The following is a 115,343-nucleotide window of genomic DNA, read 5'->3' on the forward strand; positions in this document are numbered from 1 at the left end:
GCATCCTGCTGGTCGATATCAACGTCGGTCAGCACGTCGGCATGTTTCCTGAGCGCGTCGACCAGCTTCTCCCCGGCGACTTTCAGCGTATCGGGATCATCGGCCTTCAGCACATATTGGTACATGCTGTTGCTCTGCCGCCCGCCGATCTGCAGGTCCTGGACCGGGGTCAGGAACAGGCTGACGCCGCTCACCCGAGCGAGCTTGGGGCGCAGGCGGGCGATGACCTCGGCGGCGGGGGGCCGCTCGGACCGGTTCTTCAGCGTCGCGAACAGGAAGCCGCCACCGGCGCGCGACCCGCCCGCGAAGGACACCACCGTCGCGACCGCCGGGTCGCTCTTCACGATCCGCGTGATGCGGATCAGCTTGGCCTGCATGTCGGTGAAGGAAATGCTCTGGTCGGCGCGCAGGCCGCCCATCAGTCCGCCGGTATCCTGTTGCGGGAAGAAGCCCTTGGGCGCGATGTCGATCAGGAAGATGTTGAGCGCGACCGTGCCCGCCAGCAGGACCAGCACCGCGGTTCTGTTATCCAGCGCCCAGTCGAGCGCGCGCGCGTAGCGCGCCTGTGCCCAGTCGAACGCGGCGCCTGCCGCGCGCATCACCCCGCCTTCCCGTTCGTGCGTCCGCAGCACCCGCGCCGCGAGCATCGGCGTCAGGGTCAGCGACACGATCAGGCTGATCATCACCGCGATCGACATGGTCAGGGCGAACTCGCGGAACAGCCGGCCGACGATGCCGCCCATGAAGATCAGCGGCACGAACACCGCAACGAGGCTCAACGAGATGGACAGCACGGTGAACCCGACCTCGCGCGCACCGGCCAGCGCCGCCTGGAGCGGGCGCATCCCCGCCTCGAGATGCCGGCTGATATTCTCGACCACGACGATCGCGTCGTCGACCACGAAGCCGGTGGCCACCGTCAGCGCCATCAGCGACAGATTGTCGAGGCTGAACCCGACCAGATACATCGCCGCCAACGTGCCGAGCAGCGAGGCGATGACGGCCGCCGCCGGGATCAGCGTCGCGCGCCAGCTGCGCAGGAACAGGCTGACGACCAGTACGACCAGCAAGGTCGCGATCAACAGGGTCACCTCCACCTCGCGCAGCGACGCGCGGATGGTCAGTGTCCGGTCGGACGCCACGTCCAGATGGATGTCGGGTGGCATCGCCCGCCGCAGGGCAGGAAGCTGCGCCTTCAGTGCGTCGACGACTTGGACGATATTGGCGCCCGGCTGGCGGCTGATGAGGATCGGTACCGCGCGTTCGCCATTGAACAGGCCGATGGTGCGGATGTCCTCGGGGCCGTCATGGACATCGGCGATGTCGGACAGCCGTACGGCGGCGCCGTCGCGCCAGGCGATGATCGTGCCCCGGTAATCGCTGGCGTGCCGACCGGCCTGGTTGGAATAGATCTGCCAGCTCATCCCCCGCGCATCGGCTGCGCGAGGACGAGTTGATCGAGTTTGCTGTTCGCGGTCGCCTTGGATGAGAACTCGTTGACGATCACGGCATCCTCCTCGCCAGCGAACCGCGAGATTAGGGACGTCAGACTGCGCCCATAGGAGCTGTGGATCGTGGAAAGGTATACCTTACTGCTCTCTTCCGGCCTCGACAGGTTCAGCGAGGAGCCGCCGGTCCGACGTAGCCAGATGCTCGTGAAGCGCTGATCTTCCGAGAAGATCGTCCGCCCGTCCAACGCAAACGACCAGCTGTCGTCGTGCACGAAGGTATGCGTCTGGAAGTGTGGCATCAGAGATGGCATCAGTATCTCGACGCGACCACCGAGCAACTCGATTCCCGCCGCCACCGCGAAAGCCGTGTAATCCAGCGGAAGGGTGCAGATGAGGATGTTCGCTGCAGATGCCACCATCGGGGTCCCACCTTTACTAAACGGCTACAGGTCTTGTGCTGTTCGCCCCGAACAAAGGAGGCTCTGAGCGGCGATGTATCTTCAAGGTGGTGGGGGAAGGTATGCGCCCGCCCCCACGCTCCGCTTAGTCCGTATGCACACCCACATCATTGTCCGATTGCGAGCTTCCATCGCCTCCTACGGTTTGGTGCGGAGAGCTTCCCCTTATGGTGCCGCCGCTCACTGCCTCCAGCTGATCGGCGGAGAGCTCGTGCGCCAGAGTGGCGTGCACCGATTTTACGGTTTCCTGCTTCAAAGACTTGGGCATTATTACATCCCAACCTAGACAGATCGCCCATTGTGGGCGCTAAAATCTCGCCCATCAAAATAAAATTGTCAATTAGATTTCGTCGCTATCGCTATGACATTGTAAAATCTATGATTCGGCGAATGTAGATGACTGCAATGCGATCCTATTGTTAAATTAAGTTCATTTGGCAATCATCTCGAACATTGAGTTTGGCAATTCAATAACTTGTGATTTGTCGAGGGTTGTGCCCCCGCACATTGGTGTAGCTGAGGGGGTCATCGGCGATCTTCGGATAGGTTTGGGTTGCGACACTCAACCGACGAAGACCCCAATGACCGACGATATGATGAACCTGCAGGCGCTGGTGGGAAAGAGCGCGGATGCGGGTTCTCTGCGCGAGGTGATCGGCTTTGCCGCGCAGCGTTTGATGGACCTGGAGGTCGGCACGCTGACCAGAGCCGGCTCTGGCGAGAAGAGCAGCGAACGCGACTGGCAGACGCGCGCTGGCACAATTCAGCTGCGCGCGCCCCCGCTTGCGGACCGGCAGCTCTTTCCGGTCTTCCTCGAACCCGGGCTCATTACCGAGAAGGCGCTGACCACCGTTGTGCAGAAGGCGTATATCCGGGGCATCTCGACGCGATCGGTGGACGATCTGGTCAAGGCCATGGGGATGAGTGGCATCTCGAAGAGCCAGGTGAGCCGTCTATGCGATTATGGCGAACGTGACGCCATTCCCAAAATACCATCCTAATGCGTCACGGTCCCGGCGATGCTGGAAGCGGGTCAGCAGCATCGTCTTCGCGGGCATATGCCTCACTCTTATCCAAGAGCGAGGCCCTGTCAGGTCATTTAGGGGGCCATCTCACAATATTAATGACAGCAGTTGGGGTGGCGGAAGAAAGCATCGAACGTCTGCATTCGTCAGAAAACGACGTTTAGCGAGTCAGTCAGGAAGGACGGCTTTGTCCCACTTTCAGCCCTTTGTACCCGGCTTCGGACGTGGTCCTTGGGGTTTTTGCGGACAGGAAAGAATGGCTGTGGTAGGGAGGCAGTGCGATATTTTTGGCTATCCCAAGACACGTCTCGTAGCCTTCGATCATGTCCTTCTCTCTTGAAGAGGAGGATCCATGTCGAAGTCCAACGATGAACATATTCGAGTTGTCCACGATGGCGATTTGCCGGGCCGGGAAATGACCGGCCATGAGCCGCATCGGAACTGGCACATCTACAGCTTGGGAGCCGACCTGCTCGCCTATGGTTTCTGCGGTTATGACGCGGATGCGCTGATGGGTGTGAGGGGGCTTTCCGCCAGCCGCCTGATCCGGATGCTGCAAGACGACAGCGGTAGCGAGCAGCCCGAGCGAAGGGTTGGCGACCTGCTCAAATCCATCGTCGACAAGCATCGCGGGGAGCTGGAAGATATCGGTCGGCAACTGTCATGGGACAGGCGTTTGCGCCGCTACCATGCCGCGCTGGCAGATTGGAAGTCGCAGCCGGGTGCTGTCCAGCAGGGAAGATGGCGACAGCGTCCGATGACCGCGCGGCAGAGGGCGTTGGTGCAGGTCACGGCCGGCCTGCTCGACATCGCGGTCCCGTCTGGGCTCGACCGCGGTACTGCCGCCGATTGGCTGGAGCGCCACGGTGCCAATCTCGCATATCGTGGAGGGGCCTGACATGCCGAAGCTCCGTATCACGACCGCCGACGAGCGAGAGATGATCGTCGAGGACAGTGCGACGCTGGAAGCGGAAATCGGCCGTTTCGAGCGAGCGTTTGATGCGCTCATTCCAGACCTGGACGGAGAGGATGACGAGGCGGGAATGCAGGCTCTCGGCCGCTACCGCATCCTCGCCTACCACTGTAACGCCATTCTGGGCCAGATCGACTGGTGGAATGATCAGGTCGCGAAGGAACGCCGTGCCGCACGGCGGGACCTCGCTGCTGTACTGAAAGCCCGCCGCGGCAAAAAATAAGGGGACGCACCGACGCCTGTATATGGGCAGCAGTAGATAAATGGTCCCCTGAGCAGTCGCGGCGCCGAGGGGCGGGATCTCCTCCGCTCACGGTCAGACGTCGGCGGCCGTTGCGCGCATCCGCAACGGCCGCCGAAGCCAAAATTCACGGAGCGAGAAAACGACGTTCGATCCGGGCGATCGGCTCGTCGCTACCTTCCCGGTAAATCGAGATGCCGTCATCGATCGGAATGGGGTTGGTGATGAGGTCGATCTCGAAGGGACGCCCGTCCCCGAGGGTCAGCGTTGTAACGCCACATTCGGTCACGGCATGGAGGGCCACGGCCGTGCCGGCCCCCAACAAACTGCTGGCGACCTCGATAACCTCGCCGCCAGGCTCGGCAAAGGCGACATAGACACTCAGGCGATTGCGATGCTCGTCGCTCATTTGCCCTTCCTCTTGTTCGTCTTGGCCCGGCCGACGATCTCGGCGACGACAGTCGGCCATGAGATGACCTCGGCCGCCGAACGCAATTGCGTCCAGTCGACCGAGTCGAAGCGGAGGCGATCAAGGCTGCGTTTCAGCGCCTGAAGGTCGGCGCCTTCACCGTAGCGACCGCCAACCGTCGCGGGGACATGGCCGCACAACTGATCGAGCACGCGCTCCTGCACATCGGCGCCGCGCCCCTCGTCCTTGAAGCGGTGGCGCAGCGAGTGGAAGACCAATCGCTGATCAGTGCTGACGATGGCGTTTATGTAGCGGTTGAGCCGGCGGCTGGCTTCCTTGGTCAGCTTGCCGAAGGTGCTGGGGCGGAGGTCCGGAAACAGCAGTTCGCTCCCGGCGTCCTTCAGCGCGCTGACATACCGCTCGAAGCCGAGCTTCAGGACATGCTCGTGGATCGGGATGATCCGCCGCGAGCCCGTGGTCTTCACGCTTTTCTCGGGCAGGTTCGGATCGGCCTCGGCATCCATCAGGTCGTCGATGTCGATGTAGAGGATGCCGCCATCGGCCTTCACGTCCTGGACGCGCGCCTGTCCAACTTCCTCGAGCCGCGCTCCCGAGGTGAGCCCGAGCAGGAACAGCCAGTAGAGCGTCACGTCGCTGACGTCGGTGCGCCGGTCGAGCAGGCGATTTGGCCGCAGGAACAGATCGGAGGCGAACAGCTGCGCCAGTTCGCCCGGCATAAAGCTGCGGCGACCCCGCGCCACCCGGCTGAAGCCGGTGATCTTGACCCCGGTACCGACGTTTTGGGGAATCCAGCGCTGCTGATGCGCGAAGCTGAGCAGCGCCTGGATCGATCCGACCCGCTTCTTCAGCGTCGGCGGACTGACGCGCGGCGTGCCGCTATGCGCGTGGCGCGCCAGGCGCTCGTTGAAGGGCAGGGCGCGGTCCGCGCGCGGCATGGTCGCGGACAGATTCTTCGCCTCGTCGCGATAGTCCATCAGCATGTCGGAAGTGAAGGATTCGACCGGGATGTCGCCGAGATAGTCGATCAGATCCTCGGTGGCGCGCTCGACCTCGACATAGGACTGCGGCCTCGGCGCGTTCTCCTTGTTCCACAGCTGCAGCAGCTCGCGGAAGCGGAGGTCCGGTCGCAGCCGCGGCTTGACGGCGATGCGGCGGGGTGCAGCGATGTCGGCGCGCAGGCGCTCATTGTCTTCCAGGACGCGGGCGTTCCACGCCTGCATGATGAGGAGGTCGTTGGCCGGGATGCGCTTGATCGGCGGGTCCTAGTCCTCGAACACGTCGACCAGAACTATGCCGCTGGCCTGCAGCCATTCCGCCGGCGGGTACATACGGACGACGTCGAGCCAGCAGTCGCCGGGCACGGGCTGCCCACGCTTCGCCGCCAGCGCTTCCGGACTATCGTCCATCGGTAGCCCGGCGAGGGGAAAGTCGGTGTTGAAGACACGGCGGGCGGTGTCTTCCAGCCACCAGACGAGGCCCAGCGTGGGCCAGCGTGACCATCGACCCGACGAATGCCGGTTGCGGATGAAGTCGTCGACGATGATCTTGGCCCGCTCGGGCGAGATTTCGTCGGCGATCTTCTGCGCGGCGATCCGCGCTTCGGCGGCGGCCATTTCCTGTTCGAGCTCGGCATGGGCCAGGACGAAGAGCCGCTTGGCCTCCGCCGGATCGCGCGTCTTGAGCGAGCGGCGGACCTGACGCCGGCCCATCTCGCCCCGCAGATGCGGCGGCAGTTCCTTGTAGAGATAGTAGATGCCGGTCTGGGGATGTTTCCAGGGTGTGATCATCTGCACCATGCGCTTCTATACCCGTTCGCTATACCTGCGGACGGTGAAGCTGGCGTAAATCCTGGATTTCCGCGCCTCGATGCGAGGATGGTGACCCCTACGGGAATCGAACCCGTGTTTCAGCCGTGAAAGGGCCGCGTCCTAACCGCTAGACGAAGGGGCCGTGAAGGCGTGAGCGGGTCGTTAGAGGAGAGTTTTCGGTTCGTCAATCGGCATATGCGGCATCATCGAGATGAAGTTCGGCCGAGGGTTTTGCTCCCCAATCGTCCAGCCGGGCACGGCCGGCGAGCCATAGGCGGCGGTGCTTGGGGAGGGCGAGCAGGGTCTGACCCAGCGCCGTGTCGACTGCGCGGAAGGCCATGGCCTTCAGACTGCGGCCGTCCTCGCCCGCGGCGATGGCGCGGATATGGCCGCTGCCGACCACATCGACGCGGAGGAGGCGGAACGGCCCCGCCACGATGCGCGGCGAGGGCCAGCCCGCCCCGTAGGGCCCACCGGCATCGAGCGATTCGACGAGGCTGGGCGTCACGCCGCCGGGCGCGACCACCGCGTCGACCAGCAACGCGCGATCCTCGCGGGCCTGCGCGGTCGCGTCGGCGAGCCGTTCGTCCAGGAAAGTGGCCAGTTCGGGCAGGCGCGCGGCGTCGATCGTCAGGCCGGCGGCCATCGCATGGCCGCCCCCGGCGGCCAGCAGGCCCTGTTCGCGCGCCGCCATGATCGCCGCGCCCAGGTCGACGCCGGTGATCGAGCGTCCCGATCCCTTGCCGATGCCCTGTTCGTCCACCGCCACCACCACGACCGGGCGACCGAGGCGCTCCTTAAGGCGTCCGGCGACGATGCCGATCACACCCGGATGCCAGCCCCGGCCCCAGACGGTGACGACATGGGCGCGCTCGTCGACCAGGAGATCGGCCTCGGCCTGGACGGCGGCCTCGATCGCGCGACGGTCCTCGTTGAAGCGTTCGAGCTCGCCGGCGAGGCGTCGGGCTTCGTCGGGATCCTGAGTGGTGAGCAGGCGTACGCCCAGGTCCGACCTGCCGACCCGGCCACCGGCGTTGATGCGCGGGCCGAGTGCGAAGCCGAGATCGGTCGCTGTCGGCGCGCGGGTCAGACGCGAGGCCTCGATGAGCGCGGCCAGGCCGATATTACCGCGCCGGGCCAAGACCTTCAGCCCCTGTGCGACAAAAGCGCGGTTGAGGCCGCGGAGCTGGGCGACATCCGCAACGGTGCCGAGCGCGACCAGATCGAGCAGGTCGATCAGCCGGGGTTCCGCCTGGCTGACGAAATAGCCGCGACCGCGCAGTTCCCGGACCAGCGCCGCGCCGAGCAGGAAGCACATGCCGACCGCCGCGAGGTGCCCGTGCGCCGCCGCCTCCGCTGCTTCGTCGAGGCGGTTGGGGTTGACCAGGGCGTGCGCGACGGGCAGCGCCGCCGCGCATTTATGGTGATCCACGACGACGATCTCGATCCCGGCCGATCGGGCATCGTCCAGCGCCGCAAACGCCTGGGCGCCGCAATCGACGGTAACGATCAGCGACGCGCCTTCCGCCGCCAGCCGGCGCAGGGCCGGGGCGCTGGGGCCATAGCCCTCGGTCAGGCGGTCTGGGATATAGGCGCGGGCGTCATGGCCCAGGGCACGAAGCAGGCGGATGAGCAGGGCGGTCGAGGTGGCGCCGTCGACGTCATAGTCGCCGAAGATCGCGATCGGCTCGCGCGCGATCACCGCCTCCGCCAGCCGCGCAGCAGCGCGGTCCATGTCGCGGAAGATGGAGGGATCGGGCATGAAACCGCGGATTGACGGGGCGACATGTGCTTCGATCGCGTCGGGCGGGCAGCCGCGCGAAAGCAGGAGCTGACGGAGCAGCGCCTCACCCCCCAGTCCGCCGTCGCGGTCGTCGGCGGACAAGGCCCGCCAGCGCCAGGGCTGGCCGGTGACCGATTGCGTGATGCCAAGAACGGTGCCGGGCGACAACGTCACGCGAGCGAAGGACCGGTGGTAGACATGATGGGCATCCGTAGCGGCCCGGACGCGGGCGGCAAGGGGAGAGGCGGCGCGTCCGCGATCAGCGCAGCCAGGGATTCTCCCGAAACCATTTGGTGACGATGTACTTGGTGCCCGCGACGACCGGCATCCCCTCGTGGATCGTCGCGTCGTTGGGGGCGCCGTCGAGCTTCATGTTGTTCCAGGCGAGCAGCAGGCCGCGCCGGGGCGCGACACGGACGCCCGCGGTGGGGAACCAGGTCGCGCCGCCTTCCTCGACATCGTTGAGGTAGATCATCGCGGTCCAGGTGCGCTGACCACCCTCGGCCACCATCCGTGGCCAATAGCTTTCGGTGTCGTGGAAATAATCGTGATGCGCGCGGAAATGCTGTCCCGGCGCATAGCGCTGCCCCTGCATCGTCTCGCCATGTACGGGGTCGATGCCGAGCAGCGCCGCGATCGCCTCGTCGGTCGGTCGGACGTCGGGCGACCAGCGATCCATGTCGCAGCTTTCCGAGGTGCGGAAGCCCTGGTCGTTCCGGTCGGACAACAGGGTTGAGGGACGGCGATGATTGTCGATCATCGTGACCAGCGAGGCGCAGGTGGCCGCGTCGAGGAAACCGGGCACACGGTAGATCTGCGCATCGTCGACGGGCAGACGCTCGACCTGGGGATTGGCATCAAGCCGTGTTGCGACACTGTGCCCGACCAGCGCGCGGGCGGCAGAGGTGGCGGGCGCCCGGGTCGCCGGGCGGGGTTTGGAGAAAAGCGCCATGCCCGGCTTTTCGCGCCACCCGGCCACGATGGCAAGGGGGCGTACGATGCCCCGGCCCGCGCGGCGAAGCACGCGGGCCGGGCTGCGGTCACCAGAACAGGTCGTACACCGCGTCGACGATCCGGCCGGTGCGCAGGTCGACGAGCAGCGCGTCGCCATAATAGCGCACCCAGCGATAGGGGCCATACGCTTCCGGGAGGCGATAGGCCCAAGGATCGGCGATCCAATAGCCCTGGCTCCACAGCGGCGGCGCGAGGGTCAGGCCGAGGCCGAAGCGCCGATAGCCGTGCGTCCACCCCGAGGGTCCGTAATAGCGCGGCAGGTGGAAGGCCTGGCGATTGTCGCGCCGGAACGCGTCGAAGTCGAACCGCCGGTCGTCGCGCCAGCCCCGATCCCAGGCGCGCGGCCGATAGCCGTTGCGGCCGCTGGTCCAGCTACCCTGGCTGCCCCGGTCATCACTCCAGCCGCCACCCCGATCGCCGTTCCAGCCGGGCTCGAAGGCGCGGCGTCGGTCCCACTCGGCTCGCGCGCGGTCCCGATACTGCTCACGATCCCGATACTGCTCACGTCCCCAATCCGGATCGCGACGATCGCGCTCGACGGCGCGGCGTTGTTGGTCGCGCCGCCAGGCGTCGGCGGAGCGGTCGGCGGCGCGATCGGCCTGAGTTCGGCCCGTCCCGGGGAACCGATCGTTCCATCCGGGAACGGGCGCGGGGCTGGGTTCCGGGCGCTGGCCCACCTCGGCCGGCGGTCCGCGGTCGGCATCGCGATCCAGGCCACGATCCGGACCCCGGCGCCAGCCATCGGCACGCCGGTCGGCATCGCGGTCCACGCCGGCGCGATCGGGGCGGGGCCCCGACTGCACGGCGTCGGCCCGCGGCTGACTAGCCCGTTCCGGCCGCCGCCATCCCTCGGGCGGGCGGTCGGGGCGTGGGCCGAAACGCTCGGCGTCGGGCATCGGTCGGGGGGGCGGGCCACGTTCGCCGGCTGGGCCATCGTCGCGCCGCTCGACCTGCTGCGCCAGCGCCGAGGCGGGAAATAAGGCGACCGCCGCCAGCAGCGATCCGATCAGCGTCCTCATTCGTCCGTTCCTTGTCCGTCGGCGCACCAGCCGACCCCGATGATGGACAGGTTGTGCCTGAGGCGGGACGAACGGAAGCTGAATCGCGTCGTCAGCGATCCGACAGCTTCGCCGGCGCGACCAAGGCGGGAACCGATCCGGCCGCCTCCGCCGGATCGATGCCGGGACGCGCGCCGGCGGGGATCACATCCTCGCCGCGCTGAAGGCGGCCGGCGCGACGCACCGCCTCGACGATGCGGGGATAGATGCCGCAGCGGCACAGATTGGTGAGCGTGGCACGGATCATTTCCTCTCCGGCGTTGGGATCGCGCCGCAGCAACGCCGCCGCCGCCATGACGAAACCGGGGATGCAAAAGCCGCACTGCCCGACCTGTACGGCTAGAAAGGCGCGCTGCACGGGGTGCTCACGCTCGTGCGACAGCCCCTCGATGGTGGTGACGACCGCGCCCTCGACCTGGGCGATGCTGACCTGGCAGCTTCGCGCCGCGCGGCCATCGATGTCGACGGTGCAGGCCCCGCACCGGCCAGTGCCGCAGCCATATTTCGTCCCGGTCAGGTTGGACGCGTCGCGCAGCGCCCAAAGCAGCGGCGTCTGCGGATCGAGCCGGTATTCGACCGGCTGGTCGTTGACGGTGAAGCGGGTCATGCAGGCACGCGCCGGGCCTCAGCGTTCCAGCAGGCGCGGCATCAGTTCGACGAAATTGCACGGGCGATGGCGGCTGTCGAGCTGTTCGCGCAGGATGCCGTCCCAGCCGTCGCGCACCGCGCCGGTCGAGCCAGGCAGCGCGAAGACATAGGTGCCGCGCGCGACACAGGCGCAGGCGCGCGACTGGACCGTCGAGGTGCCGATCTTGGCATAGGAAAGATGGCGGAACAGCTCGCCAAAGCCGGGGATCATCTTGTCGGCGACGCGTGCAACCGCCTCGGGCGTCACGTCGCGGCCGGTCACGCCGGTGCCGCCGGTGGTCAGGATCACATCGACGGCGGGATCGTCGATCCACTGGGTCAGCCGGGCGACGATCGCGTCTTCATCATCCCGCTCGATCGCGCGGTGCGCCAGCCGGTGACCGGCGCCGGTCAGCCGCTCGACCAGCGCGTCGCCCGAGCGATCCTCGGCCAGGCCGCGCGTGTCGGAAACGGTCAGGACAGCGATGCGGACCGGCAGGAAGGGACGACTCAGGTCGATCGGCATCAGCGCACGCCGTCCGGATTGCCGGCGGAGAAGGAGATGCCGGCCTTGGGCCGCTGCATCGCCATCGCGGCGGCAGCGGCGCGCAGCGCGTCGGTGTCGCTGGGCACGGCTGAGGGAGCGGTGGTGCTGGCGGGCGCGGTGGCGGCCATCACGACCGGCGCCGGGCCGGCTGGAGCAGTCCGCACCGGGCGCCCGACGGCGGCATAGCCGATGTTGCGGGACGGCATCCGCACCGCCGTCGCTCCCGACAGGCCCGGGAAGCGCGGCCACATGCCCTGCGCCAGCGCGTTGCGGCTGGCGGACTTGGTCTTGCCGTTCTGCGCCTCGTACATCCAATAGTTGCGCAGGACGGTGGTGACGTATCCTCGCGTCTCCCAATAGGGGATGCTTTCGATGTAGAGGAGCGGATCGCCATTGTCGTGAACCAGGCTGTTCCACTCGCCGACCGGCTTCGGCCCGGCATTATAGGCCGCGATCACCTTGGGCAGCAGGCCGCCGGTGATCCCCATCATGTCGCGCAACCGCTCCAGATGGCGCTGGCCGATATCCATGTTGGTGGATGGACGCGACAGCGCGGTTTTGTCGATCGGCAGCCCACGTTCGCGCGCGAAGTCGACGGCGGCGGCCGGCATGATCTGCATGAGGCCATAGGCGCCGGCCGGGCTGGTCACCTTGGAGCGAAAGCGGCTTTCCTCCAGCGCATGGGCGTAGACTAGCGACTTGTCGACGCGCCAGCCGCTGTCGGGCGTCCAGTTGGGCGTCGGATAGCGGGCCTCGGGCAGGGTGGTGACGCCCTGGGGGCAGTTATGCGCCAGCCACAACGTGGTGGCGGGCAGATCGAGCGTCTCGGCCAGACGTACCAGGCTGGCGAATTCGGCCGGATTGCCGATTCGCGCCTGCTGTCGGATCACGTCGTCGGCAAGTTCGGTTTCGCCGACCTCGACAAGCGCCGCGGCGACCCGGATATTGGGACGGCGCTCCAGCGCGGACCATTCGGTCGCGACCAGACCGTGCCCCGGCTTGGCCTTGTCGCGCAGGCCGAGCGCCTGGCGGGCGAGCTGGCCGTAGAAGCTCTCGCGGAACTGCGCCGCGCTGGTCAGGCGCGCCTGCACCTTGTCGGGTCGGGCGCAGACGATGTCGGCGCGCGCCGCCCAATAGAGGCCGGCGGCGCGCAAGTCGACGTCGTTGGCGCGGGCGGCGACGGCCTCGAATCCCGTTTCGGCGGCGTGGCAGTCATTCTGCCGCCACGCGGCGAGCGCGCCCATCCAGCGGCCCTGCACAGCCCAGTCGCCATACCCATTGGCGGCCAGGGCTCCCAGCTCGCGCGCCTTCTCGTCATTGCCCTGCAGGAAGTACATCCAGGCGACCCGCGCCTGCCATTCGGTCTGCGCTTCGCTCGACAGGCCGGAGGTCGCGACCAGCAGCGCCTCGGCGCTGGCCCCGTCGTCGGTCTTGATGAAGGGCTGCATTCGCGCGAGCAAGTCGGCGGCGACCTGATCGCTCGCCGTCGGCTTGGTGCGGACGCGGCGGGGGGCGCCGTCCTGCCAGATCAGGCGCTGCTGGGGGGGCAGGGGGGGCAGGTCGGACGCGCCGCGCGCCTGCGCCAGCCTGCGGAGCTGCTCGGCCTGGGGCAATTCGGGTGCATCGTTGAGCAGTGCCACCAGCGGCGTCAGTTCGACGCGCGGCGACCCCTTGGCAGTGTACATTTCGGCGCGCGCGATGGCGTGAAGTGGCCCCGGCGCCATCGAATCGAGCGCGATCTGCGCGTCGGTCCAGCGTCCCTCCCGGATCGCGGCGAAGACCAGCCGGTAGGCGCTACGCTGCGCGGCATCGAGCTGGTCTGGGATATGATCGAGCCGGGTGCCCGTGGCCGGAGCGGGTGCGGGCGCGGCGACGGCCGGGCAGGCGAGCGAACAGCCGGCGAGCAGCGTCGCGATCGTCAGTTTGAGCCTCATTCCCCCGCGTCTCCCATCAACAATCTCAAGTCGCGCCAGCTCTCCGCCTTCATGGCGGGCCGCTCGATCAGCAGCCGGGGATGAAGGCTGGCGACGACCTGGGTCATACCGTCTTTATGCTGAAAGCGGTGTTGACGTCCGCGCGCCGCACCGCGCTCCATCCCCAGGATCGCACGGCTCGTCGCGTTGCCCAGTAGCAGCAGCCTTTTGGGTGCAACCAATTGGACATGATGGCGTGCGACCTCGCCCAGTAGTGCCTCCACCTCGCGCGGCATCCGGCCCGCGGTCGGTCGGCGCGCGCAGACGGCGGCGACATGCACCGCATCGCGGGTCAGACCGATCGCGGCGAGCATCCGCTCGAAAAGGCGGCCCTGGATGCCGGCGAGCAGTGCGCCCGCATCGCCATCGTCACGGTCGGGACAGTCGAGCAGCACCATCAGTGCCGCCTCGGCCGGGCCGCTGGCCGCGACCGCCGCGCCGTTCCAGCCCGCATCGGGCGCGTCCGGCCCCATCCGCCACTCGGCGAATGCCTCGAGCGTCGCGGGAAGGACGGGGACGGGCAATGCCGCGTCGGCGGCGGGGCGGAGCGATGACGCGGGTAGGGGCGGGGCGGCGAACCAGTCGCGCGCGATATCCTCGACCAGCAGGTCGACGCCCGCGTCGGACCACCAGTCCAGTGCGCTGGCGACCAGCGCCGCGTCGAAATTCTGATACGCCCCCATCGCGCATTCCCTTGCGCGACAGTTGACGTTTTCGTCAATCTATCGGATCGGCAGACAGGACAGGACGTTGCCACTGTACGTCTGTCGGCGATGCGGCCGGCGCGGACAGGCGGAACGTTACGGCAACCGTCGCTGGCGGACCGGATCGGGAGTGGATGGAATGAGCGAACGCGAGTCGATGCCCTATGACGTCGTGATCGTCGGTGCGGGGCCCGCCGGCCTGTCCGCCGCGATCCGGCTGAAGCAGCTCGCCGATGCGGCCGGCAGCGAGCTGTCGGTGTGCGTGCTGGAAAAAGGCTCGGAAGTGGGCGCGCACATCCTGTCCGGCGCGGTGATCGACCCGCGTGCGATGGACGAGCTGATCCCTGATTGGCGCGACACCGACTGCCCGCTGGCCGAGACGCCGGTGACGCAGAACCATCATTGGGTGCTGACGGCGAAGAAGAAGTTCAACCTGCCGCATCTGTGGACGCCGCCCTTTCTCCACAACGAGGGGACCTATACCTGCTCGCTCGGCAATCTATGCCGCTGGCTGGCCGGCCGCGCCGAGGCGTTGGGCGTCGAGATCTTCCCGGGCTTCGCCGCCGCCGAAATCCTGTTCGACGATCAGGGCCGGGTGAAGGGCGTGGCTACCGGGGACATGGGCGTGGCCCGCGACGGCACGCACAAGCCCGACTATCAGCCGGGGCTAGAGCTGCACGCCAAATATACCTTCTTCGCCGAAGGCGTTCGCGGTCACCTGACCAAGGAGATCATCCGCACCTTCGACCTGGCGCGCGACAGCCAGCCCCAGGTCTATGGCCTGGGAATCAAAGAATTGTGGGACATCGCGCCGGACAAGCACGAGCCGGGCAAGGTCGTCCATACGCAAGGATGGCCGCTGACCGAGGTGCCGGGCGGTGGCGCGAACGGCGGCGGCTGGATCTATCACCAGGCCAATGGGCAGGTCTCGATCGGCTTCGTCACCTGGCTGAGCTACACCAACCCGCACCAATCGCCCTTCCAGGAAATGCAGAAGTGGAAGACGCATCCGGCGGTCGCCGAACTGCTGAAGGGCGGCAAGCGCGTGTCCTATGGCGCGCGGGCGATCAACGACGGCGGGTTGCAGGCGATCCCGAAGCTCGTCTTCCCCGGCGGCGCCTTGATCGGCTGTTCGGCGGGCTTCCTCAACGTGCCTCGGATCAAGGGCACGCATGGCGCGCAGAAATCGGCGATGATGGCCGCCGAAGCCGCCTTCGCCGCGATCCAGGCCGGGCGCGAGGCGGACGAGCTGACCGCCTATCCGGAGGCGTTCGAGGCGAGCTGGCTGAAAAAGGAGCTGTCGGTCGTCCGCAACGTCGTGCCGCTGGTCAAGAAGTTTGGCGACTTCCTGGGCTCGGGCCTGTCGGGCGTGACCATGTGGGCCGAACATTTCGGCCTGAAGATGCCGTTCACGATGAAGCATCATCCCGATCATGAGAGCCTGTGGCGTCAGGACCAGGTCAAGCCGCCGATCTATCCCAAGCCGGACGGCGTTCTGACCTTCGACCGACTGTCGTCGGTGTTCCTGTCGAACACCAATCACGAGGAGGACCAGCCGGTCCATCTGACGCTGCGCGACCCCGATGTGCCGGTTACCTACGACCTGCCCCTGTATGACGAGCCGGCGCAGCGCTACTGCCCCGCGGGCGTCTACGAGATCGTCGGGCGGGACACGGGCGATCCGAAGTTCGTCATCAACGCGCAGAATTGCGTCCACTGCAAGACGTGCGATATCAAGGACCCGACCCAGAACATCAACTGGGTGGTTCCGGAAGGCGGCGGTGGTCCGAATTATCCCAATATGTAAATCGCTTGGTCTGGCGGCCTCGGCGCTGGCGCTCTGGTCCGGCCCGGCCATGGCGGCGGTCACCGACCGGCGACCGCTCGCCACCTACCTAGCGGCGCGGGCGGCGGACGCCGAAGGACAGGGCGACGCCGCGCTGGCCGGCTATGCGCGCCTGCTGGGCGAGGCGCCGGGCGATCGCGCCGTCGCCGCCCATGCCTATCGCGAGGCGGTGGCCGGCGGCAATGCGGCGCTGGTTCGACGCGCGATCGCGATCCTTGGCAAGGCCGCGCCGCCCGACGCGGCGTTGTTCCCGCTCGCCGATGCTGCTCGCGCGAACGATCCGGCCGCCTTCGCCAAGGCGCTTGCCGGGCTGGACAGCGGCATCCTCCGCGTGATCGCGCCGGCGCTCCAAGGCTGGCTGGCCGAGGCGCGTGGGCAGGACGGCATCGCGCTGCTCGACACGGTGCCGAAAAAGTCCCTGGCGGCGCGTTTCGCGGCGGAGAATCGCGCCTTGCTGCTGGTCGCGCGCGGCAGGGTCGATGCCGGGATCGCGGCGGCGGAGGCGGTGCAGGGGCCGACCGGCCGTTCGCCGGTGATCCGCGCCATCGCGGAGCTGCTGGTCGCCGACCATCCCGAGCGGGCGGCGGCGCTGCTCGATGATTCAGCCCTGCTGGCGCAAACCAGGGCCAGCGCGGCGCGGCCGACGCTGGCCTTCGCCACCTCGCGCCTGTTGGTGCGTCTGGCGCGCGAGCTGGACGGCGAGCGGGGCAGCGTCATCGGTCTTGCCATGGCGCGCGCCGCGCTGGACTGCGACCCGACCTATGTGCCCGCGCGCCTGGCCTTGGCGATGCAGGTCGCGCGCAGCGACGATCCGGACCGGGCGCTGGCCTTGCTCGACGCGGTCCCGCTCGACGGCCCCTATGGCGAGGCGGCGCTGGCGGAGCGGTTCCCGCTCCTCGCCCGCACCGACCGCGATGCCGAGGCGCTGGCGCTCGCCCGGCGGCGGGCGGAGGCGGAGGATGCCGACGGCGTCGACCGGGCCCGCTATGCCGGGCTGCTGGTCCAGGCGGACCAGGCCAAGGCGGCTTTGCCCTGGTACAAGCGGATGATGCGGGACCGGCGCTTCGCCGGCAACGCAACCGCATGGCTTAATTACGCCGCGGGGCTGGATGCGGCGGGCGACTGGAAGGGCGCACGAAAGGCGCTGACTCGCGCCCTGTCCCTGTCGCCCGACGACCCGCAGATCCTCAACTATCTGGGCTATGGCGAGATCGAGCATGGCGGCGATCCGGTCGAAGCGATCGCGCTGTTGGAGCGGGCGCACCGGCTGGCCGGGGACGACGCCTCGATCGCCGATTCGCTCGGCTGGGCCTATCACCGCTTGGGCGACACGGCGCGGGCGCTGCCGCTGATCGAGGGCGCGGCGGCGGCCGAGCCCGACAATGCCGAGATCGCCGAGCATCTGGGCGACCTCTACTGGGCCGCGGGCCGCCGGTACGAGGCGCGCTACGCCTGGGCGGCGGCGACCGTCACCGCCGAGCCGCGGGACATGGCGCGACTGGCGCGCAAGCGGGCGGAGGGATTGTGACGATCGTCGAGGAGGCGCCGGCCAAGATCAACCTGGCGCTGCATGTCCGCCATCGCCGCGCCGATGGCTATCACGCGCTGGAGACGCTGTTCGCGTTCGCACAGGATGGCGACCGGATCACGGTGGCCCCGGCCGGGCGCGATGGTTTCGCGATCGGGGGTCGCTTTTCCGCCGGCCTGGCGCGCGAGGGCGACAATCTGGTGACACGCGCGCGCGATCGCTTTCGCGCCGCGGTCGCGCCCGTGCCGCCGGTCGCCATCACCCTGACCAAGGCGCTGCCGATCGCATCGGGTATCGGCGGCGGCTCGGCGGACGCTGCGGCGACGCTGCGGGCGCTGGCGCGGTTGAGCGGCGTGCCGGTCAAGCGGGTCATGCCGGTCGCGGCCTCGCTCGGCGCGGACGTGCCAGCCTGTGTGCTGGGACGGACCAGCCGGGGCACGGGCAGGGGTGACGAACTGGAGGAACTGGACGGGCTGACCGACCTGCCGCTGCTGCTGGTCAATCCGCTGGTGGCGGTGTCGACCGCCGCGGTCTTTGCGGGCTGGGACGGGGTAGATCGGGGCGGCTTGGCGCTGGGCAATCCCATGGCGGTTGCGCTGGCCGGGCGCAACGACCTGGAACCGGCGGCGCGGGCAGTCGCGCCGGTGATCGATACGGTGCTGGCGACCCTGGCCGAACAGCCGGGCGTGCGTTTGACGCGGATGTCGGGGTCGGGCGCGACCTGCTTCGCCCTGTTCGACGACGTGGCTGGCCGGGATGCCGCCGACCGCGCGGTGGCGGCGGCGCGGCCGGACTGGTGGCGCATGGCATCGCGGCTGGCATGATCCGCGTCACCCGCCGGGCTGCGCTGGCGACGATCACGCTGGACCGGGGTGGCGCGCGTAACGCCATCCTGCTGAGCGGCTGGCGACAACTCGCCCAGATCGGCCCCCTGGTCGAGGACGCGTCGCTGGTGGTGGTGCGATCGGCGGACCGGGTCTTCTCGTCGGGCGCCGACCTGGACGAACTGGCCCGACTGTCGGCGGAGCCCGAGCGACGCGCGCCGTTTCGCGAAGCGATGCGTGCCGGCATCGACGCGGTCGCCGCGTTGCCGATGCCGGTGGTGGCGCTGGTGGAGGGGGGCTGTTTCGGCGCGGCGGTCGCGCTGATCCTCGCCTGCGACTGGCGGATCGCCGGGCCCGATGCCTGTTTCGCCGTGCCTCCGGCCAGACTCGGCATCGGCTACCCTGCGGAAGATGTCGCACGACTGGCGGCGCAGATCGGGCGCGGGCAGGCGGCGCGACTGTTGTTCACCGCGCAAACCATCGACTCGGGCGAGGCACGCCGTATCGGACTGGTCGAGACGGTGGCGGAAGCGCCGGACCTGGCGCTGGCGAATGATGCGGCGGCGCTGCGGGGACTGAAGCGCGCGCTCGTCGATCCCAGCGACGCCAACCATGCGGCATCGTTCGACAACAGCTTCACGACCGAGCGGTTCGCCCGCTTCGCCGCCGACCGAATCGCGCGCGCCGACTAGCGAAAAACCGCTGTTCCGCTCTTGTTCTGGTGGAACGTAATGCGTACATGGATCGTGACGCGTTGCCCTCCGGGTGCGCTTGCTCTAGCGATGGGAGCCCGTAATGGCCGCCAACCTGAAAGTGATCGACACCGGCATGGCAACCGCAAACACCGACCGACAAAAGGCGCTCGACGCCGCGCTGGCCCAGATCGACCGCGCCTTCGGTAAAGGCTCGGCGATGAAGCTCGGGCAGAAGGAGACGATGCAGGTCGAGGCCATCTCGACCGGTTCGCTCGGGCTCGACATCGCGCTGGGCGTGGGCGGATTGCCGCGCGGCCGCGTGATCGAGGTCTATGGCCCGGAATCGTCGGGCAAGACGACGCTGGCGCTGCACGTCATCGCCGAGGCGCAGAAGAATGGCGGCACGGCCGCCTTTGTCGACGCCGAGCACGCGCTCGACCCCGTCTATGCCAAGAAGCTGGGCGTCAATATCGACGAATTGATCGTCTCGCAGCCGGACACCGGCGAGCAGGCGCTGGAGATCACCGATACGCTGGTCCGCTCCAACGCGATCGACGTGCTGGTGGTCGACTCGGTGGCGGCGCTGGTGCCGCGCGCCGAGATCGAGGGCGAGATGGGTGACAGCCATGTCGGCCTGCAGGCGCGATTGATGTCGCAGTCGCTGCGCAAGCTGACCGGCTCGATCAGCCGATCGCGTTGCATGGTGATCTTCATCAACCAGCTCCGCATGAAGATTGGCGTGATGTACGGCAACCCGGAGACGACGACGGGTGGTAACGCGCTGAAATTCTACGCCTCGGTCCGCCTCGACATCCGTCGCACCGGCGCGATCAAGGACCGCGAGGAGGTCACCGGCAACACCACCCGCGTCAAGGTGGTGAAGAACAAGGTCGCGCCGCCGTTCAAGCAGGTCGAGTTCGACATCATGTATGGCGAGGGCATTTCGAAGATCGGCGAGATTCTCGACCTGGGCGTCAAGGCCGGGCTGGTCGAGAAGTCGGGCTCCTGGTTCTCCTACGACTCGATCCGCATCGGCCAGGGTCGGGAGAATGCGAAGAATTATCTACGCGACAATCCCGAGCTTTCGGACCGGCTGGAAAAGGCCATCCGCCAGCGCACCGAAAAGGTCGCCGAGGAAATGATGGTCGGACCGGACGCCGAGGACGACGCCTGAACCATCAACGGCCCGCCGGCGACGGCGGGCCGTTTGCTTATGCGGGACTGGTGCGAAGAGGCGGGATGACCAGCGCAGCGGATTGGACCGGTCGCGTCGGCAATGTCTGGGCGGCGGAATGGCAGCGGACCGATCGCAGCCTCGCCGATCTGGCGGTACATCTGGATGCCGCCATCGCGCACGTGGCACCGGACACCGGGCGGGCGCTCGATATCGGCTGTGGCGCCGGCGGGACCAGTCTTGCGCTCGCCGCCGCCCGACCCGGCCTGGCGATCACCGGCATCGATCTCTCCGAGGAACTGGTCGCCGTCGCTCGGGAACGGCTGGCGGAACGATACCGGCTCGATCCCGCCGCCACCCAAGTGCGGTTCTGCGCCGGAGATGCCGTCGCCCTCGCCCAAGCCGAAGAACCGGTCGACCTGATCGTCTCCCGCCACGGGCTGATGTTCTTCCCCGACCCGGTCGCCGCGCTGGCCGCAATCCGCGCCGCCACGACCGATGTTGCGACCTTGGTTTTCTCCTGCTTTGACGCACGCGCGCGTAATCGTTTCGCCACCATCGCCGACGACATGACCCATGTCGCCGTGCCACCGCCGGCTGGCTATTCGCCGGGTCCGTTCGCCTTTTCCGATCCGCGGCAGGTGGCGGCCTGGCTGACGACGGCGGGCTGGCATGATGCGGAGTTCAGGCAGGTCGCATTCGACTATGTCGCCGGGGAGGGGAGCGATCCGGTAGCCGACGCCATATCGTTCCTCTCCCGGATCGGCGCGGCGGCCCGGCCGTTGGCCGAGGCGACGATCACGGATCGGGAGACGATGCTCGCTCGGCTTTCCGCGGCTTTGGCGGGCCATCGCGTCGGCAACCGTCTCCTGCTGCCAGCCTCGGCCTGGATCTGGCGAGCGAACGCAAGCGGCCGTTGATCGAACGCCGGTCCGGGTCGCTTCGCCTGCCCGATGCGTTAGGCTCGCTCATGAGAGGGGATCAGGCATGACGATCATCGTTCATCATCTGGAAAATTCGCGCTCGCAGCGCATCCTGTGGATGCTGGAGGAACTCGGCCTGCCCTATGAGGTCAAGCGGTACGAGCGTAATCCCGAAACGATGCTCGCCCCGCCCGAACTGCGCCGGGTGCACCCGCTCGGCAAGTCGCCGGTGATCGAGGATGGTGAGGCGATCGTCGCGGAAACCGGTGCCATCGTCGAGTATCTGGTGGAACTTGCGGACGGTGTGCTCGGCCCTGGGGCGCACCGGGCGGAGGTGCTGCGTTACCGTTTCTGGCTGCATTATGCCGAGGGATCGCTGATGCCACCGCTGCTCCTGAAACTGGTGCTCGGCCGCATCCCGCTGCTCGGCAAGCGGGCGAGCGCGCGGGTCCAGCCGATGATTGATCGACATCTCGCCTATATCGAGCAGGAACTGGCGACGCGCCCCTGGTTCGCGGGCGAGCGGATGACCGCCGCCGACATCATGATGAGCTTTCCGCTGGAGGCGGCACGGCACCGGGCGGGGCTGGATACGCGTTATCCGGCGATCACCGCATGGCTGGCCAGGATCCATGCGCGCCCGGCCTACCAGGCCGCGCTGGCGCGGGGCGGTCCTTACGCCTATGCCTGACCGGCGGCGATCCGCGCTGCCACCTTTCCAAGCCCCGGACAGCCATGATAACAATGGTCTGACAAAAGATCGGTGGAGAGGTCCTGATGCAGAATGGAACTGGGCTGAGGCATAGCCGACGGACGTTCCTGGCGGGCGCGGGCGGCGGCATGCTCCTGGCCGGGACGCCGGTCATGGCCGCCGCCGACACCAAGGCCCGGACCATGCCAGCCGGCCAGCGCCGGACACCGGTCGTGCATCCCTTCGACCTGTCGGCCGTAACATTGGCCGACAGTCCGTTCCTGCATGCGCAGAAGAAGACCGAGGCCTATCTCCTGTCGCTCGATCCGGACCGGATGCTCCATAACTTCCGGGTCAATGCCGGATTGAAGCCGCGCGCGCCGGTCTACGGCGGTTGGGAGTCGGAGCCGATCTGGGCCGACATTCATTGCCAAGGCCATACGCTCGGCCACTATCTCTCCGCCTGCGCCCTCGCCTGGCGATCGACCGGAGATGCGCGTTACCGCGCCCGGGTCGCCCATATCGCCGCCGAACTGGCTGAATGCCAAACAGCATCGCGATCCGGCCTGGTCTGCGCCTTTCCCACGGGACCGGCGCTGGTCGCGGCGCATCTGCGGGGCGAACCGATCACGGGCGTGCCGTGGTACACGCTGCACAAAGTCTATGCCGGCCTGCGCGACGCGGCGCTGCTGGCGGACGATTCCACTGCGCGGACGGTGCTCTTGCGCTTCGCCGACTGGGCGGTGGCGGCGACTGCGCCGCTGAGCGACGCGCAGTTCGAGACGATGTTGGAGACCGAACATGGCGGCATGAGCGAAATCTTCGCTGATCTTCACGACATGACCGGCAAGGTAGCTTATCGTGACCTCGCCGGCCGCTTTGCGCAAAAGGCGGTGCTAGCACCCCTGGCCCGGCAGCGCGACCTGCTCGACGGGCAGCATGCCAACACCCAATTGCCCAAGATCATCGGCTTCCAGCGCCTCTGGGAGGAGACGGGACAAGAGGCGTATCGCACCGCCGCGCAGTTCTTCTGGACGACGGTGGCGACGACCCGGTCCTTCGCCACCGGCGGCCATGGCGACAATGAGCATTTCTTCGCCGCCGCGACCTTCGCCGACCATGTCTTCTCCGCCAAGGGGTCGGAGACCTGCTGCCAGCACAATATGCTGCGGCTCACCCGCGCCTTGTTCCTGCACGATCCCCGCGCGGAATACGCAGACTATTACGAACGGACGCTCTATAACGGCATCCTCGCCTCGCAGGATCCGGACAGTGGCATGGCGACCTATTTCCAAGGCGCGCGTCCCGGCTATATGAAGCTGTACCACACGCCGGAGGATTCCTTCTGGTGCTGCACCGGCACGGGCATGGAGAACCATGTCAAATATCGCGACTCCATCTACTTCCACGATGACCGGTCGCTGTATGTGAACCTGTTCGTGCCGTCGTCGGTCCGTTGGGCAACCAAGGACGCGACGCTGACCCAGACCACGCGCTTTCCCGATGACAGCCGGACACAGTTTCGCTGGACCCTGGCGCGACCGACGGATGCGACGCTGAACCTGCGTCATCCCGGCTGGAGCCGCAGCGCGGTGGTGCTGGTCAATGGGACCGAGGTCCTTCGATCGACCCGGCCCGGCCGCTATCTCGCGCTGGCGCGCACCTGGCGCGATGGCGATCGGGTCGAGTTGCGCCTGGCGATGGCCGTCGAGGTGCAGCGCGCGCCCGCGGCCCCAGGGATCGTCGCCTTCACCTATGGGCCGCTGGTCCTGGCCGGCGCGCTGGGGCGGGCGGGGCTGGCGCCCGGTTCGGACATCATCGTCAACGAGCGGAAATATGGCGAGTATAACGCCTCGCCCTTCACCCCGCCGACATTGGCGGGCGACCCGGACGCGGTCGCCCGGGCGATCCGCCCGACCCCGCGCGAGCTCGAATTCGAGACCGTCGCCGCCGATGGCAGCCCGGTCCGGATGATCCCCTACTTCCGCATCGCCCACGAACGCTATGCGACCTATTGGCCGCTCGATACGGCGTGAAGCCGTGACGGAGCATAGTTTCGGGCGATCGGCCGGTTCTTCGGCATGCGTTGGCGAGGCGCGGCGTAGGATCCTGCATCGTCGCCCTGGTGGCGCAGGATAGCATGGCGCGGGTGCTGCCGGTGATCGGCGCCAATACCATGCTGCTCATCGTGCGGGTGGGTGGCGCGCCCCCGCGCGGCTATTCGACACCAACCGCCCACTCTGGAGCATACGCGATTGAGCGCGGGCGTGGTCCATGATCAACCCCGCCAGTCGATCCAGGCTCCATAGGGATCGCAATCCGCCAGATGCCGGGTCCGCCCCTCTGGCCAGTGGGTCAGGGTCAGGTGGACCGCGTCGCGCGCGGGCGTCCATTCCAGTCCGATCACCGCCAGGGGGCGTCGAATATCGGCCCGCGCGCCAGCGGCCCCGATCGCGTCGGTGATCGTCTGGCGCTCCTTTGCGGCCAGATATTGCAAGACCATCGAATGCAACACGACCCGAGCGCAGCCGGCGGCCTGCTGCCGCTCCAGCCGCTGCGGCAGCCACAGGCCGGCATGGCCCTGGTCCAGCCGCGGCGGGTGACGGCGGGCGATGGCAAGCGCGCGCGCCAGCCGCTCCCCCCGTTCGGCTTGGTCGACGAAGAGATGGTCGAGCAGCCGGTCGCACGCGGCATCATCCGCGACCCGGATCGGGGACAGGTCGACCCCCCGGGCGGTGCGGACCTCCAGTCCCGCCGCCGGCGGCAGCCGGCCGTGCCACAGCGGCGTGATCGTCAACTCGGAGTCCGGATCGCCCACGATCCGTCCGCCCAGGTCATGGCGGTAGCGGCCCAGGTTCAGGTTGAGCCCCGCGCTCGCACCGATTTCGAGCAGTTCGACCGGCATCGCATATCGTTCGGCGAGCTGCAACAAGGCCGCGGCGAAGGCGGCGGAGCGGCCGACTTCGTTCGTCTGGGTCGGATGCTTGAGCCGTTCGGCAATGATCCGGTCGGCCGCCACCAGGGCGCTGGACAGGGCGTGGTCGACGTCGACCGCCTCGCCCCGGAACAGGGCGGCGAGGGGTGCGATGCGCCCCTGCCGCGCCAGTCCGTGAAGCGCGCTGTGGAATCGCATCGCAACCGCCGCGCTCGCCCGGTCGCCGGGCCAATCAGCCATCATGGCGGCGGTGTGCGGGGCAACGTCGAGATGTCGCGCTCCGGCCAGCAGCAAGGCGGCGACGAACGGAGAGCCGAACCCCTCGGCGACCCGCGCTTGATCCTCCAGAAAGGCCCGTGCTGCGGTCAGTCCGGTCAATTGGGTATTTGGAGTCGTCATCGCAGGGCGCGCAGCGGAAGGGATGCCGCCTTTTTGCCGCGTCAGAAGCTGAGCCAGGCGTCGGCGTCAGCCGGTACGGCGGACGGACGGGCAGAAGCGACCGGATCCGCCGCCGGACGGCGCATCGCTGCCGGCCTAGTCCGCGCCGCGACCGGGCGGCCCGTGTCGAAACGCGACGCCTTGAGGGACAGTTCGCCGATTTCCCCTTTGAGCTGGCGCGCGGTGGCCGAAGTCTGTTCGACCATTGCGGCGTTCTGTTGGATGGTCCGGTCCATCGCGGCGATGGCGGAGGCGATCTGGCCGATCGCCGCGGACTGGGCCTCGTTGTCGGCGGCGATATGTTCGGCAAGGGTGCTTGCCTGCTCGTTGGCGTCGCTGATCGCGCCAAGCGCGCGATCGACACTGCCAACGGCGTCCACCGCGGTGCCGATATCGGCCTGGGTGGTGGTTAGCTGGTCACGGGCGTTCTTCGCTTCGTCCTCCGCCCGCATCGCCAGAGCCGAAACGAGGTCCGCGACGACCGCGAACCCGCGTCCGGCATCGCCCGCGCGCCCCGCCTCGACAGCGGCGTTCATCGCCAGCACCCGGGTCTGGAAGGCGATCTTGTCGAGTCCCTCGATTACCTGGTCGATACCCTTGGCGCTGGCCGAGACGCGCTCCATCGCCTGCACCGCCTGGGTCGCGCAGCCGCGCCCATCGCGCACGGCCAGCAAGGCCGCACCCGACCCGGCGGCCGACCGGTGGGCCGCTTCGGTCGTCTGCTTCAGGCGCGCCTCGACCTGCCCGACCGCGCCCGACGTCTGTTCCAGACTGGCGGCAGCGCTTTCGGTGCGACGCGCCAAATCCTCGGATGCCTGGGCGATCTCGTTGGAGCTGCCCTCGATCGCCAGCGCCCCGTCCGAGACCGCGCCGATAAGCGCGCGGAGCTGCGACAGCGTCTCGTTGAAGTCGACCTTCAGCTTGGCATAGCGGGCCGGCATGTCGGCGGTGATCGCGCTGGTCAGATCGCCGCCGGACAATCGGGAGAGGTGCGCGCTGAGCAGGTCGACCACTTGCTTCTGCTCGGCGTCGTGGCGCGCCTGTTCGGTCTCGGCGGCGCGCTTGGCCACGGCGGCGTCGCGAAACACCAGGACGGCACGGGCCATGTCGCCCAGTTCGTCGGACCGGTCGGTGCCTCGGAGCGCGATATCGTGACGCCCGATCGCCAGATCGGCCATGGAGCCGGTCAGGCGCGTGATCGGGCGTGCGATCGTGCGGCTGAGCAGGACCGCCAGCAGGATGGCGACGGCGATCAGGGCGATACCGCCGATCACCAGCGTCATCATCGCCATATGGATGGTGGCGCGCTGATGCTCTGCTTCTTTATCCAGCAGTTTGGCCTCATAATCCCGTATCGCGCGCAGCGGCAGCACCGCCTTGCTGGTCAACACCGACTGGCCGGCATCGCGGACCATCTGCTGCGCCTGTTGCTGGCCACCGCCCTGCACCAGCGCGATCAGCCGGTCGCCCCAGTTGCGACGCCAGGCGAGCGTCTCACGCTGCGACGTGTCGAGGTTGCGGCGCATTTCCGGGTCGGAAACCAGCGGCCGCAACTCGGCATAGGTCTGATCGTAATCCGTGCGCCCCTCGCCATAGGATTTCAGGTAGGTTGGATCCGCCGTGACCAGAAACCCGCGGAACTGGCTGTTCTGGCGCAGGATCGAGGTCTCCAAGGTCTGCAGCTTGCTCAGCACGGTCTGGCTGGCGTCGCTGCTGTCGGTCGCTCGACGGATCGCGTCAAAGCTCCCGTAGAATACCGTCATGATCACCGCCGCCGATGCGCAGATCACGAGGAAGGCGACCGCCAGTTTGCGGGGGATGGTCATCGCACGGAACATGGGAACCTGCCTTTGCAAGGGATCGGATGGCAAATCAGAACGACAGCCGCGCCGTCGCCGATACGGTGCGCCCGCTGTAGGGGCGCACGAGGACGATCCCGCTGGCGGGGATGCTGCTGGTGTCGCTCGATCCGACCGCAATGGTGTTGAACAGGTTCGAGGCGTTCAGCATGAGGCTGAGATGGTCGAGCGGCCGCCATTCGACGAAACCATTCACCAACGTGAAGCCGGGCAGCCGCATCTGGTTGGAGTCCTGCGTCCAGATGCGGGTCTGGCCATACACCACCGCGCCGAAGGCGATGTGACCATTGTCATATTGCGGCATTGCCTGGAACAGCAGAGCCGGCTGATTGCGCGGCGTGTGGCCGACCAAGGTGGGGTCGTCGCGATCGCTCTCGATCTCCGAACTGGTATAGGTGGCGCCCCCGGTCAGGCTATAGGGACCGTGGTGGTAACCGCCTTCGAACTCCAGACCCAGCGCCTTGTACTTTCGGAAGATCGACAGGCCGCTGAGGCTGCTCGCATTGGTGTCGTCCGCCTTGGTCCAGAAGCCGGTCAGGTTGAGCGTCAGCGACGGCGTGCGGAACTTCACTCCCGCCTCCGCCTGTCGAACCGGGTCATAGGCCGAGCTGGGGTTCAGAAGCGCCCCGCTCTGGGGATTGATGAACGTCCGCGACAGGATTCGGTCGGCGTTGGCGCGTGCACCCCGGCTGTACCGCGCGAAGACCGCCAGCGGCTCGGCGACACGGAAATTGATGCCACTGGAATAGGACCAGTAGCCATAGTCGTAATTGACGGGCGACACCGCGTTGAGTTGCGTGAAGGCGACGCTGCGCTCGGGGTTCGAGATGACGCCGTCGCCGTTCATGTCGCGGGTCGTCAAGCCGACGCCGGCGACGTTCGGGTTGGAGAAAATCTCGTTGCCGCGAACGTTGCCGCGATCGTAGCGAAGACTGCCGCCGATCGATACTCGTCCGAAGTGGTAGTTCAACGCGCCGAACGGCGCGAGGATGGCGTATTGCGCATCGATGAGGCTGCGCCGGTTCGACGCGCTTCCGTACAGCGTGTAGCTGAGGACGCCGGTCTGCGTCACCGGCGTGCCGGTGGCGGTGGACAGGTCCAGCAGGGCCGCATTGCCCCCGCCACGCACCTCGGACAGCTTCGTGATGAAGCCGCCATTCCGTGCGATCGTCTGGCGCGCGGTGTAGAGACCGCCGGTGGCAGTCAGTTCGTTGTCGCCGAACGCCCAGACGCGATTGGCTCGAAGGTCGTTTGTGATGTTGCCATAGTCCTGCATCTGCAGGTCGATCGTGTTGAGCAACGCAACCAGGCCATTGCCGCCGATCGTGCTGGGGTCGGCGATAGTCTGCCCGGCATTGGGCCCGGTCGCATAACGTAGCGACGCGCCTGTGCCGCCGAGCGCCACAGCGGACTGGGCAGGGATGAAGCGGGTAGCAAGCGGCACACCCAACGAGCCGGACATGCTGGAATAGCGGAACCGCTCGGTCACGGTCCAACCCGCCACATCGAAGCGCGCTTCAAGGCCGATGGCCGCCTGATGGACGCGATGCTCTCGCGTCAGATCGCGCAGCGCGACATTGTTGTTGGAGTCCAGGATCGACATTTGCTCGTTGTACCGCGACGACATCGTGTCGCGGCGCGGATCGAAATTGGCGATCGGAACCAGCTTGGGGTCGGTATTGGTGCCGGTCGCGCGCATCGGCACCGCATCGTAGAACGCGGACGTGTCATCCAGATACTTGCCGTAGACGCGAATATAGCCGTTCGCGAAATCCTTCGTGATGTTGGCCTTGATCTGTCCGCCACGCAGCCCCTCAAAGCCGAGGCGGCGCGGTCCCTCGCCCTGGCGGTAGAAGCCACCGACATGGAAGCGTACGCTCTCACTCACATGGCCGCCGTAATCGGCGTCAAGTCGGTAGAGCCCGAAGTCGAGACCGCTGGTCAGCGCGACCGAGCCACCTTGAACCTCGCCCGTCTTCGACTGAAAGTTGATGATGCCGCCAGGCGAGTTGGACGCGAAGGTCGAGGCGGACCCGCCGCGGATCACCTCGATCTGGGACAGGTTCTGATCGATGCGGAGGGCGGCGTCGGTGGCCATGCCCTGGATATCGCCGAATTGGAGCAGCGGCAGTCCATCCTCCTGCAACTGCAGGAATTTGGAGCCATCCGACGACAGCGGCAAGCCGCGGATGTTCAATCCTGTCTGACCCTCGCCGTTGTAATATTCGGAGCGCAGTCCGGCAATGTCGCGCAGCACCTCGCCAACCGATCGGCCGCCGATGCGGGCGATTTCCTGCGCGCGCAAGATGCTGGTCGATACCGCACTGTCGAGCCGGTCGCGGCTCTTGGCGACGCCGGTCGAGATGGTGTCGGACCCGGCTGCCGTCTGCGCGACAGGCGCTTCGGCGGCGTCAGGTTCGTTGGACGTGCTTGGTTGGCTATCGTTCGCCGCAGCGGCCGGTCCGCCGGCGCCATGTGCGGCGGCTGGCGTGGCGAAAGCAAAAAGGCTCGTCGCCAGCAGCAGATGATGGTGGTGCAAGTTTCAGGTCCCCCGTCTCATGTGTCTAAGCCGTTATAGGAAGGCTGTTGCCCCGATTGGCCGGACCACAAGTTTTTCGTTTCGATTGAGAGACGGCGGCCACTGAACCGGCCTTCGACTGGAACGTTACCAGGGTCGATTATGCAGGAGATGGCGATGATCGCGGCATTCAGGATGGGACTGGTTGGCGGGCAACGGGCGATGACGCCACTTGCAGCCGTGGCGATCGGACTGGCGCGGGGCGAGTTGCCGGCGCGCGATGCGCTGACGCGCTTCCTGGCGCGGCCGTTGGTCGCGGGGGGCGCCCTGGCACTGGCGGTTGGGGAAATGGCCGGGGACAAGCAGAAGACGGCGCCCGACCGGATCGTGCCGATTGGACTGGCGGCCCGGTTCGTGACCTCGGCGATCGCGGGCGCGGTGTTGGTGCCGCAGCGGGAGCGCTGGTGGGGCGCGGCGCTGGCCGGCACGACGGCGGTGATCGCCGCCTACCCGGGCTGGCGTTTGCGGATGACGGCGCTCCGCCGGCACGGCCAGACGCCCACAGGCTTCGCGGAGGATATCGCGGTCCTCACCGCCGCCGCGCGAATCGTCAGGGGACGCGCGGCGGTGGCGTGATGCTAGCCGCGCAGGGCGGCGGCGGCCCGCGCCTTGGTCTCGACCTCAGCCATGGTGCCGCCGGTCACCCAGCTGCCGCCGACGCATTCGACCGGGCCGAAGGCCAGCCAGTCGGGCGCCGACGCCTCGGTAATCCCTCCTGTCGGGCAGAAGCGGCACTGGTAAAAGGGCGCGGCCAGCGCCTTCAGTGCCTTGATCCCGCCGCTCGTCTCAGCCGGAAAGAACTTGAAGGCAGTCAGTCCCAGGTCCAAGCCACGCATGATGTCACCGGCACTGGCGATGCCGGGTAGGTAGGGAACGCCGGCCTGGATGATTGCGCCGCCGAGCCGATCGGTCAGGCCTGGCGAGACGATGAACTCTGCGCCGACCTTCATGACCTGCTCGAACTGATCGGTGTTGACCACGGTGCCGGCGCCGACGATCGCTCCCTCCACCGTCTTCATCTCGGCGATCGCGTCCAGGGCGGCGGGGGTGCGCATCGTGACCTCCAGCACCTTCAGCCCCCCGGCGACCAAGGCCTCGGCCAGCGGCCTGGCGGTGGCGGCGTCGTCGATCACCAGCACCGGAATGACCGCACTGGTGCGCATGATGGAAAGGATGTCGGTCACTGGCTATGCTCCTGGGCGAAGGCGGCGGCGGCACCGAACAGGCCGGGCTGCGGATGGGTGATCAGCTTGACGGGCATCGCCGCCATCATCGACTGGAACCGTCCCTTGGCAACGAAGCGCTGGTCGAAGGCGGAGCGGATCAGCTTGTCCTTGATGCGCAGGCCCAACCCACCGGCGATCACCACCGCCTTGGCGCCATGCGCCAGCGCCAAATCGCCCGCGACCGCGCCCAGCGACAGGCAGAACCGGTCGAGCGCGGCGAGCGCGATCGAGTCCGTGCCCTCCAGCGCTTCCTGCCAGATGGTCTTGTCGTCACGGCTGACGACCGGGCGACCCTCCAGCTCGGCCAGCGTCTCGTAGATGGCGACGATGCCGGGGCCCGCGACGATCCGCTCGGCCGAAACGCGGGTGAATATCTTGCGCAGGCGGCGCAGCATCGCGTCCTCCAGTGCGTCGAGCGGTGCGAAGTCCATATGGCCGCCCTCGGTCGACAGGACCTGGTATCCGCCATTCTGCTTCAGCACCTGCGCCACGCCGAGGCCGGTGCCCGGGCCGCACACGGTGGTCACGCCTTCGCCGGGCAGCGCCGTGTTAGGACCGCACAGATGCTGGAAGTCCGCGTCGGGCAATTGCGCCACGGCATGGCCGACCGCGCCGAAATCGTTGATGATGGTGTAGATATCGGCGTTCAGCCGCTCACCGATCAGCGACGGGCGGATGATCCAGGGATTATTGGTCAGCCGGATGATGTCGCCGGTAATCGGCGACGCGACCGAAATGGCCGCGGCGCGGGGCAGGGGCTTGCCATAGGCCGCCTCGAATGCCTGCCACGCGGTCTGGAGCGAGGCATGTTCGGCCGTCTTCTGGGTCATCGGCTCGGACAGGGCGACGACCCGGCCGCCCTCCACCTCGGCGATGGCGAAGCGGGCGTGGGTTCCCCCGATATCGACTGCGACGACCTGCATTGTCCCTCCCTCTATCTTCTGCGTGCGGCGGCTGTCAGAGGCCGGCGGCGGCCAGGATCGCCGACGCGCCGCGCTCGGCCTCGTCGGCGTCATGGCGGAACAGGGCGAACAGCTCGCGGCCCATGCCGCTGACCGCCGTATCGCCCTGGGCGAGCGGGCGCGCCTCCCACTCGTCCGGGTCGACCAGGGCGTCGAGCGTGCCGTTCACCGCGTCCAGCCGGATCATGTCGCCGTCGCGGATCTTGCCGATCGGGCCATCGCCCAGCGCTTCCGGGCTGCAATGGATCGCGCAGGGCACCTTGCCACTCGCTCCCGACATGCGGCCATCGGTGACCAGCGCCACCTTGAAGCCGCGATTCTGCAGCACGCCGAGCGGCGGCGTCAGCTTGTGCAGCTCGGGCATGCCGTTGGCGCGAGGCCCCTGGAAGCGGACCACGACCACCACGTCGCGTTCCAGCTCGCCCGCCTTGAAGGCTTCCAGCACGTCGAGCTGATCGGCGAAGACGCGTGCGGGCGCCTCGATCACCCAGCGCTCGCGCTCGACCGCAGACACCTTGATGCAGGCGCGACCGATATTGCCCTGGAGGATGCGCATCCCGCCATCGGGCGAGAAGGGGTTGGCGACCGGACGCAGGATCGTCTCGTCGCCGCTCGGTCCCGGGTCGGTCCAGGTCAGTGCGTCGCCCGCGATCATCGGCTTCTCGCCGAACGCCGTCAGGTTGCCGCCCGCGACGGTCAGCAGGTCGCGATGGAGATAGCCGCCATCCAGCAGTTCGCGAACCACGAACGGCATCCCGCCCGCCGCCTCGAAGCCGTTCACATCGGCCGATCCGTTGGGATAGACCCGCGCGATCAGCGGCACCGCCGCCGATAGCCGGTCCATATCCTCCCAGTCGATGACGATGCCGGCCGCGCGCGCGATCGCCGGCAGGTGGAGCAGGTGATTGGTCGAGCCGCCGGTCGCCAGCAGGCCCACCGCCGCGTTGACGATCGCCTTCTCATCGACACAGTGGCCGAGCGGCCGGTAATCGTCGCCCCGGGCCCCGATCCGGGCCAGCCGGTGGACGGCGGCGCGGGTCAGTTCCTGGCGCAGCTTGGTGCCCGGATTGACGAAGGCGGCGCCCGGCATGTGCAGGCCCATCGCCTCCATCATCATCTGGTTGGTGTTTGCGGTGCCGTAGAAGGTGCAGGTGCCCTTGGTATGATAAGCCTGGATCTCGGCTTCGAGCAGTTCCTCGCGCCCGCACTCGCCCTCGGCATAGCGCTCGCGCACCGCCGCCTTGGCCTTGTTGGGCAGGCCCGACGGCATCGGGCCGCCGGGGATCAGGATGGTCGGCAGATGGCCGAAGCGCAGCGCGCCCATCAGCAGGCCGGGTACGATCTTGTCGCAGATGCCGAGCAGCGCCGCGCCCTCGAACGTGCCATGGCTGAGCGCCACCGCGGTCGACAGGGCGATGGTGTCGCGGCTGAACAGCGACAGCTCCATGCCGGGATAGCCCTGGGTCACGCCGTCGCACATCGCCGGCACGCCGCCTGCGACCTGCGCGGTGGCGCCGACCTCGCGCGCCCAGACCTTCATCAGCTCGGGATAGCGGTAGTAGACCGCGTGCGCCGACAGCATGTCGTTATAGGCGGTGACGATGCCGATGTTCATGCCGGAATCGGCCTTGAGCTGCTCGCGATCCTCTTCGGTGCCGGCATAGGCATGGGCGAGGTTGGCGCAGCCCAGGGCGGGGCGGCGGACGGCGCGTTCGCGCTCACGCTCGATCAGGTCGAGATAAGCCCCGCGCGACGCGCGCGAGCGTGCAATGATGCGGTCGGTGACCGCCTGGATGTCCGCCTTCATCGGTGAGGTCGCTCGCAATCGGGAGAAAGAAAGGAGGGCGTCAGGGCGCCCAGTGGATGTCGATCGGCAGCTCGACGTCCGCCAGCACGCGGCCGATCGGATAGGCCGAGGACGGACCCTGCTCGATCGCGCGTTCCAGCACGTCGCGTTTGGCCTGGCCGGTCACCGCGATCATCAGCGCCTTGGCGGAGACGATGCCAGCACGTGACAGCGTCACGCGCGCGACCGGCGCCTCGGGCGGCAGCGGGTCGGGCATCACGCCCAGCGCCCGGCGCTCCTTCGGTCCGTTCAGCGCCTCGTCGAAATCGGGGCCGGGGAAGATCGACGCGGTATGGCCGTCGCCGCCCACCCCCAGCAGGCAGAAGTCGAGCGGCCAGTGCAGGTCCTGCATCAGCGCGTCCGCCGACCGGCCCGCGGCCTTATAGTCCGCAGTCGCCTCCGGCACGATCGGCATGACCCGTGCGCCCTTGGGCAGGAAGATCTTGGCGAGCGCGGTGACGTTCGACAGCGCATCGCCGAGCGGCACGATGCGTTCGTCGGTCGGGACGATCGTCACCTTCTTCCAGTCGAGCTTTGCCTTGGCCAGCTTCTCATAGGCGGGGAAGGGGGTCTTGCCCCCCGCCAGCGCGATCACCGCCGAGCCGCGCGCGTCAAGCGCGCTTTCGATCACGAACTGGATGTCGCCCGCGATCGCATCCGCGAGCTCGGCCGCGTCGTCATATTCCCACCATTCGATCTCGGTCATCATCGTCTCCGTGGCGGACGCTACGGCATCCGCAGTTCCGCCGAAAGCCAGGGCGGCTTCAGCGCATACGTAAGTATACGGCATTTACCAGTGGCTTCGGCCGATCAATCGTCCCGCCCGATCAGTCGTCCTGCCAGGTGACGCCGTCGCGCTCGGTCAGCGCGATCGCGGCGGACGGACCCCAACTGCCCGACGGATAGCTTTTCGGCTTCACGTCGTTCGCGTCCCAGCCGGCGCGGATCGCGTCGATGAACCGCCACTGCGCCTCCACCTCGTCGCGACGGACGAACAGCGTTTGGTCGCCTTCGATAAGGTCGAGCAGCAAGCGCTCATAGGCGATGCGGCGACGGCTGCCGGCGAACTCGGCATCGAGCGACAGGTTGAGCGGCACTTCGCGCAGGCGGACGCCGTTGCGATCGAGGCCCGGCTCCTTGGCCATCACCAGGAGCTGGATATATTCCTCCGGCTGCAGGCGGATTATGAGCATGTTGGGCTGGAGCAGGCCGCCGCGCCCGGCGAACATGGAATGCGGCACCGCCTTGAACTGGATCGCGATCTCCGACCGGCGCGTCGCCATGCGCTTGCCGGTGCGCAGGTAGAAGGGCACGCCCTGCCAGCGCCAATTGTCGATATGCGCCTTGATCGCGACGAACGTCTCCGTAGTGGACGACTGCCCCAGTTCCTCGGCATAGCTCTTGACGAACTGGCCCTTGACGGCGCCTTCCCCATATTGGCCGGTGACCGTCATCTGCGGCACTTCTTCGGGTTTCATGATGCGCAGGGAGCGGAACACCTTGGACTTCTCGTCGCGCACGTCGGTGCCGTCGAAATGCGCCGGCGGCTCCATGGCGACCAAGGCCAGCAGCTGCAGGATATGGTTCTGCACCATGTCGCGCAATGCGCCCGCCGTCTCGTAATAGCCGGCGCGTTCCTCCAGCCCGACCGTCTCGGCGATGGTGATCTGGACGTTGTCGATGCCTTGCGCGTTCCACACCGGCTCGAAGAAGCTGTTGCCGAAGCGGAGCGCCAGGATGTTCTGGACCGTCTCTTTGCCCAGATAATGGTCGATCCGGTAGGTCCGCTCCTCGGGAAAGGCCTTGGCGACCGCGTCGTTGATCTCGCGGCTGCTCTCCAGATCGTAGCCCAGCGGCTTCTCCAGCCCGACGCGGACCGTGGTGCCGGCGAGACCGACGCTTTGCAGGCCGGTGATCGCGCTCTCGAACAGCGAAGGGGCGGTCGAGAGATAGATGGCGAGGCCGCCGGCGATGTCGCCGACCTTTTCGGCCAGCGGCGTGAAACTCTCCGGGTCGGAAAGGTCGGTCGGCTGGTAGAAGACGCGCTCCAGGAAGCTGGCGATCGCGGCTTCGTTCTTGCGGTCCTCAGGCAGGAACTGGTCGAGCGCCTTGCGCGCGAAGGCGCGGTAGCCCTCATCATCATGGTCGTGTCGCGCCGCGCCGAAGATCTTCAGCTCGGCTGGGAGCAGATTGTCGGCATGGAGGCCGTAGAGGGACGGCAGCAGCATCCGCTGCGCCAGGTCGCCGGTGGCGCCGAACAGAAGGAGCTTGGCGACGGGGTCACGCGGCATGGCGGTTCCTTTCAGCGATGGAGACCGGCGAGGGGATCGAGCCCCGCCATGATGTTGAGGTTCTGGACGGCGGCGCCGCCCGCGCCCTTGCCCAGATTGTCGAGCGTGGCGACCAGCCGCGCCTGACCGGTGGTGTCGTTGCCGAGCACGCGCAGGGTCAGCCGGTCGGTGCCGGCATTCTCCTCGATCGCGATGCCGGCGGGCTGGTCGTTGGCGACAGTGACGAGCGGCTGGCCGTCATAAGCGGCCGACAGCGCGTCGGAGAGGCTGGCGAGCGTCGGGCGGCCGGGCAGCGCGTGGAGCGGCAACGGCACCTCCACCACCATGCCCTGGCGGACATTGGCGACGGCGGGCGCGAAGATCGGCGCATGGGCCAGGCCCGCATGCACCGTCATCTCCGGCACATGCTTGTGGGCCAGCGACAGCGCATAGGGGCGGAACGCGGAGGCGCCGCCTGCCTCATAGTCCGCGATCATCGCCTTGCCGCCACCGGAATAGCCGGAGGTCGCGTTGACGCTGACCGGCCAGTCGGCCGGGATCAGCCCGGCGCGGACCAGCGGGCGGACCAGCGCCAGGAAGCCGGTCGGATAGCAGCCGGGATTGGAGACCCGGGTCGCGGCCGCTATGCGCGTCTCGCCGTCCGGCTCCAGCTCGGGAAAGCCGTAGGTCCAGCCATCCGCAACGCGATGCGCGCTCGACGCGTCGATCACGCGGGTTCGGTCATTGTCGATCAACGCCACCGCCTCGCGTGCCGCGTCGTCGGGCAGGCAGAGGATGACGAAGTCCGCGTCGTTCAGCGCCGCGCGCCGGGCAGCCGGATCTTTGCGGCTCGCATCGTCGAGCAGCAGGATCGCGACGTCGGTGCGGCCGGTCAAACGCTCTCGGATGTCGATGCCGGTGGTGCCGGCCGCGCCGTCGATGAACAGCCGCGCGGTCATGCCAGCGCCGCCAGCGGCACATAGCCGACAAGGTCGTGATTCGCCGCCCGTCCCCAGGCGGTATCGCCGATCAGGTCGAGCAGCTCGAACGGCTCGCCGGCGGACAGGGTCGCCAGGCTCTCCGACCCGGGGTCGCGACCGCTGCGCAACACGGTCCCGGAGCCGATCGATCGTTCGACGGCAGCCGCATAGTGCGGGGCGAAAACCTGAGCCGCCAAGCGGATGTCCGCGAGATCGGGGCGCACGGCGTGGCTGCGCGGATCGAGCTCGATCGATCGCCCGGTCAGCGCGAACGATGGCCGCGCCGGCGCGCCCGGAGCGTCAGGCGACGGCGCGCTGGGCGATGCTGGGGTCTTGGTCGCCGATGAACTGCCCGAACTCTTCAAGAAACTCTGCCCCTTCGGATGTGCGCGCGACGAAGATGTTGCGCTTGTCGCTGTCGTCGCGTTGGCGGCGCAGATAGCCGAGGGCACCCAATCTGTTCAAGGCGCGCGTGACGACCGGCTTCGACACGTTCAAGGCACGCGCCAGACCGCGTACCGTATGTGGCCCGGGCTTCAGGTAGACGAGGAGCAGCAACGCCATCTGCCGGTTGGTCAGGTCGGGTTCACCCGAGCGGACATAGTCGACCAGCGCGGCCATCCAGATGGACAGGGAATGAGGGTCACTCGTGGGCACAGGCGATGTTCCGCTTGATCCACGCCCCCCGCAGGCGGGAGAGCGTTTCGTTTCGTTGCCACAACGCCTCGTAACGCGGCAGGTTTCCGCCAATTTTACCGCATTGCAAACCACTCGCGCCGTCCGGTCCGACGTCGCCGGTTGATCGATCCGGACGGCTCGCCTATGTGCCGCACTTCATTCCCTATCGGACTGCACCCAGCCCTATGTTCGCCTTCCTCCTCGTCGTCCACGCCATCATCGCCGCGGCGCTCGTCACCGTGATCCTGATGCAGCGGTCGGAAGGGGGCGGTCTGGGCATGGGCGGCAGCCCGTCGGGCCTGATGTCGGCGCGTGGCGCGGCCGATTTCCTCAGCCGCGCGACCGCGGTGCTGGGCGGTGCCTTCGTGCTGTTCTCGATCGTGTTGGCGGTGCTGGCCGCGACTCATCGCGGTACGCAGACGATCGACACGTCGCTGGCCCGGCAGGCGCCGGCCGCGCCGGCCGCCGGCGTGCCGACCGCTCCGGCGGCGGGCCAGCCTGCGACCCAGCCGGGCGCGGCGCCGACGGCCGCCCCGGCCGACGCAACCGGCAACGCGTCGGTTCCGCTCGCGAACTAAAACCCTCCATCCGTCGCAATCGGCACCCGTGATCGTTCGCGGGTGCTTGTCGTGCGTCCCCATTCCAAGCTAGGCGATTCTTCCCATGGCGCGGTACATCTTCATCACCGGCGGCGTGGTTTCGTCGCTCGGCAAGGGCCTCATGGCGGCCTCTCTCGCAGCACTCTTGCAGGCACGCGGCTACAAGGTCCGCATCCGCAAGTTCGATCCCTATTTGAACGTCGACCCCGGGACGATGAGCCCCTATCAGCATGGCGAAGTCTATGTGACCGACGACGGGGCGGAGACTGACCTCGATTTGGGCCATTACGAACGCTTCACCGGCGTAGCGGCACATCAGTCCGACAATGTCACATCCGGCCGCATCTATCACACGGTGATCACGCGTGAGCGGCGCGGCGACTATCTGGGCGCGACCGTGCAGGTCATCCCGCACGTCACCGACGCCATCAAGGCGTTCGCCCGTGCCGACACCGTCGACGACAATGGCGACGAGCTGGATTTCGTGTTGTGCGAGATCGGCGGCACAGTGGGCGACATCGAGTCGCTGCCCTTCATCGAGTCGATCCGCCAGCTCAAGAACGAGCTGGGCCGCGGGCGCTCGATCAGCGTCCACGTCACGCTGGTCCCCTATATCGCGGCGGCGGGCGAGCTGAAGACCAAGCCGACCCAGCATTCGGTACGCGAGATCGCGGCGCTGGGCGTCGCGCCGGACGTGCTGGTCTGCCGCTGCGAACAGCCGCTGCCGCCGTCGGAGCGGTCGAAGATCGCGTTGTTCTGCAACGTGCCGGCTTCCGCCGTCATTCCCGCGCTCGATGCGAAGAGCATCTATGCGGTGCCGCTGCAATATCATGCCGAGGGGCTGGATGAGGAGGTGCTGCGCGCCTTTGGGATCGAGCCGCAGGGCGCGCCCGACCTGTCGCGCTGGTCCGAGATCGTCGACCGGCTGACCAACCCGCAGGGCGAAGTGACGATCGGCGTGGTCGGCAAATATGTCGGCCTGCAGGATGCCTACAAGTCGTTGAACGAAGCGCTGGTCCATGGCGGCATCGCCAATCGCGTGAAGGTCAATGTCCGCTGGATCGACGCCGAGCTGTTCGAGGGCGACGACGTGGAGACCGTCGCGCAGCTGGAGCCGTGCGACGCGATCCTGGTGCCGGGCGCGTTCGGCGAACGCGGCGCGGAAGGCAAGATCGCCGCGATCCGCTTCGCGCGCGAACGCCGTATCCCCTATTTCGGCATCTGCTTCGGCATGCAGATGGCATGTATCGAGGGCGCGCGGAACCTGGCCGGAATCAGCGATGCATCGTCGACCGAGTTCGGCCCGACCGAGCAGCCGGTGGTCGGCCTGATTACCGAATGGATGGGCCGCGACGGGCTGGAGAAGCGTGAGGAGCAGGGCGACCTGGGCGGCACGATGCGCCTCGGGGCCTATGAGGCCAAGCTGAGCGGCAACAGCGTCGTCGCCGGCATCTATGGCGGCGAGACGATCTTCGAGCGCCACCGTCATCGCTACGAGGTCAACACCCACTATAAGGACGCGCTGGAAAAGGGTGGCCTGGTGTTCAGCGGCATGTCGCCCGACGGCACGCTGCCCGAGATCGTCGAGCGGCCGGACCATCCCTGGTTCGTCGCGGTGCAGTTCCACCCCGAACTCAAGTCCAAGCCGTTCGACCCGCACCCGCTATTCGCCAGCTTCGTCGAGGCGGCCGTGAAGCAGAGCCGGCTGGTCTGAGGTCAGAATAACTGCACTTCTTCGCCTGGGAGGGGAGGTGGTAGGCCGCAGGTGCGGTGAGGGAGACACGGACGCAAGGCGCGCGAACTTCGTCGGCGTGTCCCCACTCCACCCTCGCGCGCATGAACCGCCTCTCCGGGCGGGGCACGCTATTTGAACGTCCGGCCGCCGGCGACGACACGATGACGAAAAAAAGCGCCCGGGCCTTGCGGCCCGGACGCCCCTGCGACGCCAGGAAAAGGGAGAAACTGGCGTCGAGCGGTTTAGGCGGCCTGAGCCTCGCTGCCCGAGTCCGTGCGGTTCTCGACAGCGGCGAGTGGCGCGCCGGTCTTGATCGCGATCTGCTTCGGTTTCATCGCTTCGGGCACTTCGCGGACCAGATCGATGACCAGCAGGCCATCGTTCAACCGCGCATCCTCGACGAACACGAAGTCCGCCAATTCGAAGCGACGCTCGAAGGAGCGGTTCGCAATGCCGACATGGACGAAGGTAGCACTGGGCTTCTCGTCCTTCTTGCCGGTGACGAGCAGCAGGTTCTGCTGCGCCGTGATCTCGATCTCGTCGCGCGAGAAGCCGGCCACCGCCAGGGTGATGCGGTAGCGGTCATCGGCGAGACGCTCGAGGTTGAAGGGGGGATAATTTTCGGCCGACGCCGCGCGGGCGTTGGTCTCGAGCAGATCGAACAACCGGTCGAAGCCGATGGTCGAGCGGCGATAGGGGGTCAGGTCGAGACGCATTTCAAATCCTCCAATGAGCGAGTTGACGATCTCCGGAGCCCGCCTGTGCGCGACCCCGGCATACGGCCCATGTGGCGCCGTACGCCACTTAGATGGTTCATCTAAAACCGCTTTCAAGGCTTTCTCAGGCCAGTCAAGTGGCTGAAATTTCATGACAAATAGAGAAACTATCCTTGGGCGAACATTTTGCTTGGTCCATATCCCAGCAAGATAGTGGACTTTGATCGCAAAGCCATAACGCATCCCAGGGAGCTTCCTCATGACCCCCACGCTGACGCTGCTGCTCGCGCTGCAGATCGCCACACCGCCTGCCGACGTGCAGGCACCGGGGTCGCAAGCCCCAGCGTCTCCGGCTCCGGCGTCAGCGGTCCCGGCGTCGCAGGCGACGGACCAGACCGGGGGGGAGGGCGCGACGACCGGCCGCACCGGCCCGGCGATCGCGTCTCCCGGCGGCGACATCGTGGTCACGGCGCGACGGCGGTCCGAATCGGTGCAGACCGTGCCGATCGCAGTGTCGGTGATCGGCGGCACCGCGCTGGCGGAAACGGGCACCTATAACGTCAGCCGGCTGACCCAGATTCAGCCGACGCTGCAATTCTACTCGACCAACCCGCGCAACTCCGCCGCCAATATCCGCGGCCTGGGCGCGCCGTTCGGTCTGACCAATGACGGGATCGAGCAGGGGGTCGGCATCTATGTCGATCAGGTCTACTATAGCCGCATTGCTTCGGCGACGTTCGACTTTACCGACACCGAGCGGATCGAGGTGCTGCGGGGGCCGCAGGGCACACTCTACGGGAAGAACACCACCGCCGGCGCCATCAACATAATCACGCGCAAGCCTAGCTTCACGCCTGAGGCGCGGGTCGAACTGAGCGGCGGCAATCTCGACTTCTTCCAGGGCAAGGCTTCGGCGTCCGGCCCGCTCGTGGACGACAAGGTCGCGATCCGCCTGTCGGCCTCGGTGACGACGCGCCGTGGCACCATCTACAATGTCCGTCAGGACGAATGGCAGAACAGCCAGGACAATAAGGGCGTGCGCGCCCAGATCCTGTGGCGGGCGTCGCCGAATCTCGACCTGACGCTCAGCGGCGACTATGCCCGCCAGAATCCCAATTGCTGCGTTCAATATTATGCGCGGGTCGGCACCACGCAGCGGCCGCTCAACCGGCAATATGCGGCCCTGGCGGCGGCGCAGGGCTATCAGGTGCCGTCGACCAATGCGTTCGACCGACTAACCGATGTCGACACGGATCTGCGCGCCAAGCAGGAACTCGGCGGGCTGTCGCTGCTGGCGGATTGGGACCTGGGTGGCGCGACGCTGACCTCGGTCAGCGCATGGCGCTTCTGGCACTGGGACCCATCAAACGACCGCGACTTCATCGGCCTGCCGATCACCACCGTCTCCGCCAATCCGTCGCAGCAGAGCCAAGTCAGCCAGGAACTGCGCATCGCGTCGAACGGCCAGCGCACGCTCGATTATGTGCTGGGCGCCTTCTATTTCTATCAGACGATCGACACGCAGGGATTGCAGGTGCAGGGGCCGGCGGCCAGCGCCTTCCTTCTCAACCCCACCAGCGCGGGCGGGCGCAACCCGGCGACCTTGGACGGGCTGACGGCGCGCAATACGATCGGGTTCAAGAACACCTCGGCTGCGCTGTTCGGCAAGCTGACCTGGCACGTCGACGACCGGCTCTCGATCGCGCCCGGCCTGCGGCTGAACTATGACGAGAAGAGCGGGTCCTATCTGTCGGTGGTGACGACGGGCAGCGGCTCGACCAACCTCACCAGCGATCAGCGCGGCGTCCTCGCGCCGCAGCGCTATGATCCGCGTTTCCACAACTGGAACCTGTCGGGCGACCTGACCATCTCCTATCAGTTCACGCCGGACGTCTTCTATTACGCGACCTATGCGCGCTCCTACAAATCCGGCGGCATCAATCTGTCAGGCCTGCCGCTCGACGCGGCGAACCAGCCGATCCTCGCCTCGGCCACAGTGAAGCCGGAGAAGGTCAATCATTTCGAGCTGGGCCTGAAGACCCGCCTCGCCGACCGGCGGATCACGCTCAACCTGGCTGGTTTCTGGACGGTGATCGACGATTATCAAGCGACCGTCACCAACGGCCAGCTCGGCGTGCTGCGTGGCTATCTGGCCAATGCCGGCCGGGTGCGGACGCGCGGGATCGAGCTCGACTCGGCGTTCCGCCCGACCGACCGGCTGAACGTCTATGCCAATGCGGCCTTCACCGATGCGAAATATGTGCGCTTCACCGATGCGCCGTGCCCGCCCGAACTGTCGGGCGGTTCCGCTGCCACCGTCGCCAATCCGCCCAGCCCGGCGGGCCGCCCGGGCACGAGCACGCAACCGTCGTACAGCCCAGCCAATTGCGACATTTCCGGCCAGTGGCTGCCGGGCGTGTCCAAATGGGCCTTCTCCTACGGCGCAGAGTACCAGCTTCCCGCCAGCGCGGTCGGCCTCGACGGCAATTTCTACGCCGGCTATGACGGCAGCTACCGGTCCAAATTCTCGTCCAATCCGTCGCGCTCGCTTTATACCGACATCAACGGCTATTCGCTGAGCAACGTCCGGCTTGGGTACCGCGAGGGCGGAAAATGGAACGCCTTCGCCTGGGTGCGCAACGTCTTCGACAAGGATTATTTCGAACTGCTCGCCACGCAATCGGGCAGCACCGGTCTGATCGTCGGCCAGCCCGGCGATCCGCGAACCTATGGCGTGACCGTCTCGCGCAGCTTTTGACCGAGGGACGGGGCAAACGGCACATGCGTCGTGCTTGCGAGCGCCGCGAAGCCACGCCGGGTCGACCGGACCGCTTCGCCGCGTCCGCAGGAGCGACGCGACCGAGCGATCGATTTCCTCATTTGCTCATTCCCGGTTAATCTCGATCGTGTAGGGAAGACAGGGTCGACGGGGAGTGGCAGTCCGGAAGCTCCCGACTTCCCGCCGGCCTTGGGCGTTCGACGGTCCGGGCCGCGCCGTAACGGCAAACGCCCGGACCGTTTCCGATCCGGGCGCCTGCGTGACGATCGCTCGTCAGCCCCCATTCCTTTGCTTCCGCTCCAGCCTCGTTGGGCGGGCGTCGAAGCTATTCCCCGAACCACGGCCATTGCCTGTGTCTCAGCACGAGTGTTGCTATGCCTTTCCGGTGGGTCTGTCATCAGTCACGACGCCGTTCCGTTACGATTGGGTAACCGTTGTGGATTTGATGCAACAGCGCCGATCCGGTTGCACCCGGACCCGCCGCCGCCTAGAGCCTCGGGCGACATGATCCTCTCGTCCTATGAACGCATGATCGCCCGCCGCTATCTGCTGCCGGGCAAGGGCGAGGCCTTCATCTTCCTCGTCGCCTCGATCAGTCTTGTCGCCGTGATGCTCGGCGTCGCGGCACTGGTCATCGTGATGAGCGTGATGAACGGCTTCCGCGCTGAACTCTTCGACAAGATCGTCGGGCTGAACGGCCATGCGGTGGTCCAGGGCTATAATGGCCGGCTGACCGACTGGCGCGCGATCGTCCGCGACGCACAGGCGACCCCGGGCGTCACCTCGGCGGTGCCCCTGATCGAACAGCCGTTGATGGCCAGCTATAACGGCCGGGTGGAGGGCATATTGGTGCGCGGCATGCGGGTGTCCGACATCCGCAACAATGCGACCCTTCATGCCAAGGTCATGCTCGGGTCGCTCGACCGGCTGACGCCGGGCAGCGGCAACATCGCCATTGGCAGTCGCCTGGCGGAGGCGTTAGGCGCGCAGATCGGCAGTGACATCACGCTGATCAGTCCGCAGGGGCAGACGACGCCGTTCGGCACGGTGCCGCGCATGGTCAGCTACAAGGTCGCGGCGATCTTCGAAATCGGCATCTACGACTATGACAAGGCCTATGTCATCATGCCGATCCAGGATGCGCAGACGCTGCTGCTGATGGGAGATTCCGTCGGGATGGTCGAGTTGACGACCACGAACGCCGATCGTGTGGGGGAGATCCTGCGCCCGCTGGCGGACAGGATCGGCAACAATGCCGTGATTGCCGACTGGCGCAGCATGAACGCGCAATTGTTCGAGGCGCTGGCGGTGGAGCGAGTGGCGATGTTCACCGTCCTGTCGATCATCATCCTGGTCGCGGTCTTCAACATATTGTCGTCGCTGATCATGCTGGTCCGCGCCAAGACGCGCGACATCGCGATCCTGCGGACCATGGGCGCAACCCGGGGCGGGCTGATGCGCATCTTCATGGTCGTCGGCACCACCATAGGCGCGCTCGGCACGGTGGCGGGCCTCGGGCTTGGAGCGCTGTTCCTGTTCTATCGCCAGGGCGTGGTGAACTTCGTCCAGCTGGTGACCGGTCAGAACCTGTGGGATCCGTCGATCCGCTATCTCACCGAATTGCCGTCCAAGACCGATCCGGTCGAGGTGATCGTCATCACCTCGATGGCGCTGGTCTTCTCCTTCCTCGCGACGCTCTATCCGGCGTGGAAGGCGGCGAGCACCGATCCTGTGCAGGTGTTGCGCTATGAATGAGCCCGTTCTTCAACTCGCCAGCCTCGCACGCAGCTTCGTACAAGGCGATGCGCGGATCGACGTGCTGCGCGGCATCGACCTGAGCATCGCGCCGGGCGAGATCGTCGCGCTGCTCGGACCCTCCGGCTCGGGCAAGTCGACCCTGCTCCAGGCGGTCGGCCTGCTGGAAGGCGGTTTCGAGGGGTCGATCCGCATCGCCGGCGAGGAGGTGGCGCGGCTCGACGCGCATGGCCGCACCATCGTGCGCCGGGACCGGCTGGGCTTTGTCTACCAGTTCCACCACCTGCTTCCCGACTTCAATGCGACCGAGAATGTCGTGCTGCCGCAACTGGTGCATGGCGCAGCGCGGCCGGCCGCCGATGCGCGCGCTACGACGCTGCTCACGGCGCTGGGTCTCGGCCACCGGTTGACGCATCGGCCCAGCCAGTTGTCGGGCGGCGAGCAGCAGCGCGTCGCGGTGGCGCGCGCGCTCGCCAACCGGCCCGCCCTGGTGCTGGCGGACGAGCCGACCGGCAATCTGGACGAGACCACTGCCGACATCGTGCTCGCCGAGTTCTTGCGGCTGGTGCGCGAAGAAGGCTCGGCGGCGCTGGTCGCCACCCACAACGAACGGCTGGCAGGCCGCATGGACCGGGTGGTGCGCCTGCACGAAGGCAAGCTGGCATGAACGTCTGGGCCGAGACGCCGACGCTGACCGGCCGTCACGTCCGGCTCCGGCCGTTTGCCCCCTCGGACGTCGACGCACTGGTCGATGTCGCGCGCGACGGCGACCTGTGGGACTTGTTCTACGCCAATGTGGCGATGCTGAAGACGCCCGATCGCTGGCTGGCGGCGGTGCTGCGCGAACGGGACTATGGCCGCGCCTTGCCCTTCACGGTCGAGACGCCGGGTGGACAGGTGGTCGGCACGACCCGGTTCATGCGCCTGGCACCCGGGCATCGCCGGCTGGAGATCGGCGGCACCTTCTACGCCCGGGCGGTGCAGCGCACCGGCGTCAATACCGAGGCGAAGCGGATGCTGCTCGCCCACGCCTTCGAGGCGATGGACTGCCAGTGCGTACAGATCCGCACCGATGTGCTCAACCTGCGCAGCCAACGCGCGATCGAACGACTAGGCGCGCGCCGTGATGGGGTGCTGCGCGGGCATCAGGTGATGGCGGACGGGCGGCTGCGGGACTCGGTGGTCTATTCGATCCTGGACCGCGAATGGCCGGGCGTTCGTCAGAATCTCGACTATCTGCTGGCACGGCACGACTGATGCGGGTCACTGACTTCACCGTGCGCGCATCGGATGGCAGCAGCCGTTCGCTCGACGCATTCGCCGGACGGGTGCTGTTGATCGTCAACACGGCGTCGCGCTGCGGCTTCACGCCGCAATATGCCGGGCTGGAGCAGCTTCAACGCCGCTATGGCGATCGCGGCTTCGGGGTGCTCGCCTTTCCCTGCAACCAGTTTGGCGGGCAGGAACCGGGCGACGCGGCCGAGATTGCCCGTTTCTGCGCCACGCAGTACAATGTCAGCTTTCCCGTATTCGCCAGGCTGGAGGTGAACGGTGCGGCCGCATCGCCGCTGTTCGAACATCTTAAGGCCGCCGCGCCGGGCCTGCTCGGCTCCAAGCGGATCAAGTGGAATTTCACGAAGTTCCTGGTGGATCGGGGCGGCGCGGTGGTCAGCCGGCATGCGCCGACCGCCAGGCCCGAAGACCTGGCGGCCGCAATCGAAGCATTGCTCTGAAGGGTCAGCGGAGGGCGAAAGCCGAGGCGCCACGGCGATGGTGCAGGCCGGAGACGATCGAAGTGACGCCGCTCATCACGAAGCTGAGCCCCAGGATGAAGCCCGGCAGGGTCAGCGCCGCCAGTGGCAGCGTCGCCAGCACGAAGATGGCGAGCAGGATGTTGACGACGCCCAGCACCAGCATCAGTGCCTTGCCGTGGCGCAGCCGCACGCCGAAGCCGATCTCCAGCGCGCCGCGCACCGCCAGCCAGACCGCGACCATCAGCGTCAGCGACAGCGCGCCGGTCAGCGGCTCCAGCAGCATCAGGCCACCGATGATGAGCGATAGTAGGCCGAAGCCGATCGCATAGCCCCGCGCGCCATGCCCCTTGCCGAACAGGCCGGCGCAAACGGACACGAGTCCGGCAGCGAGAAAGAAAGCGCCGATCACCAGGGTCGCGGCGAAGGTAGCGGCGAACGGCCAGAGAAAGGCCAGGATGCCGAGCAGGAGGGAGAGGATGCCCGATGCGAGGATCCAGGCCCAGCCGGCACCGGCGGGCGGGACGTCGAGGGAACGGGCGGCGGCGGGGGAGCGTGCGAAGTCGGTCATGCGGCCAAAACCGCGGCTCGCCGCGCCGCGTTCCCGGTCGAAGCGGCCTTACGCAAATTTAATCTAGTTTATACCTTCCACCTCCAGGACCCGGTCGATGCGCGCCACCGCCGCGTCATAGCGCGGGTCGGCGATGCCACCATAATGGCGGACGAATTGCTGGTTGGTCAGACCGTCCTGCTGCGTCATCAGCGAGGGCGGCAGGATCTGGTCCTCGGTGACCTTGGACAGCATCGTTGCGAGACGAACCGCGTCGTCCGGCCGAACCGCAGCGGTGGCGACGCGGAAGCCGGAGCGGTCCGCCGACAGGTCGAGGAAGGAAAAACCGGTCGGATCGCCGATCGCGAATTCGGACTGTTTGGACAGGCTGTCCGCCAGTTCCTTCCAGGTTCCCATCGCCTGAGCGATCTGGGTACCGGCGCCAGCGGTCATCGCGGCGGAGAGCGTCCAGTGCATGGTCAGGTCGGCGCGGCCATGCAGCGTGACGACCGGCACGGCGACGCGGCACGCGTCGGTCCGTTCCCGCGCATCGCCCGCCATCTCGCCGGCGCGGGGGTCGACCAGGAACATGGCGAGCGCGACGAAGGTGGCCCGGTTGCGCCCCGCCGTCGCGGTGGCCGGCGGTTGCAGCGTGAAGGCGCGGCGCACCTGTGCGGCCACGTCGGCGAGCGGCGCGTTCGCCTGCAGGCGGCCGAGCGTGCAGTAGATCCGGGCGACCTGCGCGGGATCGATCCGATGGCCATCGAGCCGCGCCAGCCCCTCCAGCATCGCTGGCGACAGGGTGACGTCGGCGGCCACCCCGTTTTGCAGCACCGAGAAGCCGCGCACCAGCGTGTCGAGCGGTGGTATCGGGACGTCGCGCTTGGCCAGCACCCACCGCGCCAAGCGGATGAGAAGGCGCGTCGGACGCTCGCCCAGCGGAACATGGCCGATCGTCATGCGGATCGGCGGAAAGCCCTTGGGCTGCGAGCGGATGGTCATCGCCACGTTCAGCCAGCGGCCGAGCGGCAGTGCGTGCGCGGCATCGATCCGCAACGCGCCATCCGCCAGACGGGCATCCAGCCGATCGGGCGCGAAGCCATGGCTGGCGAGCGTGCTGATCGCGCGAAGGTCGGCCTCGCTGAATCGAACCGAACCGCTCGCGCCCGGCGTGGCGCGCAAGATGCGGAGCTGCATCGCGGCGGCCCTGGCGGCGCCGACCTGCTCCGCGGTCGGTGCCGGAAAGGTACGGCCGATCGGTGTCCCGCCGGTCAGCAGCAGCACCGATCCGAGCAGCAGCGCCGATAGGACCAACAGCACGCGCCGCCAGCGATGACGGGCCGGGCGGGTCCGGTCGGGCGTGGTTTCGGCGGTCGACATCAGCACGGGCCCGTCCTTTGCCGCTCCGCAGCATAAAGGCAATGGAGCATCGCCCGACCGGGCATGGCCCGCGTTCACCGGCCGGGTGCGATTTTCCGGGTGTTCGAATCAGCCGCAGCGTCCATATGTAAGTGATGCATTCCGGGTTCGTGCCGCTTCGTATCTTCTCCTGCTTCACCATGCTCGACGGCGCGATCGAGCCCAAGGCGATCGCCGCCCAGGCCAAGGCGCGCAACTTTCCCGCCGCCGGGCTGACCGACCGCAATGGCCTCTATGCCGCCATGGCCTATTCCGACGCTGCCAAGAAAAGCGGCGTCCAGCCGGTGATCGGCACGATGTTGGGTTTGGCGCGGCCCGACATGCCGGAGGGCACGGCGCCGGTGATCGACTGGATCGCGCTCTACGCGCAGGACGCGGTCGGCTACGACAATCTATGCGCGCTGGTGTCGGCCGCGCATCTGGAACGGCCGCTGGAACTGGTGCCGCATGTCGGGATCGACTGGCTCGAACGGCATTCGGCTGGGCTGATCGCGCTGACCGCTGGCGGCGAGGGGACGCTCGCCCGACTGCTCGCAGAAGACCAGCCCGACCGGGCGGCGAGCTTCCTCGACCGGTTGCAGGCGATCTTCGGCGATCGGCTCTACATCGAACTGTGTCGCCGCAACGATCCGGTCGAAATGGCGGCGGAAGAGTCGCTGATCGATCTGGCCTATGCCCGCGGCCTGCCGCTGGTCGCGACCAATCCCTGCTGCTTCGCCGACAGCGCGTTCGGCGACGCGCATGACGCGATGCTGTGCATCGCCCATTCCACCTATGTCGAGACCGCCGAGCGGCCGAAAAGCTCGCCCGACGCCTGGCTGAAGCCGGCCGAGGAGATGAAGGCGCTGTTCAGCGACCTGCCCGAGGCGATCGCCAACACGTTGGTCGTCGCGCAGCGCTGCGCCGTGGCCGCGCCGTATCGCAAGCCGATCCTGCCGTCGTTGGCGGGCGACCGCGACGGCGAGGCGGCGATGCTGCGCGCCGACGCCGAAGCCGGGCTGGAAAAGCGGCTCGATCGGATCGCCGAACTGCGCGCGATGAAGGGAGAGCCGGAGGGCGAGCCGGGCTGGCGCGACCTGTATCGCGAACGGCTGACGTTCGAGGTCGACATCATCATCCAGATGGGATTCCCCGGCTATTTCCTGATCGTCGCGGACTTCATCAAATGGGCGAAGGACCACGACATCCCGGTCGGGCCGGGCCGCGGTTCGGGCGCGGGTTCGGTGGTCGCCTGGGCGCTGACCATCACCGACCTCGACCCGCTCCAGCTCGGCCTGCTGTTCGAACGCTTCCTCAACCCGGAACGCGTGTCGATGCCCGACTTCGACATCGACTTCTGCGAAACCCGGCGTGGCGAGGTGATCCGCTACGTGCAGGAGAAATATGGTCGCGACCAGGTGGCGCAGATCATCACCTTCGGAAAGCTGAAGGCGCGCGCGGTGCTGAAGGATACCGGGCGCGTGCTTCAGATGAGCTACGGCCAGGTCGACCGGCTCGCCAAGCTGGTGCCCAACCATCCGACCGATCCCTGGGATTTGAAGCGCGCGCTGAACGGCGTACCCGAACTGGCCAGGGAATATGCCAACGACAACCAGGTCCGCAAGCTCTGGGACCTGGCGTCGAAGCTGGAGGGCCTGCCGCGCCACTCCTCGACCCACGCCGCAGGCGTGGTGATCGGCGATCGGCCGCTGGCGCAGCTCGTCCCGCTCTACCGCGATCCGCGCTCCGATATGCCGGTGACGCAGTTCGACATGAAATATGTCGAGGGCGCGGGGCTGGTGAAGTTCGACTTCCTGGGCCTCAAGACGCTGTCGGTGTTGCAGAAGGCGGTGCAACTGCTCGCCAAGCGCGGCATCGCGGTGCAGCTCGACGCGCTGGAATGGGACGACGAGGCCACCTATGCGCTGCTCCAGCGCGGCGACACGGTCGGCGTGTTCCAGCTCGAATCCGAAGGCATGCGACGCACGCTGTCGGCGGTGCGGCCGACGAATTTCGGCGACATCATCGCGCTCGTCTCGCTCTACCGGCCTGGGCCGATGGACAATATCCCGACCTTCGGTCGCCGCAAGCAGGGGACGGAGGAGATCGTCTATCCCCATGCCCTGCTCGAACCGATCCTGAAGGAGACGTACGGCATCTTCGTCTATCAGGAACAGGTGATGCAGGCGGCGCAGGTGCTGGCCGGCTACAGCCTGGGCGGCGCCGACCTGCTACGCCGCGCGATGGGCAAGAAGATCAAGGCGGAGATGGACGCGCAGCGCGCCATCTTCGTCGAGGGATGCCAGACGGTGAACGGCATCCCGAAGCAGAAGGCCAACGAGCTGTTCGACTTGATCGACAAGTTCGCCGGCTATGGCTTCAACAAGAGCCACGCCGCGGCCTATGCGCTGCTCGCCTATCAGACCGCCTGGCTGAAGGCGCATTATCCGCATGAATTCTATGCCGCGTCGATGTGCTTCGACATGGCGCTGACGGACAAGCTGGGCCTGTTCGTTGAGGATGCCCGACGCGCCAAGGTCGAGGTGCTGGGGCCATGCGTCAACACAAGCCTGGCCGATTTCGACGTCCAACCGCGCGGTGGCGATGGCGAGGGGGTCGCGATCCGCTATGCGCTCGGCGCGCTGAAGTCGGTGGGCGAGGGCGCGATGGAGAAGCTCGTCGCCGAACGCGCCAGGGGTCCGTTCAAGAGCCTGGACGACATCGCCACCCGCGTCGACCCGCGCCTGATCAACAAGCGCCAGCTGGAGACGCTGGCGGCCGCGGGCGCGTTCGACGCGCTTGAGCCGAACCGCGCCGGCGTCCACGGCGCGGCGGAGACCGTGCTCGCGGTGGCGGCGCGCAACCACGAACAGAAGGTCAGCGGGCAGGGTGGCCTGTTCGGCGACGCCAGCCATGCCGGCGACACGATACGCCTGCCCCAGGGCGTGCGCTGGTCGCTGGCGCAGAAGATGGAGCAGGAAAAGGACGCATTCGGCTTCTACTTCTCCGCGCACCCGGTCGACCGCCATGCCCATCTCGCCAAGATGCACGGTGCGCGCACCTATGCCTCGCTCTCCGAACTCGCCATCCCCGACGATGGCAACCGGATCGGCGCGACGCTGGCGGTGCTGGTCGAGGATGCCCGCTGGCGCACCTCGGCGCGCGGCAAGCGATATATGATGGCGCAGCTGTCCGATGCCTCGGGCCAGTTCCTGGCGACCTGTTTCGACGACTCGGTGGCGGCGGATTTGGAGGAGGCGGCTAAGAATGGCGGCTGCGGCCTCGTCACCGCCGAACTCGACCGCCGGCCGGGCGAGGAAACCCCGCGCGTGTCGATCAAACGCATCCAGCCCTTTGAGGGGCTGGCCAATAACGCCCGCTTCGTGGTCGAGGTGACGATCACCGCGCCGGCCACTTTTACCCTTTTGGCAGAGCTACTTGCCGACCATCGCGGAGCGCGGGGCGAGATCCGGGCGAAGCTGTCGACCAGCGAGGGCGAGGCGACTGTGCTGCTGGGGCGCGATTTCCGGCTCGACGCCGAGCTTGCCGAACATATCGAGGCGTTGCACGGTGTCACCGCCGTCGCGCTTCGGACCTCTGAGACGAGGCTGGCGCTCGTCGGCTAGGCTAGCCGGGAGAGGGGCATGCTGGACACCATGCAAGAGGTCGAGTTGCGCGTGCCGCGCATCCTCGACCATGCGGCGCGCGAGCATGCACGTCGCGAGATCGTCACCCGCTGGGCGGACGGCCACGAGACGCGCACCAACTGGAGGGAGGTCGCGCATGACGCCAAGCGGCTGGCGCGGGCGCTGGAGAAGCTGGGCGTCCGGCCGGGCGACCGGATCGCCACGTTGGCGATGAACCATGCCAACCATCTGGTCGCCTGGTACGGTGCGATCGGGATGGGCGGCATCATCCACACCATCAACCCGCGCCTGTTCGACGACCAGCTCGTCTATATCGCCAACCACGCCGAGGACCGGGTGCTGCTCTATGATCGTTGCTTCCAGCCGATCGTCGACCGGCTGCGCCATCGTTGGCCGAGCATCGCGCATTATGTGGTGCTGGACGGCGAGGGGCCGGGCTCGCTCGCAGCGCTGATCGCCGGCGAAGATGGCGATTATGCCTGGGTCGAGGGGTCTGAGCGCGAGCCTTGCATGCTGGCCTATACCAGCGGCACGACCGGCGATCCGAAGGGCGTGCTCTACACGCATCGCTCGTCCGTGCTCCACGCGCTGACCGTCATCACGCCGGCGGTCTTCGACCTGTCGTCGCGCGGCGTGGTGCTGCCGGTAGTGCCGATGTTCCATGCCGCCGGATGGGGGCTGCCGCTGGCAGTGCCGATCGCGGGCGCCAAGTTCGTCTTCTCCGCGGTCAACGAGCCGGCAGTGCTGTGCGAGCTGATGAGCCGCGAGCGGGTCACCCATTCAGCCGGAGTGCCAACGGTATGGCTCGGCCTGTTCGCGCATATCGACGCCGGCAACCCGCCGCCCGCCGATCTGAAGCTGGTCACGATCGGCGGTTCGGCCGCGCCACGCGCGATGATCGAGCGGCTATGGGGCATGGGCTATGAGGTCGCGCATCTCTGGGGCATGACCGAGACGTCACCGGTCGGCACCGCCGGGCAGCGGCCGCCCGAATGGGATGCGATGGATCTCGCGGAGCGGCTCGACCTCGTATCCAAACAGGGGCAGATTCCGTTCGGCATCGAACTGCGCATCGTCGACGACGAGGGCCGCCCGCTGCCTCGGGACGGCACTAGTTCGGGCCGGTTGCAGGTGCGCGGCGCCTGGGTCATCCGCCGCTACTACCGGGCCGAAGCTGATGCGCTCGATCCGGAGGGCTGGTTCGACACTGGCGACGTCGCGATCCTGCACCCTGACGGCACGATGCAGATCACCGATCGGGCCAAGGACGTGATCAAATCGGGCGGCGAGTGGATCAGTTCGGTCGAACTCGAGAATGCGGCGGTAGGCTGTCCCGGCGTGGCCGAGGCGGCCGCGATCGGCGTAGTCCATCCGCGCTGGGACGAGCGGCCGCTGCTGCTGGTGGTCGCCAAGCCGGGCTCCGAGGTCACGGCCGAGGCGATCCAGGCGCACCTTGCGAGCAAGGTGGCGAAATGGTGGCTGCCGGACGAAATCCTGTTCGTCGACAGCCTGCCCCATACCGCCACCGGCAAGCTGCTCAAGACCGAGCTACGCGCCCGCTATCGCCACCACCGCCTGGCGGGCATCGACGTGCCGGCCTGATCGGCTCAGGCGGCGGCGGAATCGATCCGGTAATGGATCGGCTTGAAGCTGCCGCCGTTCGAGTCCGGGGCGGAACAGGCGGTCAGGCCGATCACCAGATCCATCGCCGCGCGGAACTGGATATGGTCGCCCGCCTTGCTGATCGGCGGCAGGACGCGCAGCTTGCCCGTCTCGCCGTCGATCGGAACGTTCATGAAGCAGTTGAACGCCACCGGGATCCGGTCGGGCGTGACGCCATAGGGCTCGAGCGCCGCCGCCAGATTGCCGAAACAGCCACGATGCACCGGCAGGTGCGGGTAGAAATGGCGGAAAGTGTCGACCGAGCAGGGCGTCAACAGGAAGTCATGCCGCCCGACCGTATCCGCCACGATCTCCAGCATCACGTTCGACCGGTTCGAATAGAGCTGGTGGCCGGCGGTCAGGTAGATCATTTCCGCATAGTCGAGCGTTCGGCCCGAGGAGATGACCTCGTCCAGATCACGTGCGTTGAAGGCGAGCAGATCGGCGACCTGCTCGCCGCGCGGATCGATGACGGTTAGCATGTCGCCGGCCTTGAGCACGAAGGCGGTGCCGCTGCGCTCCGGTATTTCATGGACGGGGGCGGTCATGCCTCGGTCCCGCCCTTGTAGTGGAAGGGGCATTTCCAGTCCGACCCGACCATCCGCCCGCTATACTGCCGTGCCTCGCTGGATTGGCCGTGGCGGGCGAGCATCGGATTGCGCGATCCGGCGACCGCCTCGTCGCGAACCATGATCTTCTCGCGCATCGTCTCGTACTTGCCCTGGGCGCGGAGCACCTCGAACTGATCGTGTAGATTGAAAACCATGACCGGTCGAGAGAAACGCCGCGCCGGCCGGTTGGAGGCGGGATGCAGGCCGACCACGAAGAAGGCCTCGCCACCGAAGCTCAGCGAGAAATGCGGGCTGTCCGGATCGGCGCTGACCGTCCGGTCATAGGGCAGGCCGCGCCACACATCCTTGTCCGACAGCGATTGGACGCGCGTCCAGAGCAGCCGCTCGAACTCCGCCTCCGTCAGGCCGTCCGGGCCATCGAAGATCACCGCCAGGCTGCGGAACAGGCGGGGATCTGCGCGATAGGCGGTGGCGAAGGCGAGCAGCCGTTCGTGGATACGCACATCGTCCCAAGCGCTGTCCAAACTGCGGCACCCGACCGTCTCCAGCGTTCCCTTCGCCATCGCCGCCTTGGCGCCAACGCAGGGGAAGCCGGCATCGGCGATCCGGTCGAACAGCTCGGCGCGCAGCGGCTCGGCGGCGGGTGCGTCCCAGTCGAACATCGGTCTGATGGGGGGCAGGGGCGGCACGGGTCGGTCAACGATCATGACCGGTCCAAAACCGGAGAACGGGCTTCGTTCCGACCCGCCTCTGATCCTAGAAGGGCGGGTTGATACGGATCAAGACGATTTGCCGAGCCGTCCCGTCTCTTTGACGGTCGCAAAAAGTTCCCTGTCGTTCCCGAGGCATGGCTCGTCATGCCACCGGCTGACCCGGTTCGGTGGCGGCTGGCGCTTGTCAGCGGCGCGTCGCGCCCGCAAAGCACCTCAACCCCCACGGAGGTCCCATGCAGGACGAAGACTACGTCTATGACGAGGCGAGCGGCGAGTGGCTGCCGGCGGCTGAGGCGGCTATCCGCGCCGAGGCCGCCGAGCGGGTCGAAGTCCGCGATGCCGTCGGCAATCTGCTGGCCGATGGCGATCAGGTGACGCTGATCAGAGACCTCGACGTGAAAGGCGCGGGCCAGACGCTGAAGCGCGGCACGCTGATCAAGTCGATCCGCCTGACCGGCGACGACCAGGAGATCGATTGCAAATTCGACGGGATCAAGGGGCTGGTGCTGCGCGCCGAATTCGTCCGCAAGCGCTGAACCCGCCCGTGATGCCGGGCACGATCACTGTGGGTCGTAATAACCCGCCCAGCCGGGCTTGGGTCGCCGATTGCGCGTCGTCCAGGCCCAGCCGGCCAGCCCCAGCCCGACCAGCGCAAACAGGCCGATCAGTCCCAGCGCCATCAACTGCATTTCGGCGAGATAGCCGAGCACGATCGCGCCACCCAGGCCGATGACATAAATCACCGCCGCGAGCGCCACGCGGATGCGCGTGGCGCGAGTCTTCGCCAAAAACGGGGCCGGTGCGGCGAGCACCAGCGCCGACAGGGTCAGTGCCGCCGACACGATCGCGGAGCCGCCTGGCAGCAGGAACAGCAGGAACGACAGGATGATCGTCGTCATCGCCCATAATGCGGCACAGAGCCTGATCTTCGACATGCATTTCCCTCTTTGATCGGGCGCTTACCCTTGGTCACCGCCGCTTGCCAAGACGTGGCTTGATCTGCTTTGGTCAGTGATCGCCATGACCGGGTTCATAGGCGTCCGGCCCTTCCGGCCCATGCGCCTGAAGGTAGCCCGTTTCCCCGTCCATGATCCGCGCGGCAGTCAGCACGCCGGTGCGATAGGCGCCGGTGTCGACGCCGATCCGGTTCGCGCCGAAGAAGGGCTCGTCCGAATCCCAGCTATGGCCATGCACGATCATCTTCTTGAAGCCGCGCCGGGCGTTCAGGAAATCGTCCCGGATCCACAACAGGTCGCGTTCCAGCTGGCGATGAAGCGAGACGCCCGGCCGCACCCCGGCATGGGCGAAGGCATAGTCGCCGATCAGCAGCAGCGTCTCGAGCGTCTGAAGCAGGCGCAGGTGCCGCGCGGACATGGCGTCGAGCAACTGGTCGCGAGCGCGGTAATGATCCTCGGGTGGCGCGTCCCAGGCAGGGGCGGTGACGCCGTAGGAGGCCAGCGTCTCCGCGCCGCCCACGCGGAGCCAGCCGGCTGCGGCGGGCGGCTGTTCGATATAGGTGAGCATCATCTGCTCGTGATTGCCCTTGAGGCACCGGGTTTCGAACGCATTGCCGGCGCGCATCCAGGCGATGGTGGACAGCACCCTGGCGGAATCCGGCCCACGATCGACATAGTCGCCGCAGAAGATCAGCAACGGTCGCCGCCCGACCAACTGGTGGCGCTTGGAATCCTGGGCGATCCGTTCCAGCAGCTTGATCAGCAGGTCGTAGCGGCCATGGATGTCGCCGATCGCATAGACGAGCTGGCCGTCGATCCGCCGCTTGGTGCGGTGGCGCACCTCCTCCTCGACCACGGCCGGCGGCGATGCGGGTTCAGCGGTCACGCAGCGCGACCTGGGTGGCGGCATGAAGTTCGTCGGCGAGCGCATCATAGCGGCGGATCGTGCCGTCGGGATCGTCGAGCGAGCGATCGAGCGCCCGGTTCCACGCCTTGGTCGCGCGCACGAGGGTGTCACGCGGCACCCCGGCGCGCACCGCCTGGCGATAGACCTGGACCAGCCGTCGATCCGCGTCGCGCACATCGCGGTAGATGCACGCATCCTCGTTGCTGCCTGGCCGGCAATTGGACGACAGGTCGCCGGTCGCCAGCCAGGAAGGGCGGGCGGAAGCGGGACGGGCGATGCGGGTTCGCGCCGGCGCGGGTGCGACGCTGGCGACGCGGCGATCCGCCGGAACCGGAACCGGGGCAGGGTCCGGGGCGGGGGCCGGAGCGATCTCGCGCGGCGGCGGCGTCGCCGCGACCGGGGCAGGGGGCGCGACCGCTGTGAAGGCGACCGGCGCCGGAGCGGCGGTGGTCGGCGCCGGTCGGCTGGCGGTCGTGGGCGGCGACGGCCGATGCGCGACCTGCGCTTCGGTCAGGAAGAAGGCGATCGAGCCGAGCGCGGCCACCGGCACCAGTCCGATCAGCCAGCGCGAGCGCGCCTCGGTTTGCGGCACCGGGACGATCGATCGGCCGGTGCCCACCTGCCCGCCACCATTGGTCGGCGTGCCGAAGATGCGCTCCAGGTCGGAAGAGATGTCTCGCGGGTCACCCGGCCGGGCCATGGCGTATCCTTTGCGAAAATCCGGCATTCTATCAACATCCTGTCCGTGAACGGATGCTGTATCGCTCCACCGCTGAATGGGTTCACGCACGGGCGAGGAACACCACGCCCGGCAACGCTGCGCTAGCGGTCGTCGCCCGCAGCCGGCCATCCGCCATCAGGTCGAATACGGCGACATTGCCCGACCGCTCATTGGCGACGAGCAGGTGGCGCTCCCGCTCCAGCAGCAGGAAGTGGCGCGGCCAGTTGCCCCCGGACTGGATATGCTGAAGCAGGGTCGGCGTCCCTCGCTCATCCAGCGCGAACACCGCGATCCTGTTGTCGCCGCGCACGGAAACGTAGAGCCGGCGGCCCGCTGTATCGACGGCGATATGCGCGCCATAGGCCGGTCCGCGCGCGTCGGCCGGCCGGATTGACTGTGCGCCAAGCGTGGTGAAGCGGCCATCGGGCTCCGCCGTCAGCGTGAACAGCTGGTTCGACAACTCGCTGACCAGATACGCGCGCGGCAGGCTGGGGTGGTGGGCCATGTGGCGGGGGCCCGTGCCGGGCGGCGCCGTCCAGGCGGTGACGGTCGGTCCCGCCTGGCCGGTCGCGGGATCGATCGGCGTGGCGAAGATCGCATCCGCGCCCAGGTCGACCGAATGGAGCCAGCGCCCGTCGGCGGTGAAGCCGACCCAATGCGCGTGCGGACCCGCCTGTCGCGCCCTGTCCGGCCCAATGCCATGATGCAGCAGCATCTGCGTCCCCTCCGGCCGACCCTGGGCGTCAAGCCGGAAGAGCGCGACCGTGCCGCTGCTGTAATTGGCCACCGCCAGTCGCCGTTCCGCCGGGTCGAGGGCGAGATGGCAGGGGGCCGCCCCGCCGCTGACCGTCAGGGCGATCCGCGACCAGTCCGGCGCATAGACGCCCACCCAATTGTCCGCCTCGTCGACGCAGTACCAGCGCCCGGCGCGGCTGCGCACGGCGAAGGAGGCATCGGCGATGCCGGCATTGGCGGTGCCGATGGTCCAACCCCGGTCGTCGGCATAGGTCAACGGATAGAGGCCGACCCCACCTTCACTGGCATAGGCCCCGGCGATCAGGTGCGCGTCCGATCGCCCGCTGCCGAGCGCAGGCGCGGCCAGGCCGGCGGCGATGCCGGCAAGGGCCGAGCGACGCGTCAGCGTCAGGCCCGACATGAAAGGTACCTATAGCACATGCGGCGACATTTTGCCGGACGGACGCGCAAGTGCAAGGGGCGGTTCACCGACGGTTCGGGAATTCCCTGTCAGGAAGTGGGACGAATGGACAGGCGATGCTTTCAGTCGGCCCTGCTCGGGCTGGCGGCGACGATGGGGATGAGCGCGGCGACGGGGGCGCCGGCGGCGGAGCCGCCGCGCGTCCAGTCGCCCCAGCAGGCGGTGGCGCAGGATGCCGGCGAATATGCCATTGCCTTCCATCTGACGCTCGACCAGGCGGTCCGGCGCCTGACCGCGCAGGACGAGACGCTGGCGACCACCGATGCAATCGGCCGCGCCTTCGCCGACCGGCTCGCCGGCATCGCCGTGGCGCCGGGGCCGGACTTCGCGATCGACGTGCTACTGACTGGCGACGCGCCGGTGCCCGATCGCTTCGTCACGGCGGCGGGATCGGTCGTCCTGATCCGCTTCCATACCGGGGCGGCGGCGACCCGCGCGCAAATGGCGGAGGCGATCCGGCTGCACCAGGCGGAGATTCGCGCCACGCTGCTGCGCCCCCCCGCGTTTGGCATCGACCAGCGCACCGGCACGATCGTCGCGGTGGTGGGCGACAGCGACATCGCGCGTGAGGGCGTCGAACCGCTCCGCGCCCGGCTGGCCGCGATCCTGTCCGCGCCGGTCCGGCTGCGGACGGTCGAGCGGCCCTCGGTGGACACGGCGGTGGAGGGTGGCGCGCGCGTCACCGGCGTCGATCCTGCGGACGGTCGGCGCTACGCCTGTACGACCGGCTTCGTGGTGACGGATGGTCAGCGAACCGGCATCGCAACCGCCGCCCATTGCCCCGACGCGCTGGACTATGTCGATGGCGAGGGACAGCGCCAGCCCCTCGCCTTCGTCGGACAATGGGGCTGGGGCTATCAGGACGTCCAAGTCAACGTCAGCGCCGAGCGGTTAGCCCCGCTCTTCTTCGCCGACACGCGCAAGACGGTGGCGCGCATCGTCACCGGCGGGCGCTCGCTGGCGGGCACGCGCGCCGGCGACTATGTCTGCCACCGGGGCGAGCGGACCGGCTATAGCTGCGCTCCCGTCGAGCTGACCGACTTCGCTCCCGCCGGCGACCTGTGCGGCGGCGCCTGCCTGCCGAGCTGGGTGACCGTCGCCGGGCCGAATTGCCGGGCGGGCGACAGCGGCGCACCGGTGTTCAGCGGCACCCGCGCCTATGGCATCGTCAAGGGCGGCAGCTATCGCCGCGACGGCAGCTGCGCCTTCTATTTCTACATGTCGACCGACTACCTGCCGACCGGCTGGGCGCTGCTGGCCGGGGTGTCACCGGTCACAAATCCCGTCACCACCATTGCCCCATCTGTCGAGACCGGGCAGAGACAGGCCGGTCAACCGTGACGATGGCCTGAGCCTTTCCTGCTGCCTTTCTCTTCCAACAAGGACCTCCATGACGCGCTCGCTGCTTCTTCGTTCCTGCGCCGCCGCCTGCCTGCTGGCGGCGTGCATCACCGCCGCCGCGGCCGATGCCCAGACGGCGCGCGTCAATCCGCTGACGGTCCAGAGCGACCTGCCATTTCAGGCCCCGCGCTTCGACCGGATCCAGGACAGCGACTACCAGCCCGCGATCGAGCGTGGCATCGCCGAACAGGCCGCCGAAATGACGCGGATCGCCAATGATCCCGCCGCACCGACCTTCGACAACACCATCGTCGCCATGGAGCGGTCCGGCCGCATCCTCGACCGCGCCGGCCAGGCTTTTTCGGCGGTGGTCGGGGCCAACACCAACCCGGTGCTCGACAAGGTGCAGGAAGCGGTCGCGCCCAAGCTGGCGGCGCATGCGGACTCCATCTTCCTCGATCCGCGCCTGTTCGCGCGCGTCAAGTCGCTTTACGACCGGCGCGCCACGCTGAAGTTGACGCCGGAACAGGCGCAGGTTCTCGACATCACGTATAACAACTTCATCCATGCCGGCGCGAAGCTGTCGGCCGGCGACCAGGCCAAGCTGCGCGTGCTGAACGGCAAGCTGTCTACGCTGGAGACGGCGTTCCAGCAGAAGCTGCTGGCGGCGGCCAAGGGCGGTGCGCTGGTCGTCGACGACAAGGCGCGGCTCGCCGGGCTGGACGATGCCCAGATCGCGGCGGCGGGTCAGGCCGCGCAGGAGCGGGGCCTGACCGGGAAGTATCTGCTGCCCCTTCAGAATACGACGCAGCAGCCGATGCTCCAGTCGCTGAGCGACCGGGCGACCCGACAGGCGCTGTTCGACGCAAGCTGGAACCGGGCGGAGCGCGGCGACGCGAACGACACGCGCTCGACCATCGTCCAGCTCGCCGCGCTGCGCGCGCAGAAGGCGCAGCTGCTCGGCTATCCCAACTATGCCGCCTATGTCCTGTATGACCAGATGGCCAAGACCCCGCAGGCGGCCAAGGCGTTCATGCAGCGGCTGATCCCGGCGACGGCGGCCGAGCAGAAGCGCGAAGCGGCCGAGATCCAGAAAGTGATCGCCGCCAATGGTGGCGACTTCCAGCTCAAGCCCTGGGACTGGGACCGCTATGCGGAGATGGTCCGCAAGGCGAAGTACGATCTCGACGAGAATGAGGTGAAGCCCTATTTCGAGATCAACCGGGTGCTGCAGGACGGCGTGTTCTACGCCGCCAACCAGCTCTATGGCCTGACCTTCAAGGAGCGGAAGGACCTGCCGGTCTATCAGCCCGACGTGCGCGTCTTCACCGTCTACGACAAGGACGGGTCCGAGCTGGGGCTGATGTATTTCGACTATTGGAAGCGCGACAACAAGAATGGCGGCGCGTGGATGTCCAACTTCGTCGGCCAGTCCAAACTGCTCGGCACCAAGCCGGTGATCTACAATGTCGCCAACTTCACCAAGCCGGCGCCGGGCCAGCCGGCGCTGATCAGCTTCGACGATGTAACGACGATGTTCCACGAATTCGGCCATGCGCTGCACGGCCTGTTCGCCAACCAGACCTATCCGACTGTGTCGGGCACCAACACGGCGCGCGACTGGGTGGAATTCCCGTCGCAGTTCAACGAGCATTGGGCGCTCGACCCCAAGGTGCTGGCGCATTACGCCAAGGACTATCGCACCGGCGCGCCGATGCCCGCGGCGCTGGTCGCCAAGGTGAAGAACGCGGCGAAGTTCAACCAGGGCTATGCGCTGGGCGAACTGATCGCTTCGGCGATGCTCGATCAGGACTGGCATTCGCTGCCCGCCTCTGCAGGTCCGCAGGATGTCGATGCGTTCGAGGCCAAGTCGCTCGGCCAGATGGGGCTGGACACCGCCGACGTGCCGCCGCGCTATCGCTCCAGCTATTTTCTCCACATCTGGGCGAACGGCTATGCGGCGGGCTATTACGCCTATCTTTGGACGCAGATGCTCGACGACGACGCTTATGCGTGGTTCGAGAAGCATGGCGGCATGACCCGCGCCAATGGCCAGCGTTTCCGCGACATGATCCTGTCCAAGGGACATAGCGAGGATTATGGCACCATGTTCCGCGCCTTCTATGGCAAGGATCCGGACATCGGCCCGATGCTGGAAGATCGCGGGCTGACCGGGACCGCCAACTGACGGCGCCCTCTTCGTCCCGATCGCGACGGCCGCCGCACTGCCCGTTTCGGGTCGGTGCGGCGGCCGTTCGTCTATAATGGACCATGGGGGTGGAACTCCGATCCCGACGCGACGTATGATTTGGAAACCCACCAGACGAAGGAGACGACCGGTTTGGAGATCGTGACGCTGTGCCTGTTCCTGCTGGTCGCCGTGGTGGTGAGCGGCATCGTCTCGCGAATTCTCCCCTCCGCCTTGCCCCGGCCCATCGTCCAGATCGCGCTCGGCGCGGCGATCGGCATGGTCGCCCATGTCCGGGTCGAGCTTGATCCCGAACTCTTCCTCCTGCTGCTCGTGCCCCCGCTCTTGTTCCTGGATGGCTGGCGCATCCCGAAAGAGGCGCTGTTCAAGGATCGCGGCGCGATCCTGGGCCTGGCGCTTGGCCTCGTCTTCCTGACCGTGCTGGGTATGGGCCTGTTCATCCACTGGCTGATCCCGGCGATGCCCCTGGCGGTCGCCTTCGCGCTTGCGGCGGTGGTGTCGCCGACCGATCCCATCGCGGTGTCGGCGGTCGCGCAGAAGGTGACGATCCCGCCCCGGATGATGCACATCCTGGAGGGGGAATCGCTGCTCAACGACGCATCCGGCCTGGTATGCCTGCGCTTCGCGATCGCGGCGGCGCTGACCGGCACCTTCTCGATCTGGACGGCGGCAACGACCTTCGCCTGGATGGCGGTGGCGGGCGTGGCGATCGGCGCAGGCCTGGCCTGGGGCATCGTGACCGCGAAGAGCGCCTTTTCGCGCCGGTTCGGCGACGATGCCGGCTCGAACATCCTGGTCAGCCTGCTGATCCCCTTCGCCGCCTATCTCGGCGCGGAGCATCTCCATGCCTCGGGCGTGCTGGCGGCGGCGGCGGCGGGCATCACCATGACCTTCACCAACGTGTCCACCGGCGTGGCGGCAGCGACCCGCATCCGACGGCGCGCGGTGTGGGACATGCTGCAGTTCACGCTAAACGGCGTCATCTTCGTCCTGCTGGGCGAGCAGTTGCCCGACGTGGTCGCACGCGCTCGCGACACCGTGGCCGCCACCGGCCACCAGAGCGTCTGGTGGCTGGGACTCTATGTTCTGGCGATCGTCGCCGGCCTGTGCGCGCTGCGGTTCGGCTGGGTCTGGGTGTCGCTGCAGTTCACCGTCTACCGCTCGCGCTGGCGGGATGAGGATGACGCGACGACCAGCCCGCCGCGCCGGGTGATCGCCGCCATGACCACCGCCGGCGCGCGTGGGGCGATCACGCTGGCGGGCGCGCTTACCCTGCCGCTGACCATGGCCGATGGCCGCGACTTTCCCGCGCGCGACCTTGCGATCTTCCTGGCGTCGGGCGTCATCCTGTCATCGCTGGTGATCGCGGCGGTCGGCCTGCCGCTGCTGCTCCGCAACCTCCGCCTGCCGCCCGATCAAGGCGCGGAGTCCGAGCGCAACCGCGCCCGTCGCGCCGCGGCCAAGGCAGCGATCGCCGAGCTGGAGCGGGTGCAGCATCGCATGGCCGACGGGCGCGATGATGCTGACCGCTTCGTTGATGTCGCCGGGCGGCTGATGGACCAGTATCGCGAACGGCTCGACGCGCTCGCCGATAGCGACGACGCCCAAGGTCGCCCCAGGGCAGATGACCAACTGGAGCGCGAAATGCGCCTCGCGGCGATCCGGGCGGAGCGGCGGGCGATCTTCAACCTGGCGCACCGGCGGGAGATCGCGTCCGACGTGGCGGAGCAAATGGGCCGGGAACTCGATCTGGTGGATGCCCGGCTGACCCGTTTCGGAACGGGTGGGTAATCGCGGAGGGTGGATGGTTGGCAACGGTTGACACAGGGGTGGAAGCTGCGCATCCCGGTCGACATGACTGGCCGCCAGACCCGCAACGTGTCGCTGAGCCCCGAGCTCGAGACCTTCATCGGCGAATGCATCGCTTCGGGCAATTATTGCAATGCCAGCGAGGTGGTTCGCGCCGCCCTGCGATCGCTGCGCGACTCGGCGGCGCCGGCACGGCGGTCCGGCGATTCGGTGACGAGCGACTGGCCGCGGGGCGGCGGTGCCTGTGGCGCGCTGATCCGGGCGCGCAATTGGTCGTCGACGGTGCTGGGTCCGGTGGAGCAATGGTCGACGACGCTGCGCACCACGGTCGCGAACATCGTCAACTCGCCGGTGGCGAAGGTGCTGATGTGGGGCCCCGACCACATCCTACTCTACAATGACGCCTATATGGACATCGCCGGCGGCAAGCATCCCGAGGCGTTCGGCGGCCGGACGGCGGAGGTATGGCCGGAAATCTGGGATTGGAACCGGGAGATGCTGGCGACGGCGATGCGCGGCGAGCTCCGCTCCTATCGCGACCAGCCCCTGACGCTCCATCGCGATGGCCGGTCGGATACCGTCATCCTCGACCTGTTCTATACCCCGGTCTACGACGTGGACGGGCAGGTCGGCGGGGTGATGTGCACGTGCGTCGACAATAGCGCGCGCATCGCCGCCGAGCGACGCAGCGCCGCAAGCGAGGCGGAACTGCGGACCGTCACCGATGCACTGCCGGTGCTGATCTCGTTCGTCGATCGCGACCTGATCTTCCGCTTCGCCAATCGCTATTACACCAACTGGTTCGACCTGACGCCCCAGCAGGTGGTTGGCCGCCACGCGCGCGACGTGATCGGCACGGCCAATTTCGCTGAGCGCGAGGCGCTGATGCGACGCGCGCTGGCAGGCGAGACGATCGAGACGGACTCGATCCTGCGCAACGGCAGGGGAGAGCCGCGCCGCGCCAACGTCCGCTACCTGCCGCGCGTCGAGGCGGATGGCAGCGTGTCGGGCTTTCATGTGCTGGTGATGGATATCGAGCAGCGGATGCGCCACGAGGAGGAGCTGGTCGCCAGCAACGGCCGCTTCCGCGCAGCGATGGATGCGGTCCACGGCGTCTTGTGGACCAACAGCGCTGACGGCCGGATGGTCGGCGAGCAGCCGGGCTGGTCGGCGCTGACCGGACAGAGCGTGGCGGACTATGCCGATCATGGCTGGCTCGCTGCGATCCATCCCGAGGACCGCGCCGCGACGCTGGTCGCCTGGCAGGAGGCGGTGGCCTACAAGGCGATGTTCGTCCACGAGCATCGCGTGCGGCGGCATTGCGGGACCTGGCGGACCTTCGCCGTCCGCGCGCTGCCGACGCAGGACGAGCGCGGCGAGATCAGCGAATGGGTCGGCGTCCATACCGACATCACCCACCAGCGCGCGGCCGAGGCGGCGCTGCGCGAACATGCCGGTGCGCTGGCCCGTCAGGTCCGCCACCGGGAACGCGCCGAGGACCAACTTCGTCAGTTGAACGAGACGCTGGAGGCGCGGGTCATCGCCGAGATCGACAGCCGGCGTGCCGCCGAGGCGAAGCTGGCCCAGTCGCAGAAGATGGAGACGGTCGGCAAGCTGACCGGCGGCGTCGCCCACGACTTCAACAACCTGCTCCAGGTCGTGTCGGGCAACCTGCAGCTGCTCGCCAAGGATGTCGCGGGCAATCATCGAGCGGAGCAGCGCGTCGCCAACGCGATGGGCGGCGTGTCGCGCGGCGCGCGACTGGCGTCGCAGCTCCTCGCCTTTGGCCGGCGTCAGGCCCTGGAGCCCAAAGTCGTCAATCCCAGCCGCTTCGTCCAGGGCATGGACGACATGCTCCGCCGCGCGATCGGCGAGGGGATCGAGGTGGAGACGATCGTCGCCGGCGGCCTGTGGAACAGCTTCATCGACCCGGCGCAGATCGAGAATGCGCTGCTCAACCTGGCGATCAACGCGCGCGACGCGATGGACGGGCAGGGCAAGCTGACGATCGAACTCGCCAACGCCCATCTCGACGACGACTATGCGCGCACGCATGACGAGGTGACGCCGGGCCAGTATGTGATGCTGGCGGTCAGCGACACCGGCAGCGGCATGTCGCCCGAAATCATCGAGAAGGTGTTCGAACCTTTCTTCTCCACCAAGGCGGAGGGCAAGGGATCGGGGCTCGGCCTTTCGATGGTCTATGGCTTCGTCAAACAATCCGGCGGTCACGTGAAGATCTATTCGGAGCTGGGCGAGGGAACGACGATCAAGCTCTACCTGCCGCGCGCCTATGAGCGCGAGGACGTCGAGGTCGTGACCGATACCGGCCCGGTCACCGGCGGCACCGAGACGGTGCTGGTGGTGGAGGACGATGCCGAAGTGCGGGCGACCGTGGTCGAACTCATGTCCGAGCTGGGCTACCGCGTGCTGAAGGCAGTGGATGCGGCTAGCGCGCTTGCGATCGTCGAGAGCGGGATGCCGATCGACCTGCTCTTTACCGACGTGGTGATGCCCGGGACGCTCAAGAGCCCCGAGCTGGCCCGCAAGGCGCGTGAGCGGCTGCCCGAGATCGCGGTGCTTTTTACCTCCGGCTATACGGAGAACTCGATCGTCCATGGCGGCAAGCTGGACGCGGGTGTCGAGCTACTGTCCAAGCCCTATACGCGCGAGGCGCTGGCGCGGAAGGTGCGCCATGTCCTGGCCAATCAAGGGCAACGACGGATGGCGGGGACCCGGGCCGAGCCGGTTTCCGCTCCCGCGGTCGTGGTGCCGCAGATCGAAGTGGAGATCGCGATGCCGCCGGCCCCGGTCACGGCACGCGCGACGCTGCTGCTGGTCGAGGACGACGCACTGATCCGCGCCAACACCGCCGAAATCCTGGAGGATGCCGGCTATGTCGTGGTCGAGGCGGGCAGCGCCGAGGAGGCGATGGCGGCGATCCAGACCGTATCCGTCGACATCCTGGTCACCGACGTCAACCTGCCCGGGGCCTCGGGACCGATGCTCGCCGAGCGTACCCGCGCGCTCCATCCGCAGGCACGGGTGGTGTTCGCCACCGGCGATCCATCCGCGGTCGGCGCGATTTCGCAGTCCGCGGTGCTGGCCAAACCCTACAGCGCCAATCGCCTGCTGGCGCTAATTGCCGATCGCATGGTGGCCGACCGTCAGCTGGAAGGCGAGAGCTGAGGAAACGGCGGCGGGGCTGCCGGTCGCCCCGCCGCTGCGGCTCAGTTCAGACCCCCGCCCAGCGTGCGATACAGCGTGACCAGGTTGCTGGCGCGTGTCAGCCGTGTCGTCACCAGGCTCTGCTCGGCGGCATAGGCGGTGCGCTGCGCGTCGAGGGTGGTCAGGAACGAGTCCACCCCGGCCCGGAACCGCGCATCAGACAGGCGCGCCGCGCCTCGCGCGGCCTCGGCGCGAGCGGTCTGGGCGGCGACCTGCTCGCCGATCGTGCCGCGCTGCGCCAGCGCGTCGGCAACCTCGCGAAACGCGGTCTGCACCGTTTGCTCATAGGTCGCGGCCGCCGCCTGTTCCGACGCACGGGCATAGTCGAGATTGCCCTTGCGCCGGCCCGCATCGAACAGCGGCAGCGAGACGGCGGGCGTGCCGGTATAGGTGAAGCTGCCGCCGGCGAAGAGCCCGGACAGCGCCGTGCTGATCGTTCCCAGGGTCGCGGTCAGCGAGATGCTGGGGAAAAAGGCCGCCCGCGCCGCGCCGATGTTGGCGTTCTGCGCGATCAACTGATGCTCGGCCTGGAGCACGTCCGGCCGGCGGAGCAGCGCCGCCGAGGACAGGTTGGACGGCAGCGCGTCGAGCGTGTAGCGCCCAGCGCCCAGGTCACCCGGCAACAGGTCGGTGGCGACGGTGGTGCCGACCAGCAGGTTGAGCGCATTCTGGTCCTGCGCGATCCGGGTCCGGAGCGCGGCGATGTCATTGCGGGCCGACTGGTAGTTGGTCTCCGCCTGCCGCACTTCCAGTTCCGAGCCGACGCCGATCCGGAATTGCGCGGTCGTCAGGTCCAGCGTCTGCTTGAAGGTGCCCAGCGTGCTTTGCGACAGGCGCAGCTGTTCCTGGTCGGACGCCATGGTCAGCCAGGCGCTGGCGATCTCCGCGATCAGGCTGATCCGGGTCGACCGCTGCGCCTCCTCGGACGCCAGCACCTGTTCCTGCGCGGCGCGGGTCAGGTTGCGGATGCGGCCGAACAGGTCGAGCTCGAAGTTCGAGAAGCCGGCGGTCACCGAATAGGCCTCGATATTGGTTGAACCGCCGCCGGTCGTGACGCCGCCGCCGGTGCCGCCACTGCCGTTACCGCCGCCCGTTCCGGTGCCGGTGCCCGTGCCCGCGCCGCCGGTGCCGCCGCCGCCGGCCGCCCCCGCCGCGCCGAAGATATTGTTGGTGTAGATGCCGGTGCCGCTGACGGTGGTGGACGGCACCAGGTCGGCGCGCTGCACCCGGTACTGCGCCCGCGCCTGGAGCACATTGGCCGCTGCCACGCGCAGATTGCGGTTATTCGCCAGCCCGAGTTCAATCACCGCGCGCAGGCGTGGGTCGGTGAAGAAGTCGCGCCAGCCGATCGCGCTGACATCGGGCGCGTCGGTAGCGGCGGCGGGATAGGGTCCCCCCTGCGGCAGGGCGGCGGGCACTGCACCGCTCGGGCGGACATAGGTGGGCGCGAGGTTGCACCCGGCCAGCGTCGTCGTCGCCGCCAGCAGCGCGACCAGCATCTTCATCTTCACGATCAGGCTCCCTGCGGCTGCGCGCCGCGGTCGGACAGGTTGGTATGGTCGGCGTGATCCTGACGACGATCGGTCTGGCCGTGCTTGAACAGCCGGCTGACCACGACGAAGAACATCGGCACGAAGAAGATCGCGAGGATGGTCGCCGAGATCATGCCGCCGACCACCGAGCGGCCGATCGCATTCTGCCCGCCGGCGCCCGCGCCCGTCGTCACCGCCAGCGGCAGCACGCCGAACACGAAGGCGAGGCTGGTCATCAGGATCGGGCGGAGGCGCAGCTTGGCCGCCTCCACCGCCGCGTCGAAGGCGGGCCAGCCGTCGCGCACCCGCTCCTCGGCGAATTCGACGATCAGGATTGCATTCTTCGCCGACACGCCGATCGTGGTGATCAGGCCGACCTGCAGATAGATGTCGTTGTTCAGCCCAGTCAACAGCGCCGCCAGCAGCGCGCCGACCACCCCCAGCGGCACGACCAGCATGACCGCGATCGGTACCGACCAGCTCTCGTAGAGCGCGGCGAGGCAGAGGAAGACGATCAGTAGCGACAGCGCATAAAGGGCCGGCGCCTGTCCGCCCGACAGCCGCTCCTCATAGGACAGGCCGGTCCATTCCAGCGCGGTGCCCGGCGGCAGCTTGGCATGGATCGCCTCCATCGCCGCCATCGCGTCGCCGGTGCTGATGCCGGGCGCCGGTGCACCCTGCAACTCCATTGCCGGCTCGCCATTATAGCGGGTCAGCTGCACCGGCGCCTGCGCCCAGCTGAGCGTCGAGAAGGCCGAATAGGGAGCCATCGCGCCGGTGTCGCCGCGAACATAGAAGTCGCCGATATCCTCGGGCGCCAGACGATAGGGCTCGTCCGCCTGGATATAGACCCGCTTGACCCGGCCGCGATCGATGAAGTCGTTGACATAAGCGCCGCCCCAGGCGGTGGCGATGGTCGAATTGACCGTCGACAGGTCGAGCCCTAGCGCGCGCGCCTTGTCCTCGTCGATATTGACCTTGAGCTGCGGCGCGTCATCCAGGCTGAGCGGGCGGACCTGGGTCACGCTCTTTTCCTGCATCGCCATGCCCAGCATCATGTTGCGGGCCATCAGCAGCTTCTCGTGCCCGATCCCGCCGGTATCGACGAGCTGCAGGTCGAAACCGGTGGCGTTGCCCAGTTCCTGCACCGCGGGCGGCACCAGCGCGAAGATCATCGCGTCGTGGAACTGGGAGAAGGGACCCATCGCGCGCCCGGCGATCGCCTGGGCCTTGTTGGCGGCGCCGGAGCGATCCTCCCAAGGCTTCAGATTGATGAAGGCGAGGCCGGCATTCTGGCCCTGACCGGCGAAGGAGAAGCCGCTGATCGTGAACACGCCCGCGACATTCGCCTTCTCGGCAGTCAGGAAATGGTCGCGGACCAGCGCCAGCGCCTTGTCGGTCCGTGCGGTGGTCGCGCCCGACGGACCCTGAACCAGCGCGATCACCGTGCCCTGATCCTCGTCGGGCAGGAAGCCCGAGGGCAGCCGCCAGAACATGACGCCCATGACCAGCGCGATCAGCAGATAGAGCAGTGCCGACCGCTTCCAGTTGCGTGCGGTGCGGACCACGCCGCCTTCGTATTTACGGGTGCCGCGATCGAAGGTCGCGTTGAACCAGCGGAAGAAGCGGGCGAGGGGACCATGCCCCTCATGCTTGGCCGGGTCGTGCGGCTTCAGGATGGTGGCGCACAGCGCCGGCGTCAGGATCAATGCGACCGCGATCGACAGCACCATGGCCGAGACGATGGTGATCGAGAACTGGCGATAGATGACGCCCGTCGACCCGCCGAAGAAGGCCATGGGCAGGAACACCGCCGACAGCACCAGGCCGATGCCGACCAGCGCGCTGGTGATCTCGTCCATCGACTTGCGCGCCGCTTCCCTGGGGCTCAGCCCCTCGGTCTGGATCAGCCGCTCGACATTCTCGACCACGACGATCGCGTCGTCGACCAGCAGGCCGATGGCCAGCACCATGCCGAACAGGGTCAGCGTGTTGATCGAGTAACCGGCCATCGCCATCACCGCGAAGGTGCCAAGCAGCACGACCGGCACCGCGATCGTCGGGATCACCGTCGCGCGCCAGTTCTGGAGGAACAGGAACATGACGAGGAAGACGAGGATCACCGCCTCGACCAGCGTATGCACCACCTGCTCGACCGACAGCCGGACGAACGGCGTGGTGTCATAGGGGTAGACGACCTTGACGTCGCCCGGGAAGGTCTTGGAGATTTCCGCGACCCGGTCCTTGACCAGCTCCACCGTGGTCAGCGCATTGGCGCCGGGCGCCAGCTTGACGCCGAAACCGGCGGCGGGCCGGCCGTTATATTGCAGGTCGAAGCCATAATTCTCCGCGCCCAGCTCGACGCGGGCGACGTCGCGCAGGCGGACGATCGCGCCGCCCGTGCTGCTTTTCAGGCGGATGTTGCCGAACTGCTCGGGCGTCTGGAGGCGCGACTGGACCGACACGGTGGCATTAAGCATCTGCTCCTTGGGCGCGGGCTGCGCCCCGAGCTGACCGGCGGAGACCTGCGCGTTCTGCGCCTGCACCGCCGCCGTCACATCGGCGATGGTGAGCTGGAAGCTGTTGAGCTTGATCGGATCGACCCAGATGCGCATCGCATATTGCGCGCCGAACACCTGAAGCTCGCCGACGCCGTTGACGCGGCTGATCGGGTCCTGCAGGCGCGAGACGACATAATCCGAAAGGTCGCTGCCCGAATGGCTGCCGTCGGTCGAATAGAGGCCGATGATCAGGAGGAAGTTCGCCGACGACTTCGCGACCTGCACGCCCTGGCGCTGCACCTCCTGCGGCAGCAGCGAGGTCGCCGCCTGGAGCTTGTTCTGCACCTGGACCTGCGCGATATCGGGGTCGGTGCCCTGTTCGAAGGTCAGGGTGATCGTCACCGTTCCCGCCGAGGAGGACGAGGACGAAAAATAGCGCAGATGGTCGATACCCTTGAGCTGCTGCTCGATGATCTGCGTGGTGGTCCGCTCCAGCGTTTCCGCGTCCGCACCCGGATAGGTGGCGGTGACCGAGACGGCGGGCGGGGCGATGGTGGGGAACTGCGCGATCGGCAGGCTGCGGATCGCCAGCACACCGGCCAGCATCAGGATGAGCGCGATGACCCATGCGAAGATGGGCCGGTCGATAAAATAGCGGGACATGGGTGGTTACTTCCCCTGCGCCTGGGCCGGCTGGCCCTGGGCGGGTTTGGCCTGGTCGGTGAAGGGCACCGCCTTGACCGGCGTGCCGGGCTGGAGGTTCTGCGCGCCCTCGACGACGACCTTGTCGCCCGGCTTCAGCCCGGCGGTGACCAGCCAATCCTGGCCGACCGTGCGCGGCGCGGTCAACACGCGTGGCTGGAGCTTGCCGTCGCTACCGACGACCATGACCAGGGGCTGGCCCTTCTCGTCGCGCGTCACGGCGCGCTGCGGCACGAGGATCGCGTTCGAGCGAGTCCCCTCGACCAGCTCGGCCCGGACGAACATGCCGGGCAGGAGCAGCCCGCGCGGGTTCGGGAAGATCGCGCGGATCGTCTGGCTGCCGGTCGCCGGATCGACCGTGACGTCGGTGAACTTCAGCGTGCCTTCCGGGCCATAGGGGGTGCCGTCCTCCAGCATCAGACGAACGCGGGCATCCGCGCCGCCCCGCGACACCTGACCGGCCAGGATCTGCTGGCGCAGCTTGAGCAGATCGGCGCTCGACTGCTGGATGTCGACATAGATCGGGTCGAGCCGCTGGATGACGGTCAGCGGACTGGTCTGCGCGGCGGTGACGAGCGCGCCGGTGGTGAAGGTGGAGCGACCGATGCGGCCGCTGATTGGTGCCTTGACCGTGGTGCGGCCGAGATCGATCTGTGCGGTGCGCAACGCCGCGGCCTGCGCTGCGACGTCCGCTTGCGCCTGTTGCGCCTGAGTGGTCGCGTTCTCGAAGTCCTGCCGCGAGATGGCGTTGATCTTCACCAGCTCGCCATAACGACGCGCCAGCGCGTTGGACGAGGCAATGGCCGCCCGGGCCCGGGTCAGCGCGGCGCGCGCGCTGGCGACCTGCGCCTCATAAGGGGCCGGATCGATCCGGTAGAGCGGCTGGCCCTGTCGGACCATGTCGCCCTCCTGAAACAGGCGTGCGAGCACCAGGCCATTGACCTGCGGGCGAACCTCCGACGTTTCATAGGCATTGGTGCGACCCGGCAACTGGGTGCTGAGCGTCACCGGCTTCTCGGCCACCGTGACGAAGGCCACTTGCGGCGGGCCGGCCGATGGCTGCTGCGGGGCTTGCCCGCACGCGGCGAGAAGGAGGGCGAAACCCAGCACAGGAGCGATATTTTTCATGGCGTCGACCGCGATCCCCGGTTATGTGTGAGTGATCGATCACTCACATTTGCGTTCGCCTCTAATCCCCGGCTGGGGCTGTTGGCAAGCCGTCATGAAGGCCAGACGATTGAATTTGTTGCAATGCAGTAATTCGAAGCGTGCAAGCCGAGCGGATGATCGGCGACGTCACCTGCTGGATGTCAGTCGCGCCCTGTTCGTCGAACACGGATTCCACCAGACTGGCGTTGCGCAGATCGCCGCCGCGTCGGGCATCAAGGTGGGCCAGATCTATCGCGACTTCGCCAGCAAGGAAGATATCATCGCCGCGATGGCGGAGGTCGACATCCGCGACTTCCTGGACGAGGCGTCGCTGCGCACGGCGGTGGAGGCCCAGGACAAGGTAGCGATCCGCGCCTGGGTCGATCGCTTCGTGTCAATCGACGATACGGTTGAAGAATGTCGGATGTTTACGGAAATCCTCGCCGAAGTCGGGCGCAATCCGCGCATCGCCGATATCCACCGCCGGATCGACCAGCGGATGCGCCAATGTCTGGCCGCGACGCTGGAGGCGCTGGCTCCCGCCAGCGCGGGCGGTGAGCGGGAGGCACTCAGCGACCTGATCATGATGCTCGGCATGGGGATGATGATCCGCCGCGTGATCGACCCCGATCGGGACTGGGCGGTGATCGCTCGGCGGGTGGGCGGGATCGTTGACTCTCAACTGGACGCGTTACGCCGCGACGGCGCGCTTTGACACGGGCCCGCAACATGGTGGTGCTAGGCCAACCGACGGTGCATGTCGCCCGGCGGTGAGATGACTCGAAAGTGAAGCGAGAAAGTCCCTCGTCTTCACAAAAGCGAAACATGGCCGCCACAGCCCCCGCCTATCCGCCGCCTTCGAGGCACGAGCCGAAAGAGTGGGGAATTGACGATGATGATGGTGATGGTCAGCCGGGCGCGGCTATTGGGCGGCGTGGCGCTCGGCCTGCTGGCGACGACGCCGGCCTGGGCCGGTACGGCGCCCGCCGGTGCGCCGGCCGCCAGCGCCGATCCGGTCGCGCCGGCTGCGACGGGCGAGGCGCCGCCGGAGGGCGAGGGGCTGGGCGAAATCGTCGTCACCGCCACCAAGCGCGAGACCAGCCTGCAGAAGACGCCGATCGCCATCTCCGTGCTCGGCGCCGAGGCGCTGAAGGACCGCCACGTCCAGAGCCTGCTCGACCTGGCGGACGGCACCGTGCCGAGCTTGCGCGTCGCGACCTTCGAGGCGCGCCAGTCGGCGCTGACCATCGGCATCCGCGGCATCGTGCCGTTCGACCAGAACCAGACCGCGCGTGACACCGGGGTCGGCGTCTATATCGACGGCGTCTATATCGGTCGCTCGCAGGGCCTGAATTCCGCGCTGTTCGACATCCAGCGGGTCGAGGTGCTCCGCGGGCCGCAGGGCACGCTGTTCGGCCGCAATACCGAGGGCGGCGCGCTGTCGCTCGTCACCGCCCAGCCGACCGGCAAGTTCGGCGCGACGCTGACCGGCGGAATCGGCAACTACGGCGCCTATAACAGCGCGGTGCACCTCAACCTGCCGGAATATCACAACATCTCGATCAAACTGGACGGCGTGCTCCAGCACCAGAACGCCTTCGTCACCAACCCGCTGCCGGGCTCGGCCGGCTGGGGCTATTTCAACCGTATCGGCGGCCATGCGGCGGCGCTGTGGAAGCCGGTCGACGGCGTCTCGGTCGAGCTCTCCTATGACCAGGCGAAGGACCAGAACACGCCCTTCTACAGCCAGTTGGTCAATTACAACCCGGCTGGCCTGCCGGTCGCGACGCTGGCGCAGATCGCCGGCAATGGCGGCAAGCTTCCCTCGGGCACCATCGCGCCGCTGTCGCCGTTGGTGGTGGTGTCGGGCGACGACCGCATGAAGCGCGCTGATATCGGCGTTCCCCAGCAGCTCAGCGTCGACCAGACGCATGGCTTCTCGACCAAGCTCAACTACCAGATCACGCCCGACCTGGAACTGCGCTCGATCACCGCCTGGCGCGGCGTCACCACCGACCAGTGGGACAATTCCGGCGGCGCGCACCGCACCGTGTTCCTGCCGAACAGCAAGTTCAGCCGCTACAGCCTGTCGTTCATGCAGCAGCATCAGTTCAGCCAGGAGTTCCAAGCGGTCGGCAACCTGCCGCAATTCGATTATGTCGCGGGCCTCTATTACTTCACCGAGAACGCACGCGAGACGGCGGCGACGCCCTCCACCAACCAGTGGAATGCCGACGGTACCGGCTATACCATCCTGTCGCAGGTCGCGCTGGGCACGATCACGTCGAACAATCAGGGCTGGGCGCCCGGTTCCTTCTTCTTCCAGCGCGGCAGCGTCGCCCGCGCCTATAGCTACGCGGCGTTCGCGCAGGGTACCTACACGCCGGCGGGCTTCGACGCCTTCCATCTGACGTTCGGCGGCCGCTACACGCGCGACAAGCGCAACGGCACGCTTTACCTGGTGCAGGGCAAGGCGGCCAACTTCCCCTTCACCTTCGACACCAACCGCTTCGACCCGATGGTGACGGCGGCGTTCGACGCCACCGATGCGATCCACCTTTATGCGAAATATTCGACTGGTTACCGCGCCGGCGGCGCCAACGACCGGTCGCAGACCTTCGCCGCGTTCGGACCGGAGACGGTCAAGTCCTATGAAATCGGGTCCAAGATGGACCTGTTCGACAAGCGCGTCCGCCTGAACCTGGCCGGCTATATCATGGACCGTACTGGCACGCAGATCGACTTCGACAATGTCGACACCAATCCATCCAGCCCGACCTACAACCTCCATACCGAGGAAACCCGAAATGCGCCGGGCACATCGAAGATCCGCGGGATCGAGGCGGATCTGACCGCCAACCCGGTTGACGGCCTGACGGTCGGCGCCTCCTACGCCTATACCTATACCAACATCCCGCTGACGCCCAATCCGTTCCTGAACAACACGCCGACCCAGGTCTTCGTGGTGTTCACGCCGCGCAACGCCGCCTCGGCCTATGCGGATTATGAAAGGCCGCTGGCGGGTTCGGATGCCAAGCTCCGCTTCCATCTGGACGGCAACTACGCCGATCCGGTCTACAGCTTCCAGAACGAGGCGACGCGGACCGATCGGAGCTTCGTGATGAATGGCCGCATCGCGCTGGCGGACATTCCCTTGACCGGCGCGGGCACGACGATGACCGTCTCGCTGTGGAGCCGCAACCTGCTCGATACCAGCTTCATCTACCGCCGTTCAGCCGCCAACGCCCGGACCCTGGGCGATTATGCGAACTTCAACCCGCCCCGCACCGTCGGTGTGGAAGCGAGCGTCCGCTTCTGATCACGGCCCGGCCGGTGGGGCACCGCCGGCCGGGCCGAACATGCAGGAAGGGGCCAGCGCCGATGGCGGTGCCGTCCCCTTCTTGGCGTTCGCGATGGCCGGGATCAGCCGCGGACGAGCAATCCGTGATGCTTCTTGCCGGCGGACACGCGCAGCGGTTCCTCGCCGACGGTCAGCACCGCCGCTTCGTCCACCGCCTTTTCGCCGCCGATCCGCGCGCCGCCGCCGGCGATCAGCCGTCGCGCCTCGCCCTTCGACTTGGCGAAGCCCAAGCCCATCAAAGCGTCGACCAGCGTCACCGGGCCACCGACCGCGAAGCGGGGCAGGGCGTCGCCGCTCTGGCCCTCCTCGAAGGTCCGGCGCGCCGTCTCGGCCGCTTCGGCGGCGGCGGCGGGGCCACGGCACATCGCGGTCGCCTCGTTGGCCAAAATTTTCTTGGCTTCGTTGATCTCCGCGCCGGGCAGCGCCTCCAGCCGCCGGATCTCGTCCAGCGGCAGGTCGGTGAACAAGCGGAGGAAACGGCCGACATCACGATCGTCGGTGTTGCGCCAGAACTGCCAGTAATCGAAATGCGGCAGCTGGTCCTCGTGCAGCCACACCGCGCCCGACATGGTCTTACCCATCTTGCCGCCATCGGCGGTGGTGATCAGCGGCGTGGTGACGCCGAACACCTCGGTGCCGTCCATACGGCGGGCCAGCTCGATGCCGTTGACGATATTGCCCCATTGGTCGGACCCGCCCATTTGCAGACGACAGCCGGCGCGGCGCGACAATTCCAGAAAGTCATAGGCCTGGAGGATCATGTAGTTGAACTCGAGGAAGCTGAGCGACTGCTCGCGATCCAGCCGCAGCTTGACCGAATCGAACGACAGCATCCGGTTGACCGAGAAATGCTGGCCGACATCGCGTAGGAAGGGGATGTATTCCAGCGTATCGAGCCAGTCGGCATTGTCGACCATCACCGCATCGCTCGGCCCGTCGCCGAAGGTCAGGAAGCGTTCGAAGATGCGACGGATCGAAGCGACGTTGGCGCGGATGCCTTCCTCGCCCAGCAGCTTGCGCGCCTCGTCCTTGAAGCTCGGGTCGCCGATCTTGCCGGTGCCGCCCCCCATCAGCACGATCGGCTTGTGCCCGGTCTGCTGCATCCTGCGGAGCAACATGATCTGCACCAGGCTGCCGACATGAAGCGACGGCGCGGTCGGGTCGAAGCCGATATAGCCCGGCACAACTCCCTGGGCGGCCAGCGTGTCGAGCGCGGTCGCATCGGTCATCTGGTGGATATAGCCGCGCTGCGACAGTACGGTCAGAAGGTCGGACTGGTAGGACATGAGCGCGGGTTAGCAAGTGCCGGAGCGCCCGTCACCTGTCGCAATAGCCGGAGCGGACGACGGTCCGGTCAGGCCGTCATCCGCGCGAAGCCCAGGAACACCGCCTTCAGCGCGATGTCGTCGACCATGGCCACGTCGACCGCCACGCGCCGGCTGAAGGCATCGGGGGACATCGCGCTCTGGTCGCGATAGGTCATCGACCAGTCGCCAAACTGCCGCGCGGCGATCAAGCCTTCGAAGATGATCGCCACATGCGAATGGCGGCGATCGGTGCGGATCAGGGTCAGTCGTCGGGCTACCGCCTCGGCCGGGCCTTCCAATGCCTGCAGATAGCTGGTTGGGTCGGCGAGCAGCAAGCCGGACAAATCTTCGACGGGGTTGTTGCGATCGCATTGCGCCAATAGGCTGGCGATGTCGGCCTGTCGCGATCCCGTCCTCGCCCGGCTGATATAGACTACCCGCGCGAGCTGCCCCTGCGCCACCAATTTCACCCCTGTCCTGCGCGCCCGAAGCCCGACTCGACCAGAGTTAGCGCACGTTTACAAGGATTAAATGGACCGTTTCCGGTGCTTCTCCAAATCAGCGAAACAGCGCGACCAGCGCCGAGATCAGGGTCGCCCCGCCGATCGGGGCCAGGAGGAGGAGGAGCAGGTTGAAGCCAATGATGCCGCCAAGCACCTCCTCCTGCCGTTGGCTGAGCCTAGGCGTCCGCCGGGGTGGCTGCCACGGGGGCGGTGGCGGGTCATTCTTGAAGTCGACGAACATGCGGCCTGTCCCGCCGGGCGGTGAGGATGACGACGCAGGCGCCCGAAACCCCGCCACCATGCTCAACGCGCGACCAGGCTCGTCGCTCCCTCGGCGTAGATCGAAATCAGGCCGACAACATCCGCGCCGCCGCCGGCGGCCGGTTGGCGAGCAAGGTGACGCGGCGACCGACGCGATCGATCAATCCCTCGGCCTGCAGAGCCATGAGCGTCCGGTTAACATGGACCGAGGTGAGGCCGGTCGCGTCACCAATCTCCTCCTGGGTCAGGGGCAGGATCAGCGAATCGCGGATCGTCAGGCCGGCATCCCGACACCGGGCGGTGAGTTCCTGAAGCAAGGCGAGCACCCGGCCACGCGCATCGCGGCGGCCCAGGCTGACGATCCAGTCGCAGGCCATGTTCGCATCGAGGATCGACTCGTTCCACAAGGCGCGGGCGATGGCGGCCCGGCTCTCCGCCAGCGCCGCGATCGCGGTGTGCGGGATCTTGACGAGTTCGACATCCGACAGGGTCGACACGGTCTGGGCTGCGATCGGCAAGTCGCCGCTGCGCACGCCCAGCACATCGCCCGCGACGAACACGCCGGTGATCTGCCGCTGCCCGTCGGACAATAGGCCATAGCGGCAGGCATAGCCACTCAGCAGCTGCATGACCGCATGGTCCTGCTGGCCCTCGTCGATCAACCGCCGACCACGGCCGATCCGCTCGACCTGCGCCGGCAGGGCGAGGATCGCCTGGCGGTCGGCGGCGGGCAGCGGGGCATACCGCTCCAGTCGGCGGACGAGACGGGCCAAGGGCGCATTGCTATCCATCATCAAATCACCGATCATGACAATATCGTTTACGTGTCTGTTAGGCGCCGGTTGCCGACCCCCACGCAACTACCTGTGTTAACTCGATGCGATGAGGCGATTTTCTTCAACGTCAGAGGCCAAGGGGCCGGCGTTCGCGGATTAGGTCGATCAACAGACGCAAGCCGGTGGGCACCTGGCGGCGACTGGAATAATAGATGTGATAGCCGGGCCCGGTGGTCGCCCAGTCGCTCAGCACCGGCACCAGCGTTCCCGCCGCGACATGGGGCGCGACATTGTGCTCCATCGCATACATCAGGCCCACTCCGGCCAGCGCCAGGGCGAGCATGGCGCGGCCGTCGTCGACGATGATGCGGCTGGGTACGGCGACGGCGAACTCGCCCTGCGATCCTTCGAATTCCCAGCGATAGATGCGGTCGTCGCCGAGGCGCACGCCCAGGCAATGATGATCGCGCAATGCTTCGGGATGGGCGGGCACGCCGTGCCGCTCGATATAGGCGGGGGCCGCGACCACCATCCAGCGCAAATCGGCGGACAGGCGCTGCGCGACCATGTCCTCGGGCACCGTGTCGCCGTGGCGAATGCCCGCATCGAAGCCGCCGTCGATCACATCGACCATCCGATCACGCGCGGCGATGTCGACTTGGATGCCGGGATAACGGTCGGCGAAGACCGGCAGCACCGGCGCGAGTAGCAACGAAGCGGCATCGGCCAGCACGTTGAGGCGGATTCGGCCAGTCGGCGTGTCACGGTGGCGGTTGAGGTCGTCGATCGCCTGGTCAATTCGCGCGAACGGGTCGGTCACCGCGTCACGCAACGCCGCGCCCGCTTCGGTCAGCGTGACGCTGCGGTTGGTACGGTGGAGCAGCCGCACGCCGAGCCGCGCCTCCAGGCCCTTCAGCGCATGGCTCAGCGCAGAGGCGCTGACGCCCATCTCGATGCCGGCAAGGCGAAAGTTGCGATGCCGGGCGATCGCAAGGAAATAGGTGAGATCGGCGAGGTCCGAACGGCGGGTCGACATGCGCCACCTTGCGCGCCATCGACCCGCCCAGGCAAGGCCGGCGTCAGGCGACCGCCGGCAGCTTCTCCAGATGCTTGTCCAGCGTGATCGGATAGTCGCGGATGCGCACGCCAGTGGCGTTGTAGATCGCGTTCGCCACCGCCGCGCCAACCCCGCACAGGCCCAGTTCGCCCACGCCCTTGGCCTTCATGGGATTGGCCTTGTCATCGGCTTCGTCGAGGAACACGACATCCTGGTGCGGGATGTCGGCATGGACCGGCACCTCATAGGTGGCCAGGTCGTGGTTGACGAACAGGCCGAAGCGCGGGTCGACCGCCAGTTCCTCCATCAGCGCGGAGCCGACGCCCATCGTCATGGCCCCGATCACCTGACTGCGCGCCGACTTGGGATTGATGATCCGGCCCGCCGCGCATACCGCCAGCATTCGCCGCAGTCGCGTCGCGCCGGTATAGGCATCGACCCCGACTTCGACGAAATGCGCGCCGAAGGTGGAAAGCTGCCACTGCTTCTCCAGGTCGCCGAACTCGATCTTGTCCTGCGCGACCAGCTCCCCGGCTGCGGCCGCCTGGGCGAGATCGGCGGAGCGGTTGCCGCTCGTGACCTTGCCGCCCGCGAACGCGACGTCGGCGGAGTTATACCCCAGCCGCTGCGCCACCTGGTCGCGCAGCTTGACGCAGGCGGCATAGACGCCGGCCGTGGCATTGGCCGCCCCGAACTGGCCCCCCGAACCCGCCGAAACCGGATAGGCAGAATTGCCGAGACGGACGACCACCGCATCCACGGGCACGCCCATCATCTCGGCGGCGGTTTGGGCGATGATCGTGTAACTGCCGGTACCGATATCGGTCATGTCGGTCTCGACCGTCACCACCCCCCGGCCGTCAAGCCGCACACGCGCGCCCGACGCCATGTTGATATGGTTGCGGAACGCCGAGGCGACGCCCATGCCGACCAGCCAGCGTCCGTCGCGGACGGCGGCCGGCTTCGGATTGCGACGCGTCCAGCCGAACCGGTCTGCCCCCTCGGTCAGGCAGCGGACGAGCTGGCGCTGCGAAAAGCGGCGCGTCGGTTTCTCCGGATCGACCTGGGTATCGTTCTTCACCCGGAAAGCGACCGGGTCCATGCCCAGCTTCTCAGCCATTTCGTCCATGGCGACTTCCAGCGCCATCATCCCCGGCGCCTCGCCCGGCGCGCGCATCGCATTACCCTCTGGCAGGTCGAGCACGGCGAGACGCATCGCGGTCAACCGGTTCGCACCCGCGTAGAGGAGCTTGGTCTGATTGACCGCGGTCTCCGGCGAGCCGTTCGGCTGGTCACCCGAACCGCTCTCATGCGCGATAGCGGTGATCGTACCGTCCTTCGTTGCGCCGATCCGGATGCGTTGACGCGTGGCGGGACGGTGGGTGGTGTTGTTGGCGATCAGCGGCCGGGGCAACGCCACCTTGACCGGCCGGCCGGCCGCCTTGGCGCCCAGCGCCGCCATCACCGCATCGGTGCGCAGGAACAGCTTGCCGCCGAAGCCTCCGCCGACATAGGCGGACTGGAAGCTGATCTTGTCCTTGGGCATGCCAAGGGTCTTCGCCAGGTCGCCATGCCCCCAGGCGATCATCTGGTTCGATGTCCACAGCGTCAACGCGTCCCCTGTCCAGGACGCGATCGAGGCGAAGGGCTCCATCATCGCGTGGCTGTGATCCGGCGTGGTGTAACGTGCGTCCAGCGTCACCGGCGCGGCCGCGAAGGCCGCCTCGAAGTCGCCGACCCGGTCCATGCCGGGCGCGGCGCTGCCCTCATCGCTCGAGCCGCCGGTCAGCGGCGCGGTCTTCAGCGCCTCGTCCAGATCGAACCGGCCTTGGCTGCGGGTATAGTCGATCCGCACAAGGTTCGCGGCGGCGCGCGCCTGTTCGAACGTCTCGGCGACGACGATTGCCAGCGCCTGGTGATAATGGTCCACCGCCGGGCCACCGAGCAGCTTGACGGTGTTGAACTTGCCCTTGCCGAACTGGCCGAACCCCAGCTTGCCCAGGTCGGCGGCGGTGACGATCGCCAACACGCCCGGGGCGGCGCGCGCCGCGTCCAGATCCATCGAGCGGACCATGCCCTTGGCGACGGCCGCACCGACGACCTGACCATAAGCCGCGTTCGGCGCTTCGCGATGATGCTCATAGGCATAGGGCGCCCGGCCCGTGGTCTTGAGCGGACCGTCGATCCGGTCATGCGCGCGGCCGACCACCGCCATGCGATCGATCGGGTTGGCGCCGGCGGGAGTGTCGAATTTCATGGCGATCAGCCCTTGCTCTCGGCGATCACGGCAGCCAGCGCGCGGGTGGCGAGCGGCAGCTTGAACGCATTGTCCTTGGTCGGCGTCGCACCCTGGAAGGCGCGCTCGGTGACGGCGGCAGCCCCTTGCGGCAACAACGCCTCCGCCGCTTCGACGCGCCACGGCCGGGGCGCGACGCCGCCAAAGGCCACCCGGCCCGTGCCGTCGGGCTGGATCACCGCCGCGACCGACACCAGCGCGTAAGCATAGGAGGCGCGGTCGCGAACCTTCTCGTAGAAATGCTGCCCGCCGAGCGGCTTGGGTAGGGTGACGGCGGTGATCAGCTCGCCCGGCCGCAACACCGTGTCCTGCTCGGGATGGTCGCCCCACAGCCGATGGAAATCGGCGATCGGGATCGATCGGCGCTGGCCACCGGCATCGACCGTCTCGATCACCGCGTCCAGCACGCGCATCGCCACCGCCATGTCACCGGGGAAGGTCGCGATGCAGGAATTGCTGACGCCGATCACGCCCAATTGCCGCGAATAGCCGCCGATCGCCGCGCAACCCGATCCGGGCTTGCGCTTGTTGCAGGCCATATTGGTGTCGTAGAAATAGGGACAGCGTGTCCGTTGCAACAGGTTGCCGGCAGTCGACGCCTTGTTGCGGAGCTGCCCGCTCGCGCCCGCGACGATGGCGCGGGTCAATACCGCATAGTCGCGTCGCACCCGCTCGTCCGCCGCCAGATCGGTGTTGGTGACCAGCGCGCCGATGCGCAGGCCACCATCCTTGGTGCGCTCGATCGTGTCGAAACCCAGATCCTGCACGTCGACGAGATGCGTCGGCGTCTCCACCTCGATCTTCATCAGGTCGAGCAGGTTGGTGCCACCGGCGATGAACTTGGCGCCCGGATGGCCGGCGACGGCGCGGGCGGCGGCGACCGGATCGGTCGCGCGTTCATAGGTGAAGGCCTTCATGCCCGGTCCTCCTTGGCCGCACCGCCCGCCACCTCGGCCATGGCCTCGGCGATGTTGGAATAAGCGCCGCAGCGACAGATATTGCCGCTCATCCGCTCACGCATTTCCATGTTGCTGGCCTGCGGCCGGCCGGCGACATCGGCCTGGACATGGCTGGGCACGCCACGCTTGATCTCGTCGAGCACCGCAACCGCCGAGCAGATCTGGCCCGGCGTGCAGTAGCCGCACTGATAGCCGTCATGCTTTACGAAGGCCGCCTGCATCGGGTGCAGCTTGTCGGGTGTGCCCAGACCCTCGATCGTGGTGATCGCGTCGCCCTCATGCATCACCGCCAGCGACAGGCAGGAATTGATCCGAACGCCGTGCACCAGCACGGTGCACGCGCCGCACTGCCCATGATCGCAGCCCTTTTTGGTGCCGGTCAGGTGCAGATGCTCGCGCAGCGCATCAAGCAGGGTCGTGCGGGGGTCGAGGGTCAGCGAACGGCTTTCGCCGTTCACCGTGAAGCGAACCGGCATCATCGGCGTGGCCTTTGCAGGACGGGGAGGGAGGGGCGCGGCCGCCGCCGGGGTCGCGGCGACGACCGCCGTGGCCGCGCCACCGGTCAGCACGCCGCGACGCGAAAGGGTGGGGTCAAGCCTGTCGGCCATGGATCGGACTTCCTTTGAGACCGGCTCTGACCCGGAAAATTGTGGAACGGCTGATGCTTGTTAGCCTGTTCAACGCACGCGCGCGAGCCGGGAACCCCGCATATTCCTCAATGCTGCGGTGAATAGCCCTCACCATCATCCCCGGCGTTAAATATGACCGTTCTGGTGACGAAATTGTCGGCGCTGCGTCTCCCGTTCGTCACCGCGCGCACGCTATGATGCATGCGACCGGAGATGGGGGAAGGCGGATGAAGCGCTGTGCGATACGGACCGGGGCGGCAGTGTTGGCCATGGCGCTGGCCGGACCCGCCATGGCGGCCTGCAAGGTCGGCAAGATCGCGGAGCTGCCGGTGACGCTGATCGGTCAGCGCGCGATGGTGCAGGCCAAGTTCGGTGATCGTCCGACCCAGTTCATCCTCGACAGCGGCGCCTTCTACAGCACCATCTCGCGCGCGACGGCGGCCGAGTTCAAGCTCGAGGATAAGGCCCTGCCGCCCTGGTTCCGGGTCACCGGCGTGAACGGCGACGCGACCGCCAGCGCGGCGGTCGCGCGCAACTTCTCGCTTGCCGGCATCGCCCTGCCCAAGGTCGATTTCATCGTCGCCGGCACCGATACGGGCACGGCGGGACTCATCGGGCAGAACATCCTGGGGCTGGCGGACGTCGAGTACGACCTGCCGCACGGCACGGTCCGGCTCTTGAAGGTGCAGGGCTGCGCCGACACGGCGCTCGCCTATTGGGCGCAGGGCAAGCCCTTCTCGACGCTGAAGCTTGAAGCCGGCAATGGCGGCCCGTGGAAGCCGCCCACGGTCGCGACCGTGCTGGTCAACGGCGTGAAGCTGCGGGCGGAGTTCGATACGGGCGCGCAGACGACGGTGATGACGCTCTCGGCCGCGAAGCGGGCCGGGATCACGCCGAACAGCCCGGGCGTGGTGCAGGTCGGGCGCGGCAGCGGCTTGGGGTCCAGGGAGGTCCGCACCTGGCTCGCCCCCTTCGAACAGATCGATATCGGCGGCGAGATCGTCCCACGACCAAAATTGCGCATTTCCGACATCCACATGAACGCGGACATGCTGATCGGCTTCGATTTTTTTCTGACCCATCGGGTGTTCGTCTCGAACGTTCAGCACATGCTCTACATGACCTATGAAGGCGGGTCGGTGTTCGGCATCAATCCAAGCGGCGCTCGCACCACGTCTGGCGAGAAGCTGGACCTGACCGACAGCGCAGCCGCGCCGACCGATGCCGAGGGCTATGCCCGGCGCGGCGCGGTCGAGATGTCCCGTCAGCATATGGCCGAGGGACTGGCCGATTTCGACAAGGCGGTGGCGATGGCCCCGACCGAGGGCCGATATCTGGTGCTGCGCGCGCAGGCGCGGCTGGCGAACCGTCAGTTACTGCTGGCGGCGGCCGATCTCGACAAGGCGGCGACGCTCATGCCGAACGACCCCGACGTACGGCTGAGCCGTGCTTCGCTTCGGCTGGCCAACCACGATCCAGACGGCGCGGCGGAAGAAGTGGCGGCGGCCGACACGCTGCTCGCGCCGGGATCGGACCGGCGGTTGCGGCTCGCCGGCTTGTACGACAGCCTAGACAAGCCGGAGGCGGCGATCGCGAATTACGACGCGTGGCTGAAGCTGCACGGCCAGGATGCCGACCGGGCGGTCGCCTATAACGGCCGTTGTTGGGCACGGGCCACGCAGGGACGCGACCTGGACAAGGCGCTGTCCGACTGCAACACCGCGCTCCGGCTCCGGCCCGGCACCGCCGCCTATCTGGACAGTCGCGCGCTGGTGAACCTGCGATTGAACAAGCTGGACGCGGCGCTGGACGATTATGACGCGGCGTTGAAGGGTCGGCCGCATGACGCCTGGATCCTCTATGCCCGGTCGATCGCGGCGTCGCGCGCCGGCCGCGCGGACCAGGCCGCCGCGGATCGCAAGGCGGCGCTGGCGATCAACCCGAACATCGCCAAACGCGCGACACGCTATGGATTGGAGCGGTAGGAGCGGGCTGCACGATCCGGTGCGGGAAAGGTGGAAACGTCAGCGTCATGGCCCTAAGTGGCGGCCATGCCGTCTAATTCTGCCAAGTCTCCGATGCACCGCCATGAATTCGTCGCCTTCGTCGCGGCGCTGATGGCGGTCAATGCGCTGGGCGTCGACCTGATGCTCCCGGCGCTCGCCGATATCGGGCAGCAGCTCGGCATCGCTACCGCCAACCATCGCCAGTGGATCATCACCGTCTACATGCTGGGCTTCGGCGCTGGGCAGCTGGTCTACGGACCGCTGGCCGACCGCTACGGCCGGCGGCCGGTGCTGCTCGCCACGCTGGCCGGCTTCGTCGGCGCGAGCATCTTTGCGGCTAGTTCGCAGACCTTCGCGGCGTTGCTCGGCGCGCGGCTGCTGCAAGGGCTGATGTCCGCCTCGACGCGGGTGCTGGCGGTCGCGGTGGTGCGCGACCAGTTCGCCGGGCGGCAAATGGCGCGGACGCTATCGGTCGCGCAGATGATCTTCTTCCTGGTGCCGATCCTCGCCCCCACGCTGGGGCAGGGGCTGCTCGCATTCGGGCCGTGGCGCTTCATCTTCTATGCGCTGGCGGGGTTCGCCGCCTTCGTTCTCGCCTGGTCCGCCGTGCGGCTGCGCGAGTCGCTGCCGGCCGAGCGTCGCTCGCCGCTGTCGCTGGCCAATATCGGTGCCGCTTATCGACTGACGCTGACCAACCGGTTTTCGCTGGGCTATGCGGTGGCCGCCTCGATGACCTTCGGCGGGATCATCGCCTTCGTCTCCTCCGCGCAGCAGATCTTCGTCGAGGAGTTCGGCATGGGCGAGCGGTTCACCTTGCTGTTCGCGGCCTGTGCCTTCTCGATGGGGTGCGCCTCCTTCGCCAACAGTCGACTGGTCGAGCGGCTGGGCACGCGCCTGATCTCGCAAGCGGCGGTGCTGGGGCTGATCGCGCTGTCGCTCCTGCACCTGCTGGTGATCGCCAGCGGCCTGGAAAGTCTCTGGACCTATATGGTCTTTCAGGCGCTCAGCATGACCTGCATCGGCTTGTGCGGCTCCAATTTCGGGGCGATGGCGATGGAGCCGGTCGGCCATATCGCCGGCACCGCCTCGTCGATCCAGGGCTTCATCACCAGCGTCGGCGCGGTGATCGTCGGCTCGCTGATCGGCCAGTCCTATGACGGCACCACCACGCCGCTGGCGCTCGGCTATCTCGGCATCGGCGTCGCAGTGCTGGCGGTGGTGCTATGGGTCGAGGGCGGCCGGCTGTTCCAGGCGCGGCATCAGCGGGTCGAGCCGGCCAGGTAACGGGCGAGCGGATCGATCATCTCCTCGGGGATGCGCCGCGCAATGACCGGCATGGTCGCATGGCTCTTGCGCGCGTCCACCACCGTCTCGTCGCCCCGCCACTGGCGCAGGCGCTGGGCGATATAGGCGGCGCGCTGCCCGGCGATGACCGGATAGGGCTTGCCGGGCGCGTGGCAGCTGGCGCAGGCCGGGAGCTGCCGCGCGGGCAGTCCCTGCGTGACGATCCGCGCGGCCGAAGTGGCGGCACCGCCGGCAGTGGGAGCCGAGCCCAACCCGGGCATGGCGGCGAAGCGGCGGGCGTCAGCGACCATCTCCGCTGGTTGCATCCGCATCGCCACCTGCTGCATGACCGCGCTCGACCGGCGGCCGCTGGCATAGCCTTGCAGCGCGGCGAGCAAATAAGCGGGGTGCTGGCCGCCCAGCACCGGGATGTCCGGCGAACCGCGTCCCTGGCCGTCCTGGCCATGGCAGCCGGTGCAAGCGCCCAGGTCGGTGCCGGGGGTCGGCTCGCCCACCAGCGCCCGATATTGCGCGGGCGTCATGCCCGGCAGGCGGCGGACGAACGCGACCATGCGCCGCACCTCGTCTTTCCGGTCCTGCACCGCCCAGGCCGGCATGCCGGTGTATTTGACGCCGTGTTGCAGGATCCAGAACAGCTGCTTGTCGGTCCATTCGCGTGCATTGACCGCCAGGTTGGGCGCGGGCGGGGTGGCGGCCTGCATCACCGGAGCGGGCTTCACGCCGGGCGCGCCGTGGCACATGGCGCAGGCATTGGCGAAGTGACCGGCGGCGCTGATCAGGCCGCTGGCGTCCGCCGGATCGCTCGGCCCGGAGAAGGCCGCATGGGTGCGCACCGAATTGCGCATCGTCCAATGCAGGAACCAGTCGGTGATCGGCCAGTGCCCGCTGGATGCGGCGATATTCATCACCCCCGACCAGGCAAAAAGCAGGCCGGCGACCAGCAGTCCGAGCAGGGCGGCAACCGCGCGCGCCCAGGTGATGCGGATCGTCATGCGGGCACCTCGCTTCGCGTCTGGAGCAGCCGGCCGAGCATCGCCAGCCCGCCTAGCAGATAGGCGACGCCGCCGACCAGCAGCATGACCACGCCCGATACTTGCTGGTCGATCAGCGCTTCGGCACCGTGATGGGCGTAGAGGGGCCGGGGCGCGAGGCCGATCAGCGCGCCGAGCAGCGTCATGTGCATGGAGGTCACCAGCAGCGCGGCGACCCCCGCCGCCCGATGTCTCGGTGCCAGGACGGCCGACCAGAGAAGCAGCCCGGCGGCGAGGAAGCTCGCCTGTTCGGCCACCAGCCAGGCGGGGTGGTGATCCGCCAGCCGGCGAAGGGCGGGCACATGCCAGCCCCATACGATCACCGCCTCGACCAGCGCCGCCGGCAGCGGCGCGGCGAGGCGCGGCGAACGCATGGCGGGATCGAAGCGGCCGCCCTGCAGGCCGATCGCCACCAAGGGCGCGGCGACGGCCACCGCGATCATATGCGCCGTCATATGGCCGGTCATGCCCCAGCGGCTGACCCCCCAGCCGAGCGGCAGCAGGGCCAGGCCAGCGACGAGCATGGGCCGGTTCATCGACAGTCGCCCAGCATCAGCACCGGCAGTGCGGTGAACAACACCGCGACGAAGCTCAGCCCCGACAGCAACAGGGTCGAAAAGGCGAGAAAGCGCAGCCGGTCGATGTCGGTGCCCTCGTTATGCGGCGGCGGGTCGCCGGGCGTGCGCGACTGCTGCCAGGCGATCAGCCCGGCGAGTAGGATCACCACCAGCGCGATCACCGTGCCGATCGCAAACACGGTCGGGAAGCGCGCCCAGCGGCCGATCTTGGCGCAGGACACCGCCGCCCAGAGATAGGAGAAGAGGAAATGCACCGCCCAGACTGAAGGCGGAACGATCAGCGTCCAGAGCGTGACGCGCAGGCCATGAGCGCGCTTCAGCCAGCCCCTCACAGCCCCGTCTCCGGGAACAGACCAATCGTCAGATAGGTCACCGATGCGGTCAGCGCGTAGAAATGCTGGTAGACGGTGATGTTGCGCAGATCGGCGTCGTGGCTCGGAGTCATCCGTCCGGCGAGGCTGCGGGCGAGGGTATAGAGCTGCATGATCGCGCCGATCGCGGCATGGACGACCGTCCAGATCGTTAGCACCCAGACGATCGCCGGATAGACGTTCGCCTTCGGATCCAGTCCGTCGAGGCAGCGAAGCCCCGCGAAAAGGCTGGCGATGGCGGCTATGGTGCCCGCCACCAGTAGGATGCGCGCGATCATGACCTGTCCGCGCGCATGGACCTCGCGTGCGACCACCGTCCCCACCCAACTGGCGAGCGACAGGCCAAGCGCCATGATTGGCGCGGCACTGCCCGGCCCGTCGAACCCCGCCCCAAAGTCGGAATGGATAGTCCAGTAGAAATAATAGCCGAACACCAGCCCCGAAAAGGCGGTGGCATCCGCCATCATCGTGATGAACATCGCCCACCAGCCGGGCGCGGCGGGGCCGGCGCTGTAGAGCGGCATATGCATGCCGTGACCGATCGGCTTCTCCGGCTTTTCCGGGATTTCGGCCGTGTCCCACAGCCACCACAGCACGCAGGCCAGCGTCACCACGCCGCTGATCGCCGACAGCAGGTAGAGGTGATAGGTGGTCAGGATGAACACCGCACCCAGCGCCACGGCGGTGATCATCGGCTTGACGCTGGGGGTGCCCAGCCGGATCACCGACACGGGCCGCGCGTCCAGGACAGAGGTGATGATCGTCTCGCGACGCCCCTCTTCGGCGTCGGGCAGGAAGAAGCGCCCCTCATCGACCTTGGCCACGAAATCCTTCTGGTCCCAGATCGGATAGCGGCTCTCAATCAGCGGCACTGAGCGGATTCCCCAATCCTCATCGTCAGGATGCGCCAGCCATTCGAGCGTGCCGGCATTCCAGGGATTGCGCGCCGCCTTGGGTCGGGTTGGCGACAAGGCCAGGTCGATCACCAGCACCAGTACGCCCGCCGCGAACAGATAGGAACCGGCAGTCGAGGCGAGGTTGAGCCAGCCGATGCCCAGCTCGGCCGGATAGGTGAAGACGCGGCGCGGCATCCCTTCCAGCCCCGACAGGTGCATGGGGAAGAAGGTCAGGTTGACGCCGACGAACATGATCCAGAACGCGGCACGGCCCATCCGATCGGACAGTTTCTTGCCGGTGATCAGCGGCCAGTAATAATAAAGCCCGCCGAACAGGGGCAACAGCGTGCCGCCGATCAGCACGTAGTGGAGGTGCGCGACGATGAAATAGGTGTCGTGTGCCTGCCAGTCGAAGGGAGCGACCGCGACCATCACGCCGGTGAGCCCGCCGATCACGAAGATCGCAAGGCTGCCACTCGCATAAAGCAGGGGCGTCGACCATTTGACCTTGCCCGCCCACAGGGTAGCGATAAAGGCGAAGATCTGCACGCCGGTTGGGATCGCCACCGCCTCGGACGCGGCGGAGAAGAAGGCGAGGCTGATCTTGGGCAGGCCGGTCGCGAACATGTGGTGGACCCACAGACCGAACGACAGGAAGGCAGTGCCGACCGCCGCCAGCACGATCCAGGGGTAGCCGAGCAGGTGGCGCTGCGCGAAGGTCGGGATCAGCATCGCGAACAGCGCGATTGACGGCAGGAAGACGATATAGACTTCCGGATGACCGAAGATCCAGAACAGGTGCTGCCATAACAGCGGATCGCCGCCGCGCGCCGCATCGAAGAACGGCCATTCGAGCAGCCGCTCCATCTCGAACAGCAGGTCGCCCGCGATCAACGGCGGGAAGGCGAACAGGATCATCACGGCCACGACCAGGATATACCAGGCATAGAGCGGCATCAGGTTCAGCCGCATCCCTGGCGGCCGACATTTGAGCACGCCGACGATCAGCTCCACCGCGGCCGCGACCGACGACACTTCGATGAACGACAGGCCCAGCATCCAGATGTCCGCGCCCAGCCCGGACAGGTCGGTCCGCGTGGTCAGCGGCGGATACATGAACCAGCCACCGTCGGGCGCGGCGTTGAAGAATATCGAACCGGAGACGAAGACCCCGCCGAGCAGGAAGCTCCAGTAGCCAAAGGCCGACAGACGCGGAAACGGCAGGTCGCGCGCGCCGAGCAGCTGCGGCAGCAGGATGATCGACACCGCCTCGAACATCGGCACGGCGAACAGGAACATCATCATCGAGCCGTGCAGCGTGAACAGCTGGTTGAACGTGTTCGCCGACACCAGGTCGTTGTTCGGCACCGCCAGTTGCGTGCGCATGATCAGCGCCAGCACGCCGGCGAACAGCATGAAGCCAAAGGCGGTCAGCGTGTACCATACGCCGATGCGGTTGTTGTTGACGTCGGTCCAGCGGAAGAACCAGCCCGAAGGCGGCTTCCACACCGCGCGCAACCGGTCCTCCTGCGCGGCGCGGAGGGTCGGATCGTCTTGGGCATGGAGGCTCATTTCAGGCCTTCGAGATAGCGGGCGATGGCCATGGCCTCAGCGTCCGACAATTGAGGAAAGGCGGGCATCCGCACACCGGGCTTGGTCGCTTGCGGGTGGCGGATGAAGCCGGCGACATTGGCGGTCGTCATCGGCAGGATGCCGGCCGCCAGGGTCGCACGCTGTCCGAAGCGGGAGAGATCGGGACCGATCCGGCTGGCGGCGGCGGTGCCACGGACGGCATGGCAGCCGCCACACCCCTGTGCGGCGAACAGGCGGGCCCCGGCCACGTCCGCCACTGCGCCACGGGCGGGTCCGCGCTGACCTTCCAGCCACGCGTCGAAGGCGGCCGGTTCCATCGCCACCACGTCGAGCGCCATAAGGGCATGGGACAGGCCACAAAACTCCGCGCATTGTCCGCGATACCGGCCGGAGCGGTCGGCGCGGACCACCAAGGTGTTGGTCCGGCCGGGGATCATGTCCATTTTGCCGGCCAGACCGGGGATCCAGAAACTGTGCACCACGTCGCCCGCGGTCAGCCGAAAGGCGACGGTGCGGCCGACGGGGATGCGGATCTCGTTGGCGCTCAGGACCGGCGCGCCATCGGCGGCACGGTAGGCGACGCGCCACCAGAATTGCTCGCCATCCACCGCGATCCGCAGATCGGCGGGCGCGACGGGGCGCGGTCGCATATAAGGCAGCGAATAGGCGAGCAGCCCGAGCAGAACGACCGTCGGCACGATCCCGCCAAGCCACAGGACCAGCCGCATGCCCTTGCGATGCGTCATCTCGCCAACCGGGGCGCGGACGGCCCGGCGCATCAGCCAGGCGACGAAGCCCGCGATCCCGACCGCGCCGACCAGCATGACGATGAACAGGTGACGAATGGCCTCGGCATCCGCGCCGAACGGGGCGAGGGTGGACTGATGGCGGTTGCAGCCGGCCAGCAGCCAGCACAAGCCCATGATGGCGATGAACTTTTCCCCCCGCATCAACGCCGAACGGTTCGGGGCCGAAACGGTTCAATCTTTGGATGAAGGTTTTTTCATCTTCTTATCTGGATCAGCCCGCGAGGGTGCGTTGCAGGAAGCTGCGGATCATGCCGGTCCGCTCCCGCGAAGGCGGCCCCAATATGCCGCGCGCATGGAGCGGCAGGTGCGCGCCCGCCGCCGCGGGGTCGTCGGCGAAGACATAATGGTCGAACCAGGATTTGACGGCCGCCCGTTCCGCCGGCGGCAGGTCGCGCACGGTCAGCAGCGCATGGATCAAGGCCGGGAACGCCGATCCGCCTTCACGCTCGCCCCACCAGTAGTTGGCCAGTATGTTGAGTGGCCCGCTGGCGCGGACATCGTGCCACCAGAGCGGCGGCAGGAACAGCGCGTCGCCGGGCTCTAGCTCGGCGACCTGCATCATCGCAAGCGCCGCGGCGAAGCGCGGGTGACGATCGAGGTCGGGCCGCTCCAAATCGACCATGCTGGTCGGTTGCCCGGCCATCGTCGTTTCCAGCGGCCCGACATAGAGGTTGCCGGTCTGCTCGGGCGGGAAGATCGCGAAGCGCCGCCGCCCCGCCACCACCACCGCGATGTTGGCGGACATGTCGTAATGGGTCGATACGCGCGTCGCATTGCCCAGCCAAAGGCGGGGCGTAGCGGCTGGGATCGCCAGGGGCAGGGGATTCTCCTGCGCCCAGCCGGGGAAATGGTCCGGCGCGGCGCTGGCCCCGGCATAGAGCGCGGGCGGCGTCGGATTGTCCACCTCGGCAAGGAGCGCGTCGAGCAGCGGTCCGAGCAGCACCTGGCCACGATCGAAATTGAAGCCGCGCATGTCAGCGCGATAGAAGAAGCGCCCCGCGATTGTCGGCGGACCGGCGAAGATGCCCAGCGGTCGGCCGCTGTCGAACCGGCGGAGATAGGCGGCGGTGGCGACCGGCCCCTGCCGCCCGGTTACGACCGCAGGCCAGGCGGCCGCAAGGCCACGCAGCACCAAGGGGCGGTCGCCGTTCAGGATGTCGCCGCCGATGCGGCTGGCATCGGACGCGTCGATCTCCGCGACCCGCTGCGCCGTTGCGACTGGATCCGTCACCGCTGCTCTCCGCCTGCGTCGCGTCCGGACTCGGACAATGCAAGCGCCCTTGTGTAAATATCTTGGAAAGTCAAAGGGTTAGATTATCGAGCCGCCGCCTCTGACGCCAGTTGACGATCAAGACGGGATCGGCCCGCCGCCGCATAGCGCAGGCAGGCCGTCCCGTCCGTAAGCGGTTTCTCGCCAGCCACGCGCGCATAGAGATCGCTGGCTTCGGGATGCGGTGTGATCAGCAGGTCGCAGGGCAAGCGGGCGATCCGGGTAAGGGTCCGGCGCAAGGTGGCGACAGAGGCCGGATGATCGGTGAAGCGATAACCGTTGCTCGCCACGGCGCTGACGCTGTCGGCATAGACCACCATGCGGCAGGTCGCGCCGTTACAGGATCGCCATGTCCATGAGGTCCCGCCGGGCGAATGGCCGGGGGTGGCATGGGCGGTGAGGCGGAGCGATCCCAGGGTTACCACCTGTCCGTCGCTGACAAGCCCATCGACGGGCACGCCGGAAAAGCGCGGCCGGTCCCCTTCGCGCTGCGGATCGTCGACCGCGAAGACGCCGCTCGCCAGCACGGGGCGGGCGGCGACGCGGGCGAGCATCTTCGCGCCCGTCGCCTGGCGCAGGGCGCGCAGGCCCCCGGCATGGTCCTGATGCTCGTGCGAGGACAGCAGCAATTTGACGTCACGCGGGCGGACGCCCAGCCGCCGGATGTTGGCAAGGATCGAGGGCCCGGCCTCCTGCGTCGCGCCGTCGATGACGATCGATCCCCGGTCGCCGACGATCAGTAGCACGGTGATGCCACAGGTGCCGACGTCATAGACGTTGGCGAACAGGCGTATCGGCGGCGCGGGATCGCTCCATCCGTCCCTGCCGCCGCAGCGCGCCCGATGTTCGGCAACGGTGGCGGGCGCGAGGCCCGGCCCGGTCACGGCCGCCAGCAGCGTCGGCGTCGGCGCGGCCAGCATCGCGATCGATGCCGCTGCCCATTTCACCCACTTCATCATCGCTTTGGCTCCGCCCGTGCACGCACCTGCATCTAGACCCGCATGGACGCGCCCGCCAGCGGCCCGACTACCGTCGCCGATGGCCGATCGGGGCCATGCGGGGGGCTTTGCCGACATCGTCTTGCGGCGCATGGCGACGATCGGTTCGCCGGGCGAGCGCCCCGCGCCACCCCCACCATGGTCGTAGTGGTGCGGCGATGATCGACGGCCGATAGGAAAGCGCCGGGTTCAGGAGGACGGATCGGATGCGGGGACTATCGGGCATGGTGGCGCTGGCGCTCGCGGCGGTTCCGGCCGTGGCGGTGGCCGAGGATCAGTTCCGTGTGCTGGTGATCGCTACGCCCAGCACCTATCACTATGAATATATTCCGATCGCCCGCGACGCGCTGGAACGGGTGGCGCGGCTGCACAGCTTCGCACTCGACTGGACCAGCGATCCGGCGCGGTTCGATGACGACCTGGCGGGCTTCGCCGCCATCCTGTTCCTCAACACGCCACCCGAGCGCCTGGATGCCGGGCAGCGCGCGCGGTTCGAGGCCTATATGCGCGCCGGCGGCAATGCGATGGTCGTCCACCGCGCCGCGATCGTGCCAAAGGACGAATGGCCGTGGTTCGAGAAGCTGGTCGGCCGCCGCTTCGTCAACCATCCCAAGGTGCAGACCGGGGTCGTGACCGTCGCCGATCCCGGCTTCCCCGCCAGTTTCGGCCTACCGCCCCGCTGGATCTGGAGTGACGAGTTCTACGTCACCGCCGACCCCTGGCGGATCGCCATCGACCCCGTGCTTCGGGTCGACGAGCGCAGCTACGACCCGACGCTGATCTGGCCGGGGCAGGTGGGGCATCGCATGGGGGCGGACCATCCGTTGGCCTGGCACCATCGCTACGAGCGAGGCCGGGTCTTCGTCACCTTGCTCGGTCACCAGGCCGACATGTACCGGGACGAGCGCTATCTCCAGCATCTGCTCGGTGGCCTGTTCTGGACCGCAACCGGACGGGGGCAGCTACGCTGACGCGATTGCCGGGGAACTCCCCGCCGCGCGCCGCGCTGTGCCGGGATGCAGCAGGATGACGATGTTCCAAACGCGCGCCACCGCGCCATCCCCAGCGGCCGGGCGGCCCGGCTGAGCGTTTTCGGCCGGTTGGCGGGCGGTGTCGCGGGCGGGATGATCGCCGAGGGCGCCCGGCGGCTGGCCGCGGGCGAGCGACCCCGCATGAGCGACCTGGTGCTGACCCCGGCCAACGCCGCGCGGGTCGCCGACCGATTGTCCCATCTGCGCGGCGCGGCGATGAAGCTGGGTCAGATGATCTCGATGGACGCGGGCGACATGCTGCCGGCCGAGCTGTCCACCATTCTCGCCCGGTTGCGCAACCAAGGCTATCGGATGCCCCCGGCCCAGCTCGACCAGGTGCTGACCCGCGAATGGGGGCCGGGCTGGCGCCGGCGCTTCCGCCATTTCGAGGCGGCCCCCGTGGCGGCGGCGTCGATCGGACAGGTGCATCGAGCGACCCTGCCCGACGGGCGAGTGCTGGCGATCAAGGTGCAGTATCCCGGCGTCGCCGACAGCATCGATGCCGATGTCGACAATGTCGCGACGCTGCTCCGCGTCTCGAACCTGCTGCCGTCCACGCTCGACCTGAAGCCTCTGCTGTCGGAGGCCAAGCGCCAGCTGGCGGAGGAAGCCAATTACGTCCGCGAAGGCGAGCAGATGCGCCTGTATGGCGAGCGGCTGGCCGGGGATGTCCGCTATGTCGTGCCGACGCTGGAAGGGGACCTCACCACCGGCCGCGTGCTGGCGATGCAGTTCGTCGAGGGACGGCCGATCGAGACGCTGGCCGACGCACCTCAGCAGGCGCGCGACAATGCGATGACGGCCTTGCTGTCGCTGGTGCTGCGCGAGCTGTTCGACTTCGCGACGATGCAGACCGATCCCAATTTCGCCAATTACCGCTGGCAACCCGAAACCAACGCCCTGGTGCTGCTCGACTTCGGCGCGACAAGGGCGGTGCCGGCGGAGACGGCCGATGGTTATCGCCGGCTGATCGTCGCCGGGCTGGCGCGAGACCGCGACGCCATCCGCGACGTGGCGGTGGAGACGGGCTTTCTGGGTGCGGTGGCGGCGAACACGCATCGCCCCGCGATCGACCGGATCATCGCCGCGATCGACGATGCGCTGAACCGGCCCGGCCCCTTCGACTTCGGCGACCGCGCCTTCGTCCCCGTCGTCCGCGAGGAGGCGAAGGCGCTGATCGCCGATCGCACGACCTGGCATGTCCCGCATGTCGAGACGCTGTTCGTACAGCGCAAGGTCAGCGGCACCGCGCTGCTGGCGGCGCGGCTGAAGGCGCGAGTCGATGTTCGCGGCCTGGCCGCCGCCGCGATCGGCGTACGCCAGGATCTGACGCGCTGAGGTGGGACGGGGCGGCTGCGATCCGGCCCCGCTGCGTGGACCTCTACGCCGCGAGACGGGCGTCGCCCGCTCGCGCCTCGGCATAAAGCTGCTCGCAACGGTCGAGCCAGAGATCATGCGTGAAGTGCGCCAGCACCCGGTCGCGTGGGACGTGGCGCGGGATGGCGAGCGCCGCGCCCATCGCGATCGCCAGTCCCGCGACGTCCCCGCATTCGGCATAGGCTCCGGCCTCGCCGACGATCTCGCGCGCCGCGCCCATGGCGAAGGCGGCCACCGGCAGACCGCAGCTCATCGCCTCCACCGCGACCAGGCCGAACGGCTCGTCCCAGCACGGCGTGAACAGGAAGATCGAGGCTTGGCCGATCGCCCGCGCCAGCGCCGCACCCTCCAGATGACCGGCATAGCGGATCGCGCCGCCGAGCAGCGGCTCGACCTCAGCGGTGAAGTAGTCCGGGTCCTCCATCGGCCCGTAGAGGGTCAGGCAGATCCCGGCACATCGCGCCGCCTGGGCCGCCAGATGCGGCCCCTTGTTGGGGGTGATCCGCCCACACCAGGCGGCGTTGCCGTCACCCTCGGCGCGATAGGGCCAGAGCGCGGGATCGATGCCGTTGTGGAGGATCGAGGCCTCGACCGGCGCGCCCTCCGGCCACCAGGCGTCCCGCTGCCGGGCCGACGTCACCGTCAGGCGGTGGTGCGGCGCGATGCTGCTGCGCACGAACCAGTGGAGCGCGTCATAGGGCGGCACGTGCAGCGAGGTGACGGTGGGCGTAGCCATGGTCCGCGCCGGCTCCAGCGCGAACCGGTGCAGGCTGTTGTTGTGCACCACGTCGAACCCGCCCGCCGCGATCCGGTCGCAGGCCGCGGCATAGGCGGCGTCGAGATGCGCGATCAGCGGGGCGGAGCCGCGATGCTCCGCCCATGGAAAGGTCCGTTCATAATGCTGCGCGACCACAGGATCGATCGCGAACCGCGGGTCGCTGTCGCCCGAAGCGAACAGCACCACATCGTGTCCACGCGCTTGCAGCCCGGCGGCGAGATGCCAGCAATGCGATTCCATTCCACCGGCGAAAGGCTGCGCGATCCGCTGGCGGACATGGCCCAGAACCGCGATCCTCATGCCGCGGCCACGACCTCCCGTCGCGCGTCGGGTTCGGGCGAACGCGCCGCCGCCGCTTCCTCGAGCTGGCGCAGCACGCGGGCGGTATTGGCATAGGGCTGGTGGCTCTGCTGGCCGGTCAGCGCCAGGTCGGCGGCCTCCGGCCGGCGCAGGATGCGGATCGGCCGACCCGGTGCGTCGTCGATCAGCCCCATCAGCCGGAAGGCGTTGAGCCAGTGGCCCATGGTGCGATAGCCCCACTTCGCCTCGAACAGCTCCGCGTTGCGGACGACGCTGTCGAGATGATGGACCGGCGGCATATGATGCGGATGGTACTGGTGGTAGGCGAGCCCGCCCTTGATCCAGGCGATCGGGATGCCGGCCTGGTCGAGGGTCTTGCCGAAATCGGTATCCTCGCCGCCGTAGCCGACAAAGCGTTCGTCGAAGCCGCCGGTGGACAGGAAGGTTTCGCGCCGCATCGCGAAGTTGAGCGACCAGAAGCAGCGATAATCCGTGCACAACTCCAGCCCGTGCGCCGGGGGCCCGCGCCGATCCGAATGCTTCTCCGCCACCGCCGCGAAATCCTCGTAGCACCAGTCGCCCTGCGTCGCGCCGCCGGGCAGGTACATGACCTCGCCCATCAGCAATCCGTCGAAGGCGTCAGCGAACTTGGCATAGTCCGCGACGAGGCAGGGCGTCGGGATGCAGTCCATGTCCAGGAACACCAGCACCTCGCCCGACGCGGCCATCGCCGCCGCATTGCGTGCCGCCGCCAGCGGCAGGGTGTCCGTGTTCACGCGCATCTGGCGAACGGGAAAAGGCGCGTCGGGCAGATCATAGGGCTGGTGCTGCATCACCGCCACGATCAGCTCGACCGGGCGCTGCGTCTGGCGGGCGAGGCCGCGCACGACATTGACCAGATGATCGGGGCGGCCCTTCGCCAGGGTGATGACGGAAACACGGGTCATAGGATGGGCGGCTCCATGGTCGAAAGGGGGGCGGAAAGAGTGCACGGTGTCCACAAACGCGCGGCAAGCGTTTCGAGCCACAGGGCGACCCGATCGGCCGGCTGATCGTCGATCATCGCGCGCTGAGCGGCGGGACGGTGGCCGGCCAGCGTTTCGGCGAGCGCGGCCGCCCAACCATGGGCGGACGAAGGCAGATGCGGCCGGACGGTGGCGACGCCGGCCGCGGCCAGCGCCTCAGCCTTGCGATGCTGTTCGTCGAAATAGCGCCATTCGGGCACCGCCAGCCAAGGTCGACCGGCGGCCAGGATCTGCTGGCAGGTCGTGTTGCCGGTGGAGGCGATAACGATGTCGGCGGCCGCGATATGATCGGCCGCGTTGTCGACCCAGCCGCGATGCTCGATATTGGCCGGCTCGGTGGCATGCCAGTCCCGCTGCACGGTGCCGATCGTAATCCAGCGCGCCGCGGGCCGCGAACGCGCGCCGACGCCGAGCGGCGCCTGGGCGAAGCCTTGGCCGCCCCCGCCCGAGACGACGAGGATCAGTTCCTCGTCGGCGCCGACGCCGATCCGCTGGCGCGCGACCTCACGCTCGACGACCCGCGTATCGACGCCGAGGCCTCCGGCGAAACAGGTCTTGGCCCGCATCGCCTCGTTCCATTCCGGCTGGGCGAGATCGGCATGGAAGGGGGCGAGCAGTCCCGCCGCCCCGTCATAGGCGGCGCTGTGGCCCTGATCCCCCCGGTCGCCATGCTGCAGCACCTTGACATGGGGAACCGAGCAGATGCGGGCGAGCTGCGCGATCTCGGCCGAGACGTCGCAGATCATCAGCGCGGGATCGGCTGTCGCGAACCATGCGCTGATCGTCGCCATCGCCCGGCGGATGCCCGGCCAGCCAAGCGGCGCGCAGTGCAGGGTTTGTGGGGTCGGTACCCAGTCCATCCCGTCGCTTTCCCCGCCCGACGGCTCGAACAGAGAGGGAATGCGGATGATCTGGACCTGGTCGGGTAGGGCACCGAAGATGTCGTCGCGTGCGCAGAACAGGGTCATCGGGCGCGATGGCGGCAGGGCGCGGGCGATCGCCGCACAGCGCTCGGCATGACCGCGCCCCTGGTGATGCACGAAGTAGCCAAACGGTCGCATCAGGCCGCCACCGGCTCGATCTGAGCCTCGGTCTGCACGGTTGCCAGGCCGAGCCGCGCCAAACCCTCCAGCACGCCACCGGCATGGTGGGTGGCGCTGCGGTGCAAGCCTGGCCGGGATGGTAGATGCGCCAGCTCTTCGCTGGCATTGCCCACCATGATGGCATGACCGCACGCCGCCAGCATGTCGCTGTCGTTGCCGCTGTCCCCGGCGGCGACACAATGCGCCAGCGACCAGCCATAGCGACCGGCATAAGCGGCGACCGCCTCCGCCTTGCCGCCATGGGGCGCGATCACGTCGATCAGCCGGCCGTGCGAGAAGATCACCCGCGCGGGCAGCTCCGCCCGCACCAGCGCGGCGTCGATCCGCGCCGCATCCTCGGCCGTTCCGAAGAAGCTGATCTTGTGCGGGCCTGCCGTCGTCGCGGGTTGCGGGGTGAGCGCCAGGCTCGACAGGACCCGTTCGACGGATTCCGCATCCCAGTCCTGGTCGAGCGTGCGCGCGAAGACGCGGCACTCCCGCCAGTTGCCGCTGGTATCGGCCAGCATCATCCGGGTCCCGACATCGGTAATATAGGCGTCGGGCTGGGGCAGCCCCCAATCGCTCAGGATCGCCCGCGCGGTAGCGAAGTCGCGGCCGGTCGCGACGACGAAGGGCAGGGGCGAACCGGAGCGCCAGTCAGCGAACGCGCGCGCACCGACCGGGCAACCGGTCAGCGTATTGTCGATATCGCAGACCAGCAGGCGCGGCTGGGCGATCGATCGATAGAGCGCGACCGAATCCTGTGCATAGCGATCCCAGTTGTAGGCGGCTACGCCGTGCTTCCCCGCCTTCGACAGGACGGCATGGCGGACGGGGTCGCCGATGATCCCCTTGATCGCACTCGCGATCGCGGCGGGGTCGCGGGGGTCGATCAATACGCCATGGCCGATCGTCGACACGATCTCAGCCGGGCCGCCATTGCACGTCGCGACGACCGGCACGCCCGCCGCGGCGGCTTCGATCAGGGTAAGGCCGAACGGCTCGTGCAGCGCCGGGTTGACGAACACGCCACGATCCGCCGCCCGCTCGTAAAGGGCAGCGACGTCCGTGCCGTCGTGCGCGGAGGGCAAGGCTATGCGGCCGTGCAACCGCGTGTCCATGGCCAGGTGGCGGAGTTCGGCGAGGATGCCCTGTTCCTCCGGCCCGGCCAGATCGTGCTGGCCGGCGAGGATCAGCAGGTTGGCGTTCCGGTGCAACTCCGCATCCGCGGAGAAGGCGCGCACCAGGGCGGCGAGGTTCTTCTTCACGACCGGCCGCGCCACCGCGAAGACCAGCGGCCTGTCGGGCTCGTTGAACCAGTCGCCCAGCCGGTCGGCGAGCGTGACGACGCCAGGATTACGGGGCTGCGTCGTGACGCCGGGGGGCAGGCAGTGGACGCGGTCGCCGACGGGCACGCGATAGCCGCCGACCTGACGCGTGGCTTCTTCCCGCGTCGAGACGATGATCGCCGCCGCCGCCTTGATCGCGCGCCGCTCTGCGTCGATCCGGGCGTCCAGGCCGTCACATTGGATATGGTGGGCGCGTTTGTCGATGCCGAGCGCGTGCGGCGTATAGACGAACGGTATGCCGAAACGCCGCTGGGCCGCGATCGCCACCGCCGCCGCATCGGCGAAATGCGCATGGATCACGTCCGGGCGCGGGTCCAGCGCCGCCAGATAGTCGCAAAACGCCTGGGTGAAGGCCGGCAGATCGGACGCCAGCGCTTCTTTCTCGAGATACAAGGGCTGACCGGTAGCGATGCGGGTGATGGCCAGTCCGGGAGCGACATGCTCGCGCTGCTGCGCATGGACAGGATCGAAGCGCGGGTCGTCGAAACGGCGGGTGACGATCTCGACATGAGACACATCCGAGCGGCGGGCCTGGTGCAGGGCCGCGTCCAGCACATAGGCGATGTGCCCGCCCGTATCCGCCGTCACGCCGAACGGGACGGGCGGCGCCTTCAGACAGCCGCCAAGCGCGAGATGCAGGATATACAAAGCGGCCCCTTTTTGTTGCCACTTCGAAACGTCCTGATCAGCTACAAAGGTCCAAGAGGTTGTTTACCCGCGTTACTTTTTTATGTGATCAGGCCTCCACCGAACCAAAGTCCGATTGCCGCCGACGCGCTCCGCCCTCGCCGCCGCGCGCGAGCGCCTGGCGGACCCGGTCCAGCAATTCGGTCCGGCGATATGGCTTGCTGAGCACGTCCGTCGACCGCGCACGCGCACCGTCCGCGACCAGTTCCTCGTTGTAGCCGGTGGTCATCAGCACCGACACGCTGGCATCCTGCTTCGAAACCGCGTCGGCCAGTGACAGGCCGTTGATACCGCCCGGCATGACCAGATCGGTGAACAGCAGATCGACACGCCGCTCCGAATGGGTCTCTCTGAAGAAGCGGAGCGCCTCGTCACCGTTCAGCGCGGTCGACACGACATATCCGGCACCCTCCAATATCTCCTGCGCGACTGCCAGCACTTCCTCATTGTCCTCGACGACCAGGACATGGGGTGGGGTGCCGTCGATCGCGGGCAGGGCGACGGCGGCCACATGGCGCGGCGCGTCGGGCGGGCGATGGTGCGCCGGCATGACCGGGAACAACATTCGTATCGTCGTCCCTTCGCCAACCGTGCTCTCGATCTCCAGCCGGCCGCCCGACTGGCGCACGAAGCCGCTCGCCATCGCCAGGCCCAGGCCGGTGCCCTTGCCGACGCCCTTGGTGGTGAAGAAAGGCTCGGTCGAGCGCTCCAGCGTCGCCGCCGTCATGCCGTGGCCCTGGTCGACGATGGTCAACGCGACATAGTCGCCGGCGGGCAGGTCGCCCGCTCGGTCCCCCTCCAGCGTCCGGCGCTCGGTGGCGATCGTCACCGGGCCGCCATCGGGCATCGCGTCGCGCGCATTGTTGACGATGTTGAGGAGCGCCATTTCCAACTGGTCGGGGTCGACCACCACCCTGGGCAGGTCGGGATTCAGGCGGAGCTGGATATCGACCTTGCCGTTGACCGAGGTTTCGATCAGGTCCGAGAACTCGCCCACCAGCGTGGCCAGGTCGAGCGGTTGCGGCTCCAGCCGCGTCTTGCGCGCGAAGGCGAGCAATTGACGCGTGAGCTTTGCACCGCGCTCGGCCGCCGACTGCGCGGCGGCAGCGTAGCGACGCACCCGCTCCGGGTCGGCGGAGGTGGCGGCGACCAGTTCGAGGTTGCCGTTCACCACTTGCAGCAAATTGTTGAAATCGTGCGCCAGCCCGGCGGTGAGCTGGCCGATCGACTCCATCTTCTGTGCCTGGCGGTAACTCTGCTCGGAGTTCCGACGACGCGTGACATCGAGCTGGCTGGCGAAGAAATAGCGCAGGTCGCCGGCCTTGTCATAGACCGGGCCGATGAAGACCGCGTTCCAGAACGGCGATCCGTCGCGCCGGTAGTTGAGCAGTTCCAAGGCGATCGCCGACCGCCCATCTACCGCCTCGCGCAATTCGGCCACCGCGCTACGATCGGTCTGCGCACCCTGCAGGAAGCGGCAGTTGCGCCCGAGAACCTCGCCTTCCTCGTAGCCGGTGAGGTCGAGGAAAGCCTTGTTGGCGAATACGATGGGATTATCGTCCTGATTGGGATCGGTCAGGATCATCGGCATTCGCGTCATCTCGATCGCGGCGAAGAACACGCCACCGCGATCGTTCAGATCGGCATGGGTGATCGTGCTTTCGCGCCAATGATGCAGGCCAGGCCGTTCAATGGGCTCACTGGCGCCGACGTCCATGGCGCCCGCGGCCGGTCGGCCCGCGGCGAGGCCGGTTGGATCGCGATCGACATGCGTGTCCGGACCCTGAGCAGCACCATCATTCGCCATGGATGCTGGGTTGGCGTCACTGTCCGGCTTGTGCAAGGGGTTACCTTCACCTTGTTAATCTAGGATTATTGCGTTGGGAGAACGACGCTCGGGCAGGCGCTCAGGTTCCAACCGGGATGACGCATCCGTCATTGCGCCCGGCGACTTACAACCGCGCTCAACCTTCCCTACATCAGGATCATGAGTCAGGTCGAGCGGGTTCGCCGCATCATCTATTCCAGCCGCGCCACCGGTGTGAACCTGCGCGACGATCATCAAGACATCCTGGCGGTGTCGCGCCGCAACAACGGCATGGACGGAATCTCTGGCATATTGTGGATACGCGGCGACCGCTATCTTCAGTTGCTGGAAGGCCCGCCGGAGAGCGTCGCGGGCACGTTCAGTCGGATCGCCGACGATGCGCGCCACCGGGACGTCGTTGTGTTGGACGACCAATTGGCGGTGGAGCGGCAGTTCGGAGACTGGGCGATGGCCGGCGATCCTGGCGAGCGGCCGGAGGACGCGTCGCTACGGCTGCGCGGCCTGCTCCGCAACGCGGACGGCGAGGTCGCGCGCTTCTTCGACCCCGCCTGATCGCCTCGTCAGTAACCGGCGGCGACCGCCACCCGGTCGGCATGATATCCGGCATCGCCCCACAGCTCCGCCAGGACGCGCGCGCGCTTCATGTAGAAGCCGATGTCATAGGCATCGGTCATGCCGATGCCGCCATGCATCTGCACGCCTTCGTTGACCGCCAGCGTCGTCGCCATCGCGGTCATCGCCTTGGCGACCGACACCGCCATGTCTGCCGCCTCCATGTCCGCATCGAGCAGGTGCTGCGCCTTCAGGACGGCGGCGCGCGCCACCTCCATCTCGGCATAGAGATGCGCGGCGCGGTGCTGGAGCGCCTGGAAGCTGCCGATCGGAACGCCGAACTGCTTGCGGTCCTTCAGATAGCCGATCGTCATCGCCATCGCGCCCGCCCCGACGCCCAGCGACTCCGCTGCGACCCCCGTCCGACCGGCGCGGAGCAGCCGGTCGAGCACGGCGCGCCCCCCATCCACGTCACCCAGCACGGCGTCTGCGTCCAGCATGGCGCTTTCGAAGGTCGCCGTCGCGGCGAGGCTGGAGTCCGCCAGCCGCTCGGGCGCGGTCGTCAGGCCGGGAACGTCGCGCGGCACCGCGAACAGAGTGACGCCGTCCCGGTCCTCGGGCGCGCCGGCGGTGCGCGCCGCCACGATCAGCACATCGGCGACATGGCCATGCGCCACGAAGCGTTTGACGCCGCTCAGGCGAAAGCCGTTGCCGGCGCGCTCCGCCGTAAGGGCGACACGGTCGCGATGCTTGGGCGTCTCGTCGATCGCCACCGCCGCGACGGTGTCGCCGGCCAGGATGCCGGGATACCAGCGTTCGGCCTGCGCCGTGCCGCGCAGCGCTTCGACCGCCGCCACCGAGGTGGACAAGAAGGGGGAGGGGGTCAGGTTGCGGCCGATCTCCTCCAGCACGATCCCGGCCTCGACATGGCCGAGGCCCAGGCCGCCCTGCGCCTCACCGATCAGGATGCCGGTGAAGCCCATCTCGGCGAACTGCTTCCACAGGTCGCGGGAGAAGCCGGTCGGATCATCGGCATCGCGCAGGCCGCGCAGATGCGCGACCGGCGCGGTATCGGCGATGAAGTCGCGCGCCGTGTCGCGCAGCATGGTCTGTTCGTCGTCGAGAAAAAGCGGCATGGCGGTTACTCGCGGGAAGGGGATGTCAGGCGCCGGGCAGGTCGAGAATGCGCTTGGCGATGATGTTGAGCTGAATCTCGGACGTGCCGCCCTCGATCGAATTGGCCTTGGTGCGCAGCCAGGCCCGGGCCGGCGCACCGCCGCGCGACGCCTCGCTCTCCCACTCCAGCGCGGCCGATCCACCGGCCGCCATGTGCAATTCGTGCCGGTCCTTGTTCAGCTCGGTGCCGTAATATTTCATCATCGAGGGTTGGGCCGGATGGGCGCGCCCAGTCTTCAACTCGTCGAGGAAGCGCTCCGACATGGCGGCGAAGGCGCGGGCACGGATTTGGAACCGCGCGATGTCGGCGCGCAGCAGCGGGTCGGCCAGCCGGCCGGTGGGATCGCGGCCGATCGTCGCCAGGGCATCCGCCACCAGCGTGTCGCGGCCGCCTTCGCCCAACCCCATGCCCGAGATCATTTCGCGCTCATGGCCGAGCAGATATTTGGCGACGTCCCAGCCCTTGTTCTCGTCATGCACCCGATTGGCTTTGGGAACGCGGACCTGGTCGAAGAAGGTTTCGCAGAACGGGCTGTAGCCGGAGATGAGGAGGATCGGCCGGGTCGAGACGCCCTCGGATTCCATGTCGAACAGCAGGAAGCTGATCCCGCCCTGCTTCGACTCCTTCGATGTCCGGACCAGGCAGAAGATCCAGTCGGCCTGGTCGGCATAGCTCGTCCAGACCTTTTGGCCGCTGACGACATAATGATCGCCCGCATCCTCGGCCCAGGTGGCGAGGCTGGCCAGGTCGGAGCCGGCATTGGGCTCCGAATAGCCCTGGCACCAGCGGATCTCGCCCCGTGCGATGCGCGGGAGGTGCTCCAGCTTCTGCGCCTCGCTGCCATATTTGAGCAGCGCCGGCCCCAGCATCGAGATGCCGAAGCTGTTGAGCGGCGAGCGTGCGCCGATCGCCTTCATTTCCTCACGCAGGATCTTGGTTTCGGCCGGCGACAGGCCGCCGCCGCCATATTCGGTCGGCCAGTCGGGCACGGTCCAGCCGCGCTCGGCCATCCGGTCGAGCCAGATCTTCTGCTCGGGGCAGGCGGGGACGTAGCGCCGCCCACCCCAGCAGACATCCTTTTCCGACTGGATGGGCCGACGCATCGCCGCCGGGCAATTCTCCTCCAGCCACGCGCGCGTTTCCTGGCGGAAGTCCGCCGCCGCTTGATCGGCCATCCTCTCTCTCCTGTTATCGGGTGCGCGCGTCGATCACTTGAAGCGGCCGCCGGTTTCGGCCGCGTGCTTCAGCGAAGGGGCGACGGTGAAGCCGTGGCGTTCCAACCCGTCCACCACCTTGTCCAGCCCCTCGGTCTGCGCCCAGAACATCGGGCCGCCGCGATAGACCGGCCAGCCATAGCCATAGATCCAGACCACATCGATGTCGGATGCGCGCTGCGCCTTGCCCTCCGCCAGGATCAACGCACCTTCGTTGACCATGGTGTAGAGCGTGCGCGCGACGATCTCCTCGTCGCTGATCGTGCGGGGCGTGACGCCCGACTGACGGCGGAAATCGTCGATGATCGCCGCCACGCGCGGACTGTTCGACGGGCGGCGCTGATCGTCATAATCGTAGAAACCCGCTTTGGTCTTCTGACCCCAGCGATTCTCCGCCGCCAGCGCATCGCGGATGCTCTCGATGCGGGTGGGGTCGCGGTGCCAGCCGATGTCGACGCCGGCCAGATCGGCCATCTGGAATGGTCCCATCGGCATGCCAAAGGCGACATGAACGCGGTCGATCTGCTCGGGCGTCGCGCCTTCCAGCAGCAGCTTGGTCGCTTCGACCTGGCGCGGGATCAACATGCGGTTGCCGATGAAGCCATAGGTGACGCCCGCCACCACGGCGACCTTGCGGATCGTCTTGGCCAGCGCCATTACCGTCGCCAGCACGTCGGGCGCGGTCTTAGCGCCGCGCACCACCTCCAGCAGCTTCATGACATTGGCGGGCGAGAAGAAGTGCATGCCCACCACGTCACCCGGCCGCCCGGTCACGGCGGCGATCTCGTCGATATCGAGATAGGAGGTGTTGGAGGCCAGGATCGCGCCCGGCTTCGCGAGGCGGTCGAGACGGGTGAAGATGTCCTTCTTCACATCCATATTCTCGTACACCGCCTCGATGATCAGGTCGCAATCGGCCAGATCGTCGAAGGCCAGGGTCGGGGTCAGCAACCCCATGGCGCGCTCGACCTGGTCGGCGGTCATTCGGCCCTTGGCGGCGCTTGCCTCGTAGTTGCGGCGCATCACGCCAGTGCCGCGGTCGAGCGCTTCCTGCTGCATCTCGACGATGCGGACGGGAATGCCCGCCGAGAGGAAGTTCATGGCGATGCCGCCACCCATCGTGCCGGCCCCGATCACGCCCACCTGGCGGATCGGGCGGAGCGTGACATCGGCGGGCAGGTCGTCGATCTTGGCGGCCTGGCGCTCGGCGAAGAAGATGTGCCGCTGCGCCGCTGACTGCGTACCGGTCATGAGCCGCATGAATTCCTGCCGTTCGAAAGCTATGCCGTCGGCGAAGCTGGCCCCCGAAGCCGCCTTTTCGACACAGGCGATATTGGCGGCGGGTGCGTCGAAGCCACGGAAGCGCCGGCCATTCTCCTTCTTGAACGCCTCCACGGCGTCGGCATCCGGCTGGACCTCCCGCTGGGAGGCGCGCGGCACCGGGCGCTTGCCCGCCACCTCCCGGGCGAAGGCGACGGCATCGTCGGCGAGCGAGTCCTCGCCGACGATCCGGTCGATCAGTCCGGCCTCCTGCGCCTGCTTCGCCGAGATCGGGTCACCCTTGGCGGTCATTTCCAGCGCCACGCGCACGCCGGCGATGCGGGGTAGCCGCTGCGTGCCGCCGGCACCGGGCAGCAGGCCGAGCTTCACCTCGGGCGTGCCAAGCTTGGCGGAGGGCGTCGCCACCCGGTAATGGCAGCCAAGCGCGACCTCACACCCGCCGCCCAGCGCGGTGCCGTGGATCGCGGCAACCACCGGCTTGCTCGACGCCTCGATCATGTCGACCAGCACCGGCAGCATCGGCTCGACCGGCGGCTTGCCGAACTCGGTGATGTCCGCGCCCGCGAAAAAGGTGCGACCGTCGCAGCGGATCACCATCGCGGCGATCGAGTCATCGACCACGCCCTGCTTGACCGCCGCCTCGAGGCCTTGGCGGACGGCGGCGCCCAGCGCGTTCACCGGCGGGTTGTCGGCAATGATGACGAGAATGTCGCCGTTGCGCTCGGTACGGATCGGAGAGGTCATGGGCGGGCTCCTGTTCGGATCGGATTGGGGAAAGGGCGGCGGGCGCGACGGTGCGACCAGTTCGCGATTGTCATGGCCGTGTCATGATCAGCGCCATACCCTTGCTTCGAATACGGCTACCGTTATGACGAGCACCGTGACGTTGATCAAGCGCTAAGCGTCCGCTATGGCACATCACCGACAAACCCGACTTTCAATCGAAAGGGATGCTGCAATGGTTGGCCTCGCCCTCGACCAATTGGCCCCATGCTGGCCTGCGCTGTCGCTCGCGGAGGTGGAGGCGCGGCTGACGGCCCCCGGCATGCCGTTCGAGATGACGATCGAGACGATCCGCGGCACACCCATGCGCGTCTGGAAGACGATGCCGCCGACATTGGCGCATCTGCTCACGGCGGCGAGGGTCCACGGCGACCGGCCCTTCACCATCCATGAGGAGGAACGGGTCAGCTACGAGGCCAATCACCGCGCCGTCGGGGCGCTCGCCACCTATCTCCGGTCGCAGGGGATCGGACCGGGCGACCGGGTCGCGCTGGCGATGCGCAATCTGCCCGAATGGCCGATGGCGTTCTTCGCGATCACCGTGCTGGGGGCGATCTGCGTACCTCTGAATGCGTGGTGGACGGGCGGCGAACTGGCCTATGGGCTGGCGGATTCCGGTGCGCGGCTGCTGATCGCGGATGGCGAGCGTCACGAGCGGATCGCCCCCTACCGCCCGAGCCTGCCCGACCTGAAGGCGGTTCTGGTCGCCCGCGCGACGACGGCGATGCCGGACGAGGAACGGCTGGAATCGGTGATCGGGACGCCGGCCGATTGGAGCGGGCTCCCGGGCGGCGATTTGCCCACTGCATCGATCATGCCCGACGACGATGCCACCATCTTCTACACCAGCGGCACGACGGGTGCGCCGAAGGGCGCGGTCGGCACGCATCGCAGCTTGCTGACCAATATCCTGTCCTCCGCCTATTCGGCCGCACGGACTGCGCTGCGCCGGGGCGAGATGCCGCCGGTGTCCAAGCCGCGCGTGGCGCTGACGGTGATCCCGATGTTCCACGTCACCGCCTGTTCGGCGCACCTGATGGCGGCGGTGGCGGGCGGCTCGACCACCATCTTCATGCGGCGCTGGGACACGGTGCGGGCGATGGAGATCATCGAGCGCGAGCGGGTGACGGTCACCGGCGGCGTGCCGACCATCGCGTGCCAGCTGCTCGACCATCCGGACCGCGCCAGGTACGACCTGTCCTCGCTGGAGGCGATCGCCTATGGCGGCGCGCCGGCGGCGCCGGACCTGGCCGAGCGCATTCACCAGACCTTCGGCGCGTTGCCTGCCTGTGGCTGGGGTATGACCGAGACCTCGGCCACCGTCACCCATCATGGCGGCGAGGATTATCTGAACCGGCCGACCAGCGCCGGGCCGCCGGTCGCGGTCGCCGACCTGAAGATCATGGACACTAACGGCACGAGCGAATGCCCGCGCGGGATGGTGGGTGAACTCTGGTCGCGCGGACCGATGAACGCACGGGGCTATTGGAACAAGCCCGAGGCGACGGCCGAGACCTTTGTCGATGGCTGGGTCCGCACCGGCGACCTAGCGCGGCTCGACGAGGAGGGCTTCCTCTATATCGTCGACCGGGCCAAGGACATGGTGATCCGCGGCGGCGAGAATATCTATTCGATCGAGGTCGAGAACGCACTGTACGATCATCCCGCCATCGTCGAGGCGGCGCTGCTCGGCCGGCCCCACCGGGTGCTGGGCGAGGAGCCGGTGGCGGTCGTGCACCTGGCCCCCGGTGCGTCCGCGGGCGAGGTGGACCTCCAGGCCTGGCTGCGCGAACGGCTGGCGGCGTTCAAGGTGCCGGTCGCGATCCGCTTTCTGGCGGAGCCGCTGCCGCGCAACGCCAATGGCAAGATCGTGAAGCGTGATCTGCGGGCTTTGTTCGAACCATCGGTGTGACCGTTCCCGCCCCGTGCGGGCGGGAACGACCCTGCCTCAGCGGCAGCGCACCTGGCTGTTCTGGTCGATCGACCGCCCGGCCAGCGCCCCCGCCGCGCCGCCCAGCAGCGTGCCGAGGATGCGGCTGCGCCCGCCATCGATGACATTGCCGAGGATGCCGCCGGCCGCGCCGCCAATGATCAGCCCGGTCGTGCCGTCGGACCGCTTGCAGTAATAACGGCCGTCATAGCCGGCATAGACCCGCTCGTCGGGCGAGACGACGCGCTCGCGATATTGCGCGCCGTCGCGATAGTCGCGCGCGGGGTCATCGGTGGCGTCGGCGGCGGCCTGCTCGCCAATCTGGTCGGCGGCGGCACGCTCGGCACGCTGGCAGGAGCGGGCGGCGGCGCGTTGCTCGGACGCTCGATCGATCGCGGCAAGGTCAAGTGCCGCTGATCCCGACGGAGAGCTAGGTATGGGGACGGCGATCGCGATCGCCGTCCCCTTTTGTTTTCAGGGTCAGGCGATGGTGACGAAACTGTCCATCACCCGCTTGCGCCCGGCCTGTTCGAAGTCGATCTCCAGCTTGTTGCCCTCAATCTCCGCGATCGCGCCATAGCCGAACTTCTGGTGGAAGACACGCTGACCGACCTTCAGGTCGCTCCGCCCCTTGTTGCCCAGGCTGACCGCGCTGGCCCGGCTCTCGACCACGCGCTTGGGCGTGGTGGTGAAGTTGGACTGCCCCATCTGACCCGCCGCGCGTTGCCAGCCAGGGCCGCGCCCCGTACCCCGCGCGACATTGGCGAAGGGGTCGGCATGTTCAGACCAGTTGGCGCGCCACAGGCTTTCGCCACCGCTCATCGTAGTCTCGCTGTCGATATGATCGGCCGGCAGCTCGCCGACGAAGCGGCTGGGAATGCTCGATGTCCATTGGCCGTAGATGCGCCGGTTGGCCGCATGAAGGATCACCGCCAGCCGCCGGGCGCGGGTGATCGCGACATAGGCGAGCCGCCGTTCCTCCTCCAGACTCTTGGTGCCGCCCTCGTCGACCGCGCGCTGCGAGGGGAACAACCCTTCCTCCCAGCCCGCTAGGAACACGGTATCGAATTCCAGCCCCTTGGCGGCGTGGATGGTCATGATCGTGACCTGCGGGTCCTGTCGGCCGCCGTCATTGTCCATGACCAGCGAGACGTGCTCCAGGAACGCGCCGAGCGACTCATATTCCTCCATCGCGCGGACGAGTTCGGACAGGTTCTCCAGCCGCCCCGCCGCCTCGGCTGATTTCTCCGCCTGGTACATGGCGGTGTAGCCGCTTTCGTCCAGCAGCTGGCGGGCCAGTTCGGCATGGGGCAGGTCACGCGCCATGTCGCGCCAGCGATGAATGTCGCCGACGAGATTGCCCAGGCTGCGCCGCGCCTGGGCCGTCAGTTCGTCGGTATCGAGGATGCGCGCGGCGGCCGTGGTCAGCGGCATGCCTTCACCCCGCGCGAGCTGGTGGATCTTGGCCAGCGCCTTGTCGCCAAGACCACGCTTGGGCACGTTGACGATCCGCTCGAAGGCGAGATCATCGGCCGGTTGGTTGACGACACGCAGATATGCGAGCGCATCGCGAATTTCGGCGCGCTCATAGAAGCGGAAGCCGCCGACGATCCGATAGGGCAGGCCGATGGCGATAAAGCGGTCCTCGAACTCGCGCGTCTGGTGCGAGGCGCGAACCAGGATGGCGATGTCGTCCAGGCTCTTGCCGGCGCGGCGACAACTTTCGATCTCGTCGCCGACGCGTCGCGCCTCTTCCGGCCCGTCCCAGACGCCGAGCACGCGTACCTTCTCGCCTGCGTCGAGTTCGGTCCAGAGCTGCTTGCCGAGCCGGCCGCTATTATGGGCGATGACGCCGCCGGCCGCGCCCAGAATATGCGGGGTCGAGCGGTAGTTCTGCTCCAACCGGATCACCGTCGCGCCCGGGAAGTCCTTCTCGAAACGAAGGATGTTCTCGACCTGCGCGCCGCGCCACGAATAGATGGACTGGTCGTCGTCGCCGACGCAAGCGATGTTCTTGCGCGCCTGGGCCAGCAGCCGCAGCCACAGGTACTGGACGCTGTTGGTGTCCTGATATTCGTCCACCATGATGTAGCGGAAGCGCTCCTGATAGCCCTCCAGCACGTCCCGATGCGTCTTCAGGATGACCAGCATGTGGAGCAGCAGGTCGCCGAAGTCGCAGGCGTTCACCGCCTTCAGACGGTCCTGATATTGCTGGTAGAGCTCGCCGCCGCGGCCGTTGGCGAAACGTTCGGATTCGCCGGCGTCGATGTCGGCGGGGACCAGCCCCTTGTTCTTCCACTCATCGATCAGCCCGGCCAGGCTGCGGGCGGGAAAGCGCTTCTCGTCGATATCGGCCGCGACGATCAGCTGCTTGAGCAGGCGGAGCTGGTCGTCCGTGTCCAGGATGGTGAAGTTGGATTGCAGCCCGACCAGCTCGGCATGGCGACGCAGCATCTTCGCGCCGATCGCGTGGAAGGTGCCGAGCCACGGCATCCCCTCCACCGCCTCGCCGACCAGCCGGCCGACCCGCTCGCGCATCTCGCGCGCCGCGCGATTGGTGAAGGTCACCGCCAGAATCTCACTCGGCCAGGCCTTGCGCGTGTAGAGCAGGTGCGCCAACCGAGCGGTCAACGCCGCCGTCTTGCCGGTGCCCGCGCCGGCGAGCATCAGCACGGGTCCGTCGGTGGTCAGGACCGCCTCGCGCTGAGGCGGATTGAGGCCGCGCAGATAGGGCGGGTCGGCGAGCTGGATATCGGTCACCTTCGAACAGGTAGGGAACGGCGGGGCGGGGGGCAAGCGCCACACGACCGGAGATCCGTGTCGCGGCACCCTGAGCGGACCGCCGACCTGCGAACAGGGGCCGGGCTGCCGTCGCGGACCCGGTTTGTTCTTTTTACTTGCGTGGCGACCTCGACGCTGGAAAACTCAATCGGCAAGAGGGGAGACACGGGATGGAGCAGGCGGTCGAACAGGGAATCTTCGAGGGCGGATGCCGCTGCGGAGCGATCCGTTACCAGGCGATCGGCATGCCAGAGCATCACGCCTTGTGCCATTGCGTGGATTGCCGGCGTTCGTCGGGCGCGCCGCTCGTTGGCTGGGCGCTGTTTCCCGAGGCGGCGGTGACGATCAGCGGCGCACCGGTGCGTTTCGAGTCGTCTCCCGGCGTCGAGCGGCACTTCTGCGGTCGCTGTGGAACAGGCCTATTCTATCGCAACCCGGCGATCTTCCCGGATCATGTCGACATACAGTC

General features: G+C 67.6%; 94 protein-coding genes, 1 tRNA gene and 1 pseudogene (2 of these 96 only partly in view). 35 read left to right on the plus strand and 61 right to left on the minus strand.

The genetic code is table 11. From position 1 onward, the window contains the following. Positions 1 to 1,424: the 5' portion of an efflux RND transporter permease subunit gene (locus GGQ96_RS07150; RefSeq protein ID WP_184113001.1), read on the minus strand. Its footprint begins 1,114 nt before the window's first position; 1,424 of the gene's 2,538 nt are visible here — the first part of the coding sequence; its start codon is at positions 1,422 to 1,424; its stop codon lies off the left edge, out of view. Beyond that, on the minus strand, positions 1,421 to 1,870 hold the full coding sequence (locus GGQ96_RS07155; RefSeq protein WP_184113002.1) for a hypothetical protein: 450 nt from the start codon (positions 1,868 to 1,870) through the stop codon (positions 1,421 to 1,423). The genes GGQ96_RS07150 and GGQ96_RS07155 overlap by 4 nt, the downstream gene beginning before the upstream one ends. Before the next feature lie 620 nt (positions 1,871 to 2,490). Here GGQ96_RS07155 and GGQ96_RS07160 point away from each other — a divergent pair. The 3 genes and pseudogenes from GGQ96_RS07160 to GGQ96_RS07170 all read left to right on the plus strand — a co-directional run. Then, a pseudogene (locus GGQ96_RS07160) lies at positions 2,491 to 2,868 on the plus strand (transposase); the annotation flags it as partial. Positions 2,869 to 3,286: 418 nt separating this feature from the next. Beyond that, a complete protein-coding gene (locus GGQ96_RS07165; protein WP_184113004.1) occupies positions 3,287 to 3,832 on the plus strand; it encodes a hypothetical protein in 546 nt (181 codons plus the stop codon). A gap of 1 nt (position 3,833) precedes the next feature. After that, positions 3,834 to 4,130 carry a hypothetical protein gene (locus tag GGQ96_RS07170; protein WP_184113006.1) on the plus strand — a complete coding sequence of 99 codons (297 nt, stop codon included), beginning with the start codon at positions 3,834 to 3,836 and terminating at the stop codon, positions 4,128 to 4,130. A 145-nt stretch (positions 4,131 to 4,275) separates the two neighbouring features. Here the strand turns inward: GGQ96_RS07170 and GGQ96_RS07175 are convergent, their stop codons facing one another. The 11 genes from GGQ96_RS07175 to GGQ96_RS07225 all read right to left on the minus strand — a co-directional run bounded on the left by GGQ96_RS07175 (position 4,276) and on the right by GGQ96_RS07225 (position 14,071). Further along, a complete protein-coding gene (locus GGQ96_RS07175) occupies positions 4,276 to 4,557 on the minus strand; it encodes a hypothetical protein (RefSeq protein WP_184113008.1) in 282 nt (93 codons plus the stop codon). Continuing rightward, complete coding sequence (locus GGQ96_RS07180) at positions 4,554 to 5,798, minus strand: site-specific integrase (RefSeq protein ID WP_184113010.1); 1,245 nt, start codon at positions 5,796 to 5,798, stop codon at positions 4,554 to 4,556. The genes GGQ96_RS07175 and GGQ96_RS07180 overlap by 4 nt, the downstream gene beginning before the upstream one ends. A gap of 42 nt (positions 5,799 to 5,840) precedes the next feature. Further along, on the minus strand, positions 5,841 to 6,374 hold the full coding sequence (locus GGQ96_RS07185) for a DUF6538 domain-containing protein (protein WP_184113012.1): 534 nt from the start codon (positions 6,372 to 6,374) through the stop codon (positions 5,841 to 5,843). Between the two features lie 79 nt (positions 6,375 to 6,453). Continuing rightward, positions 6,454 to 6,528 (minus strand) — tRNA-Glu (locus tag GGQ96_RS07190). Positions 6,529 to 6,570: 42 nt separating this feature from the next. Then, positions 6,571 to 8,337: a single-stranded-DNA-specific exonuclease RecJ gene (recJ, locus tag GGQ96_RS07195; RefSeq protein WP_184113241.1), complete on the minus strand. Its 1,767-nt coding sequence runs from the start codon at positions 8,335 to 8,337 to the stop codon at positions 6,571 to 6,573. Positions 8,338 to 8,428: 91 nt separating this feature from the next. Then, positions 8,429 to 9,121: a prolyl hydroxylase family protein gene (locus tag GGQ96_RS07200; RefSeq protein WP_184113014.1), complete on the minus strand. Its 693-nt coding sequence runs from the start codon at positions 9,119 to 9,121 to the stop codon at positions 8,429 to 8,431. 88 nt (positions 9,122 to 9,209) lie between these two features. Then, positions 9,210 to 10,202 carry an RcnB family protein gene (locus tag GGQ96_RS07205; RefSeq protein ID WP_184113016.1) on the minus strand — a complete coding sequence of 331 codons (993 nt, stop codon included), beginning with the start codon at positions 10,200 to 10,202 and terminating at the stop codon, positions 9,210 to 9,212. Positions 10,203 to 10,293: 91 nt separating this feature from the next. Continuing rightward, on the minus strand, positions 10,294 to 10,848 hold the full coding sequence (locus GGQ96_RS07210) for a (2Fe-2S)-binding protein (protein ID WP_184113018.1): 555 nt from the start codon (positions 10,846 to 10,848) through the stop codon (positions 10,294 to 10,296). 18 nt (positions 10,849 to 10,866) lie between these two features. Continuing rightward, positions 10,867 to 11,394 carry a molybdenum cofactor biosynthesis protein B gene (gene moaB, locus GGQ96_RS07215; protein WP_184113019.1) on the minus strand — a complete coding sequence of 176 codons (528 nt, stop codon included), beginning with the start codon at positions 11,392 to 11,394 and terminating at the stop codon, positions 10,867 to 10,869. Next, positions 11,394 to 13,349, minus strand: coding sequence for a lytic transglycosylase domain-containing protein (locus tag GGQ96_RS07220; RefSeq protein ID WP_246360236.1), 1,956 nt, complete (start codon positions 13,347 to 13,349; stop codon positions 11,394 to 11,396). Before GGQ96_RS07220 ends, moaB begins: the two co-directional genes overlap by 1 nt. Continuing rightward, positions 13,346 to 14,071 carry a uracil-DNA glycosylase family protein gene (locus GGQ96_RS07225; protein ID WP_184113021.1) on the minus strand — a complete coding sequence of 242 codons (726 nt, stop codon included), beginning with the start codon at positions 14,069 to 14,071 and terminating at the stop codon, positions 13,346 to 13,348. The genes GGQ96_RS07220 and GGQ96_RS07225 overlap by 4 nt, the downstream gene beginning before the upstream one ends. 160 nt (positions 14,072 to 14,231) lie before the next feature. Here GGQ96_RS07225 and GGQ96_RS07230 point away from each other — a divergent pair, with 160 nt between their 5' ends. From GGQ96_RS07230 to GGQ96_RS07265, 8 genes are all read left to right on the plus strand, one after another. Beyond that, on the plus strand, positions 14,232 to 15,899 hold the full coding sequence (locus tag GGQ96_RS07230; protein WP_184113022.1) for an electron transfer flavoprotein-ubiquinone oxidoreductase: 1,668 nt from the start codon (positions 14,232 to 14,234) through the stop codon (positions 15,897 to 15,899). After that, entirely contained in the window at positions 15,874 to 17,466 is a 1,593-nt protein-coding gene (locus tag GGQ96_RS21755; protein ID WP_184113023.1) for a tetratricopeptide repeat protein, read from the plus strand. The genes GGQ96_RS07230 and GGQ96_RS21755 overlap by 26 nt, the downstream gene beginning before the upstream one ends. Beyond that, complete coding sequence (locus GGQ96_RS07240) at positions 17,460 to 18,290, plus strand: 4-(cytidine 5'-diphospho)-2-C-methyl-D-erythritol kinase (protein ID WP_184113243.1); 831 nt, start codon at positions 17,460 to 17,462, stop codon at positions 18,288 to 18,290. The genes GGQ96_RS21755 and GGQ96_RS07240 overlap by 7 nt, the downstream gene beginning before the upstream one ends. After that, positions 18,287 to 18,982 (plus strand): enoyl-CoA hydratase/isomerase family protein, encoded by a 696-nt coding sequence (locus GGQ96_RS07245; RefSeq protein WP_184113029.1) that lies wholly within the window; start codon positions 18,287 to 18,289, stop codon positions 18,980 to 18,982. The genes GGQ96_RS07240 and GGQ96_RS07245 overlap by 4 nt, the downstream gene beginning before the upstream one ends. A 103-nt stretch (positions 18,983 to 19,085) precedes the next feature. Next, a complete protein-coding gene (gene recA, locus GGQ96_RS07250) occupies positions 19,086 to 20,159 on the plus strand; it encodes a recombinase RecA (protein ID WP_184113031.1) in 1,074 nt (357 codons plus the stop codon). Between the two features lie 65 nt (positions 20,160 to 20,224). Beyond that, a complete protein-coding gene (locus tag GGQ96_RS07255; protein WP_184113034.1) occupies positions 20,225 to 21,079 on the plus strand; it encodes a class I SAM-dependent methyltransferase in 855 nt (284 codons plus the stop codon). A gap of 67 nt (positions 21,080 to 21,146) precedes the next feature. After that, the gene (locus GGQ96_RS07260; protein WP_184113035.1) at positions 21,147 to 21,773 is read left to right on the plus strand and encodes a glutathione S-transferase family protein; all 627 of its coding nucleotides are present in this window, start codon (positions 21,147 to 21,149) and stop codon (positions 21,771 to 21,773) included. Between the two features lie 86 nt (positions 21,774 to 21,859). Next, positions 21,860 to 23,809, plus strand: coding sequence for a glycoside hydrolase family 127 protein (locus GGQ96_RS07265; protein WP_184113037.1), 1,950 nt, complete (start codon positions 21,860 to 21,862; stop codon positions 23,807 to 23,809). Between the two features lie 242 nt (positions 23,810 to 24,051). On the opposite strand, the gene GGQ96_RS07270 is transcribed toward GGQ96_RS07265, so the two are convergent. The 3 genes from GGQ96_RS07270 to GGQ96_RS07280 are packed head-to-tail and all read right to left on the minus strand — an operon-like array spanning position 24,052 to position 29,544. Next, entirely contained in the window at positions 24,052 to 25,107 is a 1,056-nt protein-coding gene (locus GGQ96_RS07270) for a DUF2332 domain-containing protein (protein WP_184113039.1), read from the minus strand. Between the two features lie 41 nt (positions 25,108 to 25,148). Continuing rightward, a complete protein-coding gene (locus tag GGQ96_RS07275; protein WP_184113041.1) occupies positions 25,149 to 26,984 on the minus strand; it encodes a HAMP domain-containing methyl-accepting chemotaxis protein in 1,836 nt (611 codons plus the stop codon). A gap of 34 nt (positions 26,985 to 27,018) precedes the next feature. Then, positions 27,019 to 29,544, minus strand: coding sequence for a TonB-dependent receptor domain-containing protein (locus GGQ96_RS07280; protein WP_184113043.1), 2,526 nt, complete (start codon positions 29,542 to 29,544; stop codon positions 27,019 to 27,021). 156 nt (positions 29,545 to 29,700) lie between these two features. On the opposite strand from GGQ96_RS07280, the gene GGQ96_RS07285 reads away from it, so the two are divergent. Beyond that, positions 29,701 to 30,159, plus strand: coding sequence for a DUF4126 domain-containing protein (locus GGQ96_RS07285; protein ID WP_246360238.1), 459 nt, complete (start codon positions 29,701 to 29,703; stop codon positions 30,157 to 30,159). Positions 30,160 to 30,161: 2 nt separating this feature from the next. Here the strand turns inward: GGQ96_RS07285 and eda are convergent, their stop codons facing one another. The 8 genes from eda to GGQ96_RS07325 form a co-directional block, all read right to left on the minus strand. Beyond that, entirely contained in the window at positions 30,162 to 30,746 is a 585-nt protein-coding gene (gene eda / locus GGQ96_RS07290) for a bifunctional 4-hydroxy-2-oxoglutarate aldolase/2-dehydro-3-deoxy-phosphogluconate aldolase (RefSeq protein WP_184113245.1), read from the minus strand. Between the two features lie 17 nt (positions 30,747 to 30,763). After that, a complete protein-coding gene (gene glk / locus GGQ96_RS07295; protein WP_184113046.1) occupies positions 30,764 to 31,732 on the minus strand; it encodes a glucokinase in 969 nt (322 codons plus the stop codon). Positions 31,733 to 31,766: 34 nt separating this feature from the next. Next, on the minus strand, positions 31,767 to 33,578 hold the full coding sequence (gene edd / locus GGQ96_RS07300; RefSeq protein WP_184113048.1) for a phosphogluconate dehydratase: 1,812 nt from the start codon (positions 33,576 to 33,578) through the stop codon (positions 31,767 to 31,769). A gap of 40 nt (positions 33,579 to 33,618) precedes the next feature. Further along, the gene (pgl, locus tag GGQ96_RS07305) at positions 33,619 to 34,326 is read right to left on the minus strand and encodes a 6-phosphogluconolactonase (protein WP_425506688.1); all 708 of its coding nucleotides are present in this window, start codon (positions 34,324 to 34,326) and stop codon (positions 33,619 to 33,621) included. 118 nt (positions 34,327 to 34,444) lie between these two features. Then, positions 34,445 to 35,908, minus strand: coding sequence for a glucose-6-phosphate dehydrogenase (zwf, locus tag GGQ96_RS07310; RefSeq protein ID WP_184113052.1), 1,464 nt, complete (start codon positions 35,906 to 35,908; stop codon positions 34,445 to 34,447). Positions 35,909 to 35,919: 11 nt separating this feature from the next. Continuing rightward, on the minus strand, positions 35,920 to 36,846 hold the full coding sequence (argC, locus tag GGQ96_RS07315; RefSeq protein ID WP_184113054.1) for an N-acetyl-gamma-glutamyl-phosphate reductase: 927 nt from the start codon (positions 36,844 to 36,846) through the stop codon (positions 35,920 to 35,922). After that, complete coding sequence (locus GGQ96_RS07320; protein ID WP_246360240.1) at positions 36,843 to 37,064, minus strand: SH3 domain-containing protein; 222 nt, start codon at positions 37,062 to 37,064, stop codon at positions 36,843 to 36,845. The genes argC and GGQ96_RS07320 overlap by 4 nt, the downstream gene beginning before the upstream one ends. Positions 37,065 to 37,167: 103 nt before the next feature. Next, positions 37,168 to 37,488 carry a MarR family transcriptional regulator gene (locus tag GGQ96_RS07325; RefSeq protein WP_184113056.1) on the minus strand — a complete coding sequence of 107 codons (321 nt, stop codon included), beginning with the start codon at positions 37,486 to 37,488 and terminating at the stop codon, positions 37,168 to 37,170. Positions 37,489 to 37,730: 242 nt separating this feature from the next. Between GGQ96_RS07325 and secG the strand changes: the two genes are divergently transcribed. Further along, positions 37,731 to 38,123, plus strand: coding sequence for a preprotein translocase subunit SecG (gene secG, locus GGQ96_RS07330; protein WP_184113065.1), 393 nt, complete (start codon positions 37,731 to 37,733; stop codon positions 38,121 to 38,123). An 85-nt stretch (positions 38,124 to 38,208) separates the two neighbouring features. Further along, a complete protein-coding gene (gene pyrG, locus GGQ96_RS07335) occupies positions 38,209 to 39,858 on the plus strand; it encodes a CTP synthase (protein ID WP_184113067.1) in 1,650 nt (549 codons plus the stop codon). Positions 39,859 to 40,121: 263 nt separating this feature from the next. On the opposite strand, the gene GGQ96_RS07340 is transcribed toward pyrG, so the two are convergent. Continuing rightward, complete coding sequence (locus GGQ96_RS07340; RefSeq protein WP_184113069.1) at positions 40,122 to 40,595, minus strand: Hsp20 family protein; 474 nt, start codon at positions 40,593 to 40,595, stop codon at positions 40,122 to 40,124. A 259-nt stretch (positions 40,596 to 40,854) separates the two neighbouring features. On the opposite strand from GGQ96_RS07340, the gene GGQ96_RS07345 reads away from it, so the two are divergent. The 5 genes from GGQ96_RS07345 (at position 40,855) to GGQ96_RS07365 (ending at position 46,862) form a co-directional block, all read left to right on the plus strand. Next, the gene (locus GGQ96_RS07345; RefSeq protein ID WP_221239846.1) at positions 40,855 to 43,353 is read left to right on the plus strand and encodes a TonB-dependent receptor; all 2,499 of its coding nucleotides are present in this window, start codon (positions 40,855 to 40,857) and stop codon (positions 43,351 to 43,353) included. Positions 43,354 to 43,878: 525 nt separating this feature from the next. Then, complete coding sequence (locus GGQ96_RS07350; RefSeq protein WP_184113071.1) at positions 43,879 to 45,129, plus strand: lipoprotein-releasing ABC transporter permease subunit; 1,251 nt, start codon at positions 43,879 to 43,881, stop codon at positions 45,127 to 45,129. Next, complete coding sequence (locus tag GGQ96_RS07355) at positions 45,122 to 45,796, plus strand: ABC transporter ATP-binding protein (RefSeq protein WP_184113073.1); 675 nt, start codon at positions 45,122 to 45,124, stop codon at positions 45,794 to 45,796. The genes GGQ96_RS07350 and GGQ96_RS07355 overlap by 8 nt, the downstream gene beginning before the upstream one ends. Next, complete coding sequence (locus GGQ96_RS07360) at positions 45,793 to 46,386, plus strand: GNAT family N-acetyltransferase (protein ID WP_184113075.1); 594 nt, start codon at positions 45,793 to 45,795, stop codon at positions 46,384 to 46,386. The genes GGQ96_RS07355 and GGQ96_RS07360 overlap by 4 nt, the downstream gene beginning before the upstream one ends. After that, positions 46,386 to 46,862 carry a glutathione peroxidase gene (locus tag GGQ96_RS07365; RefSeq protein ID WP_184113077.1) on the plus strand — a complete coding sequence of 159 codons (477 nt, stop codon included), beginning with the start codon at positions 46,386 to 46,388 and terminating at the stop codon, positions 46,860 to 46,862. The genes GGQ96_RS07360 and GGQ96_RS07365 overlap by 1 nt, the downstream gene beginning before the upstream one ends. 4 nt (positions 46,863 to 46,866) lie before the next feature. On the opposite strand, the gene GGQ96_RS07370 is transcribed toward GGQ96_RS07365, so the two are convergent. Both GGQ96_RS07370 and GGQ96_RS07375 read right to left on the minus strand, forming a co-directional pair. Next, entirely contained in the window at positions 46,867 to 47,451 is a 585-nt protein-coding gene (locus GGQ96_RS07370; protein ID WP_184113079.1) for an HdeD family acid-resistance protein, read from the minus strand. A gap of 63 nt (positions 47,452 to 47,514) precedes the next feature. Beyond that, positions 47,515 to 48,810 (minus strand): hypothetical protein, encoded by a 1,296-nt coding sequence (locus tag GGQ96_RS07375; RefSeq protein WP_184113081.1) that lies wholly within the window; start codon positions 48,808 to 48,810, stop codon positions 47,515 to 47,517. Between the two features lie 131 nt (positions 48,811 to 48,941). Here GGQ96_RS07375 and dnaE point away from each other — a divergent pair, with 131 nt between their 5' ends. Both dnaE and GGQ96_RS07385 read left to right on the plus strand, forming a co-directional pair. After that, positions 48,942 to 52,454 carry a DNA polymerase III subunit alpha gene (gene dnaE / locus GGQ96_RS07380; RefSeq protein WP_184113083.1) on the plus strand — a complete coding sequence of 1,171 codons (3,513 nt, stop codon included), beginning with the start codon at positions 48,942 to 48,944 and terminating at the stop codon, positions 52,452 to 52,454. Between the two features lie 18 nt (positions 52,455 to 52,472). Next, positions 52,473 to 54,077, plus strand: coding sequence for a long-chain fatty acid--CoA ligase (locus tag GGQ96_RS07385; protein WP_184113085.1), 1,605 nt, complete (start codon positions 52,473 to 52,475; stop codon positions 54,075 to 54,077). A 5-nt stretch (positions 54,078 to 54,082) separates the two neighbouring features. Here GGQ96_RS07385 and GGQ96_RS07390 read toward each other — a convergent pair whose 3' ends face one another. Further along, positions 54,083 to 54,685 carry a DUF1989 domain-containing protein gene (locus GGQ96_RS07390; protein ID WP_184113087.1) on the minus strand — a complete coding sequence of 201 codons (603 nt, stop codon included), beginning with the start codon at positions 54,683 to 54,685 and terminating at the stop codon, positions 54,083 to 54,085. Further along, a complete protein-coding gene (gene gntA / locus GGQ96_RS07395) occupies positions 54,682 to 55,416 on the minus strand; it encodes a guanitoxin biosynthesis heme-dependent pre-guanitoxin N-hydroxylase GntA (protein WP_425506689.1) in 735 nt (244 codons plus the stop codon). Before gntA ends, GGQ96_RS07390 begins: the two co-directional genes overlap by 4 nt. 239 nt (positions 55,417 to 55,655) lie before the next feature. On the opposite strand from gntA, the gene GGQ96_RS07400 reads away from it, so the two are divergent. Next, positions 55,656 to 55,958: an alkylphosphonate utilization protein gene (locus tag GGQ96_RS07400; protein ID WP_184113089.1), complete on the plus strand. Its 303-nt coding sequence runs from the start codon at positions 55,656 to 55,658 to the stop codon at positions 55,956 to 55,958. Between the two features lie 24 nt (positions 55,959 to 55,982). Here the strand turns inward: GGQ96_RS07400 and GGQ96_RS07405 are convergent, their stop codons facing one another. From GGQ96_RS07405 to GGQ96_RS07420, 4 genes are all read right to left on the minus strand, one after another. After that, entirely contained in the window at positions 55,983 to 56,357 is a 375-nt protein-coding gene (locus GGQ96_RS07405) for a hypothetical protein (RefSeq protein ID WP_184113090.1), read from the minus strand. 73 nt (positions 56,358 to 56,430) lie between these two features. After that, positions 56,431 to 57,264, minus strand: a complete 834-nt coding sequence (locus GGQ96_RS07410) for a metallophosphoesterase family protein (protein WP_343058957.1) — start codon at positions 57,262 to 57,264, stop codon at positions 56,431 to 56,433. Further along, positions 57,254 to 57,985: a hypothetical protein gene (locus GGQ96_RS07415; RefSeq protein ID WP_184113094.1), complete on the minus strand. Its 732-nt coding sequence runs from the start codon at positions 57,983 to 57,985 to the stop codon at positions 57,254 to 57,256. The genes GGQ96_RS07410 and GGQ96_RS07415 overlap by 11 nt, the downstream gene beginning before the upstream one ends. A gap of 82 nt (positions 57,986 to 58,067) precedes the next feature. Continuing rightward, positions 58,068 to 59,162, minus strand: a complete 1,095-nt coding sequence (locus tag GGQ96_RS07420; protein ID WP_184113096.1) for a lactonase family protein — start codon at positions 59,160 to 59,162, stop codon at positions 58,068 to 58,070. A 105-nt stretch (positions 59,163 to 59,267) separates the two neighbouring features. Between GGQ96_RS07420 and GGQ96_RS07425 the strand changes: the two genes are divergently transcribed. From GGQ96_RS07425 to GGQ96_RS07440, 4 genes are all read left to right on the plus strand, one after another. After that, positions 59,268 to 60,563: a chymotrypsin family serine protease gene (locus tag GGQ96_RS07425; RefSeq protein WP_184113098.1), complete on the plus strand. Its 1,296-nt coding sequence runs from the start codon at positions 59,268 to 59,270 to the stop codon at positions 60,561 to 60,563. 49 nt (positions 60,564 to 60,612) lie between these two features. Further along, entirely contained in the window at positions 60,613 to 62,751 is a 2,139-nt protein-coding gene (locus GGQ96_RS07430) for a M3 family metallopeptidase (protein WP_184113100.1), read from the plus strand. 153 nt (positions 62,752 to 62,904) lie between these two features. Continuing rightward, entirely contained in the window at positions 62,905 to 64,563 is a 1,659-nt protein-coding gene (locus tag GGQ96_RS07435) for a Na+/H+ antiporter (protein ID WP_184113101.1), read from the plus strand. A gap of 63 nt (positions 64,564 to 64,626) precedes the next feature. After that, complete coding sequence (locus GGQ96_RS07440; protein ID WP_184113253.1) at positions 64,627 to 67,770, plus strand: type II toxin-antitoxin system ParD family antitoxin; 3,144 nt, start codon at positions 64,627 to 64,629, stop codon at positions 67,768 to 67,770. Positions 67,771 to 67,811: 41 nt separating this feature from the next. Here GGQ96_RS07440 and GGQ96_RS07445 read toward each other — a convergent pair whose 3' ends face one another. From GGQ96_RS07445 to GGQ96_RS07455, 3 genes are read right to left on the minus strand one after another with little or no spacing between them, the layout of a single operon-like run. Then, positions 67,812 to 69,314 carry an efflux transporter outer membrane subunit gene (locus GGQ96_RS07445; RefSeq protein WP_184113255.1) on the minus strand — a complete coding sequence of 501 codons (1,503 nt, stop codon included), beginning with the start codon at positions 69,312 to 69,314 and terminating at the stop codon, positions 67,812 to 67,814. Between the two features lie 8 nt (positions 69,315 to 69,322). Then, positions 69,323 to 72,505, minus strand: coding sequence for an efflux RND transporter permease subunit (locus GGQ96_RS07450; protein WP_184113103.1), 3,183 nt, complete (start codon positions 72,503 to 72,505; stop codon positions 69,323 to 69,325). 6 nt (positions 72,506 to 72,511) lie between these two features. Further along, positions 72,512 to 73,672, minus strand: coding sequence for an efflux RND transporter periplasmic adaptor subunit (locus tag GGQ96_RS07455; RefSeq protein ID WP_184113105.1), 1,161 nt, complete (start codon positions 73,670 to 73,672; stop codon positions 72,512 to 72,514). Positions 73,673 to 73,766: 94 nt separating this feature from the next. On the opposite strand from GGQ96_RS07455, the gene GGQ96_RS07460 reads away from it, so the two are divergent. Further along, positions 73,767 to 74,408: a TetR/AcrR family transcriptional regulator gene (locus tag GGQ96_RS07460; RefSeq protein ID WP_184113107.1), complete on the plus strand. Its 642-nt coding sequence runs from the start codon at positions 73,767 to 73,769 to the stop codon at positions 74,406 to 74,408. Between the two features lie 177 nt (positions 74,409 to 74,585). Next, a complete protein-coding gene (locus GGQ96_RS07465; protein ID WP_246360318.1) occupies positions 74,586 to 77,012 on the plus strand; it encodes a TonB-dependent receptor in 2,427 nt (808 codons plus the stop codon). Between the two features lie 104 nt (positions 77,013 to 77,116). Here GGQ96_RS07465 and tyrS read toward each other — a convergent pair whose 3' ends face one another. The 8 genes from tyrS to paoA form a co-directional block, all read right to left on the minus strand. Next, complete coding sequence (tyrS, locus tag GGQ96_RS07470) at positions 77,117 to 78,340, minus strand: tyrosine--tRNA ligase (RefSeq protein ID WP_184113110.1); 1,224 nt, start codon at positions 78,338 to 78,340, stop codon at positions 77,117 to 77,119. A 68-nt stretch (positions 78,341 to 78,408) separates the two neighbouring features. After that, entirely contained in the window at positions 78,409 to 78,831 is a 423-nt protein-coding gene (locus tag GGQ96_RS07475; RefSeq protein WP_184113111.1) for a BLUF domain-containing protein, read from the minus strand. An 88-nt stretch (positions 78,832 to 78,919) separates the two neighbouring features. Beyond that, on the minus strand, positions 78,920 to 79,105 hold the full coding sequence (locus GGQ96_RS07480; protein ID WP_184113113.1) for a hypothetical protein: 186 nt from the start codon (positions 79,103 to 79,105) through the stop codon (positions 78,920 to 78,922). Positions 79,106 to 79,211: 106 nt separating this feature from the next. Then, the gene (locus tag GGQ96_RS07485; protein ID WP_184113115.1) at positions 79,212 to 79,934 is read right to left on the minus strand and encodes a Crp/Fnr family transcriptional regulator; all 723 of its coding nucleotides are present in this window, start codon (positions 79,932 to 79,934) and stop codon (positions 79,212 to 79,214) included. Between the two features lie 94 nt (positions 79,935 to 80,028). Then, complete coding sequence (locus GGQ96_RS07490) at positions 80,029 to 80,937, minus strand: LysR family transcriptional regulator (RefSeq protein WP_184113117.1); 909 nt, start codon at positions 80,935 to 80,937, stop codon at positions 80,029 to 80,031. 43 nt (positions 80,938 to 80,980) lie between these two features. Then, positions 80,981 to 83,215 carry an aldehyde oxidoreductase molybdenum-binding subunit PaoC gene (gene paoC, locus GGQ96_RS07495; RefSeq protein ID WP_184113119.1) on the minus strand — a complete coding sequence of 745 codons (2,235 nt, stop codon included), beginning with the start codon at positions 83,213 to 83,215 and terminating at the stop codon, positions 80,981 to 80,983. Positions 83,216 to 83,220: 5 nt separating this feature from the next. Further along, complete coding sequence (locus GGQ96_RS07500; protein WP_184113121.1) at positions 83,221 to 84,171, minus strand: FAD binding domain-containing protein; 951 nt, start codon at positions 84,169 to 84,171, stop codon at positions 83,221 to 83,223. Beyond that, positions 84,168 to 84,821 carry an aldehyde dehydrogenase iron-sulfur subunit PaoA gene (gene paoA / locus GGQ96_RS07505; RefSeq protein ID WP_184113123.1) on the minus strand — a complete coding sequence of 218 codons (654 nt, stop codon included), beginning with the start codon at positions 84,819 to 84,821 and terminating at the stop codon, positions 84,168 to 84,170. The genes GGQ96_RS07500 and paoA overlap by 4 nt, the downstream gene beginning before the upstream one ends. Positions 84,822 to 85,069: 248 nt before the next feature. Here paoA and GGQ96_RS07510 point away from each other — a divergent pair, with 248 nt between their 5' ends. Both GGQ96_RS07510 and GGQ96_RS07515 read left to right on the plus strand, forming a co-directional pair. Beyond that, positions 85,070 to 86,827, plus strand: coding sequence for an aspartyl protease family protein (locus GGQ96_RS07510; protein ID WP_184113125.1), 1,758 nt, complete (start codon positions 85,070 to 85,072; stop codon positions 86,825 to 86,827). 66 nt (positions 86,828 to 86,893) lie between these two features. Beyond that, the gene (locus GGQ96_RS07515; RefSeq protein WP_184113126.1) at positions 86,894 to 88,132 is read left to right on the plus strand and encodes a multidrug effflux MFS transporter; all 1,239 of its coding nucleotides are present in this window, start codon (positions 86,894 to 86,896) and stop codon (positions 88,130 to 88,132) included. On the opposite strand, the gene GGQ96_RS07520 is transcribed toward GGQ96_RS07515, so the two are convergent. The 7 genes from GGQ96_RS07520 to bla form a co-directional block, all read right to left on the minus strand. Continuing rightward, on the minus strand, positions 88,108 to 89,145 hold the full coding sequence (locus tag GGQ96_RS07520; RefSeq protein ID WP_184113128.1) for a c-type cytochrome: 1,038 nt from the start codon (positions 89,143 to 89,145) through the stop codon (positions 88,108 to 88,110). The genes GGQ96_RS07515 and GGQ96_RS07520 overlap by 25 nt on opposite strands. Beyond that, a complete protein-coding gene (locus GGQ96_RS07525; RefSeq protein WP_184113130.1) occupies positions 89,142 to 89,720 on the minus strand; it encodes a cytochrome c oxidase assembly protein in 579 nt (192 codons plus the stop codon). Before GGQ96_RS07525 ends, GGQ96_RS07520 begins: the two co-directional genes overlap by 4 nt. Further along, on the minus strand, positions 89,717 to 90,094 hold the full coding sequence (locus GGQ96_RS07530) for a hypothetical protein (protein WP_184113132.1): 378 nt from the start codon (positions 90,092 to 90,094) through the stop codon (positions 89,717 to 89,719). The genes GGQ96_RS07525 and GGQ96_RS07530 overlap by 4 nt, the downstream gene beginning before the upstream one ends. After that, positions 90,091 to 92,601, minus strand: a complete 2,511-nt coding sequence (ctaD, locus tag GGQ96_RS07535) for a cytochrome c oxidase subunit I (protein WP_184113134.1) — start codon at positions 92,599 to 92,601, stop codon at positions 90,091 to 90,093. The genes GGQ96_RS07530 and ctaD overlap by 4 nt, the downstream gene beginning before the upstream one ends. After that, positions 92,598 to 93,572 carry a cytochrome c oxidase subunit II gene (gene coxB / locus GGQ96_RS07540; RefSeq protein WP_184113136.1) on the minus strand — a complete coding sequence of 325 codons (975 nt, stop codon included), beginning with the start codon at positions 93,570 to 93,572 and terminating at the stop codon, positions 92,598 to 92,600. Before coxB ends, ctaD begins: the two co-directional genes overlap by 4 nt. A gap of 70 nt (positions 93,573 to 93,642) precedes the next feature. After that, positions 93,643 to 94,662, minus strand: coding sequence for a cupin-like domain-containing protein (locus tag GGQ96_RS07545; protein ID WP_184113138.1), 1,020 nt, complete (start codon positions 94,660 to 94,662; stop codon positions 93,643 to 93,645). 83 nt (positions 94,663 to 94,745) lie between these two features. Continuing rightward, the gene (gene bla / locus GGQ96_RS07550) at positions 94,746 to 95,660 is read right to left on the minus strand and encodes a subclass B3 metallo-beta-lactamase (protein WP_246360241.1); all 915 of its coding nucleotides are present in this window, start codon (positions 95,658 to 95,660) and stop codon (positions 94,746 to 94,748) included. 245 nt (positions 95,661 to 95,905) lie between these two features. Here bla and GGQ96_RS07555 point away from each other — a divergent pair, with 245 nt between their 5' ends. Next, entirely contained in the window at positions 95,906 to 96,670 is a 765-nt protein-coding gene (locus tag GGQ96_RS07555) for a ThuA domain-containing protein (protein ID WP_184113139.1), read from the plus strand. A 45-nt stretch (positions 96,671 to 96,715) separates the two neighbouring features. Further along, a complete protein-coding gene (locus tag GGQ96_RS07560; RefSeq protein ID WP_184113140.1) occupies positions 96,716 to 98,068 on the plus strand; it encodes an ABC1 kinase family protein in 1,353 nt (450 codons plus the stop codon). 43 nt (positions 98,069 to 98,111) lie between these two features. On the opposite strand, the gene GGQ96_RS07565 is transcribed toward GGQ96_RS07560, so the two are convergent. From GGQ96_RS07565 to GGQ96_RS07585, 5 genes are all read right to left on the minus strand, one after another. Continuing rightward, positions 98,112 to 99,185 carry a glycosyltransferase gene (locus tag GGQ96_RS07565; protein WP_184113141.1) on the minus strand — a complete coding sequence of 358 codons (1,074 nt, stop codon included), beginning with the start codon at positions 99,183 to 99,185 and terminating at the stop codon, positions 98,112 to 98,114. Continuing rightward, entirely contained in the window at positions 99,182 to 100,132 is a 951-nt protein-coding gene (locus GGQ96_RS07570) for a galactosyltransferase-related protein (protein ID WP_184113142.1), read from the minus strand. Before GGQ96_RS07570 ends, GGQ96_RS07565 begins: the two co-directional genes overlap by 4 nt. Then, the gene (locus GGQ96_RS07575; protein WP_343058958.1) at positions 100,129 to 101,271 is read right to left on the minus strand and encodes a glycosyltransferase; all 1,143 of its coding nucleotides are present in this window, start codon (positions 101,269 to 101,271) and stop codon (positions 100,129 to 100,131) included. The genes GGQ96_RS07570 and GGQ96_RS07575 overlap by 4 nt, the downstream gene beginning before the upstream one ends. Next, entirely contained in the window at positions 101,271 to 103,289 is a 2,019-nt protein-coding gene (locus GGQ96_RS07580) for an HAD-IIB family hydrolase (protein ID WP_184113143.1), read from the minus strand. The genes GGQ96_RS07575 and GGQ96_RS07580 overlap by 1 nt, the downstream gene beginning before the upstream one ends. An 88-nt stretch (positions 103,290 to 103,377) precedes the next feature. Then, a complete protein-coding gene (locus tag GGQ96_RS07585; RefSeq protein ID WP_246360243.1) occupies positions 103,378 to 105,135 on the minus strand; it encodes a histidine kinase famiy protein in 1,758 nt (585 codons plus the stop codon). Between the two features lie 180 nt (positions 105,136 to 105,315). Here GGQ96_RS07585 and GGQ96_RS07590 point away from each other — a divergent pair, with 180 nt between their 5' ends. After that, entirely contained in the window at positions 105,316 to 105,708 is a 393-nt protein-coding gene (locus tag GGQ96_RS07590) for a BLUF domain-containing protein (RefSeq protein ID WP_184113144.1), read from the plus strand. Positions 105,709 to 105,716: 8 nt separating this feature from the next. On the opposite strand, the gene GGQ96_RS07595 is transcribed toward GGQ96_RS07590, so the two are convergent. From GGQ96_RS07595 to GGQ96_RS07605, 3 genes are read right to left on the minus strand one after another with little or no spacing between them, the layout of a single operon-like run. Then, positions 105,717 to 106,844, minus strand: a complete 1,128-nt coding sequence (locus GGQ96_RS07595) for an acyl-CoA dehydrogenase family protein (RefSeq protein WP_184113146.1) — start codon at positions 106,842 to 106,844, stop codon at positions 105,717 to 105,719. Between the two features lie 25 nt (positions 106,845 to 106,869). After that, positions 106,870 to 108,060, minus strand: a complete 1,191-nt coding sequence (locus GGQ96_RS07600; RefSeq protein ID WP_184113148.1) for an acyl-CoA dehydrogenase family protein — start codon at positions 108,058 to 108,060, stop codon at positions 106,870 to 106,872. A gap of 33 nt (positions 108,061 to 108,093) precedes the next feature. Next, a complete protein-coding gene (locus tag GGQ96_RS07605) occupies positions 108,094 to 110,124 on the minus strand; it encodes a 3-hydroxyacyl-CoA dehydrogenase NAD-binding domain-containing protein (protein ID WP_184113150.1) in 2,031 nt (676 codons plus the stop codon). Between the two features lie 214 nt (positions 110,125 to 110,338). Here GGQ96_RS07605 and GGQ96_RS07610 point away from each other — a divergent pair, with 214 nt between their 5' ends. Then, positions 110,339 to 112,075, plus strand: coding sequence for a class I adenylate-forming enzyme family protein (locus GGQ96_RS07610; RefSeq protein ID WP_184113152.1), 1,737 nt, complete (start codon positions 110,339 to 110,341; stop codon positions 112,073 to 112,075). 36 nt (positions 112,076 to 112,111) lie between these two features. Here the strand turns inward: GGQ96_RS07610 and GGQ96_RS21830 are convergent, their stop codons facing one another. Both GGQ96_RS21830 and GGQ96_RS07620 read right to left on the minus strand, forming a co-directional pair. Beyond that, entirely contained in the window at positions 112,112 to 112,549 is a 438-nt protein-coding gene (locus GGQ96_RS21830; RefSeq protein ID WP_425506690.1) for a glycine zipper 2TM domain-containing protein, read from the minus strand. 24 nt (positions 112,550 to 112,573) lie between these two features. After that, positions 112,574 to 114,889 carry an ATP-dependent helicase gene (locus tag GGQ96_RS07620; protein WP_184113267.1) on the minus strand — a complete coding sequence of 772 codons (2,316 nt, stop codon included), beginning with the start codon at positions 114,887 to 114,889 and terminating at the stop codon, positions 112,574 to 112,576. Positions 114,890 to 115,044: 155 nt separating this feature from the next. Between GGQ96_RS07620 and GGQ96_RS07625 the strand changes: the two genes are divergently transcribed. Then, on the plus strand, positions 115,045 to 115,343 hold the 5' portion of the coding sequence (locus tag GGQ96_RS07625; RefSeq protein ID WP_221239849.1) for a GFA family protein. It continues 118 nt past the right edge of the window; the window shows 299 of its 417 coding nt (coding positions 1–299); it begins with the start codon at positions 115,045 to 115,047; the stop codon falls past the right edge of the window.

This window comes from Sphingomonas abaci (assembly GCF_014199625.1).
In the GTDB taxonomy this organism is placed as follows: domain Bacteria; phylum Pseudomonadota; class Alphaproteobacteria; order Sphingomonadales; family Sphingomonadaceae; genus Sphingomonas; species Sphingomonas abaci.

What these genes read in the sequence shown, in the direction of transcription:
- GGQ96_RS07155 (WP_184113002.1), bottom strand. Translation starts at nt 1,870, where the DNA reads ATGGTGGCATCTGCAGCGAACATCCTCATCTGCACCCTTCCGCTGGAT.
- GGQ96_RS07165 (WP_184113004.1), top strand. Translation starts at nt 3,287, where the DNA reads ATGTCGAAGTCCAACGATGAACATATTCGAGTTGTCCACGATGGCGAT.
- GGQ96_RS07170 (WP_184113006.1), top strand. Translation starts at nt 3,834, where the DNA reads ATGCCGAAGCTCCGTATCACGACCGCCGACGAGCGAGAGATGATCGTC.
- GGQ96_RS07175 (WP_184113008.1), bottom strand. Translation starts at nt 4,557, where the DNA reads ATGAGCGACGAGCATCGCAATCGCCTGAGTGTCTATGTCGCCTTTGCC.
- GGQ96_RS07180 (WP_184113010.1), bottom strand. Translation starts at nt 5,798, where the DNA reads ATGCAGGCGTGGAACGCCCGCGTCCTGGAAGACAATGAGCGCCTGCGC.
- GGQ96_RS07185 (WP_184113012.1), bottom strand. Translation starts at nt 6,374, where the DNA reads ATGGTGCAGATGATCACACCCTGGAAACATCCCCAGACCGGCATCTAC.
- GGQ96_RS07200 (WP_184113014.1), bottom strand. Translation starts at nt 9,121, where the DNA reads ATGGCGCTTTTCTCCAAACCCCGCCCGGCGACCCGGGCGCCCGCCACC.
- GGQ96_RS07205 (WP_184113016.1), bottom strand. Translation starts at nt 10,202, where the DNA reads ATGAGGACGCTGATCGGATCGCTGCTGGCGGCGGTCGCCTTATTTCCC.
- GGQ96_RS07210 (WP_184113018.1), bottom strand. Translation starts at nt 10,848, where the DNA reads ATGACCCGCTTCACCGTCAACGACCAGCCGGTCGAATACCGGCTCGAT.
- moaB (WP_184113019.1), bottom strand. Translation starts at nt 11,394, where the DNA reads ATGCCGATCGACCTGAGTCGTCCCTTCCTGCCGGTCCGCATCGCTGTC.
- GGQ96_RS07220 (WP_246360236.1), bottom strand. Translation starts at nt 13,349, where the DNA reads ATGAGGCTCAAACTGACGATCGCGACGCTGCTCGCCGGCTGTTCGCTC.
- GGQ96_RS07225 (WP_184113021.1), bottom strand. Translation starts at nt 14,071, where the DNA reads ATGGGGGCGTATCAGAATTTCGACGCGGCGCTGGTCGCCAGCGCACTG.
- GGQ96_RS07230 (WP_184113022.1), top strand. Translation starts at nt 14,232, where the DNA reads ATGAGCGAACGCGAGTCGATGCCCTATGACGTCGTGATCGTCGGTGCG.
- GGQ96_RS07245 (WP_184113029.1), top strand. Translation starts at nt 18,287, where the DNA reads ATGATCCGCGTCACCCGCCGGGCTGCGCTGGCGACGATCACGCTGGAC.
- recA (WP_184113031.1), top strand. Translation starts at nt 19,086, where the DNA reads ATGGCCGCCAACCTGAAAGTGATCGACACCGGCATGGCAACCGCAAAC.
- GGQ96_RS07255 (WP_184113034.1), top strand. Translation starts at nt 20,225, where the DNA reads ATGACCAGCGCAGCGGATTGGACCGGTCGCGTCGGCAATGTCTGGGCG.
- GGQ96_RS07260 (WP_184113035.1), top strand. Translation starts at nt 21,147, where the DNA reads ATGACGATCATCGTTCATCATCTGGAAAATTCGCGCTCGCAGCGCATC.
- GGQ96_RS07265 (WP_184113037.1), top strand. Translation starts at nt 21,860, where the DNA reads ATGCAGAATGGAACTGGGCTGAGGCATAGCCGACGGACGTTCCTGGCG.
- GGQ96_RS07270 (WP_184113039.1), bottom strand. Translation starts at nt 25,107, where the DNA reads ATGACGACTCCAAATACCCAATTGACCGGACTGACCGCAGCACGGGCC.
- GGQ96_RS07275 (WP_184113041.1), bottom strand. Translation starts at nt 26,984, where the DNA reads ATGTTCCGTGCGATGACCATCCCCCGCAAACTGGCGGTCGCCTTCCTC.
- GGQ96_RS07285 (WP_246360238.1), top strand. Translation starts at nt 29,701, where the DNA reads ATGATCGCGGCATTCAGGATGGGACTGGTTGGCGGGCAACGGGCGATG.
- eda (WP_184113245.1), bottom strand. Translation starts at nt 30,746, where the DNA reads ATGCGCACCAGTGCGGTCATTCCGGTGCTGGTGATCGACGACGCCGCC.
- glk (WP_184113046.1), bottom strand. Translation starts at nt 31,732, where the DNA reads ATGCAGGTCGTCGCAGTCGATATCGGGGGAACCCACGCCCGCTTCGCC.
- edd (WP_184113048.1), bottom strand. Translation starts at nt 33,578, where the DNA reads ATGAAGGCGGACATCCAGGCGGTCACCGACCGCATCATTGCACGCTCG.
- pgl (WP_425506688.1), bottom strand. Translation starts at nt 34,326, where the DNA reads ATGATGACCGAGATCGAATGGTGGGAATATGACGACGCGGCCGAGCTC.
- zwf (WP_184113052.1), bottom strand. Translation starts at nt 35,908, where the DNA reads ATGCCGCGTGACCCCGTCGCCAAGCTCCTTCTGTTCGGCGCCACCGGC.
- argC (WP_184113054.1), bottom strand. Translation starts at nt 36,846, where the DNA reads ATGACCGCGCGGCTGTTCATCGACGGCGCGGCCGGCACCACCGGCATC.
- GGQ96_RS07325 (WP_184113056.1), bottom strand. Translation starts at nt 37,488, where the DNA reads ATGGCCGCGCTGGTCGACTATGTCCGCTCGGGTGAACCCGACCTGACC.
- secG (WP_184113065.1), top strand. Translation starts at nt 37,731, where the DNA reads ATGTTCGCCTTCCTCCTCGTCGTCCACGCCATCATCGCCGCGGCGCTC.
- pyrG (WP_184113067.1), top strand. Translation starts at nt 38,209, where the DNA reads ATGGCGCGGTACATCTTCATCACCGGCGGCGTGGTTTCGTCGCTCGGC.
- GGQ96_RS07340 (WP_184113069.1), bottom strand. Translation starts at nt 40,595, where the DNA reads ATGCGTCTCGACCTGACCCCCTATCGCCGCTCGACCATCGGCTTCGAC.
- GGQ96_RS07345 (WP_221239846.1), top strand. Translation starts at nt 40,855, where the DNA reads ATGACCCCCACGCTGACGCTGCTGCTCGCGCTGCAGATCGCCACACCG.
- GGQ96_RS07350 (WP_184113071.1), top strand. Translation starts at nt 43,879, where the DNA reads ATGATCCTCTCGTCCTATGAACGCATGATCGCCCGCCGCTATCTGCTG.
- GGQ96_RS07355 (WP_184113073.1), top strand. Translation starts at nt 45,122, where the DNA reads ATGAATGAGCCCGTTCTTCAACTCGCCAGCCTCGCACGCAGCTTCGTA.
- GGQ96_RS07360 (WP_184113075.1), top strand. Translation starts at nt 45,793, where the DNA reads ATGAACGTCTGGGCCGAGACGCCGACGCTGACCGGCCGTCACGTCCGG.
- GGQ96_RS07365 (WP_184113077.1), top strand. Translation starts at nt 46,386, where the DNA reads ATGCGGGTCACTGACTTCACCGTGCGCGCATCGGATGGCAGCAGCCGT.
- GGQ96_RS07370 (WP_184113079.1), bottom strand. Translation starts at nt 47,451, where the DNA reads ATGACCGACTTCGCACGCTCCCCCGCCGCCGCCCGTTCCCTCGACGTC.
- GGQ96_RS07375 (WP_184113081.1), bottom strand. Translation starts at nt 48,810, where the DNA reads ATGTCGACCGCCGAAACCACGCCCGACCGGACCCGCCCGGCCCGTCAT.
- GGQ96_RS07385 (WP_184113085.1), top strand. Translation starts at nt 52,473, where the DNA reads ATGCTGGACACCATGCAAGAGGTCGAGTTGCGCGTGCCGCGCATCCTC.
- GGQ96_RS07390 (WP_184113087.1), bottom strand. Translation starts at nt 54,685, where the DNA reads ATGACCGCCCCCGTCCATGAAATACCGGAGCGCAGCGGCACCGCCTTC.
- gntA (WP_425506689.1), bottom strand. Translation starts at nt 55,416, where the DNA reads ATGATCGTTGACCGACCCGTGCCGCCCCTGCCCCCCATCAGACCGATG.
- GGQ96_RS07400 (WP_184113089.1), top strand. Translation starts at nt 55,656, where the DNA reads ATGCAGGACGAAGACTACGTCTATGACGAGGCGAGCGGCGAGTGGCTG.
- GGQ96_RS07405 (WP_184113090.1), bottom strand. Translation starts at nt 56,357, where the DNA reads ATGTCGAAGATCAGGCTCTGTGCCGCATTATGGGCGATGACGACGATC.
- GGQ96_RS07415 (WP_184113094.1), bottom strand. Translation starts at nt 57,985, where the DNA reads ATGGCCCGGCCGGGTGACCCGCGAGACATCTCTTCCGACCTGGAGCGC.
- GGQ96_RS07420 (WP_184113096.1), bottom strand. Translation starts at nt 59,162, where the DNA reads ATGTCGGGCCTGACGCTGACGCGTCGCTCGGCCCTTGCCGGCATCGCC.
- GGQ96_RS07425 (WP_184113098.1), top strand. Translation starts at nt 59,268, where the DNA reads ATGGACAGGCGATGCTTTCAGTCGGCCCTGCTCGGGCTGGCGGCGACG.
- GGQ96_RS07430 (WP_184113100.1), top strand. Translation starts at nt 60,613, where the DNA reads ATGACGCGCTCGCTGCTTCTTCGTTCCTGCGCCGCCGCCTGCCTGCTG.
- GGQ96_RS07440 (WP_184113253.1), top strand. Translation starts at nt 64,627, where the DNA reads ATGACTGGCCGCCAGACCCGCAACGTGTCGCTGAGCCCCGAGCTCGAG.
- GGQ96_RS07445 (WP_184113255.1), bottom strand. Translation starts at nt 69,314, where the DNA reads ATGAAGATGCTGGTCGCGCTGCTGGCGGCGACGACGACGCTGGCCGGG.
- GGQ96_RS07450 (WP_184113103.1), bottom strand. Translation starts at nt 72,505, where the DNA reads ATGTCCCGCTATTTTATCGACCGGCCCATCTTCGCATGGGTCATCGCG.
- GGQ96_RS07455 (WP_184113105.1), bottom strand. Translation starts at nt 73,672, where the DNA reads ATGAAAAATATCGCTCCTGTGCTGGGTTTCGCCCTCCTTCTCGCCGCG.
- GGQ96_RS07460 (WP_184113107.1), top strand. Translation starts at nt 73,767, where the DNA reads ATGAAGGCCAGACGATTGAATTTGTTGCAATGCAGTAATTCGAAGCGT.
- GGQ96_RS07465 (WP_246360318.1), top strand. Translation starts at nt 74,586, where the DNA reads ATGATGATGGTGATGGTCAGCCGGGCGCGGCTATTGGGCGGCGTGGCG.
- tyrS (WP_184113110.1), bottom strand. Translation starts at nt 78,340, where the DNA reads ATGTCCTACCAGTCCGACCTTCTGACCGTACTGTCGCAGCGCGGCTAT.
- GGQ96_RS07480 (WP_184113113.1), bottom strand. Translation starts at nt 79,105, where the DNA reads ATGTTCGTCGACTTCAAGAATGACCCGCCACCGCCCCCGTGGCAGCCA.
- GGQ96_RS07485 (WP_184113115.1), bottom strand. Translation starts at nt 79,934, where the DNA reads ATGATCGGTGATTTGATGATGGATAGCAATGCGCCCTTGGCCCGTCTC.
- GGQ96_RS07490 (WP_184113117.1), bottom strand. Translation starts at nt 80,937, where the DNA reads ATGTCGACCCGCCGTTCGGACCTCGCCGATCTCACCTATTTCCTTGCG.
- paoC (WP_184113119.1), bottom strand. Translation starts at nt 83,215, where the DNA reads ATGAAATTCGACACTCCCGCCGGCGCCAACCCGATCGATCGCATGGCG.
- GGQ96_RS07500 (WP_184113121.1), bottom strand. Translation starts at nt 84,171, where the DNA reads ATGAAGGCCTTCACCTATGAACGCGCGACCGATCCGGTCGCCGCCGCC.
- paoA (WP_184113123.1), bottom strand. Translation starts at nt 84,821, where the DNA reads ATGGCCGACAGGCTTGACCCCACCCTTTCGCGTCGCGGCGTGCTGACC.
- GGQ96_RS07510 (WP_184113125.1), top strand. Translation starts at nt 85,070, where the DNA reads ATGAAGCGCTGTGCGATACGGACCGGGGCGGCAGTGTTGGCCATGGCG.
- GGQ96_RS07515 (WP_184113126.1), top strand. Translation starts at nt 86,894, where the DNA reads ATGCCGTCTAATTCTGCCAAGTCTCCGATGCACCGCCATGAATTCGTC.
- GGQ96_RS07520 (WP_184113128.1), bottom strand. Translation starts at nt 89,145, where the DNA reads ATGACGATCCGCATCACCTGGGCGCGCGCGGTTGCCGCCCTGCTCGGA.
- GGQ96_RS07525 (WP_184113130.1), bottom strand. Translation starts at nt 89,720, where the DNA reads ATGAACCGGCCCATGCTCGTCGCTGGCCTGGCCCTGCTGCCGCTCGGC.
- ctaD (WP_184113134.1), bottom strand. Translation starts at nt 92,601, where the DNA reads ATGAGCCTCCATGCCCAAGACGATCCGACCCTCCGCGCCGCGCAGGAG.
- coxB (WP_184113136.1), bottom strand. Translation starts at nt 93,572, where the DNA reads ATGCGGGGGGAAAAGTTCATCGCCATCATGGGCTTGTGCTGGCTGCTG.
- bla (WP_246360241.1), bottom strand. Translation starts at nt 95,660, where the DNA reads ATGATGAAGTGGGTGAAATGGGCAGCGGCATCGATCGCGATGCTGGCC.
- GGQ96_RS07555 (WP_184113139.1), top strand. Translation starts at nt 95,906, where the DNA reads ATGCGGGGACTATCGGGCATGGTGGCGCTGGCGCTCGCGGCGGTTCCG.
- GGQ96_RS07560 (WP_184113140.1), top strand. Translation starts at nt 96,716, where the DNA reads ATGCAGCAGGATGACGATGTTCCAAACGCGCGCCACCGCGCCATCCCC.
- GGQ96_RS07565 (WP_184113141.1), bottom strand. Translation starts at nt 99,185, where the DNA reads ATGAGGATCGCGGTTCTGGGCCATGTCCGCCAGCGGATCGCGCAGCCT.
- GGQ96_RS07570 (WP_184113142.1), bottom strand. Translation starts at nt 100,132, where the DNA reads ATGACCCGTGTTTCCGTCATCACCCTGGCGAAGGGCCGCCCCGATCAT.
- GGQ96_RS07575 (WP_343058958.1), bottom strand. Translation starts at nt 101,271, where the DNA reads ATGCGACCGTTTGGCTACTTCGTGCATCACCAGGGGCGCGGTCATGCC.
- GGQ96_RS07585 (WP_246360243.1), bottom strand. Translation starts at nt 105,135, where the DNA reads ATGGCGAATGATGGTGCTGCTCAGGGTCCGGACACGCATGTCGATCGC.
- GGQ96_RS07590 (WP_184113144.1), top strand. Translation starts at nt 105,316, where the DNA reads ATGAGTCAGGTCGAGCGGGTTCGCCGCATCATCTATTCCAGCCGCGCC.
- GGQ96_RS07595 (WP_184113146.1), bottom strand. Translation starts at nt 106,844, where the DNA reads ATGCCGCTTTTTCTCGACGACGAACAGACCATGCTGCGCGACACGGCG.
- GGQ96_RS07600 (WP_184113148.1), bottom strand. Translation starts at nt 108,060, where the DNA reads ATGGCCGATCAAGCGGCGGCGGACTTCCGCCAGGAAACGCGCGCGTGG.
- GGQ96_RS07605 (WP_184113150.1), bottom strand. Translation starts at nt 110,124, where the DNA reads ATGACCTCTCCGATCCGTACCGAGCGCAACGGCGACATTCTCGTCATC.
- GGQ96_RS07610 (WP_184113152.1), top strand. Translation starts at nt 110,339, where the DNA reads ATGGTTGGCCTCGCCCTCGACCAATTGGCCCCATGCTGGCCTGCGCTG.